Raw genomic sequence first — 114322 nt, 5'->3', positions numbered from 1 at the left:
CCCTCCAGGTGCTTGCGGTGCAGCCACTTCGGCAGCCCCGGGGCCTCCAGGAAGCCCTCGGCGCGGCCCGCGGCCAGGCCGATGCGCAGCAGGTCGGCACTCTTCTCGAAGAGCATGAAGCGGGGCTCCCAGATCGGTCGGTACTTGGCGTTGGCGCGGTACAGCGACTCGATCTGCCACCAGCGGGAGAAGAAGCTGAGCAGTGAACGCCACATGCGCAGCACGGGTCCCGCCCCGAGCTTCGAGCCACGTTCGAAGACGGAGCGGAACATGGCGAAGTTGAGTGAGACCTGGGTGATCCCGATCTCCTTGGCGCGCTGCAGGAGTTCGATGACCATGAACTCCATCAGGCCGTTCTCGGAGTTCCGGTCACGGCGCATCAGGTCCAGCGACAGACCCTCGGGACCCCACGGTACGAAGGAGAGCACCGCCCGCAGCTCGCCCTGCTCGTCGGTGCACTCCAACATCACGCACCGGCCGTCCCGCGGGTCGCCGAGCCGGCCGAGCGCCATCGAGAAGCCGCGCTCGGTGGCTCCGTCGCGCCAGTCGTCGGCCTTGCGGAGCAGCACGTCCATCTCCTCGGCCGGGATGTCCTCGTGGCGCCTGATCCGGACCTCGTACCCGGCCCGCTTGACCCGGTTGAACGCCTGCCGCACCGTGCGCATGGCGCGTCCGTCGAGCGTGAACTCATTGGTCTCCACGATCGCCTCGTCGCCCAGCTCCAGGGCGTCCAGGCCGTGCCGGGCGTAGATGGTGCCGGCCTCCTCGCTCGCGCCCATGACGGCCGGGACCCAGCCGTGCTCGCGGGCCTCGGCCAGCCACCGCTCGATCGCCCCGGGCCAGGCCTCGGGGTCGCCGATCGGGTCCCCGGAGGCGAGCGAGACCCCGCCGACCACCCGGTAGGTGACGGCGGCCTTCTCGCTGGGGGACCACACCACGCTCTTCTCGCGGCGCAGCGCGAAGTAGCCGAGCGAGTCGCGCTCGCCGTACTTGTCGAGCAGCGCCCGCAGCTTGTCCTCGTCCTCCTCCGTCAGCGGGTCGACGGCCCGGCGCGAGCGGAACGCGGCGAAGAGCACGGCGAACAGCAGCAGCGTGGACAGGACGTTGATGGTGACGTCGACCCAGCCCGGGGTGGCGATCCCGTCGAAGCGCGAGTCGTCGACGGCCAGGGTGACCAGCCGCATCACCCCGTACCGCCAGCGCTCCAGGAAGGTGGAGGTGCCGGGGGAGGTGTTGGTGGCGGTGACCAGGACGGCGGCGAGCAGCGAGGTGACCAGCAGGCCGCCGACCGCCACGGCGGCGGCGAGCAGCGGGTTGGAGCGGTCGCCCTTCGCGTAGAACTCCTTGCGTCCGAGGATCAGGGCGAGGACGAACGCGGCGGTCAGCGTGAGCGAGATCCAGTTCTGGGCGTGCTGCCGGATCTCGGGGAAGACCATCGCGAAGGCGAAGAGCAGCAGGAAGAGCCCGCTGAGGACGATGTTGAGGATCCAGGCGGCGCGCTTGCGGCGGCGCATGGTGATCGCCAGGAAGAGCGTGAAGACGCCCGAGGCGAAGCCCGCGGTCAGCATGTACGGAGTGAAGTAGTCGTCCGTGTTGTGCCGGCGGAGGTCCTGCCCGAGCGAGACCCACACGGCGCTCAGGAAGTTGATGAACGTGACGGCGCGCAGGTACCAGACGGCGAACGCGGCGCTGCGCCGAGAACGAGCGGCGCCCCGGGGCGTTTCTTCGGTGGCCAAACGGACCTCTCCCATGAAAAGCGATCATATGGGGCATCGCTCGCCATGGCGGGGCGCCGGAAGCGGTCGTCCGCGCGTTGGGGGGACGAACCGCGTCCGGCGCCGTGATCCGTTCTAGCTCTCCTCGTCCGGGGAGTCCGCCCCGGCGCCGTCCGGAATGGTCAGTTCCGGCTGTTCCGGCTGTTCGGGCAGCTCGGCGGCGAGCGCCGCCGCGGCCTGGACGAGGGGAAGAGCGAGCATGGCCCCGGTTCCCTCTCCCACAGTGACGCCGTGGTCGAGCAGCGGGTTGAGCGCCATCCGGTCCAGCGCCTTCGCCTGCGCCGGCTCACCGCTGACCTGACCCGCCAGCCACCAGTCCGGCGCCCGGAACGCCGCCCGCTGCGCCACCAGCGCACAGGCGGCCCCCACCACGCCGTCCAGGACCACCGGCATCCGGCGCACCGCACTCTGCAGCAGGAAGCCCGTCATCGCCGCCAGGTCCGCCCCGCCGACCGCCGCGAGCAGCTCCAGCTGGTCGCCCAGGACCGGCCGGGCGCGCCGCAGCGCGTCCCGGACCGCCGCGCACTTGCGCATCCACGCCAGATCGTCGATGCCGGCGCCACCCCGGCCGGTGACCACCGAGGCGTCCGTGCCGCACAGGGCCGCGATCAGCGTGGAGGCCGGTGTCGTACCGCCCACGCTCAGATCGCCCAGCACCACCAGATCGGTGCCCGAGTCGGCCTCCTCGTCGGCGATCGCCATGCCGAGACGTACCGCGGCCTCGGTCTCCTCCGTGGTCAGCGCGTTCTCGATGTCGATCCGGCCACTGCCGCGCCGCACCCGGTGCCGTACGACCTCGGCCGGCAGCAGCTCCGGCTCGCAGTCCAGGCCGGCGTCCACCACCCGCACCGGGACGTTCGCGCTCCGGGCGAGCACCGCCACCGGACTCGCGCCGTCGAGCACCGAGCGGACCAGCTCGTACGCGGTCCCGGCCGGCCGGCCGGACACCCCGAGCGAGGCCACCCCGTGATCGCCCGCGAAGAGCACCACACGCGGCTGCTCGATCGCCCGTACCTTGACCGAACCCTGCGCCGCCGAGAGCCACTCGCCGAGTTCGTCGAGCCGGCCGAGCGCGCCGGGCGGAACGATCAGCCGCTCCCGGCGTTCCTCGGCGTCGCGCCGTACCCCACCGTCGGGGCGCTCGATCAGGTCGGAGAAGTCGTCCAGGTTCAAGGCTCTTCCTTGTGACGTCGGCGATGGCGATGGCCAGGTGATCGCACCCTACCCGCGCAGCACCAGAGCCTGTCCCGCGACGACGAGGAGCACCTGCTCGCACTCGTCCCCGAAGGCCGCGTTCAGCCGGCCCAGCTCGTCCCGGAAGCGCCGGCCGGCCGCGGTGGCGGGCACGACCCCCGAGCCCACCTCGTTGGTGACGGCGACGACCGTACGGGACGTGGCCCGCACCGCCGCCACCAGCTCGGTCACCCGTTCCCGCAGCGCCTCCTGACCGCCGTTCGCCCACCGCTCGTCGTCCCAGGCGCCCACCCGGTCCATGGCGTCCGTCAGCCACAGCGACAGGCAGTCGATCAGCAGCGCGGGCCCGTCCGGCGCTTCCAGGAGCGGTACAAGATCGCAGGTCTCGGCCGTACGCCAGGAGCCGGGCCGCCGCTCCCGGTGCAGGTGCACCCGCTCCGTCCACTCCTGGTCGCCCTCCCGGGCCCCGGCCGTCGCCACGTACAGCACCTCCGGGAAGGTCTCCAGGCGCCGCTCGGCCTCCACCGACTTGCCCGACCGGGCCCCGCCGGTCACCAGCGTGCGACGCGGCACGTCCGGTACGGCGTGATACTCGCCCACGTACAGGGTCGTGCCGTCCGGCACGGTCCGCGCCCCGGCCGCCGCGAGCCGGCGGTCCAGCTCCGGACCGTTCGGCTCGTCGTGGTCGAGGTGGACGGCGAGCACGTCGGTGCTCGCGGCGACCGCCCCGGTCGCCCGCAGCCGGGCCAGCGCGTCCGGCCGGCCCGTGACGTCCGCGACGACCATGTCGTACGGACGGCGGTGGTCGTCGGACAGCCCGGCGGGGGAGCCGCCCGGCGGCAGATAGAGCAGCCGCTCGCCCTCAGGCGACGTCACCTCGTACCCCGTGCCGGGGGAGTCCATCGGCACGGCCCGCACCCGGTGCCCGCTGATCAGCGTCAACTCCCGGCCGTCCGGCACCCGCCCCGCGGACGGCAGCCCGGCCGGCACCTCCATGGCGGGCCCGTCGTGCGGATGGGTCAGCAGCACCTGTCGTACGCCGACCAGCGAATGCCCGGCGCGGGCGGCGGCCAGCGCGGCGCCCGGCGTCAGGTCCAGCAGCAGCGCCTCGTCCACGAGCAGCGCGGTGGCGGCCCGCGCCCGGTCACCGCGGGAGGTCGCGCACACGGCGCAGGGGCAGTCGGGGCGGGGGAGCCCGAGGGGGGCGCCGGTGCCCAGCAGAGTCAGTTCCACGCATTGATCCTCCCGCGTCACCGCGAGGGGTGCGCGCCCGGCTACGCTGCGGGCAGGAAACCGATCATCCGGTGAGCCTCAGGAGGCGGACATGGCATGGACGTGGCGGTTCGAGAAGTCCGACGGCACGGAGACCGCTCCCGCGGTGGAACCGGAGGAGTGGACGACCCAGGGCGACGCCGAATCCTGGATCGGTGAGGTCTGGAAGGACCTCCTGGAGGGCGGCGCCGACCAGGCGACCCTCTTCGAGGACGACACCAAGATCTACACGATGTCCCTGAACGCGGAGGGCTAGAGCGCTCGGCAGCGGGGGCGGCGCCCATGCCTGGGCCCGCCCCTCGCCCTCACCGTTGTGGGCAATCGTCCCGCTGGGCGATGGGGGTCCCCCCGGACGAAGTCTGGGGGAGGGTGGGCACAACCCACGGCCCCCGTGCCGTTGCCGGGCCCTCCGCACAAGGGCCTTACGAGGGCGTCGGGCTACATTTCGCCGAGGGTCACCCTCGCCCGCGCCTCCCGCCCGCCCCGCTCGTACGTCACCGTCACCACGTCCCCCGGCTTCATCGAGGCCAGCGCCTCCGACAGTGACGTGATGGTCGTGATCTCCGCGTCGCCGAGCCGGATGATCACGTCCCCCGCCCTCAGGCCCGCCCTGCCCGCCGCTCCGTCCGCCGGTGCCTCGACGACCGCGACCCCGGCCGGTTCGTAGGCGTCGTCGAGCACCGTGCGCCCCGTGATGTCGAGGGCCGCCCGGCCCGAGTCCGTCACCTTGCCGTCCCTGATGATCTGGTCGGCGATCGTTCTCACCATCGAGGCCGGGATCGCGAAGCCGATCCCCGGGGCCGAGCCGCCGCCCAGCTCCGGGTCCGTCGCCGCCAGGGTCGGGATGCCGATGACCTCGCGGTCCAGGTTCACCAGCGCGCCCCCGCTGTTGCCCGGATTGATCGCGGCCGAGGTCTGGATCATGTTCGCGATGGTCGCCCCCGTACCACCGCCCCCGCGGCCCGCGCTGACCGTGCGGCCGGTCGCCGAGACGATGCCCTGGGTGACGCTGCCCGACAGACCCAGCGGGGAGCCCATCGCCAGGACGATCTGGCCCACCCCGGCCTTCGCCGAGTCACCGAACCTGGCCGGCTTCAGTCCGTCCGGCACGGAGTCCAGCCGGATGACGGCCAGGTCCTGCTCGGGATAGGTGGCGACCAGCTTCGCGGCCATCGGGTCCTTGCCCGTCGCCGCCGTGACCCGGAAGATCCGCTCCTCGCCGACCACATGGGCATTGGTGACGATGTGCCCCCTGTCGTCGTAGACGATCCCCGAGCCGAGGCTGTTCCTGGCGTCGATCTGGACGACGGACGGCAGGACCTCCCTGATGACGGCCTGGTAGTCGTCCTGGAGGTCGCCGGCGGCGAGCGGGGCGGCGGCTTGCGTGGACCGCTCCGCCCGCGGCGCCGCCCCGGAGCAGCCACCGACCAGGGCGACCGCGCAGGCGCAGGCGCCGGCGGTCAGCGTGAGGAGGAGGCGTCGGCGGGCCCGGGATACGTCCATGTCCGGAGTATCACGTTCGCCCGGACCCTACGGCTCGATGAAGGCGGCCGATCAGGGGGCAGGGCCCTGGGCCGTGGAGGTGCCGCGGCCGGCCGCGGGGCCCGGGCCACTGGGTGTGGCCCGCGTCGAAGGGCCCGGCCGGTCGGCCCGGGCCCCAGCCGCGCCGAGTTCGGGGGGCGGCCCCGACCCGCGCGCGGGGCGTCTGCCGCAGGGCGTGCGCGCGGACGTCACCCGGGGTGTCTGCCGCAGGGCGTGCGCGCGGACGTAGCCCGGGGTGTCTGCCGCAGGGCGTGCACGCGGGACGTCGCCCGCGTAGCGCGCGGGGGGTCAGCCCCGGACGCCACACAGGTGCAGCAGCGCCGCGATCCGCCGGTACGGTTCCGTCCGGCCGGCGCGGTCCTCGGCGGCGAGCAGCCGCTCCAGCTCCTCGGCCGCCGGCAGTCCCACGTCACCCGCCACACCGTCGGTGAAGACGTGCACGCCGTACCAGGCGTGCAGCGGCGCGGCGATCCCCGCCAGCGTCGACGTCAGCACGTCGAGCCGGTCGGCCCGCACCTTGAAACCGTTGTGATCGGTGTACGTGTCCGCGTCGAAGCCGGACAGCGCGCCCGACCAGTCCCCGGCCAGCCCCGGCCGCATGGCCAGCGCGTCCGCGTTCCGTACGACCAGGGAGAGCAGACCGCCGGGCGCCAGCATCCGGGCGAGGCCCGCGAGCAGGGCGTCCGGCTCGTCCGCGTACATCAGGACGCCGTGGCAGAGCACCACGTCGAAGCTTCCCGGCAGGAAGTGGACGCCGGTCTCGCGGCCGTCCCCCTCGATCAGCCGGACCCGCTCGCGGATCCCGGCCGGTTCGGTGGCCAGCGACTCCCGCGCGGCCTTGAGCAGCTCGGGATCGGCCTCCAGACCGGTCACCGTGTGACCGGCCCGGGCCAGCCGCAGTGCCTGGGCGCCCTGCCCCATGCCCGCGTCCAGGATCCGCAGCCGCTGCCCCACCGGGTAGCGGCCGGCTATCTGCTCGTCGAGCTGGCGCGAGACGAGTTCCTGGCGGACCGTCTCGCGCAACCCCCCGTGGCCGCTCGGCCACGGGGAGGCGGCGGGCAGCAGCGGACCGCCGACGGAGCCGGAACCGGAGCCGTCCGCGCTCAGGGCCGCTCTCCGCGCTTGACCTGCGGCTTCGGCAGCCGCAGTCGGCGCATCTGGAGCGTACGCATCAGGCCGTAGGCCACGGCACCCCGCTTGGGCTCGTTCGGGAAGCGCTCGTTCAGCTGCTTCTTCAGACGGAGCCAGATGCCGATCGAGTCGATGACGATCATGACGATCACACCGAGCCAGAGCAGCAGCGAGATGTTCTGCAGCGCAGGGACGCGGATCATCGACAGGACGAGGATCACCACGGCCATCGGGAGGAAGAACTCCGCGATGGCGAAGCGCGAGTCGACGAAGTCGCGCACGAAGCGGCGGACCGGACCCTTGTCACGGGCCGGCAGATAACGCTCGTCACCGCTGGCCAGCGCCTCGCGCTGGCGAGCCAGGTCGGTGCGGCGGGCCTCGCGGGCGCGCTTGGCGGCCTCCTTGCGGTCGGTCGGCACCGTCGCGGCACGACGGCGCTGCGTCTGGGCCTCACTCCGCTTCGGGGTCGGGCGGCCCTTGGGGGCCTCGGGGTCGCGGGGCTGCTTGGAGAGGTCCACGCTCACCTTGTCGGTGGCGGCCTTCTCTTCCTTCGAACGGCTACGGAACACAGACCCCAGAGTACGTGGTGGGGGGTGTGGACCCCAGTCCGGCCGGGAACGATCCGGTATCGGCCCGCGTCTGTGGGGGTACGTAGGGACGACACGCACGGTTTCCCTGAGGTCCATCACTCCTCCCTGGGCCTGAGAGAGCCCGCGCGTACTCGTCCTTGGGGAGGAGCACATCCGCCCCCGAACAGTGCGGTAATAGAGACAGGGCCCGTACTGTGGATCCTGTTGGAGTGCTTGAGCCGAGTCCGTCAGAAGGGGGCGCGCGAAGCCCATGAGCGGTGTCATGAAGCGTATGGGGATGATCTTCCGCGCGAAGGCAAACAAGGCCCTCGACCGGGCCGAGGATCCGCGCGAGACCCTCGATTACTCCTACCAGAAGCAGCTGGAGCTCCTGCAGAAGGTCCGGCGGGGCGTCGCCGACGTGGCGACCTCCCGCAAGCGGCTCGAACTGCAGCTGAACCAGCTCCAGGGCCAGTCCTCCAAGCTGGAGGACCAGGGCCGCAAGGCGCTGGCGCTCGGCCGCGAGGACCTGGCGCGCGAGGCGCTGTCCCGGCGGGCGGCGCTGCAGCAGCAGGTGAGCGACCTCGAGGTGCAGCACCAGACGCTGCAGGGCGAGGAGGAGAAGCTGACACTGGCCGCGCAGCGGCTCCAGGCCAAGGTCGACGCCTTCCGTACGAAGAAGGAGACGATCAAGGCCACCTACACGGCCGCCCAGGCGCAGACCCGGATCGCCGAGTCGTTCTCCGGCATCTCGGAGGAGATGAGCGACGTCGGCGTCGCGATCCAGCGCGCCGAGGACAAGACGGCCCAGCTGCAGGCCCGGGCCGGCGCGATCGACGAGCTGCTCGCCTCGGGCGCGCTCGACGACCAGTCGGGCCTCGCCAAGGACGACATCCAGGCGGAGCTGGACCGGCTGTCCGGTGGTACGGACGTCGAGCTGGAGCTCCAGCGGATGAAGGCGGAGCTGGCGGGAGGCCCTTCGGCCTCGAAGCAGGCAATCGAAGGCGGCGCGACCGGCGCGGCCGCGCCGCAGGACCAGGCCCCGGGGCAGCAGTCCTCCCAGCCCAGGTTCGACAAGCAGTAAGGACGGCGCGTCATGATCGTGAGGATCATGGGGGAGGGCCAGCGGATGCTGGCCGACAGTCACTTCGCCGAGCTGAACACGCTGGACGACGAGCTGCTCAAGGAGATGGAGGCGGGCGACGGCCCCGGCTTCCGCCAGACTCTCGGGCAACTCCTCGACAAGGTCCGCGAGCTCGGCGAACCGCTCCCCGACGACGCGCTCGAACCCTCCGAACTGATCCTTCCGTCCCCTGACGCGACGCTCGAAGAGGTCCGCGCGATGCTCTCCGACAACGGTCTGATCCCGGGCTGACGCCTCCGACCGCGCCGCGCCCCGCCTCCCTTCCGGGGGAAGCGGGGCGCTGCCGTGTCCGCCACCCCGTACCGTTGCTGGATGTGACCTCTCTCGACAGCGGCTTCGCGCGGGGCCGGCGCTGGCTGCGGGCGCACCCCCTCGCCTTCGACGCCGGCCTCGCCCTCTGCGTGCTCGTCTGCATGGTCACCGGATCCTTCGCCGACCCCCACGGCAGCCCGAACGGCCCCACCTTCGGCGAGCGCACCCCCGACGTCACCAGTGTCCTGCTGATGGTGCTCGGCGCCGCCGCCCTCGTCCTGCGGCGGCGCGAACCCCTCGCCGTCCTCGCCTTCACCGGCGGGGTCACCCTCCTCGAGCTGATCGCCGACGACCGTCCGGCCCCCGTCGCCATGAGCGCCGTGATCGCCCTCTACACCGTCGCGTCCCGCACCGACCGCCCCACCACCTGGCGCGTCGGACTGCTCACCATGGCCGTCCTGACGGGCGCCGCGATGCTCTTCGGGCCCACCCCCTGGTACGCCCAGGAGAACCTCGGCGTCTTCGCGTGGACCGGCATGGCCGCGGCCGCCGGTGACGCCGTCCGCAGCCGCCGCGCCTTCGTCGACGCCATCCGCGAGCGCGCCGAGCGGGCGGAGCGGACCCGGGAAGAGGAGGCCCGGCGCCGGGTCGCCGAGGAACGCCTCCGGATCGCCCGCGACCTGCACGACGTCGTCGCCCACCACATCGCCCTGGTCAACGTCCAGGCCGGGGTCGCGGCGCACGTCATGGACAAGCGCCCCGACCAGGCCAAGGAGGCCCTCGCCCACGTCCGCGAGGCCAGCCGCTCCGCCCTCAACGAACTGCGCGCCACCGTCGGCCTGTTGCGCCAGTCCGGCGACCCCGAGGCGCCGACCGAACCCGCCCCCGGCCTCGCCGTCCTCGACGAGCTGCTCGCCACCTTCCGCAACGCCGGCCTCCCCGTCGAACTGGCGCGCGCGGACGGCGACGCGAACCTGCCGGCCGCCGTCGACCTCGCCGCGTACCGGATCGTCCAGGAGGCGCTGACCAATGTGCGCAAGCACGCGGGTCCGGACGCGAAGGCCGAGGTGAGCGTCGTCCGGGTCGGCCGGACCGTCGAGATCACCGTCCTGGACAACGGCGTACCGCAGCAGGGGCCGCCCGCCGACACCGGCGGGCACGGACTGCTCGGCATGCGGGAACGCGTCACCGCGCTCGGCGGCACCCTGACCGCGGCACCCCGCTACGGCGGTGGCTTCCGGGTCCAGGCGATACTGCCCGCGACGGCCCCGACGGCCGCGACGGCCCGTACGGGGGAGGACACATGACCATCCGGGTGCTGCTCGCCGATGACCAGGCCCTGCTCCGCAGCGCGTTCAAGGTGCTCGTGGACTCCGAGCCCGACATGGAGGTCGTCGCCGAGGCCGCCGACGGGGCCGAGGCCGTCGCCCTCGCCCGGTCCACCCGGGCCGACGTCGTCCTGATGGACATCCGGATGCCCGGCACGGACGGGCTCGCCGCCACCCGCATGATCACCGCCGACCCGGAGCTGTCCGCCGTAAGGATCGTCATGCTGACCACCTTCGAGGTCGACGAGTACGTCGTGCAGTCGCTCCGTGCCGGCGCCTCCGGCTTCCTCGGCAAAGGGGCCGAACCGGAGGAACTGCTCAACGCCATCCGTATCGCCGCCGCCGGAGAAGCCCTGCTCTCGCCCGTCGCGACCAAGGGCCTGATCGCGAAGTTCCTCGCGCAGGGCGGCAGTTCGGACCCGGAGGACGGTCAGGACGCGCCGTCGTACTCCGAGCGGCTCGGCGCGCTCACCACCCGCGAACGCGAGGTCCTCGTCCTCGTCGCCGGCGGCCACTCCAACGACGAGATCGCCGAACGCCTCGAGGTCAGCCCCCTCACGGTCAAGACGCATGTCAACCGGACCATGGCCAAACTCGGCGCCCGCGACCGCGCCCAGCTGGTGGTCACGGCGTACGAATCCGGCCTGGTACGCCCACGGGTGGAGTGAGGGAGTACACCGGCGTACTCCAGACGCGGTATGCGCGGGACGAGGAACTGGACCCGGGGCCGAGGATCCGCTGCTTCCCATGGCTGAGGGTGTAAGCGGGCACCCCTGGAACGTCCTGGCGCCCGCCTGCCGAGTACGCCACAGAAGAGAGACCCCATGTCCTGGCTGTCCAGATTCAGCCTCGCGCAACGGGCCCTGATCGGGCTGATGTCCATCGTCGCCATCGTCTTCGGGGCGATAGCGATACCGCAGCTGAAGCAGCAACTGCTGCCCTCGATCGAGCTCCCCATGGTCTCGGTCCTCGCTCCCTACCAGGGCGCGTCGCCCGACGTGGTCGAGAAGCAGGTCGTCGAACCCCTCGAGAACACCATCAAGGCCGTCGACGGCATCAAGGGCGTCACCTCCACCGCCTCCGAGGGCAACGCCGTCATCATGGCGACCTTCGACTACGGCGACGAGGGCACCAAGCAGCTCGTCGCCGACGTCCAGCAGGCGGTGAACCGGGCGCGCGCGGTGCTTCCGGACGGTGTCGACCCGCAGGTCGTCGCCGGTTCGACCGACGACATCCCGACCGTCGTCCTCGCCGTCACCTCGGACAAGGACCAGCAGGCTCTCGCCGCCCAGCTGGAGCGGACGGTCGTCCCGGCCCTCGAGGACATCGACGGCGTCGGCCAGGTCTCCATCGACGGCGTCCAGGACCTCCAGGTCTCCGTCACCCCGGACGAGAAGAAGCTCGCCGCGGCCGGGCTGAACACCATGAAGCTCGCCCAGGCACTCCAGGCGGGCGGCGGAACCGTGCCGGCCGGCTCGTTCTCCGAGGCCGGCAAGAGCCGTACGGTCCAGGTCGGTGGCGGCTTCACCTCCCTCCAGCAGATCCAGGACCTGCGGGTGAAGCCCGAGCGGGGCAAGGCCGTCCGCGTCGGTGACGTGGCCACGGTGAAGCAGGAGGAGTCCTCCCGGGTCGCGATCACCCGTACGAACGGCAAGCCGAGCCTCGCCGTCCTGGCCACCATGGACAACGACGGAAGCGCCGTCGCCATCTCCGACGCGGTCAAGGACAAGCTGCCCGAGCTCCGCGAGGACCTCGGCGCGGGCGCCGAGCTGACCGTCGTCTCCGACCAGGGCCCGGCCGTCTCCAAGTCGATCTCCGGTCTGACGACCGAGGGCGCGCTCGGCCTGGTCATGGCGGTCCTGGTGATCCTGGTCTTCCTGGCCTCGATCCGCTCGACGCTGGTCACCGCGGTCTCCATCCCGCTCTCGGTCGTCCTGGCCCTCATCGTGCTGTGGACGCGTGACCTCTCCCTCAACATGCTGACCCTGGGCGCCCTCACGATCGCGATCGGCCGGGTCGTCGACGACTCGATCGTCGTTCTGGAGAACATCAAGCGGCACCTCGGCTACGGCGAGGAGCGCCAGTCGGCGATCCTCACGGCCGTCCGCGAGGTCGCGGGCGCCGTGACCTCCTCCACCCTCACCACGGTCGCGGTCTTCCTCCCGATCGGTCTGGTCGGCGGCATGGTCGGCGAGCTGTTCGGCTCGTTCAGCCTGACGGTCACCGCCGCCCTGCTCGCCTCGCTCCTCGTCTCGCTCACCGTCGTCCCGGTCCTCTCGTACTGGTTCCTGCGCGCCCCCAAGGGCACGTCGGCGGACCCGGACGAGGCCCGGCGCGTCGCGGAGGAGAAGGAGAACAAGAGCCGGCTCCAGCGTCTGTACGTCCCCGTCCTGCGCTTCGCGACCCGCCGCCGCCTCACCAGCGTGGCGATCGCGGTCGTCGTCCTGGTCGGCACCTTCGGCATGGCCCCGCTCCTGAAGACGAACTTCTTCGACCAGGGCGAGCAGGAGGTCATGAGCATCAAGCAGAAGCTGGTCCCGGGCACCAGCCTCGCGGCGGCCGACGAGGCGGCGAAGAAGGTGGAGCAGGTCCTCGCCTCCACCGACGGCGTGAAGGACTACCAGGTCACGGTCGGCTCCTCGGGCTTCATGGCGGCCTTCGGCGGCGGTACGGGCGCCAACCAGGCCTCGTACCAGCTGACGCTGGAGGACTCGGCGTCGTACGAGAAGACGCGCGACGCCATCGACGAGGCGCTCGGCAGGCTCGACGGCATCGGCGACACGACGATCGCGGCGGGCGACGGCTTCGGCAGCCAGGACCTGAGCGTGGTGGTCAAGGCATCCGACGCGGACACCCTGAAGAAGGCGGCCGACGCGGTCAAGGCCGACGTCGCGAAGCTCGACGACGTCACCGACGTCCAGAGCGACCTGTCCCAGTCCGTCCCGCGGATCTCCGTCAAGGCCAACGCCAAGGCGGCGGACCTCGGCTTCGACGACACGACGCTCGGCATGGCCGTCGCCCAGGCGGTCCGCGGCACCCCGGCCGGCAAGGCGATCCTCGGCGACACCGAGCGGAACGTGGTTCTGACCTCGGCCAACCCGGCCACGACGATGGAGGGGTTGAAGGCGCTGCCGCTCGGCCCGGTCAGGCTCGGCGACATCGCCGAGGTGAAGCTGGTCCCCGGCCCGGTCTCGATGACCCGGATCGATGGCGCGCGAGCGGCGACGATCACGGCCAAGCCGACCGGTGACAACACGGGCGCGGTGAGCGCCGAGCTCCAGACGAGGATCGACGCGCTCGACCTGCCGGAGGGCGCGACGGCCTCCATCGGCGGAGTCTCCGAGGACCAGTCCGAGGCGTTCGTGAACCTGGGCCTGGCGATGCTCGCGGCGATCGCGATCGTCTTCATGCTCCTGGTGGCGACCTTCAAGTCGCTGGTGCAGCCGCTGATCCTGCTGGTGTCGATCCCGTTCGCGGCGACCGGCGCGATCGGTCTCCTCGTGCTGACGGGGACGGCGATGGGTGTCCCGGCGATGATCGGCATGCTGATGCTGATCGGCATCGTGGTGACCAACGCGATCGTCCTGATCGACCTGATCAACCAGTACCGGGCGCAGGGCCTGGGCGTCGTCGAGGCGGTCGTCGAGGGTGGCCGCCACCGGCTGCGCCCGATCCTGATGACGGCACTGGCGACGATCTTCGCGCTGCTCCCGATGGCGCTCGGCATCACGGGTGAGGGCGGCTTCATCGCCCAGCCGCTGGCGGTGGTGGTGATCGGCGGTCTGATCACCTCGACGCTGCTGACGCTGCTGCTGGTCCCGACGCTCTACGCGATGGTCGAACTCCGCAAGGAGCGCCGCGCGAAGAAGAAGGCGGCGAAGAAGGCGAAGCGCGACGGCACACTCGACAACCCCGAGCAGCCCGACGTGACCCCCGCGGACGCGACCCTGCTGGACAGGCTGGACGTGCTGGACTTCTGACGCCCACGCACGCCGAAGGGCGCCCCGCGAGCATGCGGGGCGCCCTTCCGGCCGGGGGGAACCTTACGGCTACGGAAGCGCCAGCATCCGCTCCAGCGCCAGCTTCGCGAAGCTCTCCGTCTCCTTGTCGACCTCGATCCGGTTGACCAGGTTGCCCTCGGCCAGCGACTCCAGCGCCCACACCAGGTGCGGCAGGTCGATCCGGTTCATCGTCGAACAGAAGCAGACCGTCTTGTCCAGGAAGACGACCTCCTTGTCCGGGTGCGCGTTGGCCACGCGGCGGACCAGGTTCAGCTCCGTGCCGATCGCCCACTTCGAGCCGGCCGGGGCCGCCTCCAGCGTCTTGATGATGTACTCGGTCGAGCCGACGTAGTCCGCCGCCGCCACGACCTCGTGCTTGCACTCCGGGTGCACGAGCACGTTCACCCCCGGGATCCGCTCGCGCACGTCGTTCACCGAGTCCAGCGAGAACCGGCCGTGCACCGAGCAGTGACCCCGCCACAGGATCATCTTGGCGTTCCGCAGCTCCTCGACGGTCAGACCGCCGTTGGGCTTGTGCGGGTTGTACAGGACGCAGTCGTCGAGCGACATGCCCATCTCACGCACCGCGGTGTTGCGGCCCAGGTGCTGGTCGGGCAGGAACAGGACCTTCTCGCCCTGCTCGAAGGCCCAGTCCAGGGCGCGCTTGGCGTTCGACGAGGTGCAGATCGTGCCCCCGTGCTTGCCGGTGAAGGCCTTGATGTCGGCCGAGGAGTTCATGTACGAGACGGGCACGACCTGCTCGGCGATCCCGGCCTCGGTCAGCACGTCCCAGCACTCGGCGACCTGCTCGGCGGTGGCCATGTCGGCCATCGAGCAGCCGGCCGCCAGGTCCGGCAGCACGACCTTCTGGTCGTCGGTGGTGAGGATGTCGGCCGACTCGGCCATGAAGTGCACACCGCAGAAGACGATGTACTCGGCCTCGGGGCGCGCCGCCGCGTCGCGGGCGAGCTTGAAGGAGTCGCCCGTGACGTCGGCGAACTGGATGACCTCGTCGCGCTGGTAGTGGTGGCCGAGGACGAAGACCTTGTCCCCGAGCTTCTCCTTGGCGGCGCGGGCGCGCTCCACCAGGTCCGGGTCGGAGGGCGACGGAAGGTCGCCGGGACACTCCACTCCGCGCTCGCTCTTCGGGTCGGCCTCGCGGCCGAGCAGCAGCAGGGCGAGCGGCGTCGGCTGGACGGCGAGCTCCTGGCGAGGATGGGCCGTTGTCACGTCACGCACCCTTTCTTTCTGCGGAAGTTCTGCGGAAGACCTTTTCGTCTAAATGACGCTATCTATCATAACCGCTTCACGTCAGTTTGACGATGGCCATAGTGTCGATGTGACGAATTCGCCGTCGACGGATCGGCGCTGGTCCCTCGGCGGGTGTGCGAGCATGAAAGAGAAAAGACGTGAAGACGCGGCCTCGCCCGGAATGAATCCCGGGTCCCGCCGGTTGCAACCGTCGGCAAGCAGTCTCCGTACAAACCGGGAGAGAAGCAGATGTCCGTATCGGACGAGAAGACCACTGTCAGCGACGGCATCCTCCTGTCTGACGCTGCCGCGGGCAAGGTCAAGGCCCTGCTCGACCAGGAAGGCCGCGACGACCTGGCGCTGCGCGTCGCCGTACAGCCCGGCGGCTGCTCCGGCCTGCGGTACCAGCTCTTCTTCGACGAGCGCTCGCTCGACGGTGACGTCGTCAAGGACTTCGACGGCGTCAAGGTCGTCACCGACCGCATGAGCGCCCCGTACCTGGGCGGCGCCTCCATCGACTTCGTCGACACCATCGAGAAGCAGGGCTTCACGATCGACAACCCGAACGCCACGGGCTCCTGCGCCTGCGGCGACTCGTTCAGCTAAGTCGTCCCACGCACGCGCGAAGGCGGCCGCCCGGCATCCGGGCGGCCGCCTTCGCGCGTACGTCAGCCTTTCACTTACGGGGTACGGGCTCCGAGCTCGCCGCGTCCACGACCACCCGGCCGGCCAGCGGCTGCTCCAGCGTCACCATCCGGGTCACCTCCACCGCGATGGCGATGCACGCCTTACCCGGGTCCATCGGCCGCTCCGTCACCCGCACGGCGACCTTGTCGGCGCTCTCCCGGACCGTCGCCGTGTACTCGCTGCACACCCCGCCCCAGAAGGTCACCGACAGCTTCGTCCCGGCACCGTCGACCCGGTACGACTCGATGCGCCGCTCGGGCGCCGTGCCCTCGTCCGGATCCGGCGTCGGGGTCGGGTTGGGCTTCACCGGGGGAGCCAGATGCTCCGGTGCCACCGCCGTCCGCACGACGGTGGACGGCTTCGCCCCCGCCTGGGCCTCCACCTGGAACAGCCAGGCCGGTACGAGCGCCCGCTCGCCGTCCACGAACTGGGCCGCGAGCCCGAAGACCGCGCCCGTGACCGCCAGCTCCTTCGGCTTGGCGTTCGGCTCGCAGGTCATCGTGGGACGCTCGTCCGTGGTCCCCGCCGGCGGATCGGTCGCGCAGCCGCCGATACCGATCGTGCCGGCACCCGCGGACGCCCTGTTCAGCTCCTCGAGCGCCTTCCCGGCCCCGATCACGGGGTACGTGTGGCCCGCCACCGGATCCTTCAGCTGCCCGCTGCCCGCGACCAGTTCACCGCCCGGCCCGACATGGATCCCGGTCGACCAGCCGTACGTCGGCAGCCCGCCCACGACCGGCTCGGCGTTGACCACCCGTACCGTGCCCATCAGCTGGCTCGCGTCCAGCTTCGCGTCCTCCTGGCCGATCGCCTTCAGGACGGGAGTGGCCGCCGCCCGCGCCGCCGCCTCGCTCACCGGCCCACCGCTCGGGGTCTTCGTCTCTCCCGGAGGCGGGCACGCCTTGCCCTTGAGGCAGGTGTCGCCGGCCGGGCCCCCGTCGTACCGCGAGAAGGTCCAGCTGCCCGGGGCCTTCGCCGACACGTCGAGACGCAGCCCCTGGCCGTCCTTCTCCGGCGCGAGCTTCCAGACCTCGCCCTCCAGCCTCGGCGCGCCCGCGATACCGAGGGCCGCCGCCAGCCGCGTCACCTCCGCCGACGTGACCCGGCCCTCGGGCCGGTGGACCGCCGCCGAGGAGGGGCCGCCCGGGAGGGGCCTCTCGGCCTTGTAGACCACACCGCCGCCGCTGGGATCGGGCTCACCCGGCGCGATACCGGGCCCGCCGTCCGTCCCGCTCTTGTCGTCGAGCCTCAGCGGCGGGGGAGCGGCCGCCCCGGAAGGCCGCGTGGCATCGCCACCGGACGCCGTGGTGGCCAGATACACCCCACCGCCCCCGGCGAGCAGGACGCTCGCCGCCACCGAGGCGACGAGCAGCGGCCGGTGCCGCATTCGCCGGTTCTCCGTACCGCTCACCGCATCGCTCCTTCACTTCTGTCCGAAAGACATCGGTGGGACGGAATGGGCGAGCGGCTGGTTCCGTCCCCCTCAGGTTCCGTATTCGGAGGTGGCGTCGATCAGCCGCGCCGAGGCGGGCGGGACGACGACGCCGTGGATGAGCGCGGGGGACACCCGGGCGGGTGCGGTGGTCGAGGGCACCACCCAGTGCGGGGCCATCCGCGCGCTGTCGCCGCGCAGCTGGGCCAGGCTGAACTCGGACTCCTGCTGCTCACGGGGAGCGGGGTACGTGGACATAGCCGCACCGTACGCACGCCGCGGCTCCAGGGAAAAGCCCTACTCTGGGGTAGTTTCCACTGTTCGGCAGGGCGCTTCCCACCCGGTAGCGTGAACTGTCAACCCCTTTCCGTCCCGCAGGAGCGCCCAGCCGTGCGTATCGCAGTCACCGGCTCCATCGCCACCGACCACCTCATGACCTTCCCCGGCCGGTTCGCAGACCAGCTCGTAGCGGACCAGCTCCACACGGTCTCCCTCTCCTTCCTCGTCGACAACCTCGACATCAGAAGGGGAGGCGTCGGCCCGAACATCTGCTTCGGCATGGGCCAGCTCGGCGGCAACCCGATCCTGGTGGGAGCGGCGGGCTACGACTTCGACGAGTACCGCGCCTGGCTCGACCGCCACGGCGTCGACACCGGCTCCGTGCGGATCTCCGAGGTCCTGCACACCGCCCGCTTCGTCTGCACCACGGACAAGGACCACAACCAGATCGGCTCCTTCTACACCGGCGCGATGAGCGAGGCCCGGCAGATCGAGCTGAAGTCGGTCGCCGACCGCGTCGGCGGTCTCGACCTGGTCCTGGTCGGCGCCGACGACCCCGAGGCGATGCTGCGCCACACGGAGGAGTGCAAGACCCGCGGGATCGCCTTCGCCGCCGACTTCTCGCAGCAGATCGCCCGGATGGACGGCGACGAGATCCGCACCCTGCTCGACGGCGCCACCTACCTCTTCTCCAACGAGTACGAGAAGGGCCTCATCGAGTCGAAGACGGGCTGGACCGACGCGGAGATCCTGGGCCGGGTCGGCCACCGGGTCACCACGCTCGGCTCCCGCGGTGTGCGCATCGAGCGCACGGGCGAGCCGGCCATCGAGGTCGGCTGCCCGGAGGAGGAGGCCAAGGTCGACCCCACGGGCGTCGGCGACGCGTTCCGCGCGGGCTTCCTGACCGGTCTGTCCTGGGGCGTCAGCCTGGAGCGCGCCGCCCAGGTCGGCTGCATGCTCGCGACGCTGGTGATCGAGACCCTGGGCACCCAGGAGTACACGCTGCGCCGCGCCCACTTCATGGAGCGCTTCACGAAGGCGTACGGCAGCGACGCCGCGGCCGAGGTCCAGGCGCACCTGTCCTGACCCTGAAGCGCGGGGGCGCTCCGGCGCCCCCGCGCCCCTCCCGCGCCCACGGCGCTCAGGCCACCCGCCGCACCACGTACGCCGTGCCGCCCTGCGAGGACGGCTCCTCGCCCACGTATGCCTGGCCGCGCATCTCGCACCACGCGGGGATGTCCAGGCGGGCCGCCTCGTCGTCGGCGAGGACGGTGACGGTGCCGCCGATCGGGACGTCGTCGATCACCTTCGCCAGCTCGATGACCGGGATCGGGCAGCGCTTGCCCAGCGCGTCCACCACGAGGGAGCCCGGGGAGCTCTCCCGGGTCACCGCCTCCGGGGCGCCCAGCCGCTCCCGCACCTGCGCGACCACCTCCGGCAGCACCTCCAGGAAGCGGTCCACGTCCGCCTCCGGCGTCCCGGTCGGCAACGACACCCGCACGTTGCCCTCGCTCAGCACCCCCATCGCCCGCAGCACATGGCTGGGCGTCAGCGTGGAACTCGTACACGACGAACCGGAAGAAACGGAAAAACCCTCCCGATCCAGCTCGTGCAGCAGTGTCTCCCCGTCGACATAGAGGCAGGAGAAGGTGACGAGATGGGGGAGCCGGCGCACCGGGTCGCCCACCACCTCCACGTCCGGCACCAGCTCCGGCACCCGCGCGCGGATCCGGTCCACCAGCCCCCGCAGCCGCGCCCCCTCGGCCTCCGCCTCCGCCCGTACCGCCCGCAGCGAGGCCGCCGCGGCCACGATCGCCGGCAGGTTCTCGAAACCGGCCGCCCGCCCCGACTCCCGCTCGTCCGCCGGGCCTTGGGGCGCGAACCGCACACCCTTCCGTACGGCGAGCAGCCCGACGCCCGCCGGGCCGCCCCATTTGTGCGCACTCGCCGCGAGCAGCGACCAGCCGCCCTCCACCGGCCCCCACCCCAGCGACTGCGCCGCGTCCACAAGGAGCGGCACGCCCGCCGCCCGGCACGCCTCCGCGACCTCCGCCACCGGCTGCACCGTCCCCACCTCGTGGTTGGCGGACTGCAGACACGCCAGGGCCGTCCCCTCCTCCAGGGCCGCCGCGAAGGCCGAGGGGTCCACCGCGCCGGACCGGCCCACCGGCACCTCCGTCAGCGATCCGCCCGCCGCCGCGTGCGCCTCGCCGGCGTGCAGGACGGAGGAGTGTTCGACCGCCGAGACGACGAGCCGGGTTCCGACACGCCGACGGCCCGCGAGCGCCCCGAAAATTCCGGAGTGAACGGCGCGCGTCCCCGAAGGAGTGAACACCAGCTCGTCGGGGCGGCAGCCGACCGCCTCCGCCGCGGCCTCCCGCGCCGCGTCCAGGAGCAGCCGCGCACGCCGCCCCTCGCGGTAGAGCCGGGCCGGGTCGGCCCAGCCCTCGTCCAGGGAGGCGAGCAACGCCTGGCGGGCCACGGGGTGCAGCGGGGCGGAGGAGGCGGTATCGAAGTAGGGCACACCGACACGGTAGAGCGCCTGACCTCGTAAGGCCCCGTCAGATGCCCGGTACACACCGCAGGTCGTGCCGCCGGCAGGCCCTGGGAACCCCGCCGCGGAATGATCACGTCCACCCCTTCGGGGAGTCGGACGGCGCGTTGGGCACCCTCCCCGCGCGACCCCAAATAGCGTCCAGTAGGGTTTGGTCCGCATAAACATCCAAACCCCTGCCCGCGGCCGGGGCGGCGACCGACCAGCGAGACGGCCGTAGCCGACCAGCGCGGGCCGAGACTCTCGGGAAGGCGCTACGTGAGTCCCAACGGCTCCGACCGCTCGTCGCGGCGCCCGATGCGGCGGAAGCTGCCGCAGGTGCTGACTGCGGGCCTGATCCTGGCGACAGCCACGGGCTGCTCGTACAACTGGGAAGACTTCCCCCGCCTTGGTATGCCCACCCCGGTGACGGAAGAGGCCCCTCGGATCCTCTCCCTCTGGCAGGGCTCGTGGGCGGCTGCGCTCGTCACGGGCGTCCTGGTCTGGGGGCTGATCCTGTGGTCCGTCATCTTCCACCGGCGCAGCCGCACCAAGGTCGAGGTACCTCCGCAGACGCGGTACAACATGCCGATCGAGGCGTTGTACACGGTCACCCCGCTCATCATCGTCTCCGTGCTCTTCTACTTCACGGCACGTGACGAGTCGAAGCTCCTCGAGCTCTCCGCCAAGCCGGCCCACACCGTGAACGTGGTCGGCTACCAGTGGAGCTGGGGCTTCAACTACGTCGAGAACGTGCCCGGTGTGACGGGCGACGCGAAGACCGACAAGAACCTGGCAGCGATTCCGGACAAGTTCCTGAACGACTTCCCGGAGAACGCCGGCGGCGTCTACGACGCCGGTATCCCCGGCGACCGGAACCCGCAGAACGGCAACCCGGGTCCGACCCTGTGGCTGCCGAAGGGGGAGAAGGTCCGGTTCGTCCTGACCTCCCGTGACGTCATCCACTCCTTCTGGGTCGTCCCCTTCCTGATGAAGCAGGACGTCATCCCGGGCCACACCAACTCCTTCGAGGTGACCCCGACGCAGGAGGGCACCTTCATGGGCAAGTGTGCCGAGCTGTGCGGTGTCGACCACTCCCGGATGCTCTTCAACGTCAAGGTGGTCTCTCCGGAGCGCTACCAGCAGCACCTGAAGGAGCTGGCGGAGAAGGGGCAGACCGGCTACATCCCGTCGGGCATTGAGCAGACGGACCCGGCCAGGAATGCGGAGAAGAACCAACTGTGAGCATCCTCAACGAACCCCAGGGTGCGGCCGCGGCTGAGGACTCGTACGAGAACGAGCTCCCGGTACGCCGCAAGCAGCCCGGCAATGTCGTGGTGAAGTGGCTGACCACCACCGACCACAAGACGATCGGCACGCTGTACCTGGTCACGTCGTTCGTCTTCTTCTGCATCGGCGGTCTCCTGGCGCTCTTCATGCGCGCCGAGCTGGCCCGTCCGGGTACGCAGATCATGTCGAACGAGCAGTTCAACCAGGCGTTCACGATGCACGGCACGATCATGCTGCTGATGTTCGCGACGCCGCTGTTCGCCGGATTCGCGAACTGGATCATGCCGCTGCAGATCGGCGCGCCCGACGTGGCGTTCCCGCGGCTGAACATGTTCGCGTACTGGCTGTACCTCTTCGGCTCGATCATCGCCGTGGCCGGCTTCCTCACCCCGCAGGGTGCGGCCGACTTCGGCTGGTTCGCCTACACCCCGCTGTCGGACGCCGTCCGCTCGCCGGGTGTCGGTGCCGACATGTGGATCATGGGTCTGGCCTTCTCCGGCTTCGGCACGATCCTCGGCTCGGTCAACTTCATCACCACGATCATCTGCATGCGCGCTCCGGGCATGACGATGTTCCGGATGCCGATCTTCACCTGGAACGTGCTGCTGACCGGTGTCCTGGTCCTGCTCGCCTTCCCGGTGCTGGCCGCCGCGCTCTTCGCGCTGGAGGCCGACCGCAAGTTCGGCTCGCACATCTTCGACGCGTCCAACGGTGGCGCGCTGTTGTGGCAGCACCTCTTCTGGTTCTTCGGCCACCCCGAGGTGTACATCATCGCGCTGCCGTTCTTCGGCATCGTCTCCGAGATCATCCCGGTCTTCAGCCGCAAGCCGATGTTCGGCTACATCGGTCTGATCGCCGCGACGATCGCGATCGCCGGTCTCTCCGTGACCGTGTGGGCCCACCACATGTACGTCACCGGTGGCGTCCTCCTGCCGTTCTTCTCCTTCATGACGTTCCTCATCGCCGTACCGACCGGCGTGAAGTTCTTCAACTGGATCGGAACGATGTGGAAGGGCTCGTTGTCCTTCGAGACACCGATGCTCTGGACGATCGGCTTCCTGGTCACCTTCACCTTCGGTGGTCTGACCGGTGTCATCCTGGCCTCGCCGCCGATGGACTTCCACGTCTCCGACTCGTACTTCGTCGTCGCGCACTTCCACTACGTCGTCTTCGGCACCGTGGTCTTCGCGATGTTCGCCGGCTTCCACTTCTGGTGGCCGAAGTTCACGGGCAAGATGCTGGACGAGCGGCTCGGCAAGATCACCTTCTGGACGCTCTTCATCGGCTTCCACGGCACCTTCCTGGTGCAGCACTGGCTGGGCGCCGAGGGCATGCCGCGTCGTTACGCGGACTACCTCGACGCCGACGGCTTCACCGCGCTGAACACGATCTCGACGATCTCCTCGTTCCTGCTCGGTCTGTCGATCCTGCCGTTCCTGTACAACGTCTGGAAGACCGCCAAGTACGGCAAGAAGATCGAGGTCGACGACCCGTGGGGCTACGGCCGTTCGCTCGAGTGGGCGACCTCCTGCCCGCCGCCGCGGCACAACTTCCTCACCCTGCCGCGGATCCGTTCCGAATCCCCGGCGTTCGACCTGCACCACCCTGAGATCGCGGCGGTCGACCAGCTGGAGAACAAGCCGCACGAGGCCGCAGTCCTCACGGGCGGCAAGGAGGCCGGCAAGTGAAGATCCAGGGCAAGATGTTCATCTGGCTGAGCGTCTTCATCCTCGCCATGGCCATCGTCTACGGCGTGTGGTCGAAGGAGCCGGTCGGTACGACGGCGCTCTTCCTGGCCTTCGGCCTCGCCATCATGGTCGGCTACTACCTGGCCTTCACGGCCCGGCGGGTCGACGCGATGGCGCAGGACGACAAGGAGGCCGACGTCGCGGACGAGGCCGGCGAGGTGGGCTTCTTCGCCCCCCACAGCTGGCAGCCGCTCTCGCTGGGCATCGGCGGTGCGCTCGCCTTCCTGTCGGTCGCGATCGGATGGTGGCTGCTGTACTTCTCGGCGCCGCTGCTCCTGGTCGGTCTGTTCGGCTGGGTGTTCGAGTTCTACCGCGGTGAGAACCAGAACCAGTAGCAGGACCCCGTAACACCCCCGAGGGGCCCGGGCACTTCTTCACCGAAGTGCCCGGGCCCCTCGTTTGCAGCACTCGGCGCGCTGGCTGCGAAGAATGTTCTTACGGTGATGTCATGAACGACACGCCGCGCATTCGGACTGTTCTGTGCTGCACGCTGCTGGCTCTCGTGGTGACCGCGGGCGCCGGGGCCTGTGGGGGTCCCGACGGCCATCCGCTGTCGGCGAGGCCGTACGACGCGGCGGAGCAGGTCTCCTTCAACGCCCCGGCCGACGGCAGGAAGGCCGACCCGGACAAGGCGCTGGAGATCACGGCCAAGGGCTCGGACGGCCGCATCACCGACGTGACGGCCACCGACGCGACCGGGCACCACCTGGCCGGCGAACTCACCGCGGACGGGCAGCGCTGGCGCTCCACGGGCGCGCTGACGGCCGGCGCCCGCTACACGGTCAAGGTCTCCACGGAGGACGAGGACGGCGCCCCCGGCGCCCGTACGTTCACCTTCGAGACCTCCCCGGCGAAGCAGGGGCTGACGGTGAAGTTCGGCCCGGAGGCGGGCACGTACGGCGTCGGACAGCCGATCACGGCCGACCTCAGCGTCCCGGTCAAGGACCGGGCGGCCCGGGCGGTCGTCGAACGGGCCCTGAAGGTCCGCTCCACACCCTCGGTCGAAGGCTCCTGGCACTGGGTGGACGACGAGAAACTGCACTTCCGTCCGAAGGAGTACTGGCCCGCGGGCGCGACCGTCTCGGTCGCCGCCAACCTCAACGGCGTCAAGGTCGGCGACAAGCTGTACGGGGCGGAGTCGAAGCCGCTGCAGCTGAAGATCGGCGACCATGTGGAGGCGGTCGCGGACGCCGGCTCGCACTACATGACCGTGCGGCGCAACGGAAAAGTGATCAACACCATTCCGGTGACCACCGGCAAACCGGGCTTCTCCACCCGTAACGGCATCAAGGTCGTGCTCGGCAAGGAGTACTTCGTCCGTATGCGCAGTACCACCGTCGGCATCGCGGCGGGCAGCTCCGAGTCGTACGACCTGCCCGTCTACTACGCGACGCGGGTCACCTGGAGTGGTGAATACGTCCACGCCGCGCCCTGGTCGGTCGGCTCACAGGGAGTGGCGAACGTCAGCCACGGCTGTGTCGGCATGTCGACCGGAAACGCGGCCTGGTTCTACGAGACCGTCCGCCCCGGCGACATCGTGAAGACGATCAACAGCGCCGGCGACACCATGGACCCCTTCGGCAACGGCTTCGGTGACTGGAACCTCGCCTGGGACAAGTGGCGCCAGGGCAGCGCCCTGGTGGCCGACGCCAAGAGCGCCGCCCACCAGCCCAATCCGAACCGCCTCAGCCCGCTTGTCTAGGGCTCGGTTCGCCTCCGGGTCTTGTCAGGCGTCGATCGAGAGGCGGGAACGCAGCAGGGCGGCCAGGGACGCCGCGAACTCGACCGGTTCCACCGGGAGGGTGACCGCGGCGTCCGCGCGGCTCCAGGTGGCCAGCCAGGCGTCCTGCGGGCGGCCGATCAGGAGCAGCACGGGCGGGCAGTGGAAGACCTCGTCCTTGATCTGCCGGCACACGCCCATCCCGCCCGCCGGAACGGCCTCCCCGTCCAGCACGCAGACGTCGACGCCGCCCTCCTCCAGGCGCTTCAGCACCGCCGGGAGTGTCGCGCACTCGATGAACTCGACTGGGGGAACGTCCGCCGCGGGCCTGCGGCCCGCGGCCAGCCGCACCTGCTCCCGCGTGTTCGCGTCGTCGCTGTAGACCAGGACCGTGGCGCTCGACTGCATCGTTCCTCCGTGAAGGTCATCAACCGATGCGGCGGATGCTACTCCGTCCCACACCCCGTCAACACCGGTTCGACACCGCCAGGGAGTCCTCTTCGATGGGCCGTTCGGGCTGGACACACGCCCCTGACACTCCGAACGGCACCCCCCGGAGTGAGGGCGGGATAAGCGACCGACATAATGTCGGTCGTGGCGACAGTAACGACAGTAGAAACCGGGCACGCGCACCCGTCGGTCAATCGACCGAACCTCACCAGCGTCGGAACCATCATCTGGTTGAGTTCCGAGCTGATGTTCTTCGCGGCCCTCTTCGCGATGTACTTCACCCTGCGATCGGTGACGGGTGCCGAGTTCTGGGCGGAAAAGGCCGATGCCTTGAACTTCCCGTTCTCGGCGACCAACACCACGATCCTGGTGCTCTCCTCCCTCACCTGCCAGCTCGGCGTCTTCGCCGCGGAGCGGGGCGATGTGAAGAAGCTCCGGACGTGGTTCATCATCACGTTCGTGATGGGTGCGATCTTCATCGGCGGCCAGGTCTTCGAGTACACCGAGCTGGTCAAGCACGAGGGTCTCTCGCTCTCGTCGGACCCGTACGGCTCGGTGTTCTACCTGACCACCGGCTTCCACGGCCTGCACGTGACGGGCGGTCTCATCGCCTTCCTGCTGGTCCTGGGCCGGACGTACGCCGCCAAGAGATTCACTCACGAGCAGGCAACCGCCGCCATCGTCGTGTCCTACTACTGGCACTTCGTCGATGTCGTCTGGATCGGCCTCTTCGCCACGATCTACATGATCAAGTAATCGGGTCGCCGCAGGCGAACCGAGACATCCAGCAAGCATCGACGCAGAAGATCCTGACACCGGGGTAATCCGTGAAAAAGCTCTCCGCACGACGACGCCATCCGCTGGCGGCGGTCGTCGTCCTACTCCTCGCGCTGGCGGCCACCGGGGGGCTGTACGCCGCGTTCGCGCCCGCGGGCACGGCGAAGGCCGATGAAACCGCCCAGTCCCTCGCCATCGAGGAGGGCCAGAAGCTCTACTCCGTCGGCTGCGCCAGCTGCCACGGAACCGGCGGTCAGGGCACCTCTGACGGCCCGTCCCTGGTCGGCGTCGGCTCGGCGTCCGTGGACTTCCAGGTCGGCACGGGCCGCATGCCGGCCCAGCAGCCGGGCGCCCAGGTACCGAAGAAGAAGAACATCTACACGCAGGCTGAGATCGATCAGCTCGCGGCGTACGTCGCCTCCCTCGGTGCCGGCCCGATCACGCCGAAGGCGTCGCAGTACAGCGTCGAAGGCGCCAACATCGGCCGCGGCGGCGAACTGTTCCGTAACAACTGCGCCCAGTGCCACAACTTCACCGGTGAGGGCGGCGCGCTGACGCACGGCAAGTACGCCCCCAGCCTCGAAGGCGTGAGCCCGAAGCACCTGTACGAGGCCATGCAGACCGGCCCGCAGAACATGCCCTCCTTCCCCGACACGACCATGCCGGAGCAGGAGAAGAAGGACATCATCGCGTACGTCCAGGCCGTCAACAGCGACAAGACCAACAACCCCGGCGGGCTCTCCCTCGGCGGCCTCGGTCCCGTCAGTGAGGGTCTGTTCGGCTGGATCTTCGGTCTGGGCGGGCTGATCGCAGTTGCCGTCTGGGTCGCGGCCCACACCGCTAAGGCCAAGAAGTCATGAGTAGCCAAGAGATTCCAGAAGAGAACCTGCCCGCTGAGCAGGACACCGCGCACGGCGCGGTGAAGGTCCTCGACGACCCGTTCGCCGACCCGGGCCTTCCCCCCCACAAGCCGCGTATCCAGGACATCGACGAGCGGGCCGCCAAGCGGTCCGAGCGTGCGGTCGCCTTCATGTTCACGCTGTCGATGCTGGCCACCGTCGGCTTCATCGCCTCGTACGTGATCTTCCCGGTCGACCAGATCGTGTACATCTGGCCCTTCGGCCGGGTGTCCGCGCTCAACTTCGCCCTGGGTCTGACCCTCGGTGCGGCGCTCTTCTTCATCGGCGCGGGCGCGGTCCACTGGGCCCGCACCCTGATGTCCGACGTCGAGATCGCCGACGAGCGTCACCCGATCGCGGCCTCCCCGGAGACCAAGGCGAAGGTCATGGCGGACTTCGCGGCCGGTGCCGCCGAGTCCGGCTTCGGCCGGCGCAAGCTGATCCGCAACACGATGTTCGGCGCGCTGTCGCTCGTACCGCTGTCCGGTCTCGTGCTCCTGCGTGACATGGGCCCGCTGCCCGAGAGGAAGCTCCGGACCACGCTGTGGGCCAAGGGCAAGCAGCTCATCAACATGAACACGCACGAGCCGCTGCGTCCCGAGGACGTCGCGGTCGGTTCGCTGACCTTCGCGATGCCCGAGGGCCTCTCGGAGCACGACCACAACTTCCAGACCGAGATCGCCAAGGCCGCCCTGATGATCGTCCGCATCCAGCCGGACGACATCAAGGACAAGCGCGAGCTCGAGTGGTCGCACGAGGGCATCGTCGCCTTCTCGAAGATCTGCACCCACGTGGGTTGCCCGATCTCCCTGTACGAGCAGCAGACGCACCACGTGCTTTGCCCGTGCCACCAGTCCACCTTCGACCTGTCCGACGGCGCCCGTGTCATCTTCGGCCCGGCCGGTCACGCCCTCCCGCAGCTGCGGATCGGCGTGAACGACAAGGGCTTCCTCGAGGCGCTCGGCGACTTCGACGAGCCCGTCGGTCCTGCCTTCTGGGAGCGCGGATGAGCACTGTGACCGACACCAAGAAGAAGGCACCCGCCGGTGAGCGGGTCGCCGACTGGGCCGACGGCCGTCTCGGGATCTACTCCCTGGCCAAGGCCAACATGCGGAAGATCTTCCCGGACCACTGGTCCTTCATGCTCGGTGAGATCTGCCTCTACAGCTTCATCATCATCATCCTCACGGGCGTCTACCTGACGATGTTCTTCCACCCGTCGATGAACGAGGTGGAGTACCACGGCAGCTACGTCCCGCTGCAGGGACAGCTGATGTCCGAGGCGTTCAACTCGACCATGCGCATCTCGTTCGACGTGCGCGGTGGTCTGCTCATCCGGCAGATCCACCACTGGGCGGCGCTGATCTTCATCGCCGGCATGTTCGTGCACATGATGCGCGTGTTCTTCACCGGCGCGTTCCGCAAGCCGCGTGAGATCAACTGGCTGTTCGGCTTCCTGCTGTTCTTCCTGGGCATGTTCACCGGCTTCACCGGTTACTCGCTCCCGGACGACCTGCTCTCCGGCACCGGTGTCCGCTTCATGCAGGGCGCGATCCTGTCCGTGCCGGTCATCGGCACGTACCTGTCGATGTTCCTGTTCGGCGGGGAGTTCCCCGGCGGCGACTTCGTGGCCCGGTTCTACTCGGCGCACGTGCTCCTGCTGCCCGGCATCATGCTCGGCCTCGTGGTGGCGCACCTGATCCTGGTCTTCTACCACAAGCACACGCAGTTCGAGGGCCCCGGCCGTACGAACAAGAACGTCGTGGGCATGCCGCTGCTGCCGGTCTACATGGCCAAGGCCGGAGGCTTCTTCTTCCTGGTCTTCGGTGTCATCGCGGTCATCTCGGCGATCGCCTCGATCAACCCGATCTGGGCGCTCGGTCCGTACCGTCCGGACCAGGTCTCCACCGGCGCCCAGCCCGACTGGTACATGGGCTTCGCCGAGGGTCTGATCCGTGTCATGCCGGGCTGGGAGATCAACCTCTGGGGCCACACGCTCGTCCTGGGCGTGATGATCCCGCTGGTGATCTTCCCGCTGATGCTGGCGGTGATCGCGTTCTACCCGTTCATCGAGTCGTGGATCACCGGCGACAAGCGCGAGCACCACATCGCCCAGCGCCCGCGCAACGCTCCGACGCGCACCGGCGTCGGTGTCGCCTGGATCACCGCGTACATGATCATGCTCATCGGTGGTGGAAACGACATCTTCGCCACCCACTTCCACCTGTCGATCAACTCGATCACCTGGTTCGTCCGGATCTTCTTCTTCCTCGGGCCGGTCATCGCGTTCATCGTCACCAAGCGGATCTGCCTCGGCCTCCAGCGCCGGGACAAGGACAAGGTGCTGCACGGACGCGAGTCCGGCATCATCAAGCGCCTGCCGCACGGTGAGTTCGTCGAGGTCCACCAGCCGCTCAGCCAGGGTGAGCGGTACAAGCTCACGGCCCACGAGCAGAACGAGCCGGCCGAGCTCGGCCCGCTGGTCGACGAGAACGGCGTGGAGCGCAAGATCGGCCGTATGGAGAAGCTCCGCGTCAAGCTCAACAAGGGCTACTACGGCGGGGACAACCAGATCGCCAAGCCGACCGTCGAGGAGTACAAGGAGATCCAGAGCGGCCACGGCCACCACTGATCACCTGATCCCTTGACCTGAAGGTCGCCACAGCGGGAGCCCCGTCCATTCGATGGACGGGGCTCTTTGCCGTCCCCGTGGATCGATAGGGTGGACGCTGTAACCGTCAGGTGATGACCCAGGAGCTGCCATGAGCGCTGTGACCCCCGCTGGAGGACCTACCACGGCGGGCCGCTCGTGGCCGGCCGTCCTGGACGGTCTGCTGACCGGCCGCGACCAGAGCGCCGAGGACACCTCCTGGGCGATGGACCGGATCCTGAGCGGGGAGGCCACCGACGCCCAGATCGCCGCGTTCGCCGTGGCCCTGCGCGCCAAGGGCGAGACCGTCGAGGAGATCACCGGCCTCGTCCGCACCATGTACGAGCACGCCAGGACGATCGAGGTCCCCGGCGCCACGGTCGACATCGTCGGCACCGGCGGCGACGGAGCCAAGACCGTCAATATCTCCACCATGTCGGCGATCGTGGTGGCCGGCACCGGCGCCAAGGTCGTCAAGCACGGCAACCGGGCCGCGTCCTCGGCCTCCGGCGCCTCCGACGTCCTGGAGAAGCTCGGCGTCAACCTGGAGCTGACCCCGCAGCGGGTCGCCGAGGTCGCCGAGGAGGCCGGGATCACCTTCTGCTTCGCCGTGAAGTTCCACCCGGCGCTGCGCCATGTCGCGATGGCGCGGAAGGAGATGGGCATCCGCACCGTCTTCAACTTCCTCGGTCCGCTCACCAACCCGGCCCGGGTCAAGGCCCAGGCGACCGGTGTCGCCGACGCCCGGATGGCCCCGATCATGGCCGGTGTGCTCGCCGAGCGCGGCTCGTCGGCGCTCGTCTTCCGCGGCGACGACGGCCTGGACGAGCTGACGACCACGGCCACCTCACGGGTGTGGGTCGTACGGGACGGCGCGGTGCGCGAGGAGGCATTCGACCCGCGGGACGTCGGCATCGAGCTCGTACCGGTGGAGGCGCTGCGCGGCGCCGACGCCTCGTACAACGCCGACGTGGCCCGCCGGCTGCTCGCGGGCGAGACCGGTCCGGTACGGGACGCGGTGCTGCTGAACTCGGCGGCGGCGCTGACGGCGCTGGAGCCGGGGGAGGGCACTCTGGTGGAGCAACTGCGCGAGGGAATCGCGAGGGCGGCGGAGTCGATCGACTCGGGGGCGGCGAGGAAGGCGCTGGAGCGCTGGGTCGCGGCCAGCAACGCGTAGTTCCGCCCCAGGGCCCCGCGTGTGCGGGGCCCTGGCACGTTCCGGAATCCGGACACGGGTTGCGCCGGGGCGATCACGTGGCATAGCTTCTGTGCCAGGTCATGAGTGACAGCTACGAAGCCCCGGCTTGCTGTCCGGCAACCCTCCGTCCGTGGCGGGGTGCCCCGGGTGAAGACCAGGCCGTAGGCAGCGAGGTCTACGGCAAGCGCGGACCCCTCGAAACCTTGGGGTCCTGGTCCTCAGGGAGCCTCTTGTGAGCAAGCGAATGCGATAGGGCCTTCGGCCCCGTCTCCCCCTCCGCGCGAGCACCGTGTGTTGAGGCAACACCCGTACGAGGCACCCCACTTCGCGCTGCCCTGCGGGCCCTTCGCTGCCCAGTCATGCCAGGAGATACCGCCATGTCCGCGTACCCGAACGCCGCCACCGCCACCGCCGCTATTGCTTCCGAGGCCGAGTCCGGCGACCCCTGCTGCGGCGCCCCGCTGCCCGTTCTCGGGCGGGATGTCACCGTTCCGCTCGTCACCGGCGGCGAGGTCACCTACGCCGCGCTCGACTACGCCGCCAGCGCGCCGGCCCTGCAGCGGGTGTGGGACGACGTCGCCGCCTACGCCCCGTACTACGGCAGCGTCCACCGCGGTGCCGGGTACCTGTCGCAGCTCTCCACCGACCTCTTCGAGAACAGCCGCGCCACGGTCGCCGAGTTCCTCGACTGCCGCCCCGGCGACCAGATCGTCTTCACCCGCTCCACCACCGACTCGCTCAACCTGCTCGCCGCCGCGCTCCCCGACGACTGCCAGGTCTTCGTCTTCGAGACCGAGCACCACGCCTCGCTGCTGCCCTGGCAGGACGCGCGGGTGACGTACCTGAACGCGCCCCGCACCCCGGTTCAGGCCGTCGAGACCCTGGAGCGCGCCCTCGCCGACCGCGACCCGTACGGCCCCGCACTCGTCTGCGTGACCGGCGCGTCCAACGTCACCGGGGAGCTGTGGCCGGTGAAGGAGCTGGCCGCCGCCGCGCACGCCCACGGTGCCCGGATCGTCCTCGACGCCGCCCAGCTCGCGCCCCACCACCCCGTCTCCGTCCAGGAGCTGGACGTGGACTGGGTCGCCTTCTCCGGGCACAAGCTGTACGCCCCGTTCGGCTCGGGCGTCCTCGCGGGGCGCGCCGACTGGCTTCAGGACGCCGAGCCGTACCTCGCCGGTGGCGGCGCGTCCAAGAAGGTCGCCCGCCGCACCGACGGGGGAGTCGACGTGGAGTGGCACACCACCGCCGCCCGCCACGAGGCCGGTTCGCCGAACGTCATCGGCGTCTACGCCATCGCCTCCGCCTGCAAGGCGCTCACCGAGGCCGGCTTCGACACCCTCGTCGCCCGTGAGCAGCACCTGATCGCCACCGTCCGGGAGGGCCTCGCCGAGGTCCCCGAGGTGAAGGTGCTCTCGCTCTTTGGCGACGACGCTCCCCGCGTCGGTGTCATCTCCTTCGTCGTCGAGGGCTGGAACAGCTCCCACTTCGCTGCCGCGCTCTCCGCCGAGTACGGCATCGGTGTCCGCGACGGTCTCTTCTGCGCCCACCCGCTGGTCCGCACCCTGCTGGGCAGCGACCCGCAGACCCAGGGCGAGTGCGGGGCCCCGGAGGCCGCGCCCGGCGAGAAGTCGCTCAACGCGATCCGCGTCAGCTTCGGCGCCGGTACGCCGGACGAGCACGTGGAGCGTTTCGTACGGGCCGTGAAGGAGCTCGTCCGGGACGGCGCGCAGTGGAAGTACCGTACCGAGGACGGCCGTTGCGTCCCGGACCGCGGCTGAGTCGTACCGCTCAGGCCGCCAGCCTCGTCCCCACCAGGACCATCCGCAGGGCCCGCTCGGCCGCGTCGGCGAGGAACTCGGCGCCCCGGTCGAGCGCCTCGGGCAGGGCCATCGGCGCGGGCAGGATCGAACCGTAGGCGTCCACCCCCACCGCTCTGACGTGGTGGACGCCGTGTCCCAGCGTGCCGGCCAGCGCGAGGACCGGGACGCCGTGGGCCTTGGCCCGGCGGGCGACCTCGGCGGGGATCTTGCCCCGGACGGTCTGCCCGTCCAGGGCGCCCTCGGCGGTGATGACGAGGTCCGCGCGGGCCAGCCGGGCGTCCAGGTCGATCCGGTCGAGCAGTACCTCGAAGCGGGGCAGCAGCCGGCCGCCCAGGGCGGCGAGCCCGGCCCCGAGACCGCCCGAGGCGCCCGTGCCGGGGGCGGTCCGCAGGTCCACGGGCCCAGGGAGGTCGCGGCCGAGGACGGCGGCCCAACGCTCCAGAGCCGCCGACAGCTCCTCGACCTGCTCCGGACTCGCGCCCTTCTGCGGACCGAACACCCGCGCCACGCCCCGCCACCCGCACAGCACGTTGTACGGATTGCAGGCCACGAGCAGTTCGGTCCCGGTGAGGCGCGGATCGATACCACCCGTGTCGATCCGGTCCAGCCGGTTCAACGCACCGCCCCCGAGGGGGAGTTCGACTCCCTCGGCGTCCAGGAGCCGGGCGCCGAGGGCCTGGAGCGCGCCCGCGCCGCCGTCCGAGGTGCCGGAGTCGCCGCAGCCGACCAGGATGCGGCGGGCGCCGGAGTCCAGCGCGGCCCGGATCAGTTCACCGACCCCGAAGGTCGTGGTGGCGGCCGGGTCGCGCCGCCCGGCCGGTACCAGGGAGAGGCCCGCGACGGCCGCCATCTCGACCACCGCGGAGGAGTGGTCGAGGAGCGCGAAGTGGGTGCGTACGGGCGCGCCCAGCGGGCCGGTCGCGACCCGGGGCACGAGCGTGCCCCCGGTCGCGGCCGCCAGCGCCCGAGCCGTGCCCTCCCCGCCGTCCACCAGCGGGATCAGATCGAGCACGGCGTCCGGGCGGGCTCTGCGCAGCCCCTCGGCGATCGCCTCCGCGGCCTCGGGGGCGGAGAGGGACTCCTTGAAACCGCTGGGGGCGACGGCGATGCGAAGGGTCATGGCTGGGTCTCCGGAAGGACGGGCACGCCGAGCAGCGGCCAGACGGCGAGGGCGAAGCACAGCACCAGGGCGGCGCTGAGCGGGGCGAGCACGGCGGACAGCCGCAGCAGCTGACGCGGGGTGAAGCCGGGGACTCCATCGGGTGGTTCGGCGAACAGCGCGACCGGCTTGGCGGAGGCGGGCAGGGTCTGGCAGAAACCGGCGGCGGCCGTGGAGGCGAGCGCGGCGGCGACCGGGTTGACCCCGGCGCCGACCGCCGCGGCCATCACCAGGGGCACCAGGACGGACGAGCGGGCGGACCGCGACTGGAGCACCAGATGCGCGGCCGTGCCGACCACCACGACCACGGCGAGGAACGCCCAGGCCGGCACCCCGGCCGGCAGCCCGCCGACGAGCCAGCCCGCGGCGCCCGAGTCGACCAGCGCGACGCCCATCGCGGTGGTCGCCGCCATGAACAGGAGCATCGGCCACGGCACGGCCCCCAGCCCGTCCTTGAGCCGTACGGTCCCCAGCATCGGCGACGAGGCCACCACCGCGCCGATCAGCGCCACCACGGCGGGCGACACCCCGTGCAGCGGCTCCGAGCACCACAGGGCGACCACCGTGCCGAGCAGCGTCAGGCACCGGGTCTCCTCCGTGGTGAGCGGGCCCGAGACGGCGGTCGGGGAGTGCTCCTGGAGGTGCGCGACGGTGATCCGTACCGGCTCGCGCCGGTCCGCGCGGCGCGTGGTCGTCAACAGCACCGTCTCCGCGGCCAGATGGGAGGAGACCACCGCGAGCGGGAGCCCGAGCACCAGCCACTCCACGAAGCCGATCCGCTCGCCCGTCCGCTCCAGGAGCAGGCTCACCGTGATGAGATGCGCGCCCGCGCCGATCAGCGTGGTCACCGCCGACAACAGCACGACGGTGGGGAAGAGCAGCGCCAGCATCACCACCAGCCGGCGCCGCTCGGACAGGGTCTTGGCCAGCGCGAGGAAGACCGGCAGCGCGAGCGCGGCCCGGCCCGAGGTGGCCGGGACGGCGAAGGCCGTCACCACCAGGGCCGCGGTGGTCAGATGGACCAGCTGGCGTACGGTACGGGCCCCGCTGACCAGGAAGGCCGCGGCCCGCCCGGCGAGCCCGGTCCGGGTCACCGCGGCGGCCAGCACGAACGCGCAGATCAGCAGCCAGATCGTCGCGTCCCCGAGCGTGCCGAACAGCGTGTCGGCGCTGATCACCCCGGTCGCCGTCAGCGCGAGACCCGCTCCGAGCGCGACATGGGTGTCGTCGACGGGCGCGGCGATCCACGCGCAGGTGGCGAGGACGAAGACGGCCAGCGTGAGCCGGGCCTCGCCGCCGAGGCCCTGGGCGGTGCCCGGGACGGCGAGCAGGGCGCAGAGGCTCAAGGACAGGCAGAGCCACACCGCCTGGCGGAGGGAGAGGTTCACGAGAACCACTCTCCGAGCCGGGAGTGAGCCTCCCATGAGCCCTCCATGAAGGAAGGTTCACGCGGGGCTCGGGCCCCGCTCACGGCATGCGGTACCCCATGCCCCGTACCGTCTCCAGACGCTCCGCCCCCAGCTTCTTCCGCAGCGCCCGGACGTATACGTCCACGATGTTGGAGCCGGGATCGAAGTCGTATCCCCAGACGTGGGAGAGGATCTGCTCCCGCGAGAGCACCTGCCCCGGGTGGCGCAGGAAGAGTTCGAGCAGCACGAACTCACGGGCGGTCAGGTCCACCGTCCGCTCCCCGGACCGGGCCCGCCGGGTGCGCAGGTCCAGGCTCAGATCGCCGCTGCGCAACACGGTGACCTCGGGTGTACGGGCGGCGGTGCGCAGCCGCAGCCGTACCCGGGCCAGCAGCTCCTCGAAGCGGAACGGCTTGGTCATCCAGTCGTCCGCGCCGCCCTCCAGGCCGGCCACCGTGTCCCGTACCGAATCGCGGGCGGTCAACACGATGACGGGCAGCGTCACCCGGGCCTCGCGCAGTTCCCGCAGCACGGTGAAGCCGTCCCGGCCGGGCAGCCCGATGTCCAGGACCATCAGGTCGAAGCCGCCGGTGACCGCCCGGTCGAGGGCGGTGTCGCCGTCGGCGGCGACCGTGGTCGTGAAGCCGTTGGAGCGCAGTCCCTTCTCCACGAAGGAGGCGATGCGTTCCTCGTCCTCGGCGATCAGGATGCGGTGCACGGTGACTCCTCGAGGGCGAGTGTGAGGACGAAGGTGGCTCCGCCGCCCTCGGTCGGGCGCAGTTCGACACGGCCGCCCCGATGGCCTTCGGCGATGGCCCGGACGATGGCGAGACCGAGGCCGGCGCCGCTGGTCCGGGCACCGCGGCGGGCGGTGCCCCGCCGGAACCGTTCGAAGATGACCTCGGCGTCCTGCTCCTGCACGCCGGGGCCGCCGTCGGCGACGTACAGCTCGATCCGGCCCTCGGTCGTGCGCGAGCCGATCGCGATCCGCTGCCCCGGCACGGTGTGCTGGACCGCGTTCTGGGCGAGCTGCACCATCGCCTGGGTGATCCGCTGGGGGTCGAGGACGGCCTCCGGGTCGGCGACCCCGTCGAGGACCCAGTCCCGTTCGCCCAGCGCCCGCGCCTTCACGAAGACATCGGCGGTCAGTTCGGCGAGCTGGACCGGCTCGGTGCGCACGAAGTCGGGGCGTTCGGCCTTGGCGAGCAGAAGCAGGTCCTCCACGATCCGGCTCATCCGGTCGAGTTCGTCGGTCACCAGCCGCACGGTCTCGCGCTGCTCGGCCGGGTCCTCGCCCATCAGCTCCAGATGGCCGCGCACGATGGTGATCGGGGTGCGCAGTTCGTGCCCGGCGTCGTCGACGAACTGGCGCTGCCCGGCGAACGCCTGTTCCAGGCGGTCCAGCATCGCGTTGAAGGTCTCGGCGAGCGCGGCGATGTCGTCCCGTCCCTGCACGGGGATCCGCTGGGTCAAGTCCCGTTCGGTCAGCTCGGCGGCCGTCGCGCGCACCACTCGTACGGGTGCAAGGATGCGGCCCGCGACGGCCCAGCCGATGCCGGTCGTCATCAGCAGCGCCACCCCCGATATGGCGAGCAGGGCACGGAACGCCTCGTCGGCGACCGCCCGTTCGCGGTCCGCGTGGAAGGCGACGACGAAGGCCGCGTCCGGTTCGGCGCCGCCGGAGCCCTTGATGGGCACCTTCGCCCAGCGGACCTCGCCCTGGGCACGCGCGAGGCGTCCGGAGGGCGCGTCGGTGGCGGCGATGGCGTCGAGGGAGCCGCGGTCGCGGTGCAGCGCCACGGAGCGGGGGATGTCGCGGGACTGCCGGATGACCCGGAGCCCCGGGCCCCGCGTGCCCACCAGGCCCAGGAGCTCCTCGTCCGGGTCGGAGTACTGGCGCTGGAGGAAGATCCGCAGGAGCGCGTCGGGGTCGGTGAACGGGAGCCCGGTCGCGGGGTCGACGCCCTGCTCCACGAAGTTGGCGAACTCGCCGGTCTCCTGGGTCAGCAGCTGGTTGATGCGGTGGTCCACGTCCCGCAGCAGGATCGAGCGGGTGGCCACGGCGACGGCGGCCAGGGCCACGGCCATCACGAACAGCAGCCACAGCAGGATGCGGACGCGTGCGGAGACGCGGTGGTCAGCTCTCTTCACGGAGGTCGTCATCGTCGTCGCCGGTGGCCGAGGGCCCGGGCACGACCGCGTCGGACGGCGGGGCCGGGGGAGCGGCACCGGGGCTCGGGGCCGAGCCGCTCGGAGCGGAGCCGCCGGGGGTGTCCCCGCCGGGGGTGTCCCCGTCGGGCGAGGAGCCGCTCGGAGGGGAACCGCTGGGAGAGGAACCGCTCGGAGAGGTGCGGACCGGCGGCGAGCTGAGCTCCACGGCGGGCGGCACCCGGGGAGCCTCGGGCTCGTCGGTCAGTCCGTAGCTCGTCGCGGCGATCCCCAGCGGAATGGCGACGACGGCGGCGAGCGTGGCCATGCGATGGGTGAAGGACATGAGATCAGGCTGACGGGCGGAGACGCCGGCCAGGATGAGTCCCGGATGAGGATTCCTTCATCTTCGCCGCCGGGGTCAGGACTCCAGGCCGATGGCGAAGGCCGCTTCGAGGTCATGCTGGGAGTACGTACGGAACGCGACGTGGGTGTCCGTCGCCTCGACGCCGGGGATCTTGCTGATCCGGCCGGGGATCACGTCCGCCAGGTCGTCGTGCCGGGGCACGCGGACCATGGCGATCAGGTCGTACGTGCCGGTCACCGAGAAGACCTCGCTGACGCTGTCGAGCGCGGCGATCGACTCCGCGATCTCGGGGATGCGGTCCACGCTGGTCTTGATGAGCACGATCGCGGTGATCACGGCTGGCTTTCTCCCTCGGTCGCCGCGGCTGGGGCCTTCACCTTATCCCCATGGTGGTAGCGGCCCCAGGCGTAGAGGAAGCCGACGGCGAAGCCCACCACGTGCGCGAGGTAGGCGACCCCCGGGCCGGGCCCCGCCGAGCGGGCGGCCAGCCACTGGAGCACGAACCAGAAGAGGAGCACGATCCAGGCCGGGAAGCGCAGCGGCAGGAAGAAGAGGAACGGGAACAGGCTGGTCACCCGGGAGCGGGGGAAGAGGTACAGGAACGCCCCCAGGACCCCCGAGATCGCACCCGAGGCGCCCACCAGCGTCTGCTCGCTGCTCGCATGGACCGCCGCGTAGCCGAGCAGGGCCAGGTAGCCGCAGCCCAGATAGAAGAGGGCGAACCCGACCGCCCCCATCCGCTCCTCCGCCATCGCGCCGAAGACGTACAGGAACAGCATGTTCCCCAGCAGATGGAGCCAGCTGCCGTGGACGAAGAGGGCGGTGAGCGGGGTGAGCAAGGTGTGCGGCTCGCTGCTCATCAGCTCCGCCGGTACGACTCCCCAGCGGTGGAAGTACGCGCTCTGCGCGGCCAGCGCCGCGTCCCCCGTCCCGTACACCGGATCGAGGCCGGAGGCCGGGCTGATCAGGAACGTGAAGCAGCACGCGGCGATCAGGCCGTACGTCACCGCCGGTCCGCTCCGGGCGCCCCGCCACGCACCCCGGGCCGCCTTCCGCCAGTGGTTCCGCCGACAGTCGATCATGGACATATCATGGCTTAACAGGGCTCAACTGGACAGAGTGCCTCGCCGCGACACCGAGTACCCTCCCCGGACCTCGGCTCCGCCTGAGCAGGGGGTGCCCCCAGGGCCGTAGGGTACGGGCAGTACCTCCGCAGTTCGACGGCGCACCGCGGCACCCGCACTCGCATCACGCACATGAAAGAGGACGGCACGATGACGACGGTTCCCCTGCCGACCGCCGAGACCCGCTGGCGCTGCACGCTCTGCGGCAATCTGACCCGGTTCGACGTCACCCGCTCCTCCAAGGTCGTCGAGTACGTCCATCTGGACCTCGCGGGCGAACCGAAGGTCGAGGAGCGCGAGGTGGTCAGTGAGACCATCGAGTCGGTCCGCTGCCGCTGGTGCAACGCGGTGGACCAGATCGAACTGGTGGACAGGCCCGGCACCGACTCCTGACGGAGCGGTGCGCATGACGATGGGGTGACGGATCGTGGAGCAGCCCGCGCACGGTGGTGAACCGGCCGGCGCGGCAGGTGACGCTGCCGAGACGTTCGACCGACCGCTGCCGGACGGTGTACGGCGGCGGGTCGTCGCGCTGGTCTCGGACGCCTTCGGCGGGCTGACCGTCGCGGAGCTCCCGGCCCCCCTGCGGCAGTACGCGCGGTTCACCGCGAGCCGGCGGGCCAAGTTCGCGGGCAACGCCATGGCCGCCGCCCTGGAGAGCGATCCGCTCTTCCGGCAGCGGATCGGCGAGCGGTACAAGGAGGCCCAGCCCGAGCTGGCCGGGGCCGTCGAGTCCGGCACACCGCCCGCCGCGGCCGACCCCGTCGACGTCGCCGCGGCCGCCTACGTCCTGCGCCCCACCGGCTGGGTCAAGCTGGTCGCCGCCGCCGGCGAGGAGGCCCAGCGCGCGGACGCCGAGCGGGCCGACGAGGCCGGCCGGCGGGAGCTGGAGCGGCTGCGCGAGGAGGTCGCCGCCGCCAAGGAGCGCGGCCGCGCGGAGACCGAGCAGCTGCGCACCGATCTGGAGGCGGCCCGCAAGGAAGCCGAATCGCTTCACCGCAAGCTGCGCAGCGCCCAGAGTGATGTGAAGCGCGGTGAGGCGGCCCTGCGCCGCACGCAGGCCGAGATCGACACCGTCAGGGCGGAGGCGGCCGCGCAGGTCTCGGCCGCCGAGAGCGAGACCCGGCGGCTCAGGGCCCGGCTCGGCGAGGTCGAGACGGCCCTGGAGGCCAGCCGGCGGGCCGCCCGTGAGGGGCGCTCGGTGGAGGACATGCGGCTGCGCCTGCTGCTCGACACCGTCCTGGACGCCGCGGCGGGGCTGCGCCGCGAACTGGCCCTGCCGCCCGTCTCCGTCCGTCCCGCCGACACCGTCGACGCGGTGGAGCCGGGCCGGATGTCGCCGAAGGACATCGCGGCCCGCGCGCTCTCCGAGACCGATCCCGCGCTCCTCGACCAACTCCTGGCCCTGCCGCAGGCGCATCTGGTCGTGGACGGCTACAACGTCACCAAGACCGGCTATCCGACGATGCCGTTGGAGAAGCAGCGGCTGCGGCTGCTCGGCGGGCTCTCCGCGCTCGCGGCCCGCTCCGGCGCCGAGATCACCTGTGTCTTCGACGGGGCGGAGCTCGCGGCCCCGGTCCTGCTCGCCCCGCCGCGCGGGGTGCGGGTGCTGTTCTCCAAGGCGGGCGTCACCGCCGACGAGTTGATCCGTCAGCTGGTGCGCGCGGAGCCGCCGGGCCGGCCGGTCGTGGTGGTCTCCACCGACCGTGAGGTCGCCGACGGAGTGGCCAAGGCCGGGGCGCGCCCGGTTACATCCGCCTTGTTGCTCAAGCGGCTTTCGCGTAGCTCGTAATGAGTCATAACTCCTGGGCTTAATGCCCGAATTATGGAGGGCGCACGGTCAAGTGGCCATTACTGCCCGTGTGGTGTGTGTAAATAAAGTGCCGGGTGGGCGAGATTTTGCCCATGAGGATTTGAACTGATCACAAGATGGTCACTAGGGTCAGGCCTCGAACCTTCGCGCGGTTGATCATCCATCCGGGATGACAGCGGAGGAACCGCCTGCCGCAGCCTGGTTGGGCGGCTCGAGGAAGAAGGAGCTCGCCTTCGTGGCGTCCCACCGTCGTCCCAAGCAGCCGAGCCGTACCCGTGTGACCGTGCTCACCATGACCGCCGCCGCGGCCGTCGCGCTCACCGCCCAGACCGGTGCCCAGGCGGCTCCGAAGCCGAAGATCGACGACGTGAAGTCGAAGGTCGACAAGCTGCACCACGAGGCCGAGGAGGCCACGGAGCAGTACAACCTGGCCGAGGAGCGCCGCGGCAAGCTGCAGAAGGAGATCGGGGCCCTCCAGGACAAGGTGGCCCGCGGTCAGCAGGAGCTCAACACCCTGCGCGACAACATCGGTTCGGTCGCCAGCGCGCAGTACCGCTCCGGTGGCATCGACCCGGCCATCCAGCTCTTCCTCTCCTCCGACCCGGACACCTACCTCGACAAGGCGTCCGCGATCGACCAGCTCGGCGCCAAGCAGGCCGACGTGCTCCAGTCGATCCAGGCCAAGCAGCGCACCCTCGCCCAGCAGCGCGCCGAGGCGACGACGAAGCTCGCCGACCTCGAGGACGTCCGCAAGACGCTCGGCGAGAAGAAGAAGACCTTCCAGGGCAAGCTCGCCGAGGCGCAGAAGCTGCTCAACACCCTCACCGCCGCCGAGCGCGCCAAGATGCAGGCCGAGGAGCAGCGCGCCAGCCGCGCCGCCGGCGACCGCGTCGACCTCGGCAACGAGGTGCCGGCCTCGGCCCGTGGCCAGGCCGCGCTCAGCGCCGCCGCCACCCAGATCGGCAAGCCGTACGTCTCCGGTGCCGAGGGCCCCAACTCGTACGACTGCTCCGGTCTGACGCAGTGGGCCTACCGCCAGGCCGGCGTCTCGCTCAGCCGCACCACCTACACCCAGCAGAACGACGGCGTGAAGATCGGCCGCAGCCAGCTCAAGCCGGGCGACCTGGTCTTCTTCAACGGCCTGTCGCACGTGGGTCTGTACGCGGGCAACGGCACCATCCTCCACGCCCCGAAGCCCGGTGCCTCGGTCCGCTACGAGTCCATGAGCTACATGGGCACCTTCCAGTTCGGCGTGCGCGTCTGACGCAGCCCGACGTGACGCCCAATCGGGTGGTTCGTCGCATCCTCCGCTGACGTGACGCCCCGCCGGTGACCTGTGGTCTCCGGCGGGGCGTCACTGTCTGTGCCCGGCGCCTTCGTTGGACCCACGGTGATCAACGGCTACTGTCTGCCGCGCCAGTCTGGGTAACAGCCGAACGGAGCGCGATACGTGGCGTCCCACCGACGACCCGCGAGGGTCACCGTCCTGACCGCCGCCGCGGCCACCGCCGCCACGGCCTTCGGCGCCGTCCCCGCCAACGCCGACCCGGGCGGCGCCCCGGAGGCCGCCACCAGGGCGACGGTCGACCGGCTCTTCGAAGAGGCCGAACGGGCCACCGAGGGCTACAACAAGGCCGACGAGCGGGCGGACACCCTGCGCAGGTCGGTCTCCCAGGCACAGGACGGGCTGGCGCGCGGCCAGGAGCGCATCAACCGCATGCGGGGCGCGCTCGGTTCGGTCGCCGGCGCCCAGTACCGCTCCGGCGGCATCGACCCCGCCCTCGCGCTGCTGCTCTCCGCCGACCCCGATTCGTACCTGGACCGGGCCTCCGTGCTCGACCGGGCCGCCGCCCGGCAGAGCGCGGCGCTCGGGCAGCTCCAGGGCGAGCAGCGGCGGTTGACCCAGAAGCGGACCGAGGCCGGCCGCCTCCTCGCCGAACTGGAGCGCAGCCGGACCCTGGTCGCCCAGCACAAGCGCACCGTCGAACGGAAGCTCGCCGAGGCGCGCCGGGTCCTGGAGTCCCTGAGCGCCCAGGACCGCGCGGAGTTCGACCGGGACGCCCGGGCCTCCCGCTCCGGCAGGGGCGGACTGGCCGAGGAGCCACCGCCGCCCGCCGACCTGGGTCCGGCCTCCTCCCGCGCCGCCGCGGCGGTGATCGCGGCGCGCAGCGCCATCGGCATGCCCTACGTGTGGGGCGCGACCGGCCCGCGGGCCTTCGACTGCTCCGGCCTGATGGTGTGGTCGTACCGGCAGGCCGGGATCAGCCTGCCGCGGACCTCCTCCGCGCAGCGGTACGCGGGACGGCAGGTGCCGCTCTCGCAGGCGCAGCCCGGCGACCTCGTGACGTACCGCAGCGACGCGAGCCATGTCGGGATCTACGCGGGCGACGGGCAGGTGATCCACGCCCCGTACCCCGGGGCGCGGGTGCGCTACGACCCGGTCGGGATGATGTCCCACGCGACGGTGACGCGGGTCTGACCGTACGACCACCCGCACGTCTGCCCGTACGATCGGGAGCGTGGCAGGTCAGGGGTGGGGAGCGGCGCGCGGGGCCGCGGCCTGTCTGGTGGCCTGTCTGCTGGCGCTCACCGGGTGTGCCGTCCCGGAGCCGCCCGACCCCGCGGCCCGCGAGATCCAGACGCTGCTCGACCGGCACGCGCGGGCGGTCCTGACGCGGGACGAGGCGGCGTACACGGTCGCGCTCGACCCCTCGCTGGCCTCCGCCGCGTTGAAGGAGCTCGACCAGCTGGCCGAGGTGCCGCTGGCCTCGTGGGCCTACCGCGTGGAGCATGTCGACCGCAGGGGCGGTGACCGGGCGACGGTACGCGCCGAGCTGACGTACCGGGTCGAGGGCTACGACCCCGGCCCCGTCACCACGCCGCGCGTGCTCGACCTGACCGAACGGGACGGCCGGTGGTACGTGACCGCCGACCGGCCCGGCGAGGGCGCCGCCCAGCAGCTGTGGCAGCAGGGCGAGGTGGAGGCGGTACGGGGCCGGCGCAGCCTCGTCCTCGGCGTCGGGCAGCCGGAGGAGAGCCTGAAGGCGATCGCGGCGGAGGCCGACCGGGCGGTGCCCGCGGTCTCGGCGGCCTGGCCCTCGCCCTGGGCCCGCCGGGTCGTGGTCCTCGTCCCGGCCTCGCTGGACGCCATGGGAGGGCTGCTCGGCGCCCCGGCGGCCTCGTACCGGGGCATCGCGGCCGTCACGACCGGCGAGGTCGGCGGCGGCCCGGACGCACCCGCGGACCGGGTGATCGTGAACCCCGAGGCGTACGGCGTCCTCGGCGACTTCGGCCGGCGGATCGTCCTCACCCACGAGGCGACGCACGTGGCCACCCGCACCGCCACCTCGGCGGCCACGCCCGTGTGGCTGTCCGAGGGCTTCGCCGACTGGGTCGCGTACCGGGGCACCGGCCGCACGGCCGCCCAGGCGGCCCCCGAGCTGCGCCGCGCGGTCCGCGCCGGCGATCTCCCGGCGGTCCTCCCGGACGACAAGGACTTCACCTTCGGCGGCGACGGGGACGCCCTGGCGCGCGCGTACGAGAGCGGATGGCTGGCCTGCACGCTGATCGCCGAACGCTGGGGCGAGGCGAAACTGATCGCCTTCTACCGCGCGGTCGGCGCCCACCCGGGCCGCGAGGGCGCGGTGGAGAAGGCCCTCCACGAGGTCCTGGGCACGACCCCGGAGTCCTTCACGGCCGACTGGCGCGCCTTCCTGAGGGAGCGACTGGGGTGACGCGCTCAGGCGACCGGCATGGTGCTCCTCGCCCGCTCCGGCTGCGGGACCGGAGTCACCACCGGAGCGAGACGCGGCTCCGTCACCGTCTGGTGCCACAGGACGCGGCAGGCCGAGACCGAGGCGGCGACCAGCAGACCGTTCCGTACCAGCAGCAGCGCGATGCCCAGCGGATCGCTGTCGGTCACGTGCGAGAACCACACCGGGAACTCGAACTGCGTCACCGCCGTCGCCCACACCACCAGATGCGCCGGCCGGCGCATCCGGCTCGACCGGTAGGCCATGCACACGGCCGCCAGACCGACCAGCCAGATCATGTACTGGGGGCTGATCACCCGGCTCGTCGTCGTGAACAGCAGCACCGCCACGAACGCCGCGTCCGCCGGGGTCGAGGTCGCGAACGCGCGGGCCCTGAACCGCCACACCAGCAACCAGGCGAAGGAGGCGATGGTCAGAGCCATGGCCGCGCTCGCGACGGTGGAGACGTACGGGCCGAGGAACTCGATCGAGCCGTAGTTCATCCGCGCCTCGCCGTCCCAGCCGACGTGCCGTGCCACATGGAAGAGCATCGCGCCCAGGGACTCGAGCTCCAGTCCCCGTTCGCGCTGGAACGTCAGGAACGCCAGCGCCCCCGGCGCGGCGAGCACACACAGGAGCAGCAGCCCCGCCGCCGCGCCCGCCGCCGTCGACCACGAGCGGAAGGTGGCACGGCCGCGCGGGGTGCCCACGAGCAGCAGCACCGGCCAGACCTTCAGCATCGCGCCCAGACCGGCCAGCGCGCCGAGCACCCGCGGCCGGGACAGCCCGGCGAGAAGCGCGGCCACGGCGACGGCGGTGACCATCAGGTCGTACCGGGCGTAGGCGGTCGGGCCGAGCAGCGGCACACCCGCGATCCAGATCCACGCACCGTGCCGGCTCCGGCCCCGGCGCTTCCCCGCGTACATCAGCAGTCCGAAGACGAGCGCGTCGCACAGGAAGGCGAGCACGAAGAAGGCGGCGGAGTACCCGAGGAACGGCAGCAGCGCGGGGGAGAGGATGGCCACGGCGGCGAGCGGCGGGTACTGCCAGGTCACGTCGTCCAGCGGGTACGTGCCGGTCTTCAGGACCTCGAACCAGCCCTGGTAGATCTGCTCTATGTCGCTCGTGACGTCCGGCCCGGGGACGGTGACGACCTTGAAGACACAGAGCAGCAGGACGATCCGGGTGAGTCCCCAGAGGAGGACGGGGTTTCTTCTCGCGCGCTCGGCAGCCGTACCCAGTACGCCCGTCATTCCTACCTCGTCCAATTCTGTCGGTCCGGTCCGCGCCTGGGGAGGGTGTGTTGCCGGGCGGGGGGTGAGGTCACGTACATTCGGCGTCGATGCACAAGACCCTGATCGTAACCAACGACTTCCCGCCCCGCCCCGGTGGAATCCAGGCCTTCCTGCACAACATGGCGCTGCGTCTCGATCCCGAACAGATCGTGGTCTACGCCTCCACGTGGAAGCGCAGCCGCGAGGGGATCGAGGCGACCGCCGCGTTCGACGCGGAGCAGCCTTTCACGGTGGTGCGGGACAGCACCACCATGCTGCTGCCCACTCCTCGGGTCACCGCGCGGGCGACCGCGCTGCTGCGCGAGCACGACTGCGCCTCGGTGTGGTTCGGGGCGGCGGCGCCGCTCGGCCTGATGGCCCCCGCGCTGCGCAGGGCGGGCGCGCGGCGGCTCGTCGCGACGACGCACGGGCACGAGGCGGGCTGGGCACAGCTGCCGGCCGCCCGGCAGCTCCTTCGCCGCATCGGCGAGGGCACGGACACCCTCACCTACCTCGGTGAGTACACGCGCTCGCGGATCGCGACGGCGCTGACGCCGGCGGCGGCCGGGCGGATGGTGCAGCTCCCGCCGGGCGTGGACGAGAAGACCTTCCACCCGGACTCGGGCGGCGAGGCGGTACGGGAACGGCTCGGGCTCAGCGACCGCCCCGTGGTCGTGTGCGTCTCGCGACTCGTCCCGCGCAAGGGCCAGGACACCCTGATCAGGGCCATGCCGGAGATCCTGCGGCGGGTGCCGGACGCGGTGCTGCTGATCGTCGGGGGCGGCCCCTACGAGAAGGACCTGCGGGGCCTCGCGGCGACGACCGGGGTGGCCGATTCCGTACGGTTCACGGGCGCGGTGCCGTGGGAGGAGCTCCCGGCCCACTACGGTGCCGGCGACGTCTTCGCCATGCCCTGTCGCACCCGCCGCGGCGGCCTCGACGTCGAGGGCCTCGGCATCGTCTACCTGGAGGCCTCGGCCACCGGCCTTCCGGTCGTCGCCGGCGACTCCGGCGGCGCGCCGGACGCGGTCCTGGACGGCGAGACCGGCTGGGTCGTCCGCGGCGACGCCCCCGAGGAGTCCGCGGACCGCATCGCGACCCTGCTCCTCGACCCGGAACTGCGCGCCCGCATGGGCGAGCGCGGCCGCGCCTGGGTGGAGGAGCGCTGGCGCTGGGACCTGCTCGCGGAGCGCCTGAAGGACCTGCTGTAGCCCCACCGGGGGTACGCGAACGGGGCCCGCAGGCGGATCGTGCGCCTGCGGGCCCCGGTGCGCGCCGCCGTGGAGGCCGCCGCCCTACGGGCGGTAGATCGCCTCGATCTCGTCCGCGAAGTCCTTCGCCACCACGTTGCGCTTCAGCTTCAGCGACGGCGTGATGTGGCCCGCCTCCTCGGTGAACTGGGCCGGCAGGACGCGGAACTTCCGTACCGACTCCGCCTTGGACACCGCCGCGTTGCCGTCGTCCACCGCGCGCTGCACCTCGGCGAGCAGCTCCGCGTCCTCGCGCAGCGACGCCGCCGTCGAGCCCGCCGGCTTGCCGTGCTCGCTCGCCCAGCGGCCCAGGAACTCCTCGTCCAGGGTGACCAGCGCGCCCACGAACGGACGCCCGTCGCCCACCACCATGCACTCCGCGACCAGCGCGTGCGCCCTGATCCGGTCCTCGATGACCGCCGGGGCGACGTTCTTGCCGCCCGCCGTCACCAGGATCTCCTTCTTCCGGCCGGTGATGGCGAGGTAGCCGTCCTCGTCCAGCGTGCCGATGTCACCTGTGTGGAACCAGCCGTCGGCCAGCGCCTCCGCCGTCGCCGCCTCGTTCTGCCAGTAGCCCGTGAAGATGTGCTCGCCGTGCAGCAGCACCTCACCGTCGTCGGCGATCCGCACCACCGAGCCCGGCAGCGGCTGCCCGACCGTGCCGATCTTCTGGCGGTCCCACGGGTTGAACGCGGTCGCCGCGCAGGACTCCGTCAGGCCGTAGCCCTCCAGGACCGTGAAGCCGATGCCCCGGAAGAAGTGACCGAGCCGCTCACCCAGCGGCGCGCCGCCCGAGATCGCGTACTCGCCGCGCCCGCCGAGCACCGCCCGCAGCTTGGAGAAGACCAGCTTGTCGAAGACCTTGTGCTTGAGCTTCAGACCGAGCGAGGGCCCCTGCGGCGTGCCGATCGCCCGGCTGTACGCGATCGCCGTGTGCGCCGCCTTGTCGAAGATCTTGCCCTTGCCGTCCGCCTGCGCCTTCGCGCGCGCCGAGTTGTAGACCTTCTCGAAGACCCGCGGCACACCGAGGATCAGCGTCGGACGGAAGGAGGCGAGCTCGTCCGTGAGGTTCTTGATGTCCGGCACACAGCCCAGCTTGATCGGGGCCATCACCGAGGCGACCTCGACCAGACGCCCGAAGACGTGGGCGGCGGGCAGGAAGAGCAGGACCGAGCACTCACCGGTCCGGAAGAGCGGCTTCAGGCGCTCCACCACGTTGCCGCACTCCGCGAAGAAGGCGCGGTGCGTCAGCACACAGCCCTTGGGGCGGCCGGTGGTGCCCGAGGTGTAGACGATCGTCGCGGGGTCGTCGGCGTGCGCGCTCGACATCCGCTCGTCGAGCAGCTCGTCGGAGACGTCCGCGCCCGTGGCGGTGAGCCGCGCGACCGCGTCGGCCTCGATCTGCCAGACGCCCTTCAGGGCCGGCAGGTTCGCCCGTACCGACTCCACCGACTCCTGGTGGGCCGCGGACTCGACGAGGACGAGCGAGGCGCCCGAGTCGCCGAGGATCCACTGGATCTGCTCCGGCGAACTCGTCTCGTACACCGGTACGGTCACGGCGCCCGCGCTCCAGATCGCGAAGTCGAGGAGCACCCACTCGTACCGCGTTCTGGACAGCAGCGCCACCCGGTCGCCCGGCTCCACGCCGGCGGCGATCAGACCCTTCGCGGCCCCGCGGACCTCGGCGAGGAACTGCTCGGCGGTGACGTCCGTCCAGACGCCGGCCACCTTGCGCCCCATCACGGCGACATCTGGGTGCTGAGACGCGTTGCGGCGGATGAGATCCGTCAGATTGCCGTCCGAGGGGACCTCGTACAGGGCCGGAAGGCTGAACTCGCGCAAGACTGCTGCTCCTCATCGGGCGCCGGCGCCACGGCTCTGTGTGAACGCACCGGTGCGGTCCAAGATCGGGCAGGTGCTCAGTGGGGGTGAGCACAACTGGACTGCCCGGACGTTACCCATCAGTACTCGGTTCCCGATAGGGGGTCCTGGCCAGATGTTCGGTGCATCACACAGCTGTGGCGGTGCTTCGCGCACAGTAATCCACAGCTTTCCGGACTCGGAAGTAACCGCAGGTCCGACGCCCTACGCTGAACCGCATGAGGATCAACGTGGTCAGCGATGTGCACGGAAACGCCGGCGCCCTCGCCAAGGCGGGGGAGGGCGCGGACGCCCTGGTCTGCCTCGGCGACCTGGTGCTCTTCCTCGACTACGCCGACCACAGCCGCGGCATCTTCCCCGACCTCTTCGGCGTCGAGAACGCCGACCTGATCGTGGAACTGCGCACCGCGCGCCGCTTCGACGAGGCCCGTGACCTGGGACGACGGCTCTGGTCCGAGCTGCCCGTCGACCGGGACGCGGCCATCGAGTCCGCCGTGCGCCGGCAGTACGAGGAGCTGTTCGCGGCCTTCCCGACGCCGACGTACGCGACGTACGGGAACGTCGACATCCCGGCACTCTGGAGCGAGTACGCGCACCCGGGGACGACGGTCCTGGACGGAGAGCGGATCGAGCTCGGCGGGCTGGTGTTCGGCTTCGTCGGCGGCGGGCTGCGCACCCCGATGCGGACGCCGTACGAGATCTCCGACGAGGAGTACGCGGCGAAGGTGGAGGCGCTCGGCGAGGTCGACGTGTTGTGCAGTCACGTACCGCCCGACGTACCGGACCTCACCTACGACACGGTCGCGCGCCGCTTCGAGCGGGGCAGCCGCGCCCTGCTCGACGCCATCCGGCGCACCCGGCCGCGCTACGCGCTCTTCGGCCACGTCCACCAGCCGCTGGCCCGGCGGATGCGGGTAGGGGCGACGGAGTGCGTGAACGTGGGGCACTTCGCGGCGACGGGACGGCCCTGGGTGCTGGAGTGGTGACGGGGCTGCGGTGACGGCGCGATAGCCTTCGGTCGGCACGGTTCGTGCCTTGCGATTTCCATCGAGTTCTCGCCGGACCGCACAGCGGAGGAGCCACAGCGATGGCCGAACACACCAGCTCGAGCATCACCATCGAGGCAGCGCCGGCCGACGTCATGAGCGTGATCGCCGACTTCGCCCGCTACCCCGAGTGGACGGGCGAGGTGAAGGAGGCCGAGGTCCTGGAGAAGGACGCGGCCGGCCGCGCGGAGAAGGTGCGGCTGCTGCTCGACGCGGGCGCCATCAAGGACGACCACACCCTGGCGTACACCTGGACCGGCGACAACGAGGTGAGCTGGACGCTGGTCAAGTCCCAGATGCTCCGCGCCCTGGACGGCTCCTACCGGCTGGCCCCGACGGGCGGCGGCGACCGCACCGAGGTGACGTACCAGCTGACGGTGGACGTCAAGATCCCGATGCTGGGCATGATCAAGCGCAAGGCGGAGAAGGTCATCATCGACCGCGCGCTGGCGGGCCTGAAGAAGCGCGTGGAATCCGGCGCGTAATCCTTCACTCACTGCGGCATCATGCGCCCCGCGGGCGCGGATGCCCCGCCCTCACGTCGGCGCCGCCCCGCGCCCCGTGTGGGCGTTCGCCCGCTGGGCCGGTGCCCACCCTCGCGTCGGCGACACCCCACGCCCGTGTGGGCAACTGTCCCGCTGGGGCGGGACGGGTGGGCACACGGGACGGCGCCCTTGCCGGGCCCAGGCTCCCCGTGCCTGCGGTGCCCACGGGTGCGGCGCCGTCGTGGGTTGTGCCCACCCGTTCCGCCCTGCGGAACGCCTGCCCACAACCAGGTGGCGGGGTGAGGGCGGGCACCGCCCCTGTTGCGGCTGGGAGGTAACGTTCCCGGGCATGGGGATCATGCTTGTCACCGGGGTCGGTGGGGCCGGGCGGACCACTGTCGCGGCCGCTGCCGCCCTCGCCGAGGCGCGGGCCGGTCGGCGCGTGCTGCTCGTCTCCGGCGACGCCGACGACGGCCTCGGGGTGGACGTCCTCCGTCCCGCCCCCGCCGCCGACTTCCGCCGTGAGTTCCTCGCCCTCCAGGCCCGCTCCGGCGCCGCCCTCGACCTCCTCGGCGCCGCGCCCTTCGAGGACGCCGAGCTCACCGAACTCCCCGGCAGCCACCAGTTCGCCCTGCTCCGCGCCCTGCGCGACGCCGCCGCCGACGACCGGGACCTCGTCGTCGTCGACCTGCCCCCGCTGCCCGAGGCCCTCGCCCTCCTCGCCCTGCCCGAGCAGCTGCGCCGCTACCTCCGCCGCCTCCTGCCGCCCGAACGACAGGCGGCCCGCGCCCTGCGCCCCATGCTGGCCCAGCTCGCCGGTGTACCCATGCCCGCGCAATGGCTGTACGGGACGACGGCCCGCTGGGAGGCCGAGCTCGCCGCCGTCCAGGCCGTCGTCGACGCCCCCACCACCACCGTCCGGCTCGTCGTCGAGCCCGGCCCCGCCGCCACCGACGCCCTGCGCACCGCCCGCCTCGGACTCGCGCTCCACCGCCTCGCCCTCGACACCGTGGTCGCCAACAAGGTGCTCCCCGCCGATTCCCCCGACCCCTGGCTCGCCGGGCTCACCGCCCAGCAGCACGAGCACCTGGCCCGGCTCCGTACCGCCTACGACGGGGCCGTGCACGCCCTCCCGCACCTCGGCCGGGACCTGCGCGGCCCCGAGGACCTCGCCCTGCTCGCGGTCGACGCGAAACCCGCACCGGTCCCCGAGTGGACCGTCGAGGACCGCAGGGACGACGACGGCATCCTCGTCTGGCACATCCCCCTGCCCGGCGCCGTCAAGGACGAGCTCTCCCTCGTCCGCCGCGGGGACGAACTCCTCCTCGGCGTCGGCCCGTTCCGCCGCAACGTCCCGCTGCCGCCCGCCCTGCGCCGCTGCACCGTCGCCGGCGCCGGGCTCGTCGACGGCGATCTGAGGGTCCGCTTCACCCCGGACGCCGGTCTCTGGCCGAAGACCCCGTGATGCCGTGTACCGTCGACGGTATAAGCCGTAAGGAGTACGCCATGAGCGATTCGGATGCCTGGGCCAAGGCGTGCGCCGAGGACCTGGAGGCCGAGAAGGCCCGCCGTCGCGCTGCCGCCGGCGCGGAGCCCGGCTCGGCCGCCGAGGAGTTCCGCAAGCTCTTCGACGCCGTCGCCGACAAGGTCTCCACGCTGCGGAACCCGCTGATGGGCATGGCCGCCCAGAGCACCCTGCAGCAGTTCGTCACCCAGGCGAAGGCGGCCGTCGAGCCGGTCATCGAGCGCAACCCGCAGGTCTTCGACCACCTCGCCGCGGCCGGCAACGAGCTGCTGGCCGCCTACCGCTCGGCGGTCGAGGGCCACGAGACGCGCTGGACCCGGGACGAGCCCCAGGACCCGCGGCGCGACGAACCCCGCCAGGAACCCGGGCGCGACGACGAAGGCCCGGGCGGCGGGCAGCACATCGACCTGGACTGACCGGGAGGGTCGCCCCCCTCGGGTACGGTTGGGCGTAGCGGGGCTCGACCGAAAACTGAGGGACACATGGGACTCACCATCGGCGTCGACATCGGCGGCACGAAGATCGCGGCCGGCGTGGTCGACGAGGAGGGCAACATCCTCGACACGCACAAGGTGCCCACCCCGCCGACCCCCGAAGGCATCGTCGACGCGATCTGCGCCGCGGTGTCCGAGGCCGGCAAGGGTCATCAGATCGAGGCTGTGGGCATCGGTGCCGCGGGCTATGTCGACGACAAGCGCGCCACCGTCCTCTTCGCGCCGAACATCGACTGGCGGCACGAGCCGTTGAAGGACAAGGTCGAGCAGCGGGTCGGCCTGCCGGTCGTCGTCGAGAACGACGCCAACGCGGCGGCCTGGGGCGAGTACAAGTTCGGCGCCGGGCAGGGCCACGAGGACGTCATCTGCATCACGCTCGGCACCGGCCTCGGCGGCGGCATCATCATCGGCAACAAGCTGCGCCGCGGACGCTTCGGCGTCGCGGCCGAGTTCGGCCACATCCGGGTCGTCCCGGACGGCCTGCTGTGCGGCTGCGGCAGCCAGGGCTGCTGGGAGCAGTACGCCTCCGGGCGCGCGCTCGTCCGGTACGCCAAGCAGCGCGCCAACGCGACCCCGGAGAACGCCAAGATCCTCCTCGCTCTCGGCGACGGAACCCCCGGGGGCATCGAGGGCAAGCACGTCAGCGCGGCGGCCCGCCAGGGCTGCCCGGTGGCCGTGGACTCCTTCCGCGAGCTGGCCCGCTGGGCGGGCGCGGGTCTCGCGGACCTGGCGTCGCTCTTCGACCCCTCGGCCTTCATCGTGGGCGGTGGCGTCTCGGACGAAGGCGAGCTGGTGCTCGACCCGATCCGGAAGTCCTTCCGCCGCTGGCTGATCGGCGGCCAGTGGCGTCCGCACGCGCAGGTCCTCGCGGCCCAGCTCGGCGGCAAGGCCGGGCTGGTCGGCGCGGCGGACCTGGCCCGCCAGGGCTGACGCCCGCACCTCGTCCCGTACGACACGGACGTCCGCCCGTCGCGCCCTCTGGGGCCCGGCGGGCGGTTGTCGTATGTTGCTGGGCATGGCGATCACCGCGCTGCCCAACTCCCGCACCGAGGCGGACGGTTCGGCCGTCGTCCGGGTGCTCTCGTACAACGTCCGCTCGATGCGGGACGACGAGGACGCCCTCGCCCGGGTCATCCGGGCCTGCGCGCCCGACATCGTCTTCGTCCAGGAAGCACCGCGTTTCTTCCGCTGGCGCAAGCACGCGGCCCGGCTCGCCGCCAAGAGCGAGCTCGTCGTCCTCAGCGGCGGCGCGACGGCCGCCGGGCCCCTGCTGATGTGCTCGCTGAGGGCCACCGTGGAACGGACCGAGGACGTCCTCCTGCCGCTCACCCCGGGCCTCCACCGGCGCGGCTTCGCGACCGCCGTCGTACGGTTCGCGGGCGCCCGGGTCGGACTGGTCAGCTGTCATCTGAGCCTGCGGACGGACGAACGGTACGCCCAGGCCGGGATGCTCCTCGACCGGGTCGCGGCCATGGACGCCCCGCACACGATCGTGGCGGGGGACCTCAACGAACGCCCCGGCGGCCGGAGCTTCACCCGTCTGACCAAGGAGCTCCAGGACGGCTGGGCGGTCAGCCCCTGGGGCGGCGAGTACACCTCGACGCCCACCGACCCGCACCAGCGCATCGACGCGATCCTGGCGACCAAGGGCGTCGAGTTCCTGGGGTGCGGCGTCCCCACGGACCTCGACCCGGCGGACCTCGAGGCGGCGACGGACCATCTGCCCGTGCTCGCGGCCGTACGGATCCCGGCGACCTGACCGACCCGTACGGTCACCGGCGTCAGGTCGGACCGGCGTTCAGGACGGGCCGGCTCCCGGCGCACCACCGGGCCGGCTAGACCACCGCGCCGCGGCCCGGGTCGTCGAAGCCGTCATCGTCGTCGTCGTGCTTCATCCGGCCCACCAGCGTCGCGAAGCCGCCGAGGAAGCCGCCCACGCACAGCGTCGTCAGCCACCAGGTCATGTCCCACTGGAGCAGCACCATGAGCAGCATCAGCACCGGGCCGCCGAGGACGCCCAGCCACGCGAACTTCGTGGTCGCGTCGGCCTCCGGCAGCGGAGGCGGCTCCGGCGGGACGAAGTGACCCTCGTCGCCGTCCTCGCCCTTCCTGCCGGGCTTCTTCCCGCCGGTCTCGCCGGTCTCGCCGGTCTCGGCGTCCGGGTCCGCGAGCTCGTAGTCACGCGGGCCACCGCCCACGCTCACCCCGGGCGCGAAGACGACCGAGCCGCCGAGGACGGGCTTCCGGGGAGCCTCGCCCTCGGCGTCCCCTTCGTCCCCTTCGTCCTCGTCCTCCTCTTCGTCACCCTCGTCGTCGTTCCTGTCCCCGTCCCCGTCGTCACCGTCGACGGCATCGCCGTCCACGGGCTCCGGCAGCGCCAGATCCTCCACCGACCGGAAGGGTCTCGCCCCCGGAGGGTCCGCCGGCTCCTCGCCGTACCCCGCGACGATCGCCGCCCAGGCGGCCTCCTCGTCGATGGGCTGCGGCTCGCGCTCCCCGTCGTGCTGCTCAGCCACCGCTCGTGCTCCCCTTCTCCCCGACGCCTTCCGGAGCGAGCCGGCCGATGAACGCCCAGCTCTCCTCGAAGATCCGCTCCGCGTCGTGGTCCAACGTCGCCACGTGGTAGCTCTGTTCCAGCAGGATCTCCTTCACGTCCGTCGAGGAGATCCGGCTCAGGATCCGCGCCGAGTCGGCCGGCGGGACGACGTGGTCCTGCGGGCTGTGGAGCACCACCACCGGCTGCGTGACCTGGGGCAGCTGCGCGTCCACGACCCGGAAGAACTGCCGCAGCGAGTACGCCGCGTGCAGCGGCACCTTGTCGTAGCCGATCTCCGCCGCGCCCTCCTTGGCGATGTCGCTGGCGATGCCGTTCGTCGTGCGCACGAAATGGCGGACCACCGGCAGCGCGTGCGCCGCGAGGCCGTGCACCTTGTTGGCCGGGTTCACCAGAACGAGACCCTTCACCGCGTCCCCGTGCTGGGCCGCGAGCCGCAGCGACAGCGCCCCGCCCATGGACAGACCGAAGACGAAGACGTCCTCACAGGTGGCCAGCAGCTCCCGCAGAGCCCGGTCCACCTCCGCGTACCAGTCCTGCCAGCTCGTGAGCTGCATGTCCTCCCAGCGGGTGCCGTGCCCGGGCAGCAGCGGCAGCGACACCGTCAGTCCGCGCTCGGCCAGATACTCGGCCCAGGGGCGCAGCGACTGCGGGGAACCGGTGAATCCGTGACAGAGAAGGACGCCGACCTTTCCGCCCTCGTGGCGGTACGGCTCGGCTCCAGGAAGGACCGGCACCGGGGTCTCCTGTTCGTGGGTTCGACGAAGCGACGACAAGGGGAAGGACCTTCACCGTACGCGACCGGACCGACACCGACCAGGGCCGTTCGCACGAAGGCGCCCCGTACACGGCCGCACCCGCGCGGGCGGGCGCGAAAAGGCGGGATAAGGTCTGTCCGACGGCACACGGAAGGTACCCGAGTTGATCTACGGCGCAATGAAGTTCTCCATCGGAGGGTCACTGAAGCTCGCCTTCAGGCCCTGGGTGGAGGGCCTCGAGAACATTCCCGCCGAGGGGCCGGCGATCCTCGCGAGCAACCACCTGTCCTTCTCGGACTCCTTCTTCCTGCCCGCCGTCCTCGACCGCAAGGTCACCTTCATCGCCAAGGCCGAGTACTTCACCTCGCCCGGTGTGAAGGGCAAGCTCACCGCCGCCTTCTTCAAGGGCGTCGGCCAGCTCCCGGTGGACCGCTCGGGCGCCCGCGGCGCCGGCGAGGCGGCGATCAAGGCCGGTATCGAGGTCATCGAGAAGGGCGGCCTCTTCGGGATCTACCCCGAGGGCACACGCTCGCCCGACGGCCGTCTCTACCGAGGCAAGCCCGGCGGTCTCGCGCGCGTGGCCCTGGCCACCGGCGCGCCCGTCATCCCGGTCGCCATGATCGACACCGAGAAGATCCAGCCGCCCGGCAAGGTCGTCCCCAAGCTGATGCGCCCGGGGATCCGGATCGGCAAGCCGCTGGACTTCACCCGTTACCAGGGCATGGAGGGGGACCGCTTCATCCTCCGCTCGGTGACCGACGAGGTCATGTACGAGATCATGAAGCTGTCCGGCCAGGAGTACGTCGACATCTACGCGACGGCCGCCAAGCGTCAGATCGCGGACGCCGAGAAGGCCGCCAAGGAGGCCGTCAAGGCCGAGATCGCGGCACGGGAAGAGTCCGGCGCCTGACCCTCTCGCAGAGGGAGCGCCCGGGGGTGGGGGAGATGGCCAAGCGCGAGCGTGTCGTGCGGATGTCGGTCGAGCAGCCGCTGTGGCGCGCGCTCACCGCGTACCGCGTCCTGACGATGGTGTACGCGGTCCTGATCTTCGTCTTCGGCCGCGACCGCTACGAGCGGCCGTGGGTGGCCGTCGCCTTCCTCGCCGTCATGTGCGTCTGGAACCTGGCCACGTTGCCCAAGGTGGCCAACGCGGCCAGCTGCACCAGGCGTTTCCTCGTCGCCGACCTCACCGTCGCCCTGACCGGCATCCTGCTCACCCCGCTCGCGGACGAGCACGCACGGACGGTCGACGGGCCCACCCTGCCGTCGATATGGACCGCGGGTGCGGTCCTCGCGTACGCGATCAAGGGCGGCTGGCGCTGGGCGGGCTTCGCCTCCTCGCTGGTCGCCGTCGCCAATCTCGTCGAGCGCGGCAGCCCCAGCCGGGACACCCTCCACAACGTCCTGCTGGTCTGGGTGGCGTCCATCGCCATCGGCTACGTCGTCGAGGTCGCCCGCGCCTCCGAGCGGACCCTCGCCCGGGCCCTGGAGATCGAGGCCGCGACCCGGGAGCGGGAACGCCTCGCCCGGGACATCCACGACAGCGTCCTGCAGGTCCTGGCGATGGTGCAGCGGCGCGGCACGGCGCTGGGCGGCGAGGCCGCCGAGCTGGGCCGGATGGCCGGGGAGCAGGAGGTCGCCCTCCGTACCCTGGTCGCCGGCGGGATGACCCGCCCCTCCCTGGTCTCCGAGGACGAGTCCGAAGGGGCCGTGGTCCGCATCGTCGAGGAGCCGGACGAGGACAGCCCGGTCGACCTGCGGGCCCTGCTCGCCCCGCGCGCCGGGGCGAAGGTCACGCTCGCGGACCCGGGCGTCCCGGTCCTGCTGCCCTCGGCCGCCGCCCGTGAACTGGCCGCCGCCGTCGGCGCGGCCCTGGACAATGTCCGAGTGCACGCGGGCGGGACCGCCCGGGCGTGGATCCTCGTCGAGGACTGGCCGGACGAGGTCATCGTGACGGTACGGGACGACGGCCCGGGCATCCCGGAGGGGCGGCTCGCCCAGGCGGAGGGCGAAGGCCGGATGGGCGTCGCCCTGTCCATCCGGGGGAGACTGCGGGATCTGGGGGGCACGGCCGAGCTGATCTCGGTCCCGGGCCAGGGCACGGAAGTCGAACTGAAGGTCCCGCGGGACGCACGGGGGAAGGCAGGAACGAGATGAGCGAACAGCAGCCGATCGGCCGCCAGCCGATCAAGGTGATGGTCGTGGACGACCATCCGATGTGGCGGGATGCGGTCGCCCGCGACCTCGCCGAGGCGGGCTTCGACGTGGTGGCCACGGCGGGCGACGGCGAACAGGCCGTGCGCCGTGCCGGGGCGGCCGGTCCGGACGTCCTCGTCCTGGACCTGAACCTGCCCGCCAAGCCGGGCGTCCAGGTCTGCAAGGAGCTGGTCGCCGCCAACCCCCGGCTGCGGGTCCTGGTGCTCTCCGCGAGCGGCGAGCACGCCGACGTCCTGGAGGCGGTCAAGTCGGGCGCCACCGGCTATCTGCTGAAGTCCGCCAGCACGGCCGAGCTGATCGACGCGGTGCGCCGCACGGCCGTCGGCGACGCCGTCTTCACGCCCGGCCTCGCGGGCCTGGTCCTCGGCGAGTACCGCCGTCTCGCCTCCGAGCCCGCCCCGGCGACCGGCGCCGACGAGCCGAAGGCCCCGCAGCTGACCGAGCGCGAGACCGAGGTCCTGCGGCTGGTCGCCAAGGGCCTGAGCTACAAGCAGATCGCCGAGCGCCTGGTCATCTCCCACCGCACGGTGCAGAACCACGTCCAGAACACCCTCGGCAAGCTCCAGCTGCACAACCGCGTGGAGCTCGTCCGGTACGCCATCGAGCGCGGTCTCGACGACGCCTGACGGGCCCTCACACCCCTCGGCGCCCACGACAATTCACTCTCCATGCCGTGGCGGACGGGCTGCGTGATCCCACGTCCCTACTAGCGTGGGTCACGCACCCGTCCGCCCCGGAGAAGGAGAGCTCCATGCGCGTCGGCGTACTGACCGGGGGCGGCGACTGCCCCGGTCTCAACGCGGTCATCCGCGCCATCGTCCGCAAGGGCGTCCAGGAGTACGGCTACGAGTTCACCGGATTCCGCGACGGCTGGCGCGGCCCGCTGGACGGTGACGCGACGCCCCTCGACATCCCCGCCGTCCGCGGCATCCTGCCGCGCGGCGGCACCATCCTCGGCTCCTCCCGTACCGACCCGTTCGCGGCACCGGACGGGGTCCGCCGGATCAGGGAGAACCTCGCCAAGCACGAGCTCGACGGACTGATCGTCATCGGCGGCGCGGACACGCTGCGCACGGCCGCCCGGCTCGTCGACGAGTACGGCGTGCCCTGTGTCGGCGTACCCAAGACCATCGACAACGACCTCTCGGCCACCGACTGGACCTTCGGCTTCGACACCGCCGTCGGGATCGCGACCGAGGCCATCGACCGGCTGCACACGACGGCCGAGTCGCACCGGCGGGTCCTGGTCGTGGAGGTGATGGGCCGCCACACCGGCTGGGTCGCCCTCCACTCGGGCCTCGCGGGCGGTGCCAACGTCATCCTCGTCCCCGAACAGCGCTTCGACCTCGACCAGGTGTGCGCCTGGGTCACCTCCCGCTTCAAGTCCACGTACGCGCCGATAGTGGTGGTCGCCGAGGGGGCGAGGCCCCGGGACGGGGCGGCGGTGAGCGGCGTGGGCGAGTGGCTCGGCACAGAGATCGAGCGGCGGACCGGCAAGGAGGCCAGGACCACCGTCCTCGGCCATGTGCAGCGCGGCGGCACCCCGAGCGCCTTCGACCGCTGGCTCGCCACCCGCTTCGGACTGCACGCCATCGACGCGGTCCGCGACGGCGACCACGGGAAGATGGTCGCCCTGCGCGGCACCGACATCGTCCGCGTCCCGATCTCCGAGGCCACGGCGCGGCTCAAGACGGTCGATCCGGCGCTGTACGCGGAGGTGGGGGTCTTCTTCGGCTGAGCGGGGCGACGGCGTGGGTCGTATATTCGCGCATATCCGACTCATCGCTCTTCCGTACCTTTTCGAGGGGAACGCCGTGGAGATCCTGGCATTCGGCGTACAGGCCGACGAGAAGCCGCTGATCGAGAAGGCTTTCGAAGGACACCACGACGTCCGCTGCCTGGATGTGTTCCTCACCGAGGACACCGCCCCATCGCGGCCGGCCACGAGATCGTGTCCACGAGCGTCAACGCCGACCTCGGCGGACCGGTTCTCGACTACACCGCGGGGCGGCGCGGCGAGAACGTCCTGGTGCCGGCCGCGTCCTAGACCAGCACCCCCGCGAGCAGGGACGCCGTGAGCGCCGCCCCGTCCATCGTCAGCACCGACTCGGGGTGGAACTGGACGCCCGCGAAGCCCGGCCCGCGCAGGGCGTGGACCTCGTCCGTCTCCGTGTCGCGGCTCACCTCGATCCGGTGCAGGGCCAGTTCGGTGGCCGCACGGTCGTCGCAGCGGGCCGTGAAGCTGTTGTAGAAGCCGACGGTCTGCGGCTGTCCGAAGAGATCGATCCGCACCTGCGCCCCCTGGAAGGGAGTCCGCTTGCGGACGATCTCCAGGCCCAGCTCGGCCGCGATGAGCTCATGGCCGAGGCAGACGCCGAGAAGACCGTGCCGGTGATCCCGTACGAGATCGGCCGTGAGGCCGCGCAGGAAGCGCATCTTCGGGTCGGCCGCGTCCCCCGGATCGCCCGGCCCGGGGCCGAGCACCACCGGGCCGTCGTGGCCGAGCGCGAGCTCCCGCAGACCTGGCTCGTCGTAGCGGACGACCGACACCTCCAGGCCGGAGGAGCGCAGCAGGTGCGCGAGCATCGCCGTGAAGGTGTCCTCCGCGTCGATCACCAGCGCGTGGCCGGTCAGCTCGGCCGAGCGCACCTGCATCTTCAGCCAGAACGGCGCCAGGTCCGCCCGCCGGGCGTCCAGCGCCGCCCGCACGCGCGGGTCGTCCGCGAGCCGGACCGTCCGCGCGGACGTGTCGCGCGGCCGCCCCTCCCGTACCCCCAGGGCCGTCAGCACCCCCGCCGCCTTGGCATGGGTCTCGGCGACCTCGCCCGCCGGATCGGAGTGGCGCACCAGCGTCGCGCCCACCGGAACGCGCAGCCCCCCGTCCGCGGAGATGTCGGCCGTGCGGATCAGGATCGGGGAGTCCAGCGTCTGGACCCCGTTCTCGTCCGTACCGAGCAGGGCGAGCGCCCCCGCGTAGTACCCGCGGCCGCCCACCTCATGGCGCTCGATGACCCTGCAGGCGTTCTGCACGGGGGAGCCGGTGACCGTGGCCGCGAACATCGTCTCGCGCAGCACCTCCCGTACGTCGAGGGACGAACGGCCGCGCAACTCGTACTCCGTGTGGGCGAGATGCGCCATCTCCTTGAGCCGCGGACCGATCACCACCCCGCCCATGTCGCCGACCGTGCACATCATCTTCAGCTCCTCGTCGACCACCATGGAGAGCTCCTCGGTCTCCTTGCGGTCGGCGAGGAAGGCCAGCAGGTCCTCGGGGGTCGGCGCCGCGCCGGAGGGGTAGCGGTAGGTGCCGCTGATCGGGTTCATCACGACCGTCCCGCCGGACATCCGGACGTGCACCTCGGGACTCGCCCCGACCAGCGTGCGGTCCCCGGTGTGGACGACGAAGGTCCAGTACGCGCCCCGCTCGCCCGCGAGGAGACGGCGGAACAGCGCGAGGGCGTCGGCGCGTCCGAAGCCCGGGATCTCGCCGGTGTAGGTGCGGCGGATGACGAAGTTGGCGCCCTCGCCGGAGCCGATCTCCTCGTCGATGACCCGCCGCACGGTCTCGGCGTACGCCTCGTCCGACACGTCGAAGCCGCCGCCCTCGACCGGGACGGCGTGCGTCGGGAGCTGCGCGAGCGCGTCCGCGAGCGGCAGCTCGTACGCCTCCTCGGCGACGAGCACGGAGAGCGGGGTGCCGTCATCGCGGACGTCGAAACCGCGCTCGCGGATCTGCCGGAACGGCACGAGGGCGAGCGTCGGCAGTGGGCCGACGGGCAGCTCGGCGAGCCGCTCGGCCTCGTGGACTGCCCCGATCAGCACCTCGACGGTGTCGTGATCGCGGCCCGGCGTGCGCCTGCGGAGCAGGGCGAAGGGCGGGCAGGAGGGGTCCAGGAGACGGGAGAGGTCCATGGTGCGTGTTCCTTCCGGGTGAGGGAGAGGAACGGCCCGAAACGGGAGAAGGCCGCCCCTCGGGGCGGCCTTCGCGTGTCGTCGGTGTACGCGCAGTCAGTGGGCCGCCGGATGAGCGGTCCACCACCAGTTCTGGGTCGTCTGCGCGAACATGCGAGCACCTTAGCCCAGCCGGACACGGAAACGGGGCCCGGTCCGCACCGTGGACGGTGCGAGCCGGGCCCCGCTTCAGGGGTCGACAGGATCGATTCTCCGGATCAGAAGATCGAGTTGTAGATCCCCCAGCCGGGGCCCATCTTGATGCGCTGCCCGATCGGCGACGTGGCGCTGCCCGTGCCGGGGTACAGCCACGCGACGCCGTAGGTGTCCCGGGCCATCAGGTCGACCTTGCCGTCACCGGTCAGGTCGCTCGGAGCGAGGATGACGTTGTGCATGTTCCAGCCGGTGCCGACCTGGATCCGGCTGGTGTACGGCGCGGCGGCGTTGCCGGTGCCCTTGTGCATCCACAGGACGCCGGTCTTCTCGCGGCCCAGGATGTCGGGCTTGCCGTCACCGGTCAGATCGCCGGCGCCGAGGATGATGCTGTAGCCCTGCCAGCCCGTGCCGAGCTTCGTGCGGGTGGTGAACGGCACGGAGGGGTTGCCGGTGCCCTGGTACAGGTAGATCGTGCCCGACTTCTCGCGCGCGAGAAGGTCGGCGTTGCCGTCGCCGGTCAGATCACGCATACCGACGATCTGGTCGTAGATCGACCAGCCGGTACTTACCTTGACCCGTCCCTTGAACGGCGCGGACGGGTTGCCGCTGCCCTGGTGGTAGTAGAGCGTGTCGCCTTCGCGGCCCACCACGTCCCCGGTGCCGTCGGCACGCAGCGCGGTCATCGGGGTGATCACGTTGTAGCCGTGCCAGCCGCTGCCGACGCGGTAGCGGTTCAGGAACTGCCACGACGCGCTGCCGGTGCCCTGGTACTGCCAGATGACGCCGGAGCTGTCACGGGCGATGACGTTGTACCGGTTGGTGGCGGAGACCGGGGCCGCGCCGGCGACCACGTCCACCTCGGACGCCTTCACCCAGGCGATGCGGTGGTTGAACCGAATCGGGATGAACTGGTTCGTCGTGCCCTTGACCAGGGTGCGCGAGCCCGGGCCTGTCCCGTCGAAGGTACCGCCGTAGTAGTAGTCACCGGCGACGGTCGCGCCACCCTGGACGTACTTCTGGCCCGACAGCAGGAGGCTGCTGTACTTCGTCAGCGACTCCTGGCCTCGGGTCTGCACCGGCACGTTCGTGCCCGCGTAGGCCGCGTCCTCGGGGTAGGTACGGCCGTAGACCTTGACGGAGGTCAGGCCGGCCTTCGGCGTCACCGCCGTCAAGGTGCCGCTGCCGACCGGGACGGTCCACTGGCCGCCGGGGTTGTAGAACCAGGCCTTCTTGCCGCCGTACCAGATCGCCGTCCAGTTGTACTGGCTCTCGACGACGACGTACTCGCCGCCCGCGACCAGCTTGTTCGCCCAGTTCGAACCCTCCGACCAGGTGGCCGAGAAGTACGGGTCGGTGAGGGTGGACGAGCTCGTCGACGGCGAGGTGTAGAGGTAGCCGAAGTTCGACGGCCGAGGCGCGACCGAGGCACCGCCGTACGTCAGGGTCGGCTGGTTGGCCGTGGTGAACGGCGGGACGTAGCGGACGATCTGGCCCGCCTTGAGCAGCCCGCCCGCGCCGCCGACACCCGTCGGAGCGCCCAGCAGGGCCATGTAGTGGTTCCAGTCCCAGTACGGGCCCGGGTCCCAGTGCTGCGTGCGGACCTTCTCGTCGAGCACGCCGGGAATCTCGTCGTGGCCGATGATGTGCTGGCGGTCCAGCGGGATGGAGTACTTGGTCGCCAGGTGCTTCACGAGCGCGGCGGAGGACTCGTACTGCGGCTCTGTGTACCAGGAGCCGGTCTTGATGGCGTAACCCTCGTGCTCGATGCCGATCGAGTGCATGTTGAGGGTCTTGTTGCCGGCGTGCCAGGCCTCGTTCTTGTTCTCGACCATCTGGGTGACCAGACCGTCGGAGGCACGGATCAGGTAGTGCGCGCTCGCGTACGACGCCGGGTTCTTGAAGACGGAGAGGGAGCCGTCGTAGCCGCCCTCCGTGTCGTGGATGGCGATGTAGCGGATGTCATAGCCGCCCTCGGGGCGGTTGGCGACGTTGTAGTTGCCGTAGTCCGTCGGGTCGGTCGTGCTGTTCTGCCGGAACCCCGCCGGAATGAAGTTGCAGTTCAGGCCCACCGGGCAGTCGGCCGTCGCCGTCGCCGTCGTCGTCGCGAAGGTCGCGGCGAGCGGGACGTTCGACGGCTTCACGGGCTCGACCGAGGGGTCGGCGGGCAGGACGACCTGCTCGCCGTCCGTGGTGAGCTCCCGCTCACCCGTCTTGATCGACTCGAAGACGCGCTTGGCGAAGAGGTCGGCGCCCTTCTTGTCGGGCGACTGGCTGTAGCGCGCGACGGCCGGGTACCACTGGCCCGGGTCGTCCGGCAGGTCGCCGGTCGCCTGCTTCTGGTACTCGGCGAGCAGGGCGGCACCGGCGCGGATGCTCTCCGCGGTGTTGTCCTTCAGCGACTCGGCGGAGCTGTCGACCAGCTCGGCGGCCTTGTCCAGGGTGTGCAGCCGGGGATCGTCGGTGTCGACGGTCTCCTTCGGCGTGGTGCGGAGAGCCTTGGCCGCGTCGAAGTGCTTCTCGACGTTCGGGTCACCGCTCCGGTTCATGTGCTCGAGGCGGTGCTCGTCGGCCTCGGCCTCCACGTCCTCGGGGTCGACGTCCGTCAACCCCATGACGTTGTACGCACCGGTCACACTCGGCTCGCCGTCGTGCGACTCCCACCGCGTCTGCCGGTACGAGACCGCCATCAACACGCTCTGCGGCACGTCGAACTCGTCCGCCGCCTGGGCGAACTGCGACTGCAGCGACACGTTCGCGGTGTTCTTGTCGTCCGCGGCGCCCAGGAGTCCGGGCGACGCCACGGCGATCGTGCCGATCGTCGCGGTCGCCACGACGGCCGCCGCCGCGCCGTACAGCAGCCGTTTCTTCTTCAGATCCCTGCGGTGCCCTTGGCTCACGCCCACCCCTGTGATTTGTTTCTGTATCAATGTTTGAAACGCGCGTGAGGGTAACATCACCTCGGCCCCTCCACCGCCCCCGCGGACATTTCGGTCACCGTCTCAGCCACTGGTCGCGTCCCTGGACTGGTCGCCGGACCCCGTAATGTGGTGGTTGTGACCGTGAACGCTAAGACCACCGCTACCGGTGGCAACACCTGGCGAGACCTTCCCGCGGCGCAGCAGCCCGAGTACCCCGATGCCGAGGCTCTGCGCGATGTGATCGCGGACCTCGAGTCGTATCCGCCGCTCGTCTTCGCGGGCGAGTGCGATCAGCTGCGCGCCCGCATGGGAGCCGTCGCCCGTGGCGAGGCGTTCCTGCTCCAGGGCGGCGACTGCGCCGAGGCCTTCGACGCCGTGTCCGCCGACCACATCCGTGCCAAGCTCAAGACGCTGCTCCAGATGAGCGCCGTCCTGACGTACGCGGCCTCCGTGCCCGTCGTCAAGGTCGGCCGCATCGCGGGGCAGTACTCCAAGCCCCGCTCCAAGGGGACCGAGACCCGCGACGGCGTGACCCTGCCCACGTACCGCGGCGACTCGGTCAACGGCTTCGACTTCAACGAGAAGGCCCGCATCCCGGACCCCGAGCGCCTGAAGCGGATGTACAACGCCTCCGCCTCCACGCTCAACCTGGTGCGCGCCTTCACCACCGGCGGCTACGCCGACCTGCGCCAGGTGCACGCCTGGAACCAGGACTTCGTGAAGTCGTCCCCCTCCGGGCAGCGCTACGAGCAGCTGGCGCGCGAGATCGACAACGCGCTGAACTTCATGAAGGCCTGTGGCACCGACCCGGCCGAGTTCCGTGCCGTGGAGTTCTACGCCTCCCACGAGGCGCTGCTCCTCGACTACGAGGGCGCCCTCACCCGTACCGACTCGCGCACCGGCAAGCTGTACGACACCTCCGGCCACATGGTCTGGATCGGTGAGCGCACCCGCCAGCTCGACCACGCCCACATCGAGTTCGCCTCGCAGATCGCGAACCCGATCGGCATCAAGCTGGGCCCGACGACCTCGGTCGACGAGGCGCTGACGTACATCGACCGCCTGGACCCGGACCGCGAGCCCGGCCGGCTGACCTTCATCGTCCGCATGGGCGCCGACAAGGTCCGGGACAAGCTCCCGGAGCTGGTCGAGAAGGTCACCGCCTCCGGCGCGACCGTCGCCTGGGTCACCGACCCGATGCACGGCAACACCTTCGAGGCGGCCTCCGGTCACAAGACCCGGCGCTTCGACGACGTGCTCGACGAGGTCAAGGGCTTCTTCGAGGTCCACAAGGGCCTCGGTACGCACCCGGGCGGCATCCACGTCGAGCTCACCGGTGACGACGTCACCGAGTGCGTGGGCGGCGGTGACGAGATCTTCGTCGACGACCTGCACCAGCGCTACGAGACGGCCTGCGACCCGCGGCTCAACCGCAGCCAGTCGCTGGACCTGGCGTTCCTGGTGGCGGAGCTCTACCGCGACTAGCGGACGCGATCAGTACGTAGCTTCGTACGGCTGTGGGGCGCGGATCCATGTGATCCGCGCCCCACAGTCATTTCCAGGGCTTTACACCTGGTAGGCGCCGGGTAAGGTTAGGTTAGCCTTATCGATCTCGGCGGGAGGTGAACCGCGTGTACGTATGCTCGTGCTTCGGCGTGACGGAGAAGCAGGTCAAGGAGCACGCTGACGCGGGCGCCTGCACGCCTCGCCAGATCGCCTCGGCCTGCAAGGCCGGAACCGACTGCGGATCGTGCGTACGGCGCATCCAGGCCATCCTCGGGCGTGGCAACTGCCCGCGACGGGAGCTGCTCGACCAGGGGATGCCCGCGCTGGCCTCGGCCCCGGATGAGCTTTCCGAGGCCGCGTAGGCCGCGTAGCCGGAGCGTGCCGAAGGAGCCGGAGGCTAGCTCGGCTGCTCGATCAGCGTCGACAGGTACAGCGCCTCGCCGAGGTTCTCGATCAGGTCCAGCTGCGTGTCGAGGTAGTCGATGTGGTGCTCCTCGTCGGCAAGGATCTCCTCGAAGAGGTTCGCCGAGGTGATGTCGCCCTTGGCGCGCATGACCTCGATGCCACGCTTGAGGCGGTCGATCGCCTCCACCTCCACCTGGCGGTCCGCCTCGAACATCTCCTTGACCGTCTGGCCGACCCGCACATGGAAGAGCCGCTGGTAGTTGGGCAGACCGTCCAGCATCAGGATGCGTTCGGTGAGCTTGTCCGCGTGCTTCATCTCATCGATGGACTCTTCGCGGGTGTACTTGGCGAGCTTGGTCCAACCCTTGTTGTCCTGGATGCGGTAGTGCAGCCAGTACTGGTTGATGGCCGTGAGCTCGCCGGTCAGCTGCTCGTTGAGGAACTCGAGGACCTCGGGGTCGCCCTGCATCGCAGAGGCTCCTTCCACGCATGTCGTTGTCGTGACTGGGCAGGATGGCCGCATCCTTGCACCACGGGTGGGGGGCGTCCAGTAAGTGCAGGCTTAGTGGGAGTTGCCCTGATCCGCGCCGGATGCGAGGTTGGCTGGTCATGACCACCCCTCGCCGTCTGTCACCATGGATGACATGGGTCAGCCGGAGAGCGGGGTACACCGGGAAGCAGGGCAGTCGGATCTTCCGCCGGGGCAGCGGCTGCAGCGCGGCTGGCCGGTCACCCACTACGGCCCGGTCCCCAAGTTCAAGCCCGACCGCTGGGAGTTCCGGGTCTTCGGGGCGACGGCGGACGGCGACAAGCGGTGCTGGAACCACGAGGAGTTCTCGGCGCTCCCGTTCTCGACGGTCGTGGCCGATCTGCACTGCGTCACGAAATTCAGCATGCTCGGGGCCGAATGGGGTGGGGTGCCCGCCCGGACGATCCTTGAGCTCGCCCCGCCGGCCGCCGGCGTCACGCACGTGATGGTCTGGGCCGAGTACGGCTTCAGCGCCAACATGCGGCTCGCCGACTTCGCCTCCGAGCACACGATCTTCGCCACCCACAAGGACGGCGAGCTGCTCACCGCCGAGCACGGCTTCCCGCTGCGCCTCATCGTCCCCCATCTGTACGCCTGGAAGGGGCCCAAGTGGGTCCGGGGCGTGGAGTACATGACCGCCGATCGCCGCGGCTTCTGGGAGGAGCGCGGCTATCACAACATCGGCGATCCGTGGACGGAGCAGCGGTACTCGTACCAGGAGGAGCCGGGAGACGGCCCGGAGCTATGACCGTCCCGCCCAGGCTCAGTGGTGGTACTGGTGGACCACCGCGTGGCCCTTGCCGCGGCCGATCATCCACTTGTTGACCGGGGTGGTGACCACGAAGGCGACGAGGAAGGCGACCGCGAGGGCGCCCCAGAAAAGGCCGTCCGTCAGGTGCGCGTCCATCGCTCCCGGGATCATCAGCAGCATGCCGTTGTCGACGACCTCCATGACGGTGATGGAGAGGGTGTCGGCGGCGAGCGCGACGCCGATGGCAGCCTTCAGGGCGAGGCCGGCGCGGACGACCGCCCAGAGGGTCAGCGAGTAGCCGAAGAAGAAGGCCAGGACGATGGCGAGCGCCATCGTGGGGGCGTTGCCCCAGCCCAGCGCGGTACCGATGATCATGCCCAGGACCTCGCCGATGGCGCATCCGGTGAGGCAGTGCAGCGTCGCCTTCATCGCCATGGACCAGCTGACCTTGCCCGGGGCGTGCCCGTGGTGGTGCGCGTGCTGGTCGGCGTGGTCAGTGTGCTGGGCGTGGTCGGCGTGGTGTTCGGGGGAGTGCTCGCCGGGGTGGTGGTGAGGCGTGTGCGCTTCGTGCTGCATGGGAGCCCCCAACGTCGGTCGCGGTTCCTGCTACACCAGAACCGTATACCCCCTGGGGGTATTACTCAATGGGAATCTCACTCCCTGAGCTTCTTCAGCCGCTCCACGTCCGCCGCGTGCCCTTCCTTCCCGCCCGGGGTCTCGATGATCAACGGTACGCCGTCGGTGGCGTGGTGCCTCATGAGTTCCCGGAACGGGTCCTCGCCGATGTGGCCCGCGCCGATGTTCGCGTGCCGGTCCTTGTGCGCGCCGACGACGTCCTTGGAGTCGTTGGCGTGGATCAGCTTCAGCCGTCCCTCGCCGACGACCTCGACCAGCCGGTCGAGCGTCTGAGCCATGCCGTACGGACCGGTCAGGTCATGGCCCGCGGCGAAGATGTGACAGGTGTCCAGGCAGATACCGAGCTTCGGATGGCGGTCCAGCGCGTCGAAGTACGGGCCGAAGTCCTCGGCACGCGAGCAGAGCGAGAACCCCTGCCCGGCCGTCGACTCAAGCAGCAGGAACGGGTCGTCCGGGTGCGTCAGCTCGTCGAGCAGCGGCCGCATCCGCTCCCGTATCTGCGCCAGTGCCTCCGCCCGCGGCCGGCCGCCGGTCGCCGAACCGGTGTGGACCACCACACCCTTCGCCCCGATCTCCCGGCCGCGGCGCAGCGAGTGCCGCAGCGAGTCGACGGACCGCTCGACGGTCGCCTCGGTGTGGGAGCCGAAGTTGATCAGATACGGGGCGTGGACCCAGGCCGACAGGGACTCGGCCTCGCACGCGGCGCGGAACAGCTCGTCCTGGGCCGGGTTGCCGAGGGGAGTGGCCCAGCCGCGCGGGTTGGCGACGAAGACCTGCACGGTCTCCGCGCCCAGCTCGCGGGCGTAGGCGAGACCGGTCGAGGCGAGGCCGCCGGCCACGGGGACATGGCCGCCGACGGGGTTGCGCATGAGTTCTTACAGTCCCTTGATCGTGATGGTGATGGTGGAGCCCTCGGGGGCGGTGGAGCCGCCGTCGGTGGACTGGCCCGAGACCGTGTCGCCGAGGTAGGGGAAGGTCTTCTCGACCTTCACCTCGAAGCCCGCGCCCTCCAGCTTCGCGCGTGCGGCCGCGGTGGACTCGCCCACGACGTCGGGGACCTCGATCATCCGCGGGCCCTTGGAGGGGGTGAGGACGATCCGGTCGCCCTTCGCGGCGCGGCTGCCCTCCGCGAGGGACTGGGCCGCGACCGTGCCGGCCGCCTGGGGGGAGTGGATCCGCTCGGTCGCGATCTCCACCGTGAGCCCGGCCTCCTGCAGCGTGCTCGTGGCCTCGGCCACCGACGTGCCGGCCACGTTCGGGACCTCGATCGGGACGCCCTTGCTCACCACGAGGGCCACGGCCGAGTCCGGGCTGCGCTCGGTGCCGGGCTCCGGGTCGGAGCTGATCACGGCGCCCTGCGCGACGTCCTCGCTGAACGCGGTCGTGATGACGCCGGGGGCCAGGCCCTCCTTCGCCAGGAGCCGCTTGGCCTCCGCCAGCGGCTTCCCCTTGAGGTTCGGGACCTTCACGATCTCGGGGCCGCGGGAGATCGTGAGCGTGACCGTGCCGTTGCCCCGGATCCGTTCGCCGGAGGCGGGGTCGGTGGCCATGACCGTGCCCCGTTCGTACACGTCGCTGAAGGCGCGCTTCGTCGCGCCGACGTCGAGACCCGCGTCCGTGAGCCGCTTCGTGGCCTTCGCCTCGGTCTGGCCGAGGACGGCCGGTACGCGGGTGAACTGGCCGGAATTGATGTACCAGACACCCGCCCCGAGCCCGAGTGCGACCAGGACGGCGGCGAGGACGAGCAAGGGGCCGCGGGGCCGGCGCGGAGCGCGCCGGGACTCCGGCGGGAGGTCGGGCGGCGGCACGGCCAGCCGGCTCGTGTGCTGCACCGGCTGCGCTGACGGCGGCAGGACCTTGGGGATGACGCTGGTCAGGTCCTCGGAGCCCGTACGGTCCTCCGGGCGCGCCTGCGGCGGTACGGCGTCCAGCTGCTCGTCCCCGAGGGCGGCGCGGGCGTCCCGGGTCAGGGCCAGGAGCGCGACGGCGTCGTGCGGCCGGACGTCGGGGTTGCGGGCCGTGGCGCTCGCCACCAGCTCGTCCAGTTCGAGGGCGAGCCCGGGCACGGCGGCGGACGGGGCCGGGACGTCGGTGTTCAGGTGGCGGTAGAGGACCTGTGCCGGGGTGTCACCGGAGTGCGGCTTGCCGCCGGTCAGCATCTCGTACAGGACGACACCGCAGGCGTACACGTCGGCGCGGGTGTCCGCGGTGCCGTGCTCGATCTGCTCGGGGGCGAGGTACGACACGGTGCCGAGGACGGAGCCGGTGGTGTTCGTGGCCGAGCCGACGGCCCGTACGAGACCGAAGTCGGCGACCTTGACCCGGCCGTCGTCCCCTATCAGCACGTTCTCCGGCTTCATGTCCCGGTGCACGAACCCGGCCCGGTGCGCGGCTCCCAGGGCGGCGAGCACCGGCTCCAGGATGTCCAGCGCCGCGCGGGGCTGGAGCGCCCCGCGCTCGCGCAGCACGTCGCGCAGCGTGCACCCGGCGACGTACTCCATGGCGAGGTAGACGTACGCGCCGTCCGCGCCCTGGTCGAAGACCCCGACGACGTTGGGGTGGGAGAGCCGGGCCACGGACTTGGCCTCGCGGATGAACCGCTCCACGAAGGTGGCGTCGGTGGCGAGGGCCAGGTGCATCACCTTGAGCGCGAGCACCCGGTCGAGGCGGATGTCGACGGCGCGGTAGACCGTGGCCATCCCGCCGACGGCGATGCGCGCGTCGACGCGGTAGCGCTCGTCGAGCAGCTGCCCGACGAGGGGGTCCTGGAGGGTCGTGTCCACGGGCCCGAGTTTACGAGCCCGGTCACCCCTCCTCGGCCGGGTCGCCCGGACTGCAGCGCACCTGTGACGAGGACCCCTCGCTCCGGGGACTGGCCCTGTGGGCGGCGGGTTCCGGGCGCAGCCCCGGGACCCCCCACCCGCCCCCGACAGGGTTTCGGGGAGGGGCGGGGTGGGGGAGATCACGTCGTCAGAACGCCGGGCGCTCCGGGTCCAGGGCGGCGCGGCCCTCCGTCGGGGACGAGGCCTCGGCGAAGTGGCGGCGGGGGATCCGGCCGGCCCGCCATGCCAGGCGGCCCGCCTCCACCGCGTGCCGCATCCCCTCCGCCATCAGCACCGGCTCCTGCGCGCGGGTCACCGCGGACGCCAGCATCACCGCCGCGCACCCCAGCTCCATCGCCAGGGCCGCGTCCGAGGCCGTCCCGGCCCCCGCGTCGAGGATCACCGGCACCCCGGCCCGCTCCACGATCAGCTGGAAGTTGTGCGGGTTGCGGATCCCGAGTCCGGAGCCGATCGGGGAGCCCAGCGGCATGATCGCCGCGCACCCCACGTCCTCCAGCTTCCGCGCCAGGACCGGATCGTCGTTGGTGTACGGCAGGACCGTGAAACCGTCGTCCACCAGCGTCTCCGCCGCGTCCAGCAGCTCCACTCCGTCCGGCAGCAGGGTCCGCTCGTCGGCGACGACCTCCAGCTTGATCCAGTCCGTGCCCAGCGCCTCCCGCGCGAGACGCGCCGTCAGCACGGCCTCGCCCGCCGTGAAGCAGCCCGCCGTGTTCGGCAGGACCCGGATGCCGAGCCGGTCCAGGACGGAGAGGACGGAGCCCTGCACCGTCGGGTCCAGGCGTCGCATCGCCACGGTCGTCAGTTCCGTACCGCTGGCGATCAGCGAGCGTTCGAGGACGTCCAGGCTGGGGGCCCCGCCCGTGCCCATGATCAGGCGCGAGGAGAACTCCGTACCGCCGAGGACGAACGTGTCGTCGGACATCGCGCTCAGCCCCCCTGCACCGCGGTGAGGACCTCGACCCGGTCGCCCTCGCCGAGGACGGTCGTGGACCACTGGCTGCGCGGCACGACGGTCTCGTTGACGGCCGCGGCCACGCCCGACGGCGCGGCGGAGAGGGTGGCGACGAGGGCGTCGAGGGTCGTGGGGGCGGCGAGGACGCGCGCCTCGCCGTTGACAGAGACGTTCATGCGGGCTGCTCCTGACGTACGTGAGCGGGGGAGAAGCGGCGGGGGGTGAAGGGGCGGGCCTCGTCCGGAAGCGCGCCGGTGGTGAGGAGCTCGGCCATCACCTCGCCGGTGACGGGGGTGAGCAGGACCCCGTTGCGGTAGTGGCCGGTGGCCAGGTGGAGCCCCGGCAGCGCGGTCGAGCCCAGCAGCGGCGCGTTGTCCGGGGAGGCGGGGCGCAGACCCGCCCGAGTCTCGGTGAGCGGCAGCTCGGTGATGCCCGGCACCAGCTCGTGGGCGTCGCGCAGCAGCTCGTACACCCCGCCCGCCGTGACGGTGGTGTCCCAGCCCAGCTCCTCGCTGGTCGCGCCGACCACCAGCTCGCCGTTCTCGCGCGGCACCAGATAGACGTGGCTGCCGCGCACGACGGCCCGCACGGTCCGGGACAGGAACGGCGCGTACGCCCGCGGCACGGTCAGCCGCAGCACCTGCCCCTTCACGGGGCGTACGGGCGGCAGCACGTCCTCCGGAACACCGGCGAGCCGGCCGCTGAGGCTGCCCGCGGCCAGCACCACCTGGTCCGCGGCCTCCGCGCGGCCGTCGGCGAGCACCACACCCGCCGCCCGGTCCCGTACCACCGTCAGCCGCTCCGCCAGGGCCCGGTGGAAGACCACCCCGGCCCGCTCGCAGGCGGTGACCAGCGCGGCCGCGAGCCGGCGCGGATCGACCTGGTGGTCGCCGTCGACCCGCAGTCCGCCGCGCACCCCCGGCGCCAGCATCGGCTCCAGACGGCGGCACTCGCGCCCGCTGAGCCACTCCGACTCCAGACCGCAGCGGGTCTGCAGGGCGTGCAGCTCGCGCAGGTGCGCCCGGTCGTCGGCGTCGAGCGCGACGGCGAGCGTGCCGCAGGCGCGGTAGCCCACGTCGTGTCCCGTGGCGTCCTGGAGCTCGGCGACGAAGTCCGGATAGCGGCGCGCGGAGGCGAGGTTGAGGGCGAGCAGGGTCTCCTCGCCGTAGTGGAGCTCGGTGACGGCGGCCAGCATCCCGGCCGCCACCCGGGCGGCCCCGCCGCCCGGCTCGGGGTCCACGACCGCGGTGCGCAGCCCGCGCTGCGCCGCCCGCCAGGCCGTGACCAGACCGATGATTCCGCCCCCGATGACGAGAACGTCAGATGTGCTGCATGTACGCGACATGGGCGTCCAGCCCCTCCCTTCGCCGGCATGACCCGGATCAGGTTCGTACGGTCGGAGGCCGGCCAGCCTCCCTCTCAGCCCGGTGCGTCCGGGCTCCCGCGAGTGCTCTACGTTGACGGTCAGACTAACCCCCGCCCCCGACGCCCAGTAAGGGAGCCTCCGCAGTGGCACGTTCTCTCGACGGACTGGTCCTCGCCCCCGTCGCCGACCAGGCCCCCGGTCAGGTGGGTACACGCACCCGGTTCACGTACCACGAGGAGGGCGGCCGGATCTGGGCCGAGTACGCCGGCGGAGACGTGGTCCGCGGGAATCTCGTCGGCACGCGCGCGGGGGACCGGCTCGACTTCCGGTACGTCCAGTTGAAGCAGGACGGATCCACCTCTTCGGGGCATTGCGTGTCGACCGTGGTGGAGCTTGCGGACGGGCGCGTTCGGCTGGAGGAGACCTGGGCATGGGAGTCCCAGGAGGGCTCCGGCACCAGTGTGGTCGAGCAGCTGCCTTCCTGACGGAATGTCAGATGCGTAAGGTGATCGGGTGAGCGAGCAGAAGCAGGCACAGCAGCGGGTCGTGATCGTGGGCGCCGGCATGGCAGGGGTACAGACCGCCGTCGCCCTGCGCGAACAGGGCTTCGGCGGACCGGTCACCCTCATCGGGGCCGAACCGCACCAGCCCTACGACCGGCCGCCCCTCTCCAAGGCGGTCCTCCTCGGCAAGGCCGAGGACTCCGCCTTCGACGTCGACTTCGAGGCGCTCTCCATCGAGCTGCGCCTCGGTCTCGACGTCACCGGGCTGCGCGCCGGGGACCACGAACTCGACACCGAGGCCGGACCCGTCCCGTACGACGTCCTGGTCCTCGCCACCGGAGCCGAGCCGGTCACCCTGCCCGGCACCGAGGGCGTGCCCGGAGTCCATCTGCTGCGCACCCTCGACGACGCCGCCCGCCTCAAGCCCGTCCTGGAGCTGCGCCACGACATCGTGGTGGTCGGCGCCGGCTGGATCGGCGCCGAGTTCGCCACCGCCGCGCGCGAGGCGGGGTGCGCCGTCACCGTCGTCGAGGCCGCCGACCGGCCGCTCGCGGGCGCGCTCCCCGTCGAGGTCACCGCCCCCATGGCGCAGTGGTACGAGGAGAGCGGCGCCGCACTCCTCACCCACGCGCGCGTGGCCGGCGTCGAACCCGGCACGGTCGTCCTCACCGACGGCCGGCGGCTGCCGGCCGACGCGGTCGTCGTCGGCATCGGCGCCCGGCCCGCCACCGGCTGGCTCGCCGGCTCCGGCATCGCCCTCGACGCGGACGGCTCCGTCACGGCCGACGACCGGCTGCGCACCTCCCTGCCCGACGTCTACGCCGTCGGCGACTGCGCCTCGTTCCCCTCCGCCCGCTACGGCCGACGGCTCCTGGTCCACCACTGGGACAACGCGCTCCAGGGTCCGCGCACCGTCGCCGCCGAGATCATCGGCGAGGTCCCCCGGCCGTACGACCCGGTGCCGTACTTCTGGTCCGAGCAGTTCGGCCGCTTCGTGCAGTACGCCGGACACCACGAGGGCGACACGGAGCTGCTCCGGCGCGGCGACCCGGAAGGACCCTCCTGGTCCGCGCTGTGGCTGCGCGACGGCGTCCTGGTGGCCCTGCTCGCCGTCGGACGCCCCCGCGACCTGGCCCAGGGCCGCAAGCTGATCGAATCGGGCACCCGCGTCGACCCGACGCAGGCCGCCGACCCCTCCGTCCCCCTGAAGGCGGCAGTTGGCTAGACACCCCCTAGGGGGGTTCTCGCGGGTCGGGCAGGGCTCGACTACCGACTGTCGGTCCGGGATGGCAGGCTTGGCCATGTGACCGAGATTGACGCAAGAATCGATGCTCTCGTCCCCGCCTGGCTCTACCTCCCCGACATCGCGGAAATGCTCGATGTCGAGGTGACGCGCGTGCGGCAGCTGGTCAAGGAGGGCCAGCTCATCGCCGTACGCCGTGGTGAGAACAAGGCGCTTCAGGTGCCGGCCGCCTTCATCGACGGCGACAAGGTGGTCAAGGGCCTCTCCGGGACCCTGACCCTCCTGAAGGACGACGGCTTCACCGACGAAGAGATGCTGGAGTGGCTCTTCACTCCCGACCCGACCCTGCCGGGCACGCCCGCGCAGGCGCTCAGCGAGAATCGCGGCACGGAGGTGAAGCGCCGCGCCCAGGCGCTCGCCGTCTGACGTACCGAAGACACCACACAGGTGGCTCCGTGGGGCCGGTCCCGGCCGGCCCCGCGGAACCACGGCACCCAACGGGGGGAAGCACCCATGTCCACGCCTCGCGAGCAGCTCGCCGACGCCCGGCTCTACCTGTGCACGGACGCCCGCAAGCGCCAGGGAGACCTGCCCGCCTTCCTCGACGCCGTGCTCTCCTCCGGCGTGGACATCGTGCAGCTCCGCGACAAGGGCATGGAGGCCGGCGAGGAGCTGGAACACCTCGCGGTGTTCGCCGACGCGTGCCGCCGGCACGGCACGCTGCTCGCCGTGAACGACCGGGCCGACGTCGCCCACGCCATCGGTTCCGACGTGCTGCACCTGGGCCAGGGCGACCTGCCCGTGCCCGCCGCCCGCGCGATCCTCGGCGACGAGGTGCTGATCGGCCGTTCCTGCCACGCCGAGTCCGAGGTGGACGCGGCGGCCGCCGAGCCGGGTGTGGACTACTTCTGCACGGGCCCCTGCTGGCCCACCCCGACCAAGCCGGGCCGGTACGCACCCGGCCTCGACCTGGTGCGGTACACGGCCGCCCTGGAGCAGGACCGGCCCTGGTTCGCCATCGGCGGGATCGACGAGACCACCCTCGACGAGGTCCTGGACGCGGGCGCGCGCCGGATCGTGGTCGTCCGGGCGATCACCGAGGCCGACGACCCGGCCGCGGCGACCGCCCGCCTCGCGAAGCGGGTCCGCGAGCGCTCGGCGTGATCTCCTCGGCGCAACGTCCGAGGGCGCGGTCGACTTCTCGGACGTTGTCCAAAAACGTGTCCATTCCTCGGACGCGGCTTCGTCGGCCGAAGACCCGCGTCTAACCTGCCCGTATGGCTCTTGGCACCGCTTCCACCCGCTCGGACCGTGCGCGCACGGTCCGCGACATCCTCGCCTCCGGCAAGCCCTCGTACTCCTTCGAGTTCTTCGCGCCCCGGACCGAGAAGGGCGAGCGGAGCCTGTGGAACGCCCTGCGCAGAGTGGAGGCGGTCGGGCCGAGCTTCGTCTCGGTGACCTACGGGGCCGGCGGCTCGACCCGTGGCGGGACGGTCAAGGCGACCCAGAAGATCGCCGGCGACACCACCCTCACCCCGGTCGCGCACCTCACCGCGGTCGACCACTCCATCGCGGAGCTGCGCAACGTCCTCGGCCAGTACGCCGACGCCGGCATCCGGAACATGCTCGCGCTGCGCGGCGACCCGCCCGGCGACCCGCTGGGGGACTGGATCGAGCACCCCGAGGGCGTGCGGTACGCCGCCGACCTGGTCCGGCTGATCAAGGAGTCCGGGGACTTCTGCGTGGGCGTCGCCGCCTTCCCCGAGATGCACCCCCGCTCCGCCGACTGGGACACGGACATCCGTCACTTCGTGGACAAGTGCCGTGCCGGTGCCGACTACGCCATCACGCAGATGTTCTTCGATCCGGACAACTACCTCCGGATGCGGGACAGCGTGGCGAAGGCCGGCTGCGAGACGCCGATCATCCCCGAAGTCATGCCCGTTGTGAACGTGAAGACCCTCGACCGGCTGCCCCAGTTGAGCAACGCCCTCTTCCCGGCGGACGTGAAAGAACGGATCCTCGCCGTCAAGGACGATCCGGCCGCTGTACGCTCCATTGGCATCGAGTTCGCGACGGAGTTCTGCGCGCGTCTGCTCTCCGAGGGTGTCCCCGGACTGCACTTCATCACGCTGAACAACTCCACCGCGACGCTGGAGATCTACGAGAATCTCGGACTGCACGTGCAGTCGTGACCGGCGTACCCGCCCCAGACCCGCGGCGGTGGCCGTAGGAGAGGGGCGGGCATGGGGTGGACGGTCCTCTACATCGCGTTCGGTGTCGTCGCGTTGTGGCTGTTGGGTGAGGTGCTCCTGCAGTACAAGGCGAGGCTGCGCTGGCGCGTGCTCGCCTTCTGCGGCTTCCTGGGGGTGGTCCTCGGCGTTCTGATGCCCTCGGTCGCCGTGATCATCGCGGGGGCGGTCGCGTTCGCCGTCGGCCAGACCTATGTGACCCTGTCCTTCCGCCGCGGCTTCTCCACCGGCTGGGCCATCGGCGGGAGCCCGGGCGCGAGCCGTCGCCGCAGGTCCGCCACGCCGCCCGAGACCGGCCCCACGCTCGAGGTCACCGACCTCTCCTACGAGCCGGTGGACCCCTCGCCCGCCGAGGCCACGGCGGTCTACGAGCCGCAGCCGATGCCCGACGAGACCGGCCAGTACGCCGTCTACGACCCCTCGTACGCCCACTCCCACCCGCAGGCCCAGCCCGAGCCCCAGCCCGTGTACGGCGGCTACGACGGCTACACGCCCGGATACCAGCAGCCCGCCTACGACTACGACCCCGGGCAGCAGCAGTACGCCGCGTACTCCGACCCGTACATCGGCCCGGGGACCGACGGCCAGCAGTACACCTCGTACGACTACGGCACCGCCGGCCAGCAGCCCTACGCGGACCCCTACGCACCCTCGTACAGCTACGACACCCCGCCCGGCGGCGTCTGGGTGCCGCAGCAGCGGGACGGCGAGCAGCCGGGCCAGGACCAGTACGGCCACGGCGGCGGGAACGACCAGCAGTACCGCTACTAGGGCGTGTTTCGAAAGTAGCGCCGTCCGCCCGCAGGGCGGGGCCGCGGCGTCTGGTGCGTGCAATCGCAAGGCGGAGGATCATCCTCGTACTGGACGTACTTGGATGACTCCGACAACGCAGCGAGTGTGCGTGCCAGGCGTCGCGGGCCAGGCGGGACTTTCGAAACACGCCCTAGCCGCCCCATCGCCCAGCCGGGCCGGCTACCGCGAGCCGCGGAAGTCCGCGCCCTCCACGATCAGCCCGGCGACCAGCGCGCCCGACATCCCGGCGTGGGCGAGCCCGCCGCCCGGGTGGGACCAGCCGCCGGCGAAGTGGAGGCCGGCGAGGGGGGAGAGGTTGGCGGCAGGAAGGAACCGGCCGCGGGCGCCGGCGAGGGCGGGCCCGGGCACCTCCGCCGCGCCGGTCTCCCGCAGCGTGTCGTCCGGGGTGCGGACCTCCTGCCAGAGCAGGCGCTCGCGCAGCCCCGGCACGGCGGTCTCCGCCTGGGCGACCATGCGCCCGGCGGTCCCCTCCCAGCCCTCCCTGCCCGTCGTCGGCACCGTCGCGGTGACGGTCACCGACTCGTGCGCGCCGTCGGGTCGCAGGGCCGGGTCGTCCGGCCGCAGCACCGTCACCGTCGGCCGGTCGCCCGTGCCGTGCACCACGGTGCGATGCACCGCGTCCGCATCCCGTGCCCCGCGCAGGGCCAGACAGACCGTCACCCGGCCGGTCCCGGCCACCTGGTGGCGCGGCCACTCGTCCTGATCGTCCCAGCCGACGATGTGCTCGCGGTAGAGCGAAGGCACGGGAGCCCCCGCCACCACGTGGTCCGCCTCGACGGCCTCGCCACCCTCCAGCGCGATCCCGACCGCCCTGCCGTACTTCTCGAGGACGTCGGTGACGGCGGAGTCGAAGACGAACTCCACCCGCCGCTTCCGGCACCGCTCGTACACCGCGTCCGCCAGCGCCCGGATGCCGCCGCTCACGTACCAGGTGCCGAAGGTCTGCTCCATGTACGGCAGGACGGCGGCCGCGGCCGGGGCCGTGGCCGGGTCGAAGCCGTACGCCCAGGCGTACGAGTCGAGGAGCGCGACGAGCCGGGGGTCACGCAGTTCCCGCGCGCCGATCCCGGACAGGCGTGTGGTCCGGCGCCGCAGGAGACCCGGCTTCAGGGCCGGGTAGGGTTCGCGGCCGAGGGTGGACGGGTCCGCCGGCTGCGGCTCCTCCAGGAGGGGGCGACGCGTGCGGTCCCAGGCCTCGCGGGCCCGGACCATGAAGTCGCCCCAGCGCTCGCCAGCGCCGTCGCCGAGCGCGGCGTCCAGGGCGGAGACGGTGCCCGCACGCGAGGCGTTCGGCAGGTCCACGCGGGTGCCGTCGGCGAAGACGTGCCGGCTCGCCGGGTCGACCTGCGTCAGCTCGACGCAGTCCTCCAGCGGCTCCTTGCCGGTCTTGACGAACAGATCGCGGTAGACCGCCGGCAGGTGCAGCAGCCCCGGGCCGGTGTCGAAGGCGAACCCGTCCCGCTCGAAGCGGCGCACCGCACCGCCGTACGTCCCACCGCGCTCGTACACCGTCACCCGGTGGCCCGCCACGGCCAGCCGGGCGGCCGCCGCCATGGCGCCCATGCCCGCGCCGATCACCACAATCCGTGCCATGTCAGCGACCCTATCCGCCACCACCGACAGCCCGTTTCGGCGGCCCGGTCAGTCGGGCGGGACCGGAGTTCGGGCCTCCGTGGCGGCCAGGCGCTTCTCCTCCCGGCGCTGGGCCCTGCGGCGCAGGAAGCGGCGGATGCGTTGGGCCAGGAAGCCCAGTATCACCAGGCCGAGCAGGAGGAGCACGGCCGCGATGATCGCCGCCGCCACCGGGTTGAAGACCGCGAACGTGATGATCCCGGCGACCCCGAGATCCTCCGCCACGCTCATGGCGACGTTGGAGAACGGCTCCGGCGAGGTGTTGATCGCCATCCGTGTCCCGGCCTTGACGAAGTGGCTCATCAACGCGGTCGAGCCGCCGACCGCGCCCGCCGCGAGCTCGGGCAGGGAACCGGACTGCCCGGCGAGCAGGGCGCCCACGACGGCGCCGGAGACCGGCCGGATCACCGTGTGGACGGAGTCCCAGACGGAGTCGACGTAAGGGATCTTGTCCGCCACCGCCTCGCACAGGAACAGCACCCCGGCGACGATCAGGACGTCGGTGCGCTGCAACGACTCGGGGACCTCGTCGGTCAGACCGGTCGCGCCGAAGATGCCGAACAGCAGGACCACCGCGTACGCGTTGATCCCGCTCGCCCAGCCGCTGGTGAAGACCAGGGGGAGTACGGACACGCCCGCGATCGTATCCAGGTCTGAGTACCCGTACCTAGACGATGAGATGAGTAGCGATGCGGATGGGCTTTGACCTGCGGAGACGGAAGAGTAGGGGCAACGGAAGGGGCACGGCTCCGGAACTGCCGACACGGGGCGGCGGAACGGGGCCGTGCGCCTGCCGGCACGGGGGTGCACGGGGGATACGGGGTCCACGGGGGACACGGGGGCCCGCGGGGGAGCACGGGGGTACGGAAAACGCCGGACGGCGAGGCTCGGGGGGATCGAGCCTCGCCGTCCGGCGTATTCCCTCGTGGTCGGTCAGCAGCCGCCCACCCGGCCGTGCAGCAGCCGCGACAGCGCGCTGTGCACATCGTCGATCGAGCGCTCCCGCTGGAAGGCCTGCCAGTCCAGGGCGGCCACCAGAACCATCCCGACCAGCGCGGCCGCGGTAAGCTGGATGTCGATCTCCTCGCTCAGCTCGCCCGCCTCGACGCCCTCCCGCAGCACGCCCTCCACCACGGCGACCGCCTGCTGACGGACGACCAGGAGGGTTTCGTTCCAGGCCCGGTTGGTGCGCCAGAGCTCGGCCACGTACAGCTGGGTGAAGGCCGGATAGCGGTCGATGAAGACCAGACCCGCCCGGATCATCGCGTCCAGCGCGTCGACCCGGCTCCCGCCCCGTTCCGCCGTCTCCTCGGCCGCCGTCCGCAGTGAGGCGGTCAGCAGGGCGACTCCGTGCCGCAGCAGCTCCTCGAAGAGCTCGGTCTTGCTCTTGAAGTTGTAGTAGACCGTGCCTTTGGCGACGCCCGCGCGCTCGGCGATCTCGTCCACCGTCGTCGCCGAGAAGCCCTGCTCGGCGATGAGCGTGACGGCGGCCTCGTAGAGCTTCGCGCGCGTGGCCTGGCGTCTGGTGCTGCTGCTGTCCATGGGCTCGATTCTCACAGGTCTCAAAGACTCAGTTCCGGGTGGAGCCGGTCCAGGGTCCACACCTGCTTGCGCCGGGCCGAGACGGCGGTCAGCGCAAGGGCGCCCACCGTGAACGCCGTCAGCACCGCCACCGCCTGCCAGACCGGCCCGATCCCGCCGCCCGTGATCAGCCGGCGCAGCGACTCGACCACGTAACTCATCGGCAGGAAGGGGTGGATCGCGTTGAAGAAGCCCGGGCTGGTCTGAACGGGGTACGTGCCGCCCGCCGAGGTCAGCTGGAGCATGAGCACGGCCAGCACGAGAATCCGGCCCGCCGCGCCGAAGCGGGCGTTGAGCCACTGGATGATCGCGGCGAAGCAGCAGGTCACCAGGGCGAGGAAGCCGACGGTTCCGGCCGCCCTGACCATCTGGAGACCGAGGCCCCAGTGCAGGACGGACATCAGCGCGGCGACCTGCAGCAGCCCGATGGCCGCGACCGGAAGCCAGCCGGCCAGGGCGATCCGCCAGGCGGAGGCGCCCGCGGCGAGGGCGCGCCGGTTGAGCGGCGCGATCAGCATGTACGCCACCATCGCGCCGACCCAGAGGGACAGCGGGATGAAGTACGGGGCGAAGCCGGTGCCGTAGTTGGGCGCCTTGTGGAGCGACTGGGAGGCCAGCTCGACCGGGTCGGCCATGACCTCCGTACGCCGGTCCCGCTCCTGCTCGTCGTAGTCGGGGATCTTGGCGACACCGTCGTGCAGACCGGTGGCAAGCTCGCCGGAGCCGTCGGCCAGCTTGAAGAGACCGCCGTCGAGCTCCCCGGCGCCCTTCTTCAGCTTGCCGACACCCGTGTCCAGGTTCGTCGAGCCGGTCCTGGCGCTCGTGAGGCCGGTGTGCAGCGCGTCGGCGCCCTGGGCGACCTTCTGGGCACCCGTGTTCAGCTTGTTGATCTTCTTGACGGCGCCGTCGAGGTCCTCGTCGAGGTGCGGAGCGGCCTCGGCCAGGTCCTCGGCCTGCTTCTGCAGGGTGGCGAGCTGCCCGTCGAGCTTCTTGAGGTCGCCGTCGCTGCCCTTGGTCAGCTCGTGCAGGTCGTCGGCGATCTTCGCGACGTCGTCCGCCGTGACCTTGGCCTCCTTGAGGGCCGGGCAGGCCTGGGGGTCGGGCAGCGGATTGTCCACGCACTGCTTCTTGTGGAGCGCGTCCAGCTTGTCGTCGGCCACGTGCGCGGCGCTCCGGGCGAGCGGGGCGCGCCGGACCACGTCCTCGAGGTCGTGCCGCACGGCCGCGGCGGAGTGGGCGACCAGCCGGGCGGTGTCCCCGATCGTCTTGCCGTTGTTCTTCAGGTACGGGCGGACCTTGGCGGCCGTTCCGTTGACCTTGTCGGCAAGCTCCTTGGTGCCGTTCGCGACCTGCCGGGAGCCGGTCTCCAGATCACCCGCGCCCTTGTCGAGCTTCTTCAGGCCCGTGGCGAGGTCGCCGCTGCCCTGCTTGGCGTCCTTCAGGCCGTCGGCCAGGCTCTTGGAGCCCTTCTTCGCCTTGTCCACGCCGTCCTTGAGCTCGCCGGCGCCCTTGGCGGCCTCGGCGGTCGCGGCATGGATGTCGGAGAAGGAGATGAAGATCTTGTCGAGGAAGGTGCGCGAGGACTTGGTGGAGGCGGCGGTGCGAACCTCGGAGAAGACCGTCCGGGAGATCTGCCCGACGATGTAGTTGTTGGCGTCGTTCGTGCGGACCTGGAGCGCGCCCGTCTCGGGGGCGTCACCGGAGCTGGAGGCGATGCGCGAGCTGAAGTCGCCCGGCATGGTCAGCGAGAGGTAGTACGTCCCGTCCTCCACGCCCTCGCGGGCCTCGGCGTCGCTCACCTGGTGCCACTGGAAGACCTTGCTGTCCAGCAGACCCTCGGTGATGTCGTCACCGGCGTTGATCTTCTTGCCGTCGGCGGTGGCGCCCTTGTCGTCGTTGACCAGGGCGACGGGTATCCGGTCGAGCCTGCTGTACGGGTCCCAGAAGGACCACAGGTACAGCGCGCCGTACAGCAACGGCAGCAGCAGGATCGCGACGAGCGCGGCCCGCGGCAGCTTCCCCCTGCCGAACCGCTTCAGCTCAAGCGCGGCCAGTTTCGGCGAGCGCATCGGCCGCCCCCTCCTCGGTGGTGTCTTCGGTGTCGTCCTCGGCGCCGGCCTCGGTGTCGTCCTCGGCGCGGACTTCGGTGTCGGTCCCGTGCCGGCTCTCGTCCTCGGGCGCGTCCTCGGCAGCTTCCTCGGCAGCTTCCTCGGTCGCGTCCTCGGGCGTGTCCTCTGTCGCACCGGGCACCGTGGTGACCTTCAGGACGTCCGCCGGGGCCTCGGCGCAGACGGCGAGCACGGTGGTGCCGGCGTCGGCGATCGAGCGGAGCAGGCCCCAGGCCTCGGTCCGGTCGGCGTCCGAGAGCTTGAGGTCGGTGTCGTCGAGCGCGAGCAGCCGGGGCCGGGAGATCAGGGCCAGGGCGATCGACAGGCGCAGGGCCTCGAGCCGCTCCAGGTCCCGTACGGAGGTCCGCCCGGCCTTCGGCAGGGTGTCCAGGTCGAGCCCGGAGGCCTCCAGGGCCGCCTCGATCCGGGCCTTGGTGGCGGCGGCCCGCTCGGCGGGCGGGCGGAGGAGGGCCCGGAGCGTTCCGTCGTAGCGGCGCTGGAGCAGCGCGCGCTCGCGCAGATGCTCGGCGACCGTGAACGCCGGGTCGAGGTCGCTGACGCCGGGGACCGGGCCGAGCGCGCTGATCCGGCGTACGGCGGCCATCTTGCGGGGCAGGCGGAGCCCGGCGACCTCGGCATGGCCCTCCTGGGGCTTCATCCGACCGGTCAGCGCGAGCAGCAGACAGGTGCGGCCCGAGCCGGACGGCCCCTCGATCGCGACGAGCGAGCCGGGCTCGGCCCGGAAGCCGACCCCGCGGAAAACCCAGCCGCGCGGCCCCTTCAGCCCGAATCCGTCCGCGACGACGGCGGCGCCGTGCGGCTCCTCCGGGTTCGCTTCCACCGGTCCACCCCCACTTTCCCCAGTTTTTGCACTGACCAGTCAGTGCAAAAACTTACCCCCGCAGCGGCGATCTCGGCAAAGACGCAGGTCAGCGTGATTGTCAGTGGTGCCCTTCAGGATGGACACATACGGACACAGAGCCGTCACACGACGACAGGAGGCTCGTCATGACCAGCTCCTCCGCAGCAGCCGCACCCCGGCGCCGCGCCGCCGGCCGCCCTGCCCCCGCACTGTCCGGACCACCGTCCGACGTCCACCCGGTGCTGCGCCGCGCCACCGCGCCGCCCGCAGCGCTCGACCTGCTCGCCCAGGCCCGCGCCGGCCTCGACGAGGCCGCCGGACACGACGTCCCCAACGAGCGGTACGCCACCGCCCACCTCGCCGCGCTGCGCACCGCGGCCGCGGTGCTCGCCGCCCGGGGCCGCCCCGAGACCAATCCGCGCAAACGCGCGCGGATCCGGAGCGCCTGGGAGGTACTCCCCGAGATAGCGCCCGAGTTGACCGAGTGGAGCGCCCTGTTCGCCTCGGGCGCACCCCGTCGGGCCAGGGCGGAGGCGGGCATACCCGGCGCGGCCAGCCACCGGGACGCCGACGACCTGATCCGGGACGCCGCCATGTTCCTTCGCCTGGTCGAGCGGCTCCTGGTCCTGCAGCCCGTGCTGCCCCGTCAGACCGGCGCCGAGGAGGCCACGGGGTGAGCGCCGTGTGAGCGGGGGAGTACGCCCGAGGCCATAGGGTGGAGGCGTTCGTGCACCGTCACCGAGGAGTCAACAGCCGTGTCGGACCCTTCCCCTGTCTTCGGTCGAGAGGCGTCGTCGCGTCCCTCGCGCGCCTCCCTTCGTACGGCCGTCGTCTGGGACGTCCTCAAGGACGCCCTCGACCGTCGGGTCAAGGCCACCGGGCAGGACAGCCTCGATGTCCTCGACACGGGCGGCGGCTCCGGCAACTTCGCGGTGCCGGTGGCCCGTCTCGGCCACCGGGTCACCGTCGTCGACCCCAGCCCGAACGCGCTGTTCGCCCTGGAGCGCCGGGCCGCCGAGGCCGGCGTCGCCGACCGGGTCAGCGGGGTCCAGGGCGACATCCGCGGCCTGTTCGACGTCGTCGGGCGGGAGGGGTACGACGTGGTGCTCTGCCACGGCGTCCTGGAGTACGTGGACGACCCCGCCGAGGGAGTACGGAACGCGGTGGCGGCGCTGCGGGCCGGAGGCGCGCTCAGCCTGCTCGCCGCGGGCGTCGGCGGCGCGGTCCTGGCCCGCGCGCTGGCCGGGCACTTCACCGAGGCCCGCACGGCCCTGAGCGACCCGTCCGGGCGCTGGGGCGACGGCGACCCGGTGCCCCGTCGCTTCACTGCGGACCAGCTGACCGAGCTGGCGGGTGCGGCCGGCCTGGACGTCGGAGCGGTGCACGGCGTGCGGGTCTTCGCCGACCTCGTCCCCGGTGTCCTGGTCGACACGGAGCCCGGCGCGGCGGAAGCCCTGCTCAAGCTGGAGGCAGCCGCGGCGGAGCTGCCGTCCTTCCACGCCATCGCCACCCAGCTGCACGTCCTGGGCGAGAAGCGCGTCTGACACCCGCCCGGCGGCAGGCCCGGGGCCAGGCCCCGGGCCTGCCCGCACCGGGCTGATCAGCGACGCAGCCGCACATGGAGTACGCCACAGGCCCCCCGAACGGCGAGTTCGCCCCGTATGATCGGGGGACACCATCCGGCATGACAGGGAAGGCGCTGGGGAATCAACGCCTCAGCAACCGAACCGCATGGCGGCCCGGATTGGCGATTTGGCGTTGAGGGCGGGTTTCACGGGGGCGATTCCCTGCCTATCCTGAAAGGGCCGCATCCCGGTCGCCCCCGCGACCGACGACTAGGAGGACTCCGTGCCGCTCTCGGAGCACGAGCAGCGAATGCTCGAGCAGATGGAGCGAGCGCTGTACGCCGAAGATCCCAAGTTCGCGACAGCGCTCGAGGGAAGCGGACTGCGTACGTACACCCGGCGACGGGTTTACCAGGCAGTCGCCGGCTTCCTGGTGGGTATCGCGCTCCTCATGGCTGGAATGGTCGCTCAGCAGATCTGGATCAGCGTGGTGGGTTTCCTCGTCATGCTGGGCTGCGCGGTACTGGCCGTCACCGGATGGCGCAAGGCGCCGAAGCCGGGTGAGCAGCAGCAGGCGACGGGCGGAGCGGCGGCCGGTGGCCGTCAGGGCCGACAGCGCCGCTCGATGATGACCCGGATCGAGGAACGGTGGCAGCGCCGCCGGGACGAACAGCAGGGCGGCGGCCACTGACGGCGCCCTGAGGCCTTCCGGCCTCCCCCCGACCCCGAGCCCCGCGGGCCCGCGTCTTGACGCGACCGCGGGGCTCGTCGCGTACCGGTGCCCCTGCGCTGGGCGGCGCCCCCTGCCCCCCTGGCCTGCGGCCCCGCGCCCCCCGGGCGCCGCCCACCCCCTTCCCCGCCCACCCCCCGTGTGGGCATTCGTCCCGCTGGGGCGGGACGGGTGGGCACACGGGACGGCGCCCTTGCCGGGCCCAGGCTCCCGTGCCTGCGGTGCCCACGGGTGCGGCGCCGTCGTGGGGTTGTGCCCACCCGTCCCGCCCTGCGGAACGCCTGCCCACAACCCGGGGGGTGAGGGGGGTCGGGCCCCGGTCGGGCCCGGCCCGCCCCCATGCGTCACGCGCGGTCGCGCGAAAGGCGGCGGAACGTTGCCGTCGTGCGCGCTGTGAGCGCGTCGCGGCGCAGGCCCCACGCCCTCGTCACCGCCGACCACCGTTCCGATGTCGCCCACACCACCCGGACGGCCGAGCGCGGTGCGAGCAGTGCGCGCAGGCGCGTCCCGCGGGACGCCGCCGTCGCGAAGCCCGACCTGACCAGGGCGACCTCCTCCGCCAGGCCCGTGGCCGGACGCGGTTGCGGGGCGTAGAGGACCTGTTCGACCGCGCGGGCCACCCGGTGCACCGCGTTGGCCGGCTCGCCCTCCAGGGAGCCCAGGCGGACGATCCGGGCCGCCGTCTTCCGGGGCGTCCGGGACTCGTCCGGCGCGACCCCGTGGTCCCAGGCCGTGTCGCCGATCTCCCGCCAGGCCGCCAGCGTCCTGGCCACCGCGTCCTCGGCCGTGCGGCCCGAGGAGCCGAGCCGCCGCGCCCGTACCCGTGTACGCCACAGCAAGGGCGACAGCGGCAACAGCAGCACCACCGCCACGGCCAGGCAGATCAGCAGCACCTTCAGCGGGTTCACCCCGCCGCCGTCGGACGACGCTCCGCCCGCCGCCGGGTCGGCCCCGCACTCGCCCAGGCGCCGCAGCTCCGGCGGGCAGCTCTCCGAGGTGCTCGGCGCGGCGGACGGCATCGCCGAGGCGCTGGACTCCGGCCGCGCGGACTCCGTCGGCGTCCCCGTGGGGGACTGCTGGCGCGTGTACTCCGGCGTGGAGCCCCGCGTCGGCGTCGGCTCGAACCTGACCCAGCCCGCGCCCTCGAAGTACAGCTCCGGCCAGGCGTGCGCGTCCCGGATGCCCACCGACATCGTGCCGTCGGCCTGCGAGATGCCCGGCATGAAGCCGACTGCCACCCGGGCCGGGATGCCCAGGGAGCGCGCCATCGCCGCCATCGAGAACGAGAAGTGGACGCAGAAGCCCTCCCTGCGCTCCAGGAAGCGGGAGATCGCCTGGACGCCCGTGCCCGACTCGACCTCGACGTCGTAGCGGAAGCCGCCGTCCGTCGCGAACCAGTCCTGGAGCTTCACGGCCCGCTCGTAGTCGTTCCGCGCCCCCTTGGTGACCTGCAGCGCCGTCGACTTCACGTCGAGGGGCAACGAGTCGGGGACCCGGGTGTACTCGGCGAGGAGCTTCGGCGGCGCCGGCGGGGCCGCCGCCAGCTGCGCCGCCGTCGGCCGTACGTCCAGGCTCGTCACCGTGTACCGGGCGCCGCGCGTGTTCTGCTTGTCGTCGCCGACGATCATCCGCCCGGCCGGCTCGTACCGCCAGCGGCCCTCGATCTCGACCCGGGCCGCCGGGTAGGGCATCGGCAGCCACTTCTGCTCGTACGTCGAGGAGGCGACGAAGTTGCCCGTCACCTCGGTCGTACGGACCTGCTCGCCGAGGCCGTCCGGCCGCGGCAGCCGCTCCGGCACGTCCTCGATGGGGCGGACCGAGGACTTCCACGAGGTGCCGTCGAACTGGTCGAGCGCCACGAGCCGCAGATACATGCCGCTGGTGTCGGTCGCGTTGGTCCGGTACCGGAGCACCTCGCGGTCCTCGGGCTGCCGGAGGTTGTCCTGGAGCGAGACCAGCGGGTTCACGGCCGAGATCGTGCCGCCCCTGCCCCCCTCGCCGGCTCCCTCGCCGGGGCCGCCGAACAGACCGCCGGAGAGCGCGGGCAGCGCGGCCGGCACCACCAGCGCGATGCCCATGGCCACCACACCGATCCGCCGACCGGTCCGCACCGGGGCGAGCGCCTGCCCGCCGCCGGCCGCGGCCGTGCCGCCCGGACGCGGCGCGCCGCCGAACACCCGCCCCCACTGCGAGAGCCGGTCGCGGCTCTCCGCCAGGAGCAGCAGGAGATAGCCGGTGGCGGCCAGCACGAACCACAGCCAGCTCGCGCCGCCGTCGGAGAGACCCGCGGCCACCGAGTACAGCGCGAGGAGCGGCAGACCGGCCGGGGCCGCGCTGCGGAAGGTCACCGCGATCGTGTCCACCAGGAGACCGATCACGAGCACGCCGCCGACCAGCATCAGCCGGATGCCCTCGGTGTCGGGGGCCGGGATCGCGTACGTGCTCACGTCGTCGGCGCCCGCCCGGAACAGCGCGGCGAACCGCCCGAGGGCCTGCGGCCCGGGCAGGAGGCCGAGCAGCGCCTGCTCCCGGGCGAAGACGAGGGTCAGCGCCAGCAGGCTCGCGAGGGCCTGCGCCGCGACCGTCAGCGGCCGGGCCAGCGGGACCCGCCGGGTCAGCACGCCGATCCCGCTCTGTACGGCCAGCAGGATCGCGGCCGTGAAGATCCAGGTCGCCGGTTTCACCAGCGGAAGGAGCGCGCCCGCCGCCAGCAGCGTGGCGGCGAAGGAGCCCAGTGTCAGCCGCCCGCGGCCGCTCATGACCAACCTCCGTACGTGTCACCCGCGGCGGTCTCCGCACGCGCTCCGCCGGCCTGCTGCCACAGCTCGGACAGCCGGTCGCCGGGGCGCACGGCCAGCGCCGTCCACCCGGCCTCCCTCAGCTGCCGCAGCCGCTCGTCGACCGCACCGCTCACCGCGCCACCGGTCAGCCACGTGCCGGAGTCCAGGACGAAGGCGACGGCCGCGCCGCTGCGCTGCCGCATCCGGGCCGCCACCGCAGCCTGCTCCTCGTCGATGTCGCCGACGAACGCGATCAGAAGACCCTCGTTCCCGCCGCGCAGCACGTCGTACGCGCGCGAGAGACCGGCCCCGTCGGAGTGGTCGACGACGGCGAGGGTGTCCATCATCAGCCCGGCCGCCTCGGCCGAGTCCTGCGCCGAAGAGGCGAAGCCCTCGGCGCCCTCGCCGGGCACCGCGGTGCCCGTGTCGGTGAGGAGCCGTACCGCATAGCCCCGCTCCAGCATGTGCACCAGGGTGGAGGCCGCGCCCGAGACCGCCCACTCGAAGGCCGAGTCGGGGCCGGCGCCCTGGAAGGCGATCCGGCGGGTGTCGAGCAGGACCGTGCAGCGGGCCCGCTGCGGCTGCTCCTCACGGCGGACCATCAGCTCGCCGTAGCGCGCGGTGGAACGCCAGTGGACCCGGCGCAGATCGTCACCGTGGCGGTAGGCGCGGGGGATCACGTCGTCGTCACCGGCCAGCGCCAGCGAGCGCTGCCGGCCGTCGCCGTACCCCGCCGCCTCGCCGGCCAGCTTCACCGCCGGGAGCGCCTCGGTCCGGGGAACGACGGTGAGCGTGTCGTACGCGCTGAAGGAGCGGGTCAGCTCGCACATGCCGAAGGGGTCGTTCAGCCGCAGCTGGAGCGGGCCCAGCGGGAAGCGGCCGCGCAGGTCCGAGCGGACCCGGTACGACACCTCGCGCCGGCCGCCCGCCTCGACCCGGTCCAGGACGAACCGGGGCCGCGGCCCGAGCATGTACGGGACGTGGTCCTGGAGCATCAGCAGGCCGGTGGGCAGCCGGGAGACGTTGTCCATCCGCAGATGGACCCGGGCCTCCGAGCCGACCGGCACCCGCTGCGGGGAGAGCCGGCGGCTGGCGGCGACCCGGTACCGGGTGCGGTGGAGGACCCCGGCGCAGATCAGCGGCAGCACGGCGAGCAGCAGGCCGACGCGCAGCAGATCGCCCTGGCCGAGGACGTAGGCGCAGATCGCGGCGGCGACACCGGCGGCGAGGAAGGAGCGGCCGCGCGTGGTGAGCCCGCCGAGGGTGGCCCGTAGGCCACCCCGGTCGTTCCCCGCGCGAGCGCCCCGGTCGTCCTCCCGCTGCCCCTCCGGCGCGGCAGCGGTCGCCATCACAGCTGCCGAACGCCGGGCTGCTGCTGGCCGAAGTGCGGGCCGGCGGGCGGCGCCGCGACCGGGACGGGCGTGCGCTGCAGGATGTCGAGAACGAGCTGCTCGGAGGTGCGCCGGTTCAGCTGGGCCTGGGCCGTCGGCATCAGCCGGTGGGCGAGGACCGGCACGGCCAGCGCCTGGAGGTCGTCCGGCAGGACGTACTCGCGGCCGCTGAGCGCGGCGGACGCCTTGGCGGCGCGCAGCAGATGGAGCGTGGCCCGCGGCGAGGCGCCGAGCCGCAGGTCCGGGTGGTTACGGGTGGCGGCGACGATGCCGACGGCGTACCGGCGCACGGAGTCGGCGACGTGGACCGCGCGGACCGCGTCGATCAACTTCACGATGTCGTGGGCGTGCGCGACGGGCTGCAGATCGTCGAGCGGGTTGACCGCCCCGTGGATGTCGAGCATCTGGAGCTCGGCCTCGGGGCTGGGGTACCCGATCGAGACGCGCGCCATGAAGCGGTCGCGCTGCGCCTCGGGGAGCGGATACGTGCCCTCCATCTCCACCGGGTTCTGCGTGGCCACGACCATGAACGGGCTCGGCAGCTCGTACGTCTGCCCGTCGACGGTGACCTGCCGCTCCTCCATGGACTCCAGGAGCGCGGACTGGGTCTTCGGCGAGGCGCGGTTGATCTCGTCGCCGATCACGATCTGGGCGAAGATCGCGCCCGGCTTGAACTCGAAGTCCCGCCGCTGCTGGTCGAAGATCGACACGCCGGTGATGTCCGACGGCAGCAGGTCGGGCGTGAACTGGATACGGCGCACCGAACAGTCGATGGACCGCGCCAGCGTCTTGGCCAGCATCGTCTTGCCGACGCCGGGGACATCCTCGATCAGAAGATGTCCCTCGGCGAGCAGCACGGTCAGCGAAAGCCGTACGACCTCAGGCTTGCCCTCGATCACACTCTCCACCGACCTGCGGACGCGCTCCGCTGTGGTGGTCAGATCTGCGAGGCTCGCTCGATCGTCATAGGTCGTCACCCGGCCCTCCTCGGCCCCTCCGAAACACACCGACACCTGCCCCCGTGGTTCATCGGGGGGTGTCACCCGAGCATTCTTGTGGCCCGTGCCGGGTTGTGTCACTTGCCTGTGGACAAGTGGGAGCGATATGCCGGGGTTTGCTGTGTTGCGCCCGGTGGATCAGGCCGGGTCGATCTCGCGCAGCAGACCCGTGGTCACGTCGAAGACGAAGCCGCGGACGTCGTCGGTGTGCAGCAGGAACGGCGAGGTCCGCACGCGCTGCATCGACTGCCGGACGTCCTGCTCGACATCGCGGAAGGACTCCACGGCCCACGAAGGCCGCTGACCGACCTCCATCTCCAGCTCGTGCCGGAACTCCTCGGTGAGCGATTCCAGACCACAGCCGGTGTGGTGGATGAGCACCACGCTGCGGGTCTTCAGGGCGCGCTGGCTGATCGTGAGCGAGCGGATCACGTCGTCGGTGACCACTCCGCCCGCGTTGCGGATGGTGTGACAGTCGCCGAGCTGCAGGCCGAGCGCGGCGTGCAGGTCGAGACGGGCGTCCATGCAGGCCACCACGGCGACGTTCAGGACGGGCTTCGCGTCCATGCCGGGGTCGGTGAAGCCGGCGGCGTATCGCGCGTTGGCCTCGACGAGGCGGTCGGTCACGGTCCCGCCGCTGCGTATCACGTCGGCGGCGGCGGAGGAGGTGTTCGCTGAGGTCGACATGTCTATGACGGTAATGGTCACCGGGCATCGCGGCCCGCTGTGAGAGCGGACAAAGAACGTCAATGAGCCTTGTTGTGAGGTAACCCACAGGCATGAGAAGAGCAGGCCCATACGGATGAACTGTCGGAAATGCCGGACTCCCGTCGGCGGCCCGCGCGACGCGCCAGCCGGTTGATTGACCGTCGGGTCCCGTGGACTAAAGTGACGCGAAGTTCACGGAGACATTGAGCGATTTCCGCAGTTTCTCCCCCGCGCGTGCGGCGGATGCGTAGCGGCCGCGCCGAATCTGAGCCGAATTCTGAGAGGGCGCATTGAGCAACGACCGACACGTCCCGGTGATGCTCCAGCGGTGCCTGGACATGTTGGCCCCGGCCCTGGAGCGCCCCGGTGCGGTCGTCGTCGACTGCACCCTCGGCCTCGGCGGCCACAGCGAGGCGCTGCTCCGCCGCTTCCCCGAGGCGCGACTCGTCGCCCTCGACCGGGACAAGGAGGCGCTGCGGCTCTCCGGAGAGCGGCTGGCCCCCTACGGCGAGCGCGCCACCCTCGTCCACGCGGTCTACGACGAGCTGCCCGAGGTCCTCGACCGGCTCGGCATCCCGCGCGTCGAGGGCATCCTCTTCGACCTGGGCGTCTCCTCCATGCAGCTCGACGAGGCCGACCGGGGCTTCGCGTACGCGCAGGACGCCCCGCTCGACATGCGCATGGACCAGACGACCGGGGTCAGCGCGGCGGAGGTCCTCAACACCTACCCGCCCGGTGAGCTGGTCCGCATCCTGCGGGCGTACGGGGAGGAGAAGCAGGCCAAGCGGATCGTCTCCGCCATCGTGCGCGAGCGCGAGAAGGAGCCGTTCACCAACAGCGCGCGCCTGGTCGAGCTCATCCGCGACTCCCTGCCGCAGGCGGCCAAGCGCACCGGCGGCAACCCCGCCAAGCGCACCTTCCAGGCCCTGCGCATCGAGGTCAACGGCGAGCTGACCGTCCTGGAGCGGGCGATCCCGGCGGCGGTGAAGGCGCTCGCGGTCGGCGGGCGGATCGCGGTCCTCTCGTACCACTCCCTGGAGGACCGGCTGGTCAAGCAGGTCTTCGCGGCGGGCGCGGCGAACACGGCCCCGCCCGGCCTGCCGGTCGTCCCCGAGCAGTACCAGCCCCGTCTGAAGCTGCTCACCCGCGGTGCCGAGCTGCCCACGGAGGAGGAGATCGCCGAGAACCGCCGTGCGGCACCGGCCAGACTCCGCGGGGCGCAGCGCATCCGGGAGGACGAAAGGTGACGACGAAGGGGCCGCTCAAAGGGCGGGCGGCACGGCTCGGGCGGCTCATGCCGTCGGGGCCCAGTTCCGCCGCGCGTACCCCCTTCGTCCTGCTCGTCGTGGTCCTGCTCGGCGGCGGGCTGATCACCCTCCTGCTGCTGAACTCCGCCCTCAACCAGGGCTCCTTCAAGCTGCGTGACCTCAAGAACCGGACCACGGAACTCACCGACGAGGAGCAGGCCCTGCAGCGGGACGTGGACGACCGGTCCGCGCCCGACGCGCTGGAGCGACGGGCCCGGGAGCTCGGCATGGTCCCGGGCGGCAGCCCCGCCTTCCTCGATCCGGACGGCACGGTCCGCGGCGAGCCCTCCGCGGCGCCCCTGCCCGAGCCCACTCCGACGCCGACCGCGACCTCGACCCCGCCCCCGGTCACCCCGCCGATCGTGCCCCAGACCGTGCCCCAGTCCGCGACGGGCGCCCCGGCCGGACCGCCGCCCGCACCCCCTGCCGCGCTCCCGTACGGGACGGAGGCCGACACCGCCTCGCCGCCGCCGGACCCGCTCCCGCAGCCGCCCGCGAGTACGCCCCCCGCCGCACCTCCGGCCGAGCCCCTCGCCGAGCCCCTCGCCACGACGCCCGCGCAGACGACCCCGCCCGCCCCGACGAACCCCGGCAGGTGACCGCAGTGCCCTCCAAGGAGCCCCCGCGTCGCCGGGTGCCCGGCCCCGCCCGGCCCGCCCGCCCCCGGTCCTCCGACGGCAGACAGGCCCGGCCCGCCCAGCGCCCCGCCGCCCGCTCCGGCACCGCGCGCAGGCCCGCGCCACGCCCCCCGGCGCGACCGCGCACCATCCGGCTCGGCAACCCCAAGCCCCGACTGCGCCTGGTCTCCCTCGGGCTGACGCTCGTGATGGTGGCCTTCGTCGTCCGGCTGCTCCAGGTGCAGGCCGTCGACGCCAGCGCCCTCGCCGCCAAGGCGGAGGCGCACCGCTACCAGGAGTACACGCTCTCCGCCGACCGGGGCGAGATCACCGACCGCTCGGGGATCGCGCTGGCCGCCAGCGTCGACGCGTACGACATCACCGCCGACCCGAAGCTCTTCACCCCGGCGGAGAGCAAGATCCAGGACGCCCCGGAGCAGGCCGCCGCCCTCCTCGCGCCTCTCCTGGGCAAGGACCCCGCCGAGCTCGCCAAGAAGCTCCGCACGCCCAAGTCCCGCTACACGCTGCTGGCCCGCAAGCAGACCCCCCAGGTCTGGAACCAGATCAAGGACCTCAAGAAGGTCTACGAGAAGAAGGCCAAGCGCTCCCAGGGCGGCAACGGGATCAACCTCCTGGGCGGCATCCTCAGCGAGCCCAGCACCAAGCGCGTGTACCCCAACGGCGAACTCGCCGCCGGAATACTGGGTTACGTCAACGCCGAGGGCCGCGGCGCCGGCGGCCTGGAGTCGATGCTCGACAAGGAACTCGCGGGCAAGGACGGCAAGATCAGGTTCGCCCAGTCCGGCGGGCGCCAGGTGCCGACCGCCGGATCCCAGGGCACCCCGGCCGTCCCCGGCTCGGACATCGAGCTGACCATCGACCGGGACATCCAGTGGGCCGCCCAGCAGGCCATCACCGAGCAGGTGCGGAAGTCCAAGGCCGACCGCGGGTACGTCATAGTGCAGAACACGCGGACCGGCGAGGTGCTGGCGATGGCCAACGCCCCCGGCTTCGACCCGAACGACCTGTCCGCGGCCAACGCCGCCGCGATGGGCAACGCGGCCCTCCAGGACGCCTACGAGCCGGGCTCCACCAGCAAGGTCATGTCCATGGCCGCCGTCCTGGAGGAGGGCGTGGCGACGCCCGACACCCATGTCACCGTGCCCAACCGACTGCACCGCGGCGACCGGCTCTTCAAGGACGACGTCGACCACAAGACCTGGTACCTGACCCTCAACGGCGTCCTCGCCAAGTCCAGCAACATCGGGACCATCCTGGCGACCGGTCAGCTCGGGGGGACCCAGGCGGAGTCCAACCAGGTCCTCTACTCGTACCTGCGCAAGTTCGGCATCGGCAGCCCCACCGGCCTCGGCTACCCCGGCGAGACCTCGGGGATCCTCGCCAAGCCGCAGAACTGGTCGACCTCGCAGCAGTACACGATCCCCTTCGGCCAGGGCCTCTCCATCAACGCCATGCAGGCCGCCTCGGTCTACTCCACCATCGCCAACGGAGGCGTACGGATCGAGCCCACGCTCGTCCGCGGCACCAAGGGGCCCGACGGCCGGTTCACCCCGGCGCCCGCCCCGCAGCAGACCCGGGTGATCAGCGACAAGACCGCCAAGACCCTCGCGCAGATGCTGGAGTCCGTGGTCGGTGACGAGGAGGGCACCGGCACCCGGGCCCGTATCCCCGGCTACCGGGTCGCGGGCAAGACCGGAACCGCCAACCGCGTCGACCCCGAACTCGGCCGCTACAAGGGCTACACGGCCTCCTTCGCCGGCTTCGCGCCCGCCGACGACCCGCAGATCACGGTCTACTGCGCCATCCAGAACCCCACCAAGGGCGACTACTTCGGCGGCCAGATCTGCGGACCCATCTACAAGAAGGTCATGGAGTTCGCCCTCAAGACGCTCCATGTCGCACCGACGGGCAGCGAGCCCGCCCGGCTGCCGGTGGCCTTCAAGGACAGCGAGTGACACCTCGGGAGCACCAGTGACCACGATCACCCCCGGTTCCGGGAACCGGAAATCGAACTCCGGCGAGGCCCGGCCCTCTTTTGGCCCCCCGACGGGTGGGCCCGGTACGCTCACCGCCGTGCCACACGCTGATCAGTACCGAACCACCCCGCCCCGCCCGGAGCAGGCCCGCCCGACACCCCTGGGCGACCTCGCCGCCCGGCTGGGCGTCGAGCCGTCCGCCGGCGCGGACACCGACGTCTCGGGCATCACCCACGACTCGCGGGCGGTACGTCCCGGGGACATCTACGCCGCCCTGCCCGGCGCCCGGATGCACGGCGCCGACTTCGCGAACCAGGCCGCCGGACTCGGCGCCGCCGCGATCCTCACCGACCCGACGGGCGCCGACCGCGCCGCCGCTACCGGCCTGCCGGTCCTGGTCGTCGAGAACCCGCGCGGCCGCATGGGCGAACTCGCCGCCGAGATCTACGGCCGGCCCGGTACGGACCTGCTCCAGATCGGCATCACCGGCACCTCGGGCAAGACCACCACGGCCTACCTCGTCGAGGGCGGACTGCGCGCCGCCGGACGGAAGACCGGCCTCATCGGCACGGTCGAGATGCGGATCGGCGACGAGCGCATCAAGTCGGAACGTACGACCCCGGAGGCCACCGACCTCCAGGCGCTGTTCGCGGTCATGCGCGAGCGCGGGGTCGACGCCGTCGCCATGGAGGTCTCCAGCCATGCCCTCGTGCTCGGCCGGGTCGACGGCTGCGTCTTCGACGTCGCGGTCTTCAACAACCTCAGCCCCGAGCACATGGAGTTCCACTCCGACATGGAGGACTACTTCCGGGCCAAGGCGCAGTTGTTCACGCCCGAGCGCAGCAAACAGGGCGTGGTGAACCTGGACGACGCGTACGGCCGCAGGCTCGCCGGTGAGACCACCGTCCCGGTCGTCACCTTCTCCGCCGAGGGCCACCCGGACGCCGACTGGCGCGCCGAAGGCGTCGAGATCGGCTCCCACGACTCCACGTTCACGGTCGTCGGCCCGCGGGGCGAGCGGATCTCCGCCACCGCCCCGCTGCCCGGCCCGTTCAACGTCGCCAACACCCTCGCCGCCATCGTCACCCTCGCCGTCGCCGGGCTCGCCCCGCAGACCGCCGCCGACGGCGTCGCCGCCGTCCCCGGTGTCCCCGGCCGGCTGGAGCGCGTCGACGCGGGCCAGCCGTACCTCGCGGTCGTCGACTACGCCCACAAGACGGACGCCGTCGAATCGGTCCTGCGCTCCCTGCGCAAGGTCACCGAGGGCAAGCTGCACATCGTCCTCGGCTGCGGCGGCGACCGTGACACCACCAAACGTGGCCCGATGGGCGCCGCCGCGGCGCGCCTCGCCGACACCGCCGTACTGACCTCGGACAACCCCCGCTCCGAGGACCCCCTCGCGATCCTCGCCGCCATGCTCGCGGGCGCCGCCGAGGTGCCCGCCCACGAGCGCGGCGACGTCCTGGTCGACGCCGACCGGGCCGCCGCCATCGCCGCGGTCGTGGAGCGCGCCCGGCCCGGTGACACCGTGCTCGTCGCCGGCAAGGGCCACGAGCAGGGACAGGACATCCACGGGGTGGTCCGCCCCTTCGACGACCGCCAGGTCCTGCACGCAGCGATTGAACGCAGCCTCAAGAACAGTCAGGGATAAGTTGTGATCGCCCTCTCCCTCGCCGAGATCGCCGAAATCGTCGGCGGGCAGTCGTACGACATACCGGATCCGGCCGTCGTGGTGACCGGTCCCGTCGTCATCGACTCCCGTGAGGTGAAGCCCGGCAGCCTGTTCGCCGCCTTCACCGGCGAACAGGTCGACGGCCACGACTACGCGGCCCGCGCCATGGAGGCGGGCGCGGTGGCCGTACTGGCCGCCCGCCCCGTCGGCGTGCCCGCCATCGTCGTGGACGACGTCCAGACGGCGCTCGGCGCCCTCGCCCGCAGCGTCGTCGAGCGCCTCGGCACCGATGTCGTCGCGCTCACCGGCTCGGCCGGCAAGACCTCCACCAAGGACCTGATCGCCCAGGTCCTGCAGCGCCACGGACCCACCGTGTGGACGCCCGGCTCGCTCAACAACGAGATCGGGCTGCCGCTGACGGCGCTGCGCGCGAGCGACGAGACCCAGCACCTGGTCCTGGAGATGGGCGCCCGCGGCATCGGCCACATCCGCTACCTCACCGGATTGACCCCGCCGCGGATCGGACTCGTCCTGAACGTGGGCAGCGCCCACATCGGCGAGTTCGGCGGCCGCGAGCAGATCGCCCAGGCGAAGGGCGAACTCGTCGAGTCGCTGCCCCCCGCCGACAAGGGCGGCGTGGCGGTCCTCAACGCCGACGACCCGCTCGTGCGGGCGATGGCCGCCCGCACCCAGGCGCGCGTGATCCTCTTCGGGGAGGCCGACGAATCCGACGTACGTGCCGAGAATGTCCGGCTCACAGAGAACGGACAGCCCTCTTTCCGTCTTCACACACCCACCGGGTGCAGTGACGTGACCTTGCGCCTGTACGGTGAGCACCACGTGTCGAACGCGCTCGCCGCGGCCGCCGTCGCCCATGAGCTGGGCATGGCCGCCGAGGAGATCGCCACCGCGCTCTCCGAGGCAGGCACCCTGTCGCGCTGGCGCATGGAGGTCACCGAGCGTCCGGACGGCGTGACGATCGTCAACGACGCCTACAACGCGAACCCCGAGTCCATGCGAGCCGCGCTGCGCGCGCTCGCGGCCATGGGCCGGGCCGCACAGGCCCAGGGGGGCCGCACGTGGGCGGTGCTCGGCAAGATGGCCGAGCTCGGTGACGAGGCGCTCGCCGAGCACGACGCGGTCGGGCGGCTCGCCGTCCGACTCAACGTCAGCAAGCTCGTGGCGGTCGGGGACAGGGAAGCGTCCTGGTTGCAACTGGGCGCATATAACGAGGGTTCGTGGGGTGAGGAGTCGGTGCACGTGTCCGACGCGCAGGCGGCGGTCGACCTGTTGCGCAGTGAGCTGCGCCCGGGGGACGTCGTCCTTGTGAAGGCTTCCAGGTCGGTCGGTCTGGAGCAGGTCGCCCTGGCACTGCTCGACTCCGGGAGCGAGGTCGCCGACCGATGAGGCAGATCCTCTTCGCGGGGGCCATCGGGCTCTTCCTGACCCTGATCGGCACCCCGCTGCTCATCAAGCTCCTGGCCCGCAAGGGGTACGGACAGTTCATCAGGGACGACGGCCCGCGCGGCCACGCCGGCAAGAAGGGCACGCCCACCATGGGCGGTATCTCCTTCATCCTGGCCACGCTCATCGCGTACGCGCTCGCCAAGGTCATCACCGGTGAGGACCCGACGTACTCCGGCGTGCTGGTCCTCTTCCTGATGGCCGGCATGGGCCTGGTCGGCTTCCTCGACGACTACATCAAGATCGTCAAGCAGCGTTCGCTGGGTCTGCGGGCCAAGGCGAAGATGGCCGGCCAGCTGATCGTCGGCATCGCCTTCGCCGTGCTCTCCCTGCAGTTCGCCGATCTGCGCGGCCTCACCCCGGCCTCCACGAAGCTCTCCTTCATCGCCGACTTCGGCTGGGCCATCGGCCCGGTGCTGTTCGTGGTCTGGGCGCTCTTCATGATCCTGGCCATGTCCAACGGCGTGAACCTGACGGACGGTCTGGACGGCCTGGCCACCGGCGCGTCGGTGATGGTCTTCGGCGCGTACACCTTCATCGGCCTGTGGCAGTTCCAGGAGTCCTGCGCCAACGCGGTCACCCTGACGAACCCGAACGCCTGCTTCGAGGTCCGCGACCCGCTCGACCTCGCGGTCGTCGCCTCCGCCCTCATGGGTGCCTGCTTCGGCTTCCTGTGGTGGAACACCTCGCCGGCCAAGATCTTCATGGGCGACACCGGCTCGCTGGCGCTCGGCGGCGCCCTGGCCGGCCTCGCCATCTGCTCCCGTACGGAGCTGCTGCTCGCCCTCCTCGGCGGCCTGTTCGTGCTGATCACGTTGTCCGTGGTCATCCAGGTCGGTTCGTTCAAGATGACGGGCAAGCGCGTCTTCCGGATGGCCCCGCTCCAGCACCACTTCGAGCTCAAGGGGTGGTCCGAGGTCCTGGTGGTGGTCCGGTTCTGGATCATCCAGGGCATGTGCGTGATCGTGGGCCTGGGCCTCTTCTACGCGGGATGGGCATCCGAAAAGTGAGCTGGAACGGCAAGAGGGTCACCGTCGCGGGACTCGGGGTCTCCGGGATCCCGGCCGCCCGCGTCCTGCACGGCCTCGGCGCGGTCGTGACCGTCGTCAACGACGGCGACGACGAGCGCTCCCGGGCGCAGGCCGCCGAGCTGGAGGCGGAGGGCGTCGCCGTCCGCCTCGGCGACGGCGACACCCTGCCCGAGGGCACCGAACTGGTCGTCACCGCCCCCGGCTGGCGCCCCGACAAGCCGCTCTTCACGGCCGCCGCGGAGGCGGGGGTGGAGGTCTGGGGCGACGTCGAGCTCGCCTGGCGCCTCCGTGGCCCCGGCGCGGCTCCCTGGCTCGCCGTCACCGGCACCAACGGCAAGACCACGACCGTACGGATGCTCGCCTCCATCCTGGAGGCGGCCGGGCTGCGCACCGCGGCCGTCGGCAACATCGGCGTCTCGCTCCTCGACGCCGTCCTCGGCGAGGAGACGTACGACGTGCTCGCCGTCGAACTCTCCAGCTACCAGCTGCACTGGGCGCCCTCCCTGCGCGCCCACTCGGCCGTCGTGCTCAACCTGGCGCCCGACCACCTCGACTGGCACGGCTCCATGGAGGCGTACGCCGCCGACAAGGGCCGGATCTACGAGGGCAACACGGTCGCCTGCGTCTACAACGTGGCCGACAAGGTCACCGAGGACCTGGTCCGCGAGGCCGACGTCGAGGAGGGCTGCCGCGCGATCGGCTTCACCCTGGGCACCCCGGGACCCTCCCAGCTCGGCGTGGTCGAGGGCATCCTCGTCGACCGGGCCTTCGTCGAGAACCGCCAGAAGCAGGCCCAGGAGCTGGCCGAGGTCGCGGACGTGAACCCGCCGGCCCCGCACAACATCGCCAACGCGCTCGCCGCGGCGGCCCTGGCCCGCGCCTTCGGTGTCGAGCCGAAGGCCGTACGGGACGGTCTGCGGGCCTTCCGGCCCGACCCGCACCGTATCGAACTGGTCGAGGAGATCGAGGGCGTCACGTACGTCGACGACTCCAAGGCCACCAACACCCACGCGGCGGAAGCCTCGTTGGCGGCCTACGACCCGATCGTCTGGATCGCGGGCGGCCTCGCCAAGGGCGCGACCTTCGACGAGCTGGTCCAGAAGTCGGCGGAGCGGCTGCGCGGGGTCGTGCTGATCGGCGCCGACCGCGCCCTGATCCGCGAAGCCCTGGCGCGACACGCCCCCGAGGTACCGGTGGTGGACCTCGACCGGACCGACACTGGGGCGATGTCCGCGGCGGTCCAGGAGGCGGCCCGGCTCGCCCGGCCGGGCGATACCGTTCTGCTGGCCCCGGCCTGCGCCTCGATGGACATGTTCGCCAATTACAACAAGCGGGGCGAGGCGTTCGCGGACGCGGTCCGCACCCTTGCCGCCACCGGGCGCGTCTGACCTGACCAGCGAGAAGGTCCGGCCGCGCCGGGCACGACTGGAGGGGACAGCGACCATGCCGAGCAGAACCGCCGGGACTCGCCGGCCCTCCGCCGTACGCGGCGGAGGCCGGGCCCCCACGCCGCCGCGGGCGACCCGCGGCGGCGGCGTACGGCGGGTGTACGAGCAGGCGCACCGTGCCTGGGACCGCCCCCTGACCGCGTACTACGTGATCCTCGGCGCCGCCCTGCTCATCACCGCCCTCGGCCTGGTGATGGTCTACTCCGCCTCCATGATCACGGCGCTGCGGTACGACCTCGTGCCCTCGTACTTCTTCCGCAAGCAGTTCTTCGCCGCGATCCTCGGCGCGGGGCTGCTCCTGGTGGCCTCCCGGATGCCGGTCACCCTGCACCGGGCGCTCGCGTACCCGATCCTGGTCGGCGCCGTCTTCCTGATGGTGCTCGTCCAGGTCCCGGGGATAGGGCGTGCGGTCGGCGGCAACCAGAACTGGATCTCGCTGGGCGGCCCGTTCATGCTGCAGCCCAGCGAGTTCGGCAAGCTGGCGCTCATCCTGTGGGGCGCCGATCTGCTCGCCCGCAAGCAGGACATGAAACTCCTCGCCCAGTGGAAGCACATGCTGGTGCCGCTGGTCCCCGGCGCGTTCCTGCTGCTCGGGCTGATCATGCTCGGCGGGGACATGGGTACGGCGATCGTCCTCACCGCGATCCTCTTCGGCCTGCTGTGGACGGCCGGCGCGCCCACCCGGCTCTTCGTCGGGGTGCTCACCGTCGCCGGGACGATCGGCTTCCTGCTGATCAGGACCAGCGCCAACCGGATGAAGCGGTTCGCCTGCATCGGTGCCACCGACCCCGGAGGAGAGGGCGCGCCCTGTCTCCAGGCCGCGCACGGGATCTATGCGCTGGCCTCCGGCGGATGGTTCGGTTCCGGCCTGGGCGCCAGTGTGGAAAAATGGGGCCAACTACCCGAAGCGCACACCGACTTCATCTTCGCCGTCACCGGGGAGGAACTGGGTCTGGCGGGGACGCTGTCGGTACTCGCCCTGTTCGCGGCTCTAGGCTATGCGGGTATCCGCGTGGCCGGACGCACGGAGGACCCCTTCGTGAGGTACGCCGCGGGAGGCGTGACCACCTGGATCACGGCGCAGGCCGTGATCAACATCGGTGCGGTGCTCGGTCTGCTGCCGATCGCCGGAGTCCCGCTCCCGCTGTTCTCCTACGGAGGGTCGGCCCTGCTGCCGACCATGTTCGCCGTCGGGCTCCTCATCGCCTTCGCGCGACAGGAACCCGCCGCGAAAGCGGCCCTGGCCATGCGGCGCCCCGGCTGGGGTAGGCGGGCCGGGGTGAGATGGAAGTCGATGCGACGGCGCGTCAAGAAGCGTCCGTCCGGAGAGCGGTGAATTTCGGTGCATGTCGTACTCGCCGGTGGGGGGACCGCCGGCCACATCGAGCCCGCGCTCGCCCTCGCGGACGCCCTGCGCAGGCAGGACCCGAGCGTGGGAATCACGGCGCTCGGCACGGAGAAGGGTCTGGAGACCCGGCTCGTGCCCGAGCGTGGCTACGAGCTGGCTCTCATCCCCGCCGTGCCCCTGCCACGCAAGCCCACCCCTGAGCTGATCACCGTCCCCGGGCGGCTGCGCGGCACCATCAAGGCGGCCGAGCAGATCCTGGAGCGCACCAAGGCGGACTGTGTGGTCGGCTTCGGTGGCTACGTGGCGTTGCCCGGCTATCTCGCGGCCAAACGGCTCGGGGTGCCGATCGTGGTCCACGAGGCCAACGCCCGGCCCGGCCTGGCCAACAAGATCGGCTCGCGGTACGCGGCCGGGGTAGCGGTCGCCACCCCGGACTCCAAGCTGCGCAACGCCCGTTACATCGGCATCCCGCTGCGGCACACCATCGCCACCCTCGACCGGGCCCGGGTCCGGCCCGAGGCGCGCGCCGCCTTCGGTCTCGACCCGAACCTGCCGACGCTGCTGGTCTCCGGCGGTTCGCAGGGCGCGCGCCGGCTCAACGAGGTCATCCAGCAGATCGCCCCGGTGCTCCAGCGCTCCGGCATCCAGATCCTGCACGCGGTCGGCCCGAAGAACGAGATGCCGCGTGTCGACAACATGCCCGGGATGCCGCCGTACGTCCCGGTACCGTACGTGGACCGGATGGATCTCGCGTACGCCGCCGCCGACATGATGCTCTGTCGCGCGGGCGCGATGACGGTCGCCGAACTGTCCGCCGTCGGGCTGCCCGCCGCCTATGTCCCGCTGCCGATCGGCAACGGCGAACAGCGGCTCAACGCCCAGCCGGTGGTCAAGGCCGGCGGCGGTCTGCTCGTCGACGACGCCGAGCTGTCGCCGCAGTGGGTGCAGGGCAATGTCCTGCCCGTACTCGCCGATCCGCACCGGCTGTACGAGATGTCCCGCGCCGCGGCCGAGTTCGGCCGCAGGGACGCCGACGACCTGCTCGTCGGCATGGTGTACGAGGCGATCGCCGCGCGCCGTCAGGCGTAAGGCCGAGCCCCGGAAAGAAGCGGAAGGCAGGGGACGTGTCCGGACCGACGACCGCAGAGAAGCGTGGCACGCGCGAGCCGAAGGGGTCGTCGGAACGGCCGTCCCGTACGGGCACCCGGAGCACTCGCTTCCGGGTGCCCGGGCCGCGCGTCCTGCTGATCGCCCTGGCCGTCCTCGCGCTCGTGGCCGGTGGAGTCTGGGCGCTCTACGGCTCCTCCTGGCTGCGCGTGGAGCGGGTGAGCACCTCCGGCACGCAGGTTCTGACACCCCGTGAGGTCGAGGCGGCCGCCGCGGTGCCGATCGGGTCCCCGCTCGTCTCCGTCGACACGGACGCGATCGAGGCGCGACTCCTCCGGAAACTTCCCCGAATCGACACGGTGGAGGTCGTCCGGTCGTGGCCGCACGGAATCAGTCTGAAAGTGGCGGAACGGAAACCGGTTCTGCTGGTGGAAAAGGGCGGTAAGTTCACGGAAGTGGACTCCGGCGGAACGCGTTTCGCCACCGTGGACAAAGCGCCCCGAGGCGTACCGAAACTCGTCCTCGACGCCGCCTCCTCGCCGAGCCTGCGCCGCTTCGACGCGGACCGGCTGCTGCTCGAAGCCGTGGGCGTGACGAGCGAACTCCCGGAAAAAATTGCCCGGGACACTCGTGTCGTCAAGGTCACCTCGTACGACTCCATCACGCTGGAGCTCGGCGACGGCCGCACGGTCCTCTGGGGCAGCGGCGAGGACGGTGCCGTCAAGGCACGCGTACTCGCGGCGCTGATGAAAGCAACGCCCAAAGCGGGGCACTTCGATGTAAGCGCCCCCACCGCCCCGGCGGCGTCGGACAGTTGACGCTCATCACTGCTGGCCAGCACCCTGGTTGGCCAGCGCTACGGGTGATCACATAGGGTGAAAAGAAAAACGGGAGGTTCGGCGTGTTCGTTGAACGTGCGCCACTTGTCGACTTAGTGTCCTGTTCGGAAGAGTCCAACGAACAGAGACACTGGTAACCCTAAACTTCAAGGTTAGGGTTTGGGTCGGCGTTTCGGACCGTCCCAATCGGCATCCGTCGTCGCAGCGCGACTACCACCGCGAAGCGGCGACACGTAACTCGAGGCGAGAGGCCTTCGACGTGGCAGCACCGCAGAACTACCTCGCAGTCATCAAGGTCATCGGTGTCGGCGGCGGTGGTGTCAATGCCATCAACCGAATGATCGAGGTCGGTCTCAAGGGCGTCGAGTTCATCGCGATCAACACCGACGCGCAAGCGCTGTTGATGAGCGACGCCGACGTCAAGCTCGACGTCGGCCGTGAACTCACCCGCGGCCTCGGGGCCGGGGCCAACCCGGCAGTCGGTCGCAAGGCGGCAGAGGACCACCGTGAGGAGATCGAGGAGGTCCTCAAGGGGGCCGACATGGTCTTCGTCACCGCAGGCGAAGGCGGCGGCACCGGCACCGGCGGCGCACCCGTCGTCGCCAACATCGCGCGCTCGCTCGGCGCCCTGACGATCGGTGTGGTCACCCGGCCGTTCACCTTCGAGGGACGCCGCCGGGCCAACCAGGCGGAGGACGGCATCGCCGAGCTCCGCGAAGAGGTCGACACCCTCATCGTCATCCCGAACGACCGGCTGCTCTCGATCTCGGACCGCCAGGTCTCCGTGCTCGACGCCTTCAAGTCGGCCGACCAGGTGCTGCTGAGCGGTGTGCAGGGCATCACCGACCTCATCACCACCCCCGGTCTGATCAACCTCGACTTCGCCGACGTCAAGTCGGTCATGTCCGAGGCCGGTTCCGCCCTCATGGGCATCGGCTCCGCCCGCGGCGACGACCGCGCCGTGGCGGCGGCCGAGATGGCGATCTCCTCGCCGCTCCTGGAGGCGTCCATCGACGGCGCCCGTGGCGTGCTGCTCTCCATCTCCGGCGGCTCCGACCTCGGTCTCTTCGAGATCAACGAGGCCGCGCAGCTGGTGAGCGAGGCGGCCCACCCCGAGGCCAACATCATCTTCGGTGCCGTCATCGACGACGCCCTGGGCGACGAGGTACGGGTCACGGTCATCGCGGCCGGCTTCGACGGCGGCCAGCCGCCGACCCGCCGGGACAACATCCTCAGCTCGGCCTCGGCCAAGCGCGAGGAGCCGGCCCCGGCGCCGCGCTCCACCGAGCGCCCGCTCGGCGGTCTCGGCACCGTCGCCCCCCGGGACGAGCCGGCCGCCCCGGCCGAGCCGGCCCCGGTGGCCTCCGCCGAGAGCACGCTGCCGCCGGTCACCCCGCCGGTGGTCCCGCCGGCCCGCCCGTACCCGGACACCCAGGCCGAAGAGCTGGACGTTCCGGACTTCCTGAAGTGATAGAGAAGCTCGAACCCGTGAGCGGCGCGCATTTCGCCTTCACCGACAGGTGGGGCGGGGTGAGCGCCGTTCCGTACGAGGAGCTCAACCTCGGCGGCGCGGTGGGGGACGACGCCGAGGCCGTACGGACCAACCGGGAGCTGGCCGCGAAGGCGCTGGGGCTCGACCCCGGGCGTGTCGTGTGGATGAACCAGGTGCACGGCGCGGATGTCGCCCGGGTCGACGGGCCGACCAGCCCCCTCCCTCCGGGGATCGACGGTCTGGTCACGGCCACCCCCGGCCTCGCCCTCGCGGTCCTCACCGCCGACTGCACCCCCGTCCTCCTCGCCGATCCCGTCGCCGGGGTCGTGGCCGCCGCCCACGCCGGGCGGCCGGGGATGGTCGCCGGGATCGTGCCGGCCACTGTCGAGGCCATGATCGATCTGGGGGCCGACCCCGCCCGTATCGCCGCTCGTACCGGCCCCGCCGTCTGCGGGCGCTGCTACGAGGTGCCCGCCGAGATGCGGGAGGAGGTCGCGGCGGTCGAGCCGGCGGCCTTCGCCGAGACGAGCTGGGGCACCCCGGCCGTCGACGTCACCGCCGGAGTCCACGCCCAGCTGGAACGGCTGGGGATCCGGGACCGGCGGGCCAGTGAGGTCTGCACCCGCGAGTCGGGCGACCACTTCTCGTACCGCCGCGATCGCACCACGGGGCGACTCGCGGGATATGTCTGGTTGGACTGATATGACGGACCGTAAGTCGGAACTCGCCGAGAACCTGGCGCGCGTGGAGGAACGTATCTCTGCCGCCTGCGCCGCCGCCGGGCGAAAGCGGGCGGATGTGACCCTGATCGTGGTCACCAAGACCTACCCGGCGAGCGATGTGCGACTCCTGCACGAACTCGGCGTGCGTGACGTCGCCGAGAACAGGGACCAGGACGCCGCTCCCAAGGCCGCCGCCTGTGCGGATCTGGACCTCCGCTGGCACTTCGTCGGCCAGTTGCAGACCAACAAGGTCCGTTCTGTGACGAGTTATGCGGATGTGGTGCAGTCCGTCGACCGTTTGAAGCTCGTCACCGCTCTCTCGGCGGCGGCGGAGAAGGCCGGGCGCGAGCTCGGCTGCCTCGTCCAGGTCGCGCTCGACGCCGAGTCGGGCGAGCGGGGCGAGAGAGGCGGCGTGTCGCCGGACGGCATCGAGGAGTTGGCCGCGGCCGTGGACGCGGCGCCCGGTCTGAGGCTCGACGGACTGATGACCGTCGCACCGCTCGCCGGTCCGTACGCGGGGCGGCAACGTGCGGCGTTCGACCGGTTGATGGATTTGTCGACTGCCCTGCGCGCGAACCGTCCGGCTGCGAACATGGTGTCGGCGGGGATGAGTGCGGACCTCGAGGAGGCCGTGGCGGCCGGAGCGACACATGTGCGCATCGGTACGGCGGTACTGGGTGTCCGCCCCCGGCTCGGGTAACGTCGCGAAGCAAGTCGGACCACAGCAGAAAATATGGTCATTCCCGCCGATGGCGGGCAGACCTCGTGGATCGCGGGCACTTGGTGACGAGGCCGATCCACCACAGAGCGGAGGACTCAGAGAATGGCCGGCGCGATGCGCAAGATGGCGGTCTACCTCGGCCTCGTGGAGGACGATGGGTACGACGGCCGGGGGTTCGACCCCGACGACGACTTCGAACCCGAGCTGGAACCCGAGCCCGAGCGTGAACGGCGCCACCAGCCCCCGCGGCAGATCGAGCGGGAGGAGCCGGTGCGCGTGGTGCAGCCGCCCGCCCAGCGTGAGCCTGTCGCCCAGTCTGTCCCGGTACACGCGGAAAGCGGACGTCCGGCCCGAATTGCCCCCGTGGCATCCATCACACCCGAACGTCCGAGCATGGAGAAGAACGCGCCGGTGATCATGCCCAAGGTTGTGTCCGAGCGGGAGCCCTACCGCATCACGACATTGCACCCCAGGACCTACAACGAGGCCCGTACCATCGGGGAACACTTCCGCGAGGGCACCCCGGTGATCATGAACCTCACGGAGATGGACGACACCGATGCGAAGCGACTTGTCGACTTTGCCGCGGGACTCGTCTTCGGGCTCCATGGCAGCATTGAGCGCGTGACGCAGAAGGTCTTCCTGTTGTCGCCTGCTAACGTCGATGTCACGGCGGAGGACAAGGCCCGGATCGCAGAGGGCGGATTCTTCAACCAGAGCTGAGAAATACGACACCGGAACGGACCGGCCGCGAGGTCGGTCGAGCGAGAGCACGAGAGCCAGGGGAGAGGGAAGCACGGGATGGGCGTCGCACTACAAGTGGTCTACATCGCTCTGATGTGCTTCCTCATCGTGCTGATCTTCCGATTGGTCATGGACTACGTCTTCCAGTTCGCCCGTTCATGGCAACCCGGTAAGGCGATGGTGGTCGTTCTGGAGGCCACCTACACTGTCACCGATCCACCGCTCAAGCTCCTGCGGCGGTTCATTCCGCCGCTGCGTCTCGGGGGCGTGGCACTCGACCTGTCCTTCTTCGTTCTGATGATCATCGTCTACATCCTGATCTCCATCGTGAGCAGCTTCGCGAGGTGAATGTGGACGATACGGTCTTGCCGACTGCCGACGACTACGTAGAGGTGAAGAAGAGATGCCGCTGACTCCCGAGGACGTGCGGAACAAGCAGTTCACGACCGTCCGCCTTCGAGAAGGCTATGACGAGGACGAGGTCGATGCCTTCCTCGACGAGGTCGAAGCCGAGCTGACCCGCCTGCTCCGCGAGAACGAGGACCTGCGCGCCAAGCTGGCCGCCGCGACGCGTGCCGCCGCGCAGAACCAGCAGCAGGGCATGCGCAAGCCGCCGGAGCAGCAGGATCGTCCCGTCGGTCCCGGCGCCCCCGTGCCCGCCGCCATATCCGGACCGCCGGTTCAGCAGCAGCCCCCGCAGATGGGTCCGCCGCAGCTGCCGTCCGGTGCGCCGCAGCTTCCCGCCGGTCCTGGCGGCCACGGCCCCGGCCCGATGCAGGGCGGCCCGATGGGCCCCGGCCCCGGGCAGATGCAGGGCGGCCCCATGGGCCAGCAGATGGGCGGCCCGATGGGTCACCCGCAGCAGCAGCAGATGCAGCAGCCGATGCAGCAGCAGGGCCCGGGCGGGGACAGCGCCGCGCGCGTGCTCTCGCTGGCCCAGCAGACGGCCGACCAGGCGATCGCGGAGGCCCGTTCCGAGGCCAACAAGATCGTCGGCGAGGCGCGTTCGCGCGCCGAGGGCCTGGAGCGCGACGCGCGCGCCAAGGCCGACGCGCTGGAGCGGGACGCGCAGGAGAAGCACCGCGTCGCGATGGGCTCGCTGGAGTCCGCGCGCGCGACGCTGGAGCGCAAGGTCGAGGACCTGCGTGGCTTCGAGCGCGAGTACCGCACGCGTCTGAAGTCCTACCTCGAGTCGCAGCTGCGCCAGCTGGAGACCCAGGCCGACGACTCGCTGGCTCCGCCGCGGACGCCGGCGACGGCCTCCCTGCCGCCGGCCCCGTCGATGGCCTCGGCGGGCGCGAGCGCCCCGTCGTACGGCGGCAACGGCACGATGGGCGGCGGTCCGTCGATGGGCGGCGCCCCGTCCTACGGCGGTCAGCAGCAGATGTCCCCGGCGATGACCCAGCCGATGGCTCCGGTCCGCCCGCAGGCACCGCAGCCGATGCAGCAGGCGCCGGCGCCGATGCGCGGCTTCCTGATCGACGAGGACGACAACTGACGGCGGCGGGTCGCGCGATGAGCGCGTAGCCGTCGGCAGGCTGAGGGCCGGGCCCGGGACTTTGTCCCGGGCCCGGCCCTTTGCCATGTGCGGGGGGTGGGGGAGCGGGGCGCCTGCGGCGGGCCGTTCCCCCACCACTGGGGCTCCGCCCCAGCCCCCGGGCCACGGCACCGACGGGACTCCGCCCCGCGCCGCGCGGCGGTGCGCGGCGGCTTCGTGCCGCGGGGCGGGGGTTGGGTGGGGCCGCGCTCCCGTCGCCGACCGGGGTCCGGCGCTTCGCGCCCCCCGGGGTGGGTGCGGCGGCTCCGCGCCGCAGGGAGGGGTGGGGGCTGCCTTCGCGCCCCGGCGGAGGTTGGCTGCGGCGGCTCCGCGCCGCGGGGCGGGGATGTGGAAGGGCCCGGCCCCCCACGGAGGCCGGGCCCTTCTGGGGGTGTTACGCCTTGCGGAGGCGGAACGTCAGGGAGAGGCCCTCGTCCGTGAACGGGGTGCCGAAGGTGTCGTCGGCCGGGCCCGTCGCGTAGTCCGTCGAGAGGACCTCGTCCGCGATCAGCTCCGCGTGGGCCGTCAGGGCCTCCGCGGTCTCCGCCGAGTCCGACGTCCAGCGCAGCGCGATCCGGTCCGCCACGTCCAGGCCGCTGTTCTTGCGGGCCTCCTGGATCAGGCGGATCGCGTCACGCGCCAGGCCCGCCTTGCGGAGCTCCGGAGTGATCTCCAGGTCCAGCGCCACCGTCGCGCCCGCGTCCGACGCGACCGACCAGCCCTCGCGCGGGGTCTCCGTGATGATGACCTCCTCGGGGGAGAGGGTCACGTCCTCGCCGTTCACGGACACCACGGCCTCGCCACCGCGCAGCGCCAGCGAGAGCGCCGCCGCGTCCGCCGCCGCGACCGCCTTCGCCACGTCCTGTACGCCCTTGCCGAAGCGCTTGCCCAGGGCCCGGAAGTTGGCCTTGGCCGTCGTGTCGACCAGCGAGCCGCCGACCTCCGACAGCGACGCCAGCGAGGAGACGTTCAGCTCCTCCGTGATCTGGGCCCGGAGCTCCGGCGAGAGCTCCGAGAAGCCCGTCGCCGCCACCAGCGCGCGCGACAGCGGCTGGCGCGTCTTCACGCCCGACTCCGCCCGCGTCGCCCGGCCCAGCTCCACCAGGCGGCGGACCAGGTTCATCTGCGAGGACAGCGTCGGGTCGACGGCGGCCAGGTCCGGCTCCGGCCAGGTGGAGAGGTGGACGGACTCCGGGGCGTCCGGCGTCACGGGAACCACCAGGTCCTGCCACACCCGCTCCGTGATGAACGGGGTGAGGGGAGCCATGAGACGCGTGACCGTCTCGATCACGTCGTGGAGGGTGCGCAGCGCCGCCGCGTCGCCCTGCCAGAACCGGCGGCGGGAACGCCGCACGTACCAGTTCGACAGGTCGTCCACGAAGGCGGAGACGAGCTTGCCCGCGCGCTGGGTGTCGTACGACTCCAGCGCCTGCGTGACCTGGTCGACGAGCGCGTTCAGCTCGCTCAGCAGCCAGCGGTCGAGGACCGTGCGCTCGGCCGGCGCCGGGTCCGCCTCGCTCGGCGCCCAGCCCGACGTACGGGCGTACAGCGCCTGGAAGGCGACCGTGTTCCAGTACGTCAGGAGGGTCTTGCGCACGACCTCCTGGATCGTGCCGTGGCCCACGCGCCGCGCCGCCCACGGCGAGCCGCCGGCCGCCATGAACCAGCGGACCGCGTCGGCGCCGTGCTGGTCCATGAGCGGGATCGGCTGCAGGATGTTGCCCAGGTGCTTGGACATCTTGCGGCCGTCCTCGGCGAGGATGTGGCCCAGGCAGACCACGTTCTCGTACGAGGACTTGTCGAAGACCAGCGTGCCCACGGCCATCAGCGTGTAGAACCACCCACGCGTCTGGTCGATCGCCTCCGAGATGAACTGCGCCGGGTACCGGGACTCGAAGAGTTCCTTGTTCTTGTACGGGTAGCCCCACTGCGCGAACGGCATCGAGCCCGAGTCGTACCAGGCGTCGATCACCTCCGGCACGCGCGTGGCGGTCTTCGCGCAGCCCTCCGCCGTGCAGGGGAAGGTGACGTCGTCGATGTACGGGCGGTGCGGGTCGAGCTCCGACTGGTCCGTGCCCGTCAGCTCGGTCAGCTCGGCGCGCGAGCCCACGCACGTCAGGTGGTCGTCCTCGCAGCGCCACAGCGGCAGCGGGGTGCCCCAGTAGCGGCTGCGGGAGAGCGCCCAGTCGATGTTGTTGTTCAGCCAGTCGCCGAAGCGGCCGTGCTTGACCGAGTCCGGGAACCAGTTCGTCTTCTCGTTCTCCTGGAGGAGACGGTCCTTGACCGCGGTCGTACGGATGTACCAGGACGGCTGCGCGTAGTAGAGCAGCGCCGTGTGGCAGCGCCAGCAGTGCGGGTAGCTGTGCTCGTACGGGACGTGCTTGAAGAGCAGGCCGCGCGCGCCCAGGTCGGCGGTGAGCGCCTCGTCCGCCTTCTTGAAGAAGACGCCGCCGACCAGCGGCACGTCCTCCTCGAAGGTGCCGTCGGGGCGGACCGGGTTCACGACCGGCAGGCCGTACGCGCGGCAGACCTTGAGGTCGTCCTCACCGAAGGCGGGGGACTGGTGGACCAGACCCGTACCGTCCTCGGTCGTGACGTACTCGGCGTTCACGACGTAGTGCGCCTCGTGGGGGAACTCCACCAGCTCGAAGGGGCGCTGGTACGTCCAGCGCTCCATCTCCGCGCCCGTGAAGGACTCGCCCGTGGTCACCCAGCCCTCGCCGAGTGCCTTCTCCAGCAGCGGCGCGGCGACGACCAGCTTCTCGTCGCCGTCGGTGGCGACGACGTACGTGACCTCGGGGTGCGCGGCGACCGCCGTGTTGGAGACCAGGGTCCAGGGGGTCGTCGTCCACACCAGGAGCGCCGCCTGGCCGGCCAGCGGGCCGGAGGTCAGCGG

104 protein-coding genes, 1 pseudogene and 2 riboswitches (2 of these 107 cut by a window edge) are annotated in these 114322 nt (G+C 71.5%); of the genes and pseudogenes, 63 read left to right on the top strand and 42 right to left on the bottom strand.

Annotation, left to right across the window (positions count from 1 at the left end; genetic code table 11):
• The 3 genes from ACFYV5_RS26815 to ACFYV5_RS26805 all read right to left on the bottom strand — a co-directional run.
• Positions 1 to 1751 carry the 5' portion of a phosphatidylglycerol lysyltransferase domain-containing protein gene (locus tag ACFYV5_RS26815; RefSeq protein ID WP_389172546.1) on the bottom strand. 10 nt of this gene lie to the left of the window's left edge, so the window shows 1751 of its 1761 coding nt (coding positions 1-1751); its start codon is at positions 1749 to 1751; its stop codon lies off the left edge, out of view.
• Between the two features lie 99 nt (positions 1752 to 1850).
• A complete protein-coding gene (gene cobT / locus ACFYV5_RS26810) occupies positions 1851 to 2948 on the bottom strand; it encodes a nicotinate-nucleotide--dimethylbenzimidazole phosphoribosyltransferase (RefSeq protein WP_389172544.1) in 1098 nt (365 codons plus the stop codon).
• Between the two features lie 48 nt (positions 2949 to 2996).
• Positions 2997 to 4202 (bottom strand): bifunctional adenosylcobinamide kinase/adenosylcobinamide-phosphate guanylyltransferase, encoded by a 1206-nt coding sequence (locus tag ACFYV5_RS26805; RefSeq protein WP_389172542.1) that lies wholly within the window; start codon positions 4200 to 4202, stop codon positions 2997 to 2999.
• A gap of 91 nt (positions 4203 to 4293) precedes the next feature.
• Here ACFYV5_RS26805 and ACFYV5_RS26800 point away from each other — a divergent pair, with 91 nt between their 5' ends.
• Positions 4294 to 4497 (top strand): hypothetical protein, encoded by a 204-nt coding sequence (locus ACFYV5_RS26800; RefSeq protein WP_355109114.1) that lies wholly within the window; start codon positions 4294 to 4296, stop codon positions 4495 to 4497.
• 182 nt (positions 4498 to 4679) lie between these two features.
• Here ACFYV5_RS26800 and ACFYV5_RS26795 read toward each other — a convergent pair whose 3' ends face one another.
• The 3 genes from ACFYV5_RS26795 to ACFYV5_RS26785 all read right to left on the bottom strand — a co-directional run bounded on the left by ACFYV5_RS26795 (position 4680) and on the right by ACFYV5_RS26785 (position 7483).
• Positions 4680 to 5744: a S1C family serine protease gene (locus ACFYV5_RS26795; protein ID WP_389172539.1), complete on the bottom strand. Its 1065-nt coding sequence runs from the start codon at positions 5742 to 5744 to the stop codon at positions 4680 to 4682.
• Between the two features lie 327 nt (positions 5745 to 6071).
• Positions 6072 to 6806: a class I SAM-dependent methyltransferase gene (locus tag ACFYV5_RS26790; RefSeq protein ID WP_389172537.1), complete on the bottom strand. Its 735-nt coding sequence runs from the start codon at positions 6804 to 6806 to the stop codon at positions 6072 to 6074.
• An 80-nt stretch (positions 6807 to 6886) separates the two neighbouring features.
• The gene (locus ACFYV5_RS26785) at positions 6887 to 7483 is read right to left on the bottom strand and encodes a DUF3043 domain-containing protein (protein ID WP_355109118.1); all 597 of its coding nucleotides are present in this window, start codon (positions 7481 to 7483) and stop codon (positions 6887 to 6889) included.
• 271 nt (positions 7484 to 7754) lie between these two features.
• On the opposite strand from ACFYV5_RS26785, the gene ACFYV5_RS26780 reads away from it, so the two are divergent.
• The 5 genes from ACFYV5_RS26780 to ACFYV5_RS26760 all read left to right on the top strand — a co-directional run bounded on the left by ACFYV5_RS26780 (position 7755) and on the right by ACFYV5_RS26760 (position 14187).
• On the top strand, positions 7755 to 8567 hold the full coding sequence (locus tag ACFYV5_RS26780) for a PspA/IM30 family protein (RefSeq protein WP_389172534.1): 813 nt from the start codon (positions 7755 to 7757) through the stop codon (positions 8565 to 8567).
• 12 nt (positions 8568 to 8579) lie between these two features.
• Positions 8580 to 8858, top strand: coding sequence for a hypothetical protein (locus ACFYV5_RS26775; protein WP_389172532.1), 279 nt, complete (start codon positions 8580 to 8582; stop codon positions 8856 to 8858).
• Between the two features lie 83 nt (positions 8859 to 8941).
• Complete coding sequence (locus tag ACFYV5_RS26770) at positions 8942 to 10186, top strand: sensor histidine kinase (protein WP_389172530.1); 1245 nt, start codon at positions 8942 to 8944, stop codon at positions 10184 to 10186.
• Positions 10183 to 10875 (top strand): response regulator, encoded by a 693-nt coding sequence (locus ACFYV5_RS26765; RefSeq protein ID WP_389172528.1) that lies wholly within the window; start codon positions 10183 to 10185, stop codon positions 10873 to 10875. Before ACFYV5_RS26770 ends, ACFYV5_RS26765 begins: the two co-directional genes overlap by 4 nt.
• A gap of 156 nt (positions 10876 to 11031) precedes the next feature.
• Positions 11032 to 14187 carry an efflux RND transporter permease subunit gene (locus ACFYV5_RS26760; protein ID WP_389172526.1) on the top strand — a complete coding sequence of 1052 codons (3156 nt, stop codon included), beginning with the start codon at positions 11032 to 11034 and terminating at the stop codon, positions 14185 to 14187.
• 69 nt (positions 14188 to 14256) lie between these two features.
• Here the strand turns inward: ACFYV5_RS26760 and nadA are convergent, their stop codons facing one another.
• Complete coding sequence (gene nadA, locus ACFYV5_RS26755) at positions 14257 to 15447, bottom strand: quinolinate synthase NadA (RefSeq protein ID WP_355109130.1); 1191 nt, start codon at positions 15445 to 15447, stop codon at positions 14257 to 14259.
• Positions 15448 to 15708: 261 nt separating this feature from the next.
• On the opposite strand from nadA, the gene ACFYV5_RS26750 reads away from it, so the two are divergent.
• Positions 15709 to 16065, top strand: coding sequence for an iron-sulfur cluster assembly accessory protein (locus ACFYV5_RS26750; RefSeq protein ID WP_205375817.1), 357 nt, complete (start codon positions 15709 to 15711; stop codon positions 16063 to 16065).
• 70 nt (positions 16066 to 16135) lie between these two features.
• Here ACFYV5_RS26750 and ACFYV5_RS26745 read toward each other — a convergent pair whose 3' ends face one another.
• Both ACFYV5_RS26745 and ACFYV5_RS26740 read right to left on the bottom strand, forming a co-directional pair.
• The gene (locus tag ACFYV5_RS26745) at positions 16136 to 17557 is read right to left on the bottom strand and encodes a hypothetical protein (RefSeq protein ID WP_389172523.1); all 1422 of its coding nucleotides are present in this window, start codon (positions 17555 to 17557) and stop codon (positions 16136 to 16138) included.
• A gap of 72 nt (positions 17558 to 17629) precedes the next feature.
• Positions 17630 to 17836, bottom strand: a complete 207-nt coding sequence (locus ACFYV5_RS26740; RefSeq protein WP_355109134.1) for a hypothetical protein — start codon at positions 17834 to 17836, stop codon at positions 17630 to 17632.
• 132 nt (positions 17837 to 17968) lie between these two features.
• Between ACFYV5_RS26740 and ACFYV5_RS26735 the strand changes: the two genes are divergently transcribed.
• A complete protein-coding gene (locus ACFYV5_RS26735) occupies positions 17969 to 18943 on the top strand; it encodes a carbohydrate kinase family protein (protein ID WP_389172521.1) in 975 nt (324 codons plus the stop codon).
• Positions 18944 to 18998: 55 nt separating this feature from the next.
• Here ACFYV5_RS26735 and ACFYV5_RS26730 read toward each other — a convergent pair whose 3' ends face one another.
• Entirely contained in the window at positions 18999 to 20381 is a 1383-nt protein-coding gene (locus tag ACFYV5_RS26730; protein WP_355109138.1) for an aminotransferase class V-fold PLP-dependent enzyme, read from the bottom strand.
• Between the two features lie 288 nt (positions 20382 to 20669).
• Here ACFYV5_RS26730 and coxB point away from each other — a divergent pair, with 288 nt between their 5' ends.
• The 4 genes from coxB (at position 20670) to ACFYV5_RS26710 (ending at position 25130) form a co-directional block, all read left to right on the top strand.
• Positions 20670 to 21635: a cytochrome c oxidase subunit II gene (gene coxB, locus ACFYV5_RS26725; RefSeq protein WP_355109140.1), complete on the top strand. Its 966-nt coding sequence runs from the start codon at positions 20670 to 20672 to the stop codon at positions 21633 to 21635.
• On the top strand, positions 21632 to 23368 hold the full coding sequence (gene ctaD, locus ACFYV5_RS26720) for a cytochrome c oxidase subunit I (protein WP_355109142.1): 1737 nt from the start codon (positions 21632 to 21634) through the stop codon (positions 23366 to 23368). Before coxB ends, ctaD begins: the two co-directional genes overlap by 4 nt.
• A complete protein-coding gene (locus ACFYV5_RS26715; protein ID WP_355109144.1) occupies positions 23365 to 23763 on the top strand; it encodes a cytochrome c oxidase subunit 4 in 399 nt (132 codons plus the stop codon). The genes ctaD and ACFYV5_RS26715 overlap by 4 nt, the downstream gene beginning before the upstream one ends.
• Before the next feature lie 113 nt (positions 23764 to 23876).
• Entirely contained in the window at positions 23877 to 25130 is a 1254-nt protein-coding gene (locus ACFYV5_RS26710) for an Ig-like domain-containing protein (protein ID WP_355109146.1), read from the top strand.
• A gap of 24 nt (positions 25131 to 25154) precedes the next feature.
• Here ACFYV5_RS26710 and ACFYV5_RS26705 read toward each other — a convergent pair whose 3' ends face one another.
• Positions 25155 to 25556, bottom strand: a complete 402-nt coding sequence (locus ACFYV5_RS26705) for a hypothetical protein (protein ID WP_355109148.1) — start codon at positions 25554 to 25556, stop codon at positions 25155 to 25157.
• A 177-nt stretch (positions 25557 to 25733) separates the two neighbouring features.
• Here ACFYV5_RS26705 and ACFYV5_RS26700 point away from each other — a divergent pair, with 177 nt between their 5' ends.
• The 6 genes from ACFYV5_RS26700 to ACFYV5_RS26675 all read left to right on the top strand — a co-directional run bounded on the left by ACFYV5_RS26700 (position 25734) and on the right by ACFYV5_RS26675 (position 32903).
• Positions 25734 to 26354 (top strand): heme-copper oxidase subunit III, encoded by a 621-nt coding sequence (locus ACFYV5_RS26700; RefSeq protein ID WP_355109150.1) that lies wholly within the window; start codon positions 25734 to 25736, stop codon positions 26352 to 26354.
• Positions 26355 to 26425: 71 nt separating this feature from the next.
• On the top strand, positions 26426 to 27235 hold the full coding sequence (locus ACFYV5_RS26695; protein WP_355109152.1) for a cytochrome c: 810 nt from the start codon (positions 26426 to 26428) through the stop codon (positions 27233 to 27235).
• Positions 27232 to 28284: a Rieske 2Fe-2S domain-containing protein gene (locus ACFYV5_RS26690; protein WP_355109154.1), complete on the top strand. Its 1053-nt coding sequence runs from the start codon at positions 27232 to 27234 to the stop codon at positions 28282 to 28284. The genes ACFYV5_RS26695 and ACFYV5_RS26690 overlap by 4 nt, the downstream gene beginning before the upstream one ends.
• Positions 28281 to 29906, top strand: a complete 1626-nt coding sequence (locus ACFYV5_RS26685) for a cytochrome bc complex cytochrome b subunit (protein WP_389172516.1) — start codon at positions 28281 to 28283, stop codon at positions 29904 to 29906. Before ACFYV5_RS26690 ends, ACFYV5_RS26685 begins: the two co-directional genes overlap by 4 nt.
• A gap of 130 nt (positions 29907 to 30036) precedes the next feature.
• Positions 30037 to 31101, top strand: coding sequence for an anthranilate phosphoribosyltransferase (gene trpD, locus ACFYV5_RS26680; protein ID WP_389172514.1), 1065 nt, complete (start codon positions 30037 to 30039; stop codon positions 31099 to 31101).
• Between the two features lie 97 nt (positions 31102 to 31198).
• Positions 31199 to 31315, top strand: a riboswitch (SAM riboswitch).
• Positions 31316 to 31499: 184 nt separating this feature from the next.
• Entirely contained in the window at positions 31500 to 32903 is a 1404-nt protein-coding gene (locus ACFYV5_RS26675; RefSeq protein WP_389172512.1) for an aminotransferase class V-fold PLP-dependent enzyme, read from the top strand.
• Between the two features lie 10 nt (positions 32904 to 32913).
• On the opposite strand, the gene ACFYV5_RS26670 is transcribed toward ACFYV5_RS26675, so the two are convergent.
• From ACFYV5_RS26670 to ACFYV5_RS26640, 7 genes are all read right to left on the bottom strand, one after another.
• Positions 32914 to 34065, bottom strand: coding sequence for a glycerate kinase (locus ACFYV5_RS26670; protein ID WP_389172510.1), 1152 nt, complete (start codon positions 34063 to 34065; stop codon positions 32914 to 32916).
• Positions 34062 to 35492 carry an SLC13 family permease gene (locus ACFYV5_RS26665; protein WP_389172508.1) on the bottom strand — a complete coding sequence of 477 codons (1431 nt, stop codon included), beginning with the start codon at positions 35490 to 35492 and terminating at the stop codon, positions 34062 to 34064. Before ACFYV5_RS26665 ends, ACFYV5_RS26670 begins: the two co-directional genes overlap by 4 nt.
• A gap of 79 nt (positions 35493 to 35571) precedes the next feature.
• Positions 35572 to 36231 (bottom strand): response regulator transcription factor, encoded by a 660-nt coding sequence (locus ACFYV5_RS26660; RefSeq protein ID WP_389172506.1) that lies wholly within the window; start codon positions 36229 to 36231, stop codon positions 35572 to 35574.
• Positions 36216 to 37676: a sensor histidine kinase gene (locus ACFYV5_RS26655; protein ID WP_389172504.1), complete on the bottom strand. Its 1461-nt coding sequence runs from the start codon at positions 37674 to 37676 to the stop codon at positions 36216 to 36218. Before ACFYV5_RS26655 ends, ACFYV5_RS26660 begins: the two co-directional genes overlap by 16 nt.
• Complete coding sequence (locus ACFYV5_RS26650) at positions 37651 to 38007, bottom strand: small hydrophilic protein (RefSeq protein ID WP_389172502.1); 357 nt, start codon at positions 38005 to 38007, stop codon at positions 37651 to 37653. Before ACFYV5_RS26650 ends, ACFYV5_RS26655 begins: the two co-directional genes overlap by 26 nt.
• A 75-nt stretch (positions 38008 to 38082) precedes the next feature.
• A complete protein-coding gene (locus ACFYV5_RS26645; RefSeq protein WP_017238849.1) occupies positions 38083 to 38364 on the bottom strand; it encodes an Lrp/AsnC family transcriptional regulator in 282 nt (93 codons plus the stop codon).
• Positions 38361 to 39110, bottom strand: coding sequence for a rhomboid family intramembrane serine protease (locus ACFYV5_RS26640; RefSeq protein ID WP_389172500.1), 750 nt, complete (start codon positions 39108 to 39110; stop codon positions 38361 to 38363). Before ACFYV5_RS26640 ends, ACFYV5_RS26645 begins: the two co-directional genes overlap by 4 nt.
• A gap of 192 nt (positions 39111 to 39302) precedes the next feature.
• On the opposite strand from ACFYV5_RS26640, the gene ACFYV5_RS26635 reads away from it, so the two are divergent.
• From ACFYV5_RS26635 to ACFYV5_RS26615, 5 genes are all read left to right on the top strand, one after another.
• Positions 39303 to 39545 carry a hypothetical protein gene (locus tag ACFYV5_RS26635; protein WP_355109174.1) on the top strand — a complete coding sequence of 81 codons (243 nt, stop codon included), beginning with the start codon at positions 39303 to 39305 and terminating at the stop codon, positions 39543 to 39545.
• 34 nt (positions 39546 to 39579) lie between these two features.
• On the top strand, positions 39580 to 40944 hold the full coding sequence (locus ACFYV5_RS26630) for an NYN domain-containing protein (protein WP_355109176.1): 1365 nt from the start codon (positions 39580 to 39582) through the stop codon (positions 40942 to 40944).
• Between the two features lie 256 nt (positions 40945 to 41200).
• A complete protein-coding gene (locus ACFYV5_RS26625; protein ID WP_355109178.1) occupies positions 41201 to 42229 on the top strand; it encodes an NlpC/P60 family protein in 1029 nt (342 codons plus the stop codon).
• Between the two features lie 186 nt (positions 42230 to 42415).
• Positions 42416 to 43444: an NlpC/P60 family protein gene (locus ACFYV5_RS26620; RefSeq protein WP_389172497.1), complete on the top strand. Its 1029-nt coding sequence runs from the start codon at positions 42416 to 42418 to the stop codon at positions 43442 to 43444.
• Positions 43445 to 43484: 40 nt separating this feature from the next.
• Positions 43485 to 44699, top strand: a complete 1215-nt coding sequence (locus ACFYV5_RS26615) for a hypothetical protein (protein WP_389172495.1) — start codon at positions 43485 to 43487, stop codon at positions 44697 to 44699.
• A 5-nt stretch (positions 44700 to 44704) separates the two neighbouring features.
• Here the strand turns inward: ACFYV5_RS26615 and ACFYV5_RS26610 are convergent, their stop codons facing one another.
• On the bottom strand, positions 44705 to 45970 hold the full coding sequence (locus ACFYV5_RS26610) for a glycosyltransferase 87 family protein (RefSeq protein ID WP_389172493.1): 1266 nt from the start codon (positions 45968 to 45970) through the stop codon (positions 44705 to 44707).
• 89 nt (positions 45971 to 46059) lie between these two features.
• Here ACFYV5_RS26610 and ACFYV5_RS26605 point away from each other — a divergent pair, with 89 nt between their 5' ends.
• Entirely contained in the window at positions 46060 to 47202 is a 1143-nt protein-coding gene (locus ACFYV5_RS26605) for a glycosyltransferase family 4 protein (protein WP_389172491.1), read from the top strand.
• Between the two features lie 84 nt (positions 47203 to 47286).
• Here ACFYV5_RS26605 and ACFYV5_RS26600 read toward each other — a convergent pair whose 3' ends face one another.
• Positions 47287 to 49083, bottom strand: coding sequence for an AMP-dependent synthetase/ligase (locus ACFYV5_RS26600; protein WP_389172489.1), 1797 nt, complete (start codon positions 49081 to 49083; stop codon positions 47287 to 47289).
• A gap of 257 nt (positions 49084 to 49340) precedes the next feature.
• Here ACFYV5_RS26600 and ACFYV5_RS26595 point away from each other — a divergent pair, with 257 nt between their 5' ends.
• From ACFYV5_RS26595 to ACFYV5_RS26570, 6 genes are all read left to right on the top strand, one after another.
• Complete coding sequence (locus tag ACFYV5_RS26595) at positions 49341 to 50108, top strand: metallophosphoesterase (RefSeq protein WP_355109190.1); 768 nt, start codon at positions 49341 to 49343, stop codon at positions 50106 to 50108.
• A 101-nt stretch (positions 50109 to 50209) separates the two neighbouring features.
• Positions 50210 to 50653, top strand: coding sequence for an SRPBCC family protein (locus tag ACFYV5_RS26590; RefSeq protein ID WP_355109192.1), 444 nt, complete (start codon positions 50210 to 50212; stop codon positions 50651 to 50653).
• A gap of 349 nt (positions 50654 to 51002) precedes the next feature.
• Positions 51003 to 52118, top strand: a complete 1116-nt coding sequence (locus tag ACFYV5_RS26585; RefSeq protein ID WP_389172486.1) for an ArsA-related P-loop ATPase — start codon at positions 51003 to 51005, stop codon at positions 52116 to 52118.
• Positions 52119 to 52159: 41 nt separating this feature from the next.
• Complete coding sequence (locus ACFYV5_RS26580) at positions 52160 to 52594, top strand: DUF5304 domain-containing protein (RefSeq protein ID WP_389172484.1); 435 nt, start codon at positions 52160 to 52162, stop codon at positions 52592 to 52594.
• A gap of 66 nt (positions 52595 to 52660) precedes the next feature.
• A complete protein-coding gene (locus tag ACFYV5_RS26575) occupies positions 52661 to 53602 on the top strand; it encodes an ROK family glucokinase (protein ID WP_355109198.1) in 942 nt (313 codons plus the stop codon).
• 85 nt (positions 53603 to 53687) lie between these two features.
• Positions 53688 to 54431, top strand: a complete 744-nt coding sequence (locus ACFYV5_RS26570) for an endonuclease/exonuclease/phosphatase family protein (protein WP_389172482.1) — start codon at positions 53688 to 53690, stop codon at positions 54429 to 54431.
• A gap of 76 nt (positions 54432 to 54507) precedes the next feature.
• On the opposite strand, the gene ACFYV5_RS26565 is transcribed toward ACFYV5_RS26570, so the two are convergent.
• Together ACFYV5_RS26565 and ACFYV5_RS26560 are read right to left on the bottom strand one after the other, a co-directional pair.
• Positions 54508 to 55188 (bottom strand): hypothetical protein, encoded by a 681-nt coding sequence (locus ACFYV5_RS26565; protein ID WP_389172480.1) that lies wholly within the window; start codon positions 55186 to 55188, stop codon positions 54508 to 54510.
• A complete protein-coding gene (locus ACFYV5_RS26560; protein ID WP_355109204.1) occupies positions 55181 to 55963 on the bottom strand; it encodes an alpha/beta fold hydrolase in 783 nt (260 codons plus the stop codon). The genes ACFYV5_RS26565 and ACFYV5_RS26560 overlap by 8 nt, the downstream gene beginning before the upstream one ends.
• A gap of 199 nt (positions 55964 to 56162) precedes the next feature.
• Between ACFYV5_RS26560 and ACFYV5_RS26555 the strand changes: the two genes are divergently transcribed.
• From ACFYV5_RS26555 to ACFYV5_RS26535, 5 genes and pseudogenes are all read left to right on the top strand, one after another.
• On the top strand, positions 56163 to 56894 hold the full coding sequence (locus ACFYV5_RS26555; RefSeq protein ID WP_024755589.1) for a 1-acyl-sn-glycerol-3-phosphate acyltransferase: 732 nt from the start codon (positions 56163 to 56165) through the stop codon (positions 56892 to 56894).
• Positions 56895 to 56929: 35 nt separating this feature from the next.
• Positions 56930 to 58141: a MacS family sensor histidine kinase gene (gene macS / locus ACFYV5_RS26550; protein ID WP_389172477.1), complete on the top strand. Its 1212-nt coding sequence runs from the start codon at positions 56930 to 56932 to the stop codon at positions 58139 to 58141.
• On the top strand, positions 58138 to 58827 hold the full coding sequence (locus ACFYV5_RS26545) for a response regulator (protein ID WP_389172475.1): 690 nt from the start codon (positions 58138 to 58140) through the stop codon (positions 58825 to 58827). Before macS ends, ACFYV5_RS26545 begins: the two co-directional genes overlap by 4 nt.
• A gap of 125 nt (positions 58828 to 58952) precedes the next feature.
• Positions 58953 to 59939 (top strand): ATP-dependent 6-phosphofructokinase, encoded by a 987-nt coding sequence (locus ACFYV5_RS26540; RefSeq protein WP_389172473.1) that lies wholly within the window; start codon positions 58953 to 58955, stop codon positions 59937 to 59939.
• 76 nt (positions 59940 to 60015) lie between these two features.
• A pseudogene (locus tag ACFYV5_RS26535) lies at positions 60016 to 60206 on the top strand (2-hydroxyacid dehydrogenase); the annotation flags it as partial.
• A 38-nt stretch (positions 60207 to 60244) separates the two neighbouring features.
• On the opposite strand, the gene ACFYV5_RS26530 reads toward ACFYV5_RS26535, so the two are convergent.
• From ACFYV5_RS26530 to ACFYV5_RS26520, 3 genes are all read right to left on the bottom strand, one after another.
• Positions 60245 to 62113, bottom strand: coding sequence for an anthranilate synthase family protein (locus ACFYV5_RS26530; protein WP_389172471.1), 1869 nt, complete (start codon positions 62111 to 62113; stop codon positions 60245 to 60247).
• A gap of 96 nt (positions 62114 to 62209) precedes the next feature.
• Positions 62210 to 62266 carry a trp operon leader peptide gene (locus tag ACFYV5_RS26525; protein WP_078513512.1) on the bottom strand — a complete coding sequence of 19 codons (57 nt, stop codon included), beginning with the start codon at positions 62264 to 62266 and terminating at the stop codon, positions 62210 to 62212.
• A 104-nt stretch (positions 62267 to 62370) separates the two neighbouring features.
• Positions 62371 to 65205: an N-acetylmuramoyl-L-alanine amidase gene (locus tag ACFYV5_RS26520; protein WP_389172469.1), complete on the bottom strand. Its 2835-nt coding sequence runs from the start codon at positions 65203 to 65205 to the stop codon at positions 62371 to 62373.
• 156 nt (positions 65206 to 65361) lie between these two features.
• Here ACFYV5_RS26520 and ACFYV5_RS26515 point away from each other — a divergent pair, with 156 nt between their 5' ends.
• Positions 65362 to 66711, top strand: a complete 1350-nt coding sequence (locus ACFYV5_RS26515) for a class II 3-deoxy-7-phosphoheptulonate synthase (protein ID WP_389172467.1) — start codon at positions 65362 to 65364, stop codon at positions 66709 to 66711.
• Between the two features lie 137 nt (positions 66712 to 66848).
• Positions 66849 to 67094 carry a (2Fe-2S)-binding protein gene (locus ACFYV5_RS26510; RefSeq protein WP_355109220.1) on the top strand — a complete coding sequence of 82 codons (246 nt, stop codon included), beginning with the start codon at positions 66849 to 66851 and terminating at the stop codon, positions 67092 to 67094.
• Between the two features lie 35 nt (positions 67095 to 67129).
• Here the strand turns inward: ACFYV5_RS26510 and bfr are convergent, their stop codons facing one another.
• The gene (bfr, locus tag ACFYV5_RS26505; RefSeq protein WP_355109222.1) at positions 67130 to 67606 is read right to left on the bottom strand and encodes a bacterioferritin; all 477 of its coding nucleotides are present in this window, start codon (positions 67604 to 67606) and stop codon (positions 67130 to 67132) included.
• A gap of 175 nt (positions 67607 to 67781) precedes the next feature.
• Between bfr and ACFYV5_RS26500 the strand changes: the two genes are divergently transcribed.
• Positions 67782 to 68414, top strand: coding sequence for a sulfite oxidase-like oxidoreductase (locus tag ACFYV5_RS26500; protein WP_355109224.1), 633 nt, complete (start codon positions 67782 to 67784; stop codon positions 68412 to 68414).
• A 15-nt stretch (positions 68415 to 68429) separates the two neighbouring features.
• On the opposite strand, the gene ACFYV5_RS26495 is transcribed toward ACFYV5_RS26500, so the two are convergent.
• From ACFYV5_RS26495 to thiO, 6 genes are all read right to left on the bottom strand, one after another.
• Complete coding sequence (locus ACFYV5_RS26495) at positions 68430 to 68993, bottom strand: DUF4396 domain-containing protein (RefSeq protein WP_389172464.1); 564 nt, start codon at positions 68991 to 68993, stop codon at positions 68430 to 68432.
• A gap of 77 nt (positions 68994 to 69070) precedes the next feature.
• On the bottom strand, positions 69071 to 69922 hold the full coding sequence (locus tag ACFYV5_RS26490) for a deoxyribonuclease IV (RefSeq protein ID WP_389172462.1): 852 nt from the start codon (positions 69920 to 69922) through the stop codon (positions 69071 to 69073).
• Positions 69923 to 69928: 6 nt separating this feature from the next.
• Entirely contained in the window at positions 69929 to 71836 is a 1908-nt protein-coding gene (gene pknB / locus ACFYV5_RS26485; RefSeq protein WP_389172460.1) for a Stk1 family PASTA domain-containing Ser/Thr kinase, read from the bottom strand.
• Positions 71837 to 72023: 187 nt separating this feature from the next.
• Positions 72024 to 72818: a thiazole synthase gene (locus ACFYV5_RS26480; protein ID WP_355109232.1), complete on the bottom strand. Its 795-nt coding sequence runs from the start codon at positions 72816 to 72818 to the stop codon at positions 72024 to 72026.
• A 5-nt stretch (positions 72819 to 72823) separates the two neighbouring features.
• Positions 72824 to 73024 carry a sulfur carrier protein ThiS gene (thiS, locus tag ACFYV5_RS26475; RefSeq protein WP_389172458.1) on the bottom strand — a complete coding sequence of 67 codons (201 nt, stop codon included), beginning with the start codon at positions 73022 to 73024 and terminating at the stop codon, positions 72824 to 72826.
• Complete coding sequence (gene thiO / locus ACFYV5_RS26470) at positions 73021 to 74193, bottom strand: glycine oxidase ThiO (protein WP_389172456.1); 1173 nt, start codon at positions 74191 to 74193, stop codon at positions 73021 to 73023. The genes thiS and thiO overlap by 4 nt, the downstream gene beginning before the upstream one ends.
• A riboswitch (TPP riboswitch) is annotated at positions 74191 to 74303 on the bottom strand. It overlaps the preceding gene by 3 nt.
• Positions 74304 to 74357: 54 nt before the next feature.
• Here thiO and ACFYV5_RS26465 point away from each other — a divergent pair.
• From ACFYV5_RS26465 to ACFYV5_RS26440, 6 genes are all read left to right on the top strand, one after another.
• A complete protein-coding gene (locus tag ACFYV5_RS26465) occupies positions 74358 to 74699 on the top strand; it encodes a hypothetical protein (RefSeq protein ID WP_355109238.1) in 342 nt (113 codons plus the stop codon).
• A 28-nt stretch (positions 74700 to 74727) separates the two neighbouring features.
• Positions 74728 to 75942 (top strand): NAD(P)/FAD-dependent oxidoreductase, encoded by a 1215-nt coding sequence (locus tag ACFYV5_RS26460; protein ID WP_389172454.1) that lies wholly within the window; start codon positions 74728 to 74730, stop codon positions 75940 to 75942.
• Between the two features lie 78 nt (positions 75943 to 76020).
• Entirely contained in the window at positions 76021 to 76386 is a 366-nt protein-coding gene (locus tag ACFYV5_RS26455) for an Rv2175c family DNA-binding protein (protein WP_158986532.1), read from the top strand.
• Positions 76387 to 76473: 87 nt separating this feature from the next.
• Positions 76474 to 77124, top strand: coding sequence for a thiamine phosphate synthase (thiE, locus tag ACFYV5_RS26450; RefSeq protein ID WP_389172451.1), 651 nt, complete (start codon positions 76474 to 76476; stop codon positions 77122 to 77124).
• Between the two features lie 113 nt (positions 77125 to 77237).
• Entirely contained in the window at positions 77238 to 78155 is a 918-nt protein-coding gene (metF, locus tag ACFYV5_RS26445) for a methylenetetrahydrofolate reductase [NAD(P)H] (RefSeq protein ID WP_355109243.1), read from the top strand.
• Between the two features lie 51 nt (positions 78156 to 78206).
• Entirely contained in the window at positions 78207 to 78983 is a 777-nt protein-coding gene (locus ACFYV5_RS26440; RefSeq protein WP_389172449.1) for a hypothetical protein, read from the top strand.
• A 201-nt stretch (positions 78984 to 79184) separates the two neighbouring features.
• Here the strand turns inward: ACFYV5_RS26440 and ACFYV5_RS26435 are convergent, their stop codons facing one another.
• The 5 genes from ACFYV5_RS26435 to ACFYV5_RS26415 form a co-directional block, all read right to left on the bottom strand.
• The gene (locus tag ACFYV5_RS26435; RefSeq protein WP_389172447.1) at positions 79185 to 80618 is read right to left on the bottom strand and encodes a phytoene desaturase family protein; all 1434 of its coding nucleotides are present in this window, start codon (positions 80616 to 80618) and stop codon (positions 79185 to 79187) included.
• A gap of 48 nt (positions 80619 to 80666) precedes the next feature.
• A complete protein-coding gene (locus tag ACFYV5_RS26430) occupies positions 80667 to 81290 on the bottom strand; it encodes a DUF4126 domain-containing protein (protein WP_355111024.1) in 624 nt (207 codons plus the stop codon).
• A gap of 300 nt (positions 81291 to 81590) precedes the next feature.
• Positions 81591 to 82199, bottom strand: coding sequence for a helix-turn-helix domain-containing protein (locus tag ACFYV5_RS26425; protein ID WP_355111025.1), 609 nt, complete (start codon positions 82197 to 82199; stop codon positions 81591 to 81593).
• 20 nt (positions 82200 to 82219) lie between these two features.
• Positions 82220 to 84307, bottom strand: a complete 2088-nt coding sequence (locus tag ACFYV5_RS26420; RefSeq protein ID WP_389172444.1) for a YhgE/Pip family protein — start codon at positions 84305 to 84307, stop codon at positions 82220 to 82222.
• Positions 84279 to 85187: an ATP-binding cassette domain-containing protein gene (locus tag ACFYV5_RS26415; protein ID WP_389172442.1), complete on the bottom strand. Its 909-nt coding sequence runs from the start codon at positions 85185 to 85187 to the stop codon at positions 84279 to 84281. The genes ACFYV5_RS26420 and ACFYV5_RS26415 overlap by 29 nt, the downstream gene beginning before the upstream one ends.
• Positions 85188 to 85354: 167 nt before the next feature.
• Between ACFYV5_RS26415 and ACFYV5_RS26410 the strand changes: the two genes are divergently transcribed.
• The 3 genes from ACFYV5_RS26410 (at position 85355) to ACFYV5_RS26400 (ending at position 87464) form a co-directional block, all read left to right on the top strand.
• Positions 85355 to 85885, top strand: a complete 531-nt coding sequence (locus ACFYV5_RS26410) for an SAV_6107 family HEPN domain-containing protein (RefSeq protein WP_355111031.1) — start codon at positions 85355 to 85357, stop codon at positions 85883 to 85885.
• Between the two features lie 78 nt (positions 85886 to 85963).
• A complete protein-coding gene (locus ACFYV5_RS26405; RefSeq protein ID WP_355111033.1) occupies positions 85964 to 86752 on the top strand; it encodes a methyltransferase in 789 nt (262 codons plus the stop codon).
• 304 nt (positions 86753 to 87056) lie between these two features.
• Positions 87057 to 87464, top strand: a complete 408-nt coding sequence (locus ACFYV5_RS26400) for a DUF3040 domain-containing protein (protein ID WP_355111035.1) — start codon at positions 87057 to 87059, stop codon at positions 87462 to 87464.
• Between the two features lie 383 nt (positions 87465 to 87847).
• On the opposite strand, the gene ACFYV5_RS26395 is transcribed toward ACFYV5_RS26400, so the two are convergent.
• From ACFYV5_RS26395 to ACFYV5_RS26380, 4 genes are all read right to left on the bottom strand, one after another.
• The gene (locus ACFYV5_RS26395; protein WP_389172439.1) at positions 87848 to 90262 is read right to left on the bottom strand and encodes a DUF3488 and DUF4129 domain-containing transglutaminase family protein; all 2415 of its coding nucleotides are present in this window, start codon (positions 90260 to 90262) and stop codon (positions 87848 to 87850) included.
• Positions 90259 to 91632: a DUF58 domain-containing protein gene (locus ACFYV5_RS26390; RefSeq protein WP_389172437.1), complete on the bottom strand. Its 1374-nt coding sequence runs from the start codon at positions 91630 to 91632 to the stop codon at positions 90259 to 90261. Before ACFYV5_RS26390 ends, ACFYV5_RS26395 begins: the two co-directional genes overlap by 4 nt.
• Positions 91632 to 92651 carry an AAA family ATPase gene (locus tag ACFYV5_RS26385; protein WP_389172435.1) on the bottom strand — a complete coding sequence of 340 codons (1020 nt, stop codon included), beginning with the start codon at positions 92649 to 92651 and terminating at the stop codon, positions 91632 to 91634. Before ACFYV5_RS26385 ends, ACFYV5_RS26390 begins: the two co-directional genes overlap by 1 nt.
• 159 nt (positions 92652 to 92810) lie before the next feature.
• Positions 92811 to 93359, bottom strand: a complete 549-nt coding sequence (locus ACFYV5_RS26380) for a carbonic anhydrase (protein WP_355111043.1) — start codon at positions 93357 to 93359, stop codon at positions 92811 to 92813.
• Positions 93360 to 93670: 311 nt separating this feature from the next.
• Here ACFYV5_RS26380 and rsmH point away from each other — a divergent pair, with 311 nt between their 5' ends.
• From rsmH to ACFYV5_RS26300, 16 genes are all read left to right on the top strand, one after another.
• The gene (rsmH, locus tag ACFYV5_RS26375) at positions 93671 to 94627 is read left to right on the top strand and encodes a 16S rRNA (cytosine(1402)-N(4))-methyltransferase RsmH (RefSeq protein WP_389172432.1); all 957 of its coding nucleotides are present in this window, start codon (positions 93671 to 93673) and stop codon (positions 94625 to 94627) included.
• A 47-nt stretch (positions 94628 to 94674) separates the two neighbouring features.
• Entirely contained in the window at positions 94675 to 95286 is a 612-nt protein-coding gene (locus tag ACFYV5_RS26370) for a septum formation initiator family protein (protein ID WP_389172591.1), read from the top strand.
• 5 nt (positions 95287 to 95291) lie between these two features.
• Complete coding sequence (locus ACFYV5_RS26365; protein WP_389172589.1) at positions 95292 to 97280, top strand: peptidoglycan D,D-transpeptidase FtsI family protein; 1989 nt, start codon at positions 95292 to 95294, stop codon at positions 97278 to 97280.
• A gap of 16 nt (positions 97281 to 97296) precedes the next feature.
• The gene (locus ACFYV5_RS26360) at positions 97297 to 98952 is read left to right on the top strand and encodes a UDP-N-acetylmuramoyl-L-alanyl-D-glutamate--2,6-diaminopimelate ligase (protein WP_389172430.1); all 1656 of its coding nucleotides are present in this window, start codon (positions 97297 to 97299) and stop codon (positions 98950 to 98952) included.
• A 3-nt stretch (positions 98953 to 98955) separates the two neighbouring features.
• Positions 98956 to 100380 carry a UDP-N-acetylmuramoyl-tripeptide--D-alanyl-D-alanine ligase gene (murF, locus tag ACFYV5_RS26355; protein ID WP_355111049.1) on the top strand — a complete coding sequence of 475 codons (1425 nt, stop codon included), beginning with the start codon at positions 98956 to 98958 and terminating at the stop codon, positions 100378 to 100380.
• Positions 100377 to 101447 carry a phospho-N-acetylmuramoyl-pentapeptide-transferase gene (gene mraY, locus ACFYV5_RS26350; RefSeq protein ID WP_355111050.1) on the top strand — a complete coding sequence of 357 codons (1071 nt, stop codon included), beginning with the start codon at positions 100377 to 100379 and terminating at the stop codon, positions 101445 to 101447. Before murF ends, mraY begins: the two co-directional genes overlap by 4 nt.
• A complete protein-coding gene (murD, locus tag ACFYV5_RS26345) occupies positions 101429 to 102856 on the top strand; it encodes a UDP-N-acetylmuramoyl-L-alanine--D-glutamate ligase (protein ID WP_389172427.1) in 1428 nt (475 codons plus the stop codon). The genes mraY and murD overlap by 19 nt, the downstream gene beginning before the upstream one ends.
• 55 nt (positions 102857 to 102911) lie before the next feature.
• Positions 102912 to 104252 carry a putative lipid II flippase FtsW gene (ftsW, locus tag ACFYV5_RS26340; RefSeq protein WP_389172425.1) on the top strand — a complete coding sequence of 447 codons (1341 nt, stop codon included), beginning with the start codon at positions 102912 to 102914 and terminating at the stop codon, positions 104250 to 104252.
• 6 nt (positions 104253 to 104258) lie between these two features.
• Positions 104259 to 105353 carry an undecaprenyldiphospho-muramoylpentapeptide beta-N-acetylglucosaminyltransferase gene (murG, locus tag ACFYV5_RS26335; protein ID WP_030314515.1) on the top strand — a complete coding sequence of 365 codons (1095 nt, stop codon included), beginning with the start codon at positions 104259 to 104261 and terminating at the stop codon, positions 105351 to 105353.
• Positions 105354 to 105388: 35 nt separating this feature from the next.
• Positions 105389 to 106189 (top strand): FtsQ-type POTRA domain-containing protein, encoded by an 801-nt coding sequence (locus tag ACFYV5_RS26330; RefSeq protein WP_355111057.1) that lies wholly within the window; start codon positions 105389 to 105391, stop codon positions 106187 to 106189.
• 280 nt (positions 106190 to 106469) lie between these two features.
• The gene (gene ftsZ, locus ACFYV5_RS26325; RefSeq protein WP_355111059.1) at positions 106470 to 107681 is read left to right on the top strand and encodes a cell division protein FtsZ; all 1212 of its coding nucleotides are present in this window, start codon (positions 106470 to 106472) and stop codon (positions 107679 to 107681) included.
• Complete coding sequence (gene pgeF, locus ACFYV5_RS26320; protein WP_389172422.1) at positions 107678 to 108403, top strand: peptidoglycan editing factor PgeF; 726 nt, start codon at positions 107678 to 107680, stop codon at positions 108401 to 108403. Before ftsZ ends, pgeF begins: the two co-directional genes overlap by 4 nt.
• A 1-nt stretch (position 108404) precedes the next feature.
• Positions 108405 to 109124: a YggS family pyridoxal phosphate-dependent enzyme gene (locus tag ACFYV5_RS26315; RefSeq protein WP_355111063.1), complete on the top strand. Its 720-nt coding sequence runs from the start codon at positions 108405 to 108407 to the stop codon at positions 109122 to 109124.
• Between the two features lie 123 nt (positions 109125 to 109247).
• Positions 109248 to 109868, top strand: a complete 621-nt coding sequence (locus tag ACFYV5_RS26310; RefSeq protein WP_389172419.1) for a cell division protein SepF — start codon at positions 109248 to 109250, stop codon at positions 109866 to 109868.
• Between the two features lie 78 nt (positions 109869 to 109946).
• On the top strand, positions 109947 to 110237 hold the full coding sequence (locus ACFYV5_RS26305; protein ID WP_019885526.1) for a YggT family protein: 291 nt from the start codon (positions 109947 to 109949) through the stop codon (positions 110235 to 110237).
• A 55-nt stretch (positions 110238 to 110292) separates the two neighbouring features.
• A complete protein-coding gene (locus ACFYV5_RS26300) occupies positions 110293 to 111387 on the top strand; it encodes a DivIVA domain-containing protein (protein WP_355111067.1) in 1095 nt (364 codons plus the stop codon).
• Positions 111388 to 111820: 433 nt separating this feature from the next.
• Here the strand turns inward: ACFYV5_RS26300 and ileS are convergent, their stop codons facing one another.
• Positions 111821 to 114322: the 3' portion of an isoleucine--tRNA ligase gene (ileS, locus tag ACFYV5_RS26295; RefSeq protein WP_389172416.1), read on the bottom strand. Its footprint extends 642 nt past the window's final position; the window shows 2502 of its 3144 coding nt (coding positions 643-3144); the start codon falls outside the window, past its right edge — the gene reads right to left on this strand; it ends in the stop codon at positions 111821 to 111823.

The organism is Streptomyces sp. NPDC003035, from assembly GCF_042888285.1.
GTDB lineage: Bacteria > Actinomycetota > Actinomycetes > Streptomycetales > Streptomycetaceae > Streptomyces.
This window is presented reverse-complemented; position numbering and strand designations above follow the sequence as displayed.

Bases quoted from the DNA above. Each gene is read 5' to 3' on its own strand.
- ACFYV5_RS26800 (WP_355109114.1), top strand. From the start codon at position 4,294: ATGGCATGGACGTGGCGGTTCGAGAAGTCCGACGGCACGGAGACCGCT.
- ACFYV5_RS26795 (WP_389172539.1), bottom strand. From the start codon at position 5,744: ATGGACGTATCCCGGGCCCGCCGACGCCTCCTCCTCACGCTGACCGCC.
- ACFYV5_RS26780 (WP_389172534.1), top strand. From the start codon at position 7,755: ATGAGCGGTGTCATGAAGCGTATGGGGATGATCTTCCGCGCGAAGGCA.
- ACFYV5_RS26775 (WP_389172532.1), top strand. From the start codon at position 8,580: ATGATCGTGAGGATCATGGGGGAGGGCCAGCGGATGCTGGCCGACAGT.
- ACFYV5_RS26765 (WP_389172528.1), top strand. From the start codon at position 10,183: ATGACCATCCGGGTGCTGCTCGCCGATGACCAGGCCCTGCTCCGCAGC.
- ACFYV5_RS26760 (WP_389172526.1), top strand. From the start codon at position 11,032: ATGTCCTGGCTGTCCAGATTCAGCCTCGCGCAACGGGCCCTGATCGGG.
- ACFYV5_RS26750 (WP_205375817.1), top strand. From the start codon at position 15,709: ATGTCCGTATCGGACGAGAAGACCACTGTCAGCGACGGCATCCTCCTG.
- ACFYV5_RS26740 (WP_355109134.1), bottom strand. From the start codon at position 17,836: ATGTCCACGTACCCCGCTCCCCGTGAGCAGCAGGAGTCCGAGTTCAGC.
- ACFYV5_RS26710 (WP_355109146.1), top strand. From the start codon at position 23,877: ATGAACGACACGCCGCGCATTCGGACTGTTCTGTGCTGCACGCTGCTG.
- ACFYV5_RS26705 (WP_355109148.1), bottom strand. From the start codon at position 25,556: ATGCAGTCGAGCGCCACGGTCCTGGTCTACAGCGACGACGCGAACACG.
- ACFYV5_RS26700 (WP_355109150.1), top strand. From the start codon at position 25,734: ATGTCGGTCGTGGCGACAGTAACGACAGTAGAAACCGGGCACGCGCAC.
- ACFYV5_RS26690 (WP_355109154.1), top strand. From the start codon at position 27,232: ATGAGTAGCCAAGAGATTCCAGAAGAGAACCTGCCCGCTGAGCAGGAC.
- ACFYV5_RS26685 (WP_389172516.1), top strand. From the start codon at position 28,281: ATGAGCACTGTGACCGACACCAAGAAGAAGGCACCCGCCGGTGAGCGG.
- trpD (WP_389172514.1), top strand. From the start codon at position 30,037: ATGAGCGCTGTGACCCCCGCTGGAGGACCTACCACGGCGGGCCGCTCG.
- ACFYV5_RS26675 (WP_389172512.1), top strand. From the start codon at position 31,500: ATGTCCGCGTACCCGAACGCCGCCACCGCCACCGCCGCTATTGCTTCC.
- ACFYV5_RS26670 (WP_389172510.1), bottom strand. From the start codon at position 34,065: ATGACCCTTCGCATCGCCGTCGCCCCCAGCGGTTTCAAGGAGTCCCTC.
- ACFYV5_RS26655 (WP_389172504.1), bottom strand. From the start codon at position 37,676: ATGACGACCTCCGTGAAGAGAGCTGACCACCGCGTCTCCGCACGCGTC.
- ACFYV5_RS26650 (WP_389172502.1), bottom strand. From the start codon at position 38,007: ATGTCCTTCACCCATCGCATGGCCACGCTCGCCGCCGTCGTCGCCATT.
- ACFYV5_RS26640 (WP_389172500.1), bottom strand. From the start codon at position 39,110: ATGATCGACTGTCGGCGGAACCACTGGCGGAAGGCGGCCCGGGGTGCG.
- ACFYV5_RS26635 (WP_355109174.1), top strand. From the start codon at position 39,303: ATGACGACGGTTCCCCTGCCGACCGCCGAGACCCGCTGGCGCTGCACG.
- ACFYV5_RS26610 (WP_389172493.1), bottom strand. From the start codon at position 45,970: ATGACGGGCGTACTGGGTACGGCTGCCGAGCGCGCGAGAAGAAACCCC.
- ACFYV5_RS26605 (WP_389172491.1), top strand. From the start codon at position 46,060: ATGCACAAGACCCTGATCGTAACCAACGACTTCCCGCCCCGCCCCGGT.
- ACFYV5_RS26595 (WP_355109190.1), top strand. From the start codon at position 49,341: ATGAGGATCAACGTGGTCAGCGATGTGCACGGAAACGCCGGCGCCCTC.
- ACFYV5_RS26590 (WP_355109192.1), top strand. From the start codon at position 50,210: ATGGCCGAACACACCAGCTCGAGCATCACCATCGAGGCAGCGCCGGCC.
- ACFYV5_RS26585 (WP_389172486.1), top strand. From the start codon at position 51,003: ATGGGGATCATGCTTGTCACCGGGGTCGGTGGGGCCGGGCGGACCACT.
- ACFYV5_RS26580 (WP_389172484.1), top strand. From the start codon at position 52,160: ATGAGCGATTCGGATGCCTGGGCCAAGGCGTGCGCCGAGGACCTGGAG.
- ACFYV5_RS26575 (WP_355109198.1), top strand. From the start codon at position 52,661: ATGGGACTCACCATCGGCGTCGACATCGGCGGCACGAAGATCGCGGCC.
- ACFYV5_RS26570 (WP_389172482.1), top strand. From the start codon at position 53,688: ATGGCGATCACCGCGCTGCCCAACTCCCGCACCGAGGCGGACGGTTCG.
- ACFYV5_RS26555 (WP_024755589.1), top strand. From the start codon at position 56,163: ATGAAGTTCTCCATCGGAGGGTCACTGAAGCTCGCCTTCAGGCCCTGG.
- macS (WP_389172477.1), top strand. From the start codon at position 56,930: ATGGCCAAGCGCGAGCGTGTCGTGCGGATGTCGGTCGAGCAGCCGCTG.
- ACFYV5_RS26545 (WP_389172475.1), top strand. From the start codon at position 58,138: ATGAGCGAACAGCAGCCGATCGGCCGCCAGCCGATCAAGGTGATGGTC.
- ACFYV5_RS26540 (WP_389172473.1), top strand. From the start codon at position 58,953: ATGCGCGTCGGCGTACTGACCGGGGGCGGCGACTGCCCCGGTCTCAAC.
- ACFYV5_RS26530 (WP_389172471.1), bottom strand. From the start codon at position 62,113: ATGGACCTCTCCCGTCTCCTGGACCCCTCCTGCCCGCCCTTCGCCCTG.
- bfr (WP_355109222.1), bottom strand. From the start codon at position 67,606: ATGCAGGGCGACCCCGAGGTCCTCGAGTTCCTCAACGAGCAGCTGACC.
- ACFYV5_RS26500 (WP_355109224.1), top strand. From the start codon at position 67,782: ATGGGTCAGCCGGAGAGCGGGGTACACCGGGAAGCAGGGCAGTCGGAT.
- ACFYV5_RS26495 (WP_389172464.1), bottom strand. From the start codon at position 68,993: ATGCAGCACGAAGCGCACACGCCTCACCACCACCCCGGCGAGCACTCC.
- ACFYV5_RS26490 (WP_389172462.1), bottom strand. From the start codon at position 69,922: ATGCGCAACCCCGTCGGCGGCCATGTCCCCGTGGCCGGCGGCCTCGCC.
- ACFYV5_RS26480 (WP_355109232.1), bottom strand. From the start codon at position 72,818: ATGTCCGACGACACGTTCGTCCTCGGCGGTACGGAGTTCTCCTCGCGC.
- thiS (WP_389172458.1), bottom strand. From the start codon at position 73,024: ATGAACGTCTCTGTCAACGGCGAGGCGCGCGTCCTCGCCGCCCCCACG.
- thiO (WP_389172456.1), bottom strand. From the start codon at position 74,193: ATGTCGCGTACATGCAGCACATCTGACGTTCTCGTCATCGGGGGCGGA.
- thiE (WP_389172451.1), top strand. From the start codon at position 76,474: ATGTCCACGCCTCGCGAGCAGCTCGCCGACGCCCGGCTCTACCTGTGC.
- metF (WP_355109243.1), top strand. From the start codon at position 77,238: ATGGCTCTTGGCACCGCTTCCACCCGCTCGGACCGTGCGCGCACGGTC.
- ACFYV5_RS26440 (WP_389172449.1), top strand. From the start codon at position 78,207: ATGGGGTGGACGGTCCTCTACATCGCGTTCGGTGTCGTCGCGTTGTGG.
- ACFYV5_RS26435 (WP_389172447.1), bottom strand. From the start codon at position 80,618: ATGGCACGGATTGTGGTGATCGGCGCGGGCATGGGCGCCATGGCGGCG.
- ACFYV5_RS26425 (WP_355111025.1), bottom strand. From the start codon at position 82,199: ATGGACAGCAGCAGCACCAGACGCCAGGCCACGCGCGCGAAGCTCTAC.
- ACFYV5_RS26420 (WP_389172444.1), bottom strand. From the start codon at position 84,307: ATGCGCTCGCCGAAACTGGCCGCGCTTGAGCTGAAGCGGTTCGGCAGG.
- ACFYV5_RS26410 (WP_355111031.1), top strand. From the start codon at position 85,355: ATGACCAGCTCCTCCGCAGCAGCCGCACCCCGGCGCCGCGCCGCCGGC.
- ACFYV5_RS26395 (WP_389172439.1), bottom strand. From the start codon at position 90,262: ATGAGCGGCCGCGGGCGGCTGACACTGGGCTCCTTCGCCGCCACGCTG.
- ACFYV5_RS26390 (WP_389172437.1), bottom strand. From the start codon at position 91,632: ATGGCGACCGCTGCCGCGCCGGAGGGGCAGCGGGAGGACGACCGGGGC.
- ACFYV5_RS26380 (WP_355111043.1), bottom strand. From the start codon at position 93,359: ATGTCGACCTCAGCGAACACCTCCTCCGCCGCCGCCGACGTGATACGC.
- ACFYV5_RS26370 (WP_389172591.1), top strand. From the start codon at position 94,675: ATGCCGTCGGGGCCCAGTTCCGCCGCGCGTACCCCCTTCGTCCTGCTC.
- mraY (WP_355111050.1), top strand. From the start codon at position 100,377: ATGAGGCAGATCCTCTTCGCGGGGGCCATCGGGCTCTTCCTGACCCTG.
- murD (WP_389172427.1), top strand. From the start codon at position 101,429: ATGGGCATCCGAAAAGTGAGCTGGAACGGCAAGAGGGTCACCGTCGCG.
- ftsW (WP_389172425.1), top strand. From the start codon at position 102,912: ATGCCGAGCAGAACCGCCGGGACTCGCCGGCCCTCCGCCGTACGCGGC.
- ACFYV5_RS26315 (WP_355111063.1), top strand. From the start codon at position 108,405: ATGACGGACCGTAAGTCGGAACTCGCCGAGAACCTGGCGCGCGTGGAG.
- ACFYV5_RS26310 (WP_389172419.1), top strand. From the start codon at position 109,248: ATGGCCGGCGCGATGCGCAAGATGGCGGTCTACCTCGGCCTCGTGGAG.
- ACFYV5_RS26305 (WP_019885526.1), top strand. From the start codon at position 109,947: ATGGGCGTCGCACTACAAGTGGTCTACATCGCTCTGATGTGCTTCCTC.
- ACFYV5_RS26300 (WP_355111067.1), top strand. From the start codon at position 110,293: ATGCCGCTGACTCCCGAGGACGTGCGGAACAAGCAGTTCACGACCGTC.